The 94,427-nt window shown below is 39.5% G+C and carries 67 protein-coding genes and 1 pseudogene; 37 read left to right on the top strand and 31 right to left on the bottom strand.

Annotated elements, in window-relative coordinates; all coding sequences use genetic code 11:
* Positions 1-42: 42 nt before the first annotated feature.
* Positions 43-585: a GbsR/MarR family transcriptional regulator gene (locus H5203_RS10105; RefSeq protein ID WP_182819692.1), complete on the bottom strand. Its 543-nt coding sequence runs from the start codon at positions 583-585 to the stop codon at positions 43-45.
* Between the two features lie 544 nt (positions 586-1,129).
* On the opposite strand from H5203_RS10105, the gene adhP reads away from it, so the two are divergent.
* Positions 1,130-2,140 (top strand): alcohol dehydrogenase AdhP, encoded by a 1,011-nt coding sequence (gene adhP / locus H5203_RS10100; RefSeq protein ID WP_149980237.1) that lies wholly within the window; start codon positions 1,130-1,132, stop codon positions 2,138-2,140.
* Positions 2,141-2,187: 47 nt separating this feature from the next.
* Here the strand turns inward: adhP and H5203_RS10095 are convergent, their stop codons facing one another.
* Both H5203_RS10095 and H5203_RS10090 read right to left on the bottom strand, forming a co-directional pair.
* Entirely contained in the window at positions 2,188-4,599 is a 2,412-nt protein-coding gene (locus H5203_RS10095) for a TonB-dependent siderophore receptor (RefSeq protein WP_182819691.1), read from the bottom strand.
* A gap of 208 nt (positions 4,600-4,807) precedes the next feature.
* Positions 4,808-6,076, bottom strand: a complete 1,269-nt coding sequence (locus tag H5203_RS10090; protein ID WP_182819690.1) for an amidohydrolase family protein — start codon at positions 6,074-6,076, stop codon at positions 4,808-4,810.
* A gap of 146 nt (positions 6,077-6,222) precedes the next feature.
* Here H5203_RS10090 and H5203_RS10085 point away from each other — a divergent pair, with 146 nt between their 5' ends.
* The 3 genes from H5203_RS10085 to H5203_RS10075 all read left to right on the top strand — a co-directional run bounded on the left by H5203_RS10085 (position 6,223) and on the right by H5203_RS10075 (position 9,136).
* Positions 6,223-8,043, top strand: coding sequence for a DUF885 family protein (locus H5203_RS10085; protein ID WP_182819689.1), 1,821 nt, complete (start codon positions 6,223-6,225; stop codon positions 8,041-8,043).
* Between the two features lie 95 nt (positions 8,044-8,138).
* The gene (locus tag H5203_RS10080) at positions 8,139-8,636 is read left to right on the top strand and encodes a YcgN family cysteine cluster protein (protein WP_149980241.1); all 498 of its coding nucleotides are present in this window, start codon (positions 8,139-8,141) and stop codon (positions 8,634-8,636) included.
* A complete protein-coding gene (locus H5203_RS10075) occupies positions 8,636-9,136 on the top strand; it encodes an RNA methyltransferase (protein WP_182819688.1) in 501 nt (166 codons plus the stop codon). Before H5203_RS10080 ends, H5203_RS10075 begins: the two co-directional genes overlap by 1 nt.
* A 72-nt stretch (positions 9,137-9,208) precedes the next feature.
* Here H5203_RS10075 and H5203_RS10070 read toward each other — a convergent pair whose 3' ends face one another.
* Complete coding sequence (locus tag H5203_RS10070; protein WP_182819687.1) at positions 9,209-10,939, bottom strand: hypothetical protein; 1,731 nt, start codon at positions 10,937-10,939, stop codon at positions 9,209-9,211.
* 650 nt (positions 10,940-11,589) lie between these two features.
* Here H5203_RS10070 and H5203_RS10065 point away from each other — a divergent pair.
* From H5203_RS10065 to asd, 13 genes are all read left to right on the top strand, one after another.
* On the top strand, positions 11,590-12,861 hold the full coding sequence (locus tag H5203_RS10065; RefSeq protein WP_145235602.1) for a sugar MFS transporter: 1,272 nt from the start codon (positions 11,590-11,592) through the stop codon (positions 12,859-12,861).
* Between the two features lie 421 nt (positions 12,862-13,282).
* Entirely contained in the window at positions 13,283-15,172 is a 1,890-nt protein-coding gene (locus H5203_RS10060; RefSeq protein WP_182735191.1) for a methyl-accepting chemotaxis protein, read from the top strand.
* Between the two features lie 33 nt (positions 15,173-15,205).
* Positions 15,206-16,318: a diguanylate cyclase gene (locus tag H5203_RS10055; RefSeq protein ID WP_182819686.1), complete on the top strand. Its 1,113-nt coding sequence runs from the start codon at positions 15,206-15,208 to the stop codon at positions 16,316-16,318.
* The gene (locus H5203_RS10050) at positions 16,308-16,925 is read left to right on the top strand and encodes a DsbA family protein (protein WP_182819685.1); all 618 of its coding nucleotides are present in this window, start codon (positions 16,308-16,310) and stop codon (positions 16,923-16,925) included. Before H5203_RS10055 ends, H5203_RS10050 begins: the two co-directional genes overlap by 11 nt.
* Positions 16,926-17,140: 215 nt before the next feature.
* Positions 17,141-17,893: a DUF3450 domain-containing protein gene (locus H5203_RS10045; protein WP_024605229.1), complete on the top strand. Its 753-nt coding sequence runs from the start codon at positions 17,141-17,143 to the stop codon at positions 17,891-17,893.
* Between the two features lie 9 nt (positions 17,894-17,902).
* The gene (locus tag H5203_RS10040) at positions 17,903-19,270 is read left to right on the top strand and encodes a MotA/TolQ/ExbB proton channel family protein (RefSeq protein WP_182819684.1); all 1,368 of its coding nucleotides are present in this window, start codon (positions 17,903-17,905) and stop codon (positions 19,268-19,270) included.
* Positions 19,271-19,273: 3 nt separating this feature from the next.
* Positions 19,274-19,801, top strand: coding sequence for a MotA/TolQ/ExbB proton channel family protein (locus tag H5203_RS10035; RefSeq protein WP_145235579.1), 528 nt, complete (start codon positions 19,274-19,276; stop codon positions 19,799-19,801).
* 50 nt (positions 19,802-19,851) lie between these two features.
* On the top strand, positions 19,852-20,262 hold the full coding sequence (locus tag H5203_RS10030) for a biopolymer transporter ExbD (RefSeq protein ID WP_145235576.1): 411 nt from the start codon (positions 19,852-19,854) through the stop codon (positions 20,260-20,262).
* Between the two features lie 10 nt (positions 20,263-20,272).
* On the top strand, positions 20,273-20,878 hold the full coding sequence (locus H5203_RS10025; RefSeq protein ID WP_149980248.1) for an energy transducer TonB: 606 nt from the start codon (positions 20,273-20,275) through the stop codon (positions 20,876-20,878).
* 33 nt (positions 20,879-20,911) lie between these two features.
* On the top strand, positions 20,912-22,219 hold the full coding sequence (locus tag H5203_RS10020; protein WP_145235570.1) for a tetratricopeptide repeat protein: 1,308 nt from the start codon (positions 20,912-20,914) through the stop codon (positions 22,217-22,219).
* Between the two features lie 312 nt (positions 22,220-22,531).
* Positions 22,532-25,330 (top strand): hypothetical protein, encoded by a 2,799-nt coding sequence (locus tag H5203_RS10015; protein WP_182819683.1) that lies wholly within the window; start codon positions 22,532-22,534, stop codon positions 25,328-25,330.
* A 78-nt stretch (positions 25,331-25,408) separates the two neighbouring features.
* Entirely contained in the window at positions 25,409-28,042 is a 2,634-nt protein-coding gene (locus tag H5203_RS10010) for a TonB-dependent receptor domain-containing protein (protein ID WP_182819682.1), read from the top strand.
* A 233-nt stretch (positions 28,043-28,275) separates the two neighbouring features.
* Entirely contained in the window at positions 28,276-29,418 is a 1,143-nt protein-coding gene (gene asd / locus H5203_RS10005) for an aspartate-semialdehyde dehydrogenase (RefSeq protein WP_182819681.1), read from the top strand.
* Between the two features lie 115 nt (positions 29,419-29,533).
* Here asd and H5203_RS10000 read toward each other — a convergent pair whose 3' ends face one another.
* Positions 29,534-31,279 (bottom strand): PAS domain S-box protein, encoded by a 1,746-nt coding sequence (locus tag H5203_RS10000; protein ID WP_182731234.1) that lies wholly within the window; start codon positions 31,277-31,279, stop codon positions 29,534-29,536.
* 564 nt (positions 31,280-31,843) lie between these two features.
* On the opposite strand from H5203_RS10000, the gene H5203_RS09995 reads away from it, so the two are divergent.
* Entirely contained in the window at positions 31,844-33,802 is a 1,959-nt protein-coding gene (locus H5203_RS09995) for a methyl-accepting chemotaxis protein (RefSeq protein ID WP_145235555.1), read from the top strand.
* Between the two features lie 124 nt (positions 33,803-33,926).
* Here H5203_RS09995 and H5203_RS09990 read toward each other — a convergent pair whose 3' ends face one another.
* Together H5203_RS09990 and H5203_RS09985 are read right to left on the bottom strand one after the other, a co-directional pair.
* Entirely contained in the window at positions 33,927-36,191 is a 2,265-nt protein-coding gene (locus H5203_RS09990) for a GGDEF domain-containing phosphodiesterase (RefSeq protein WP_182757739.1), read from the bottom strand.
* 192 nt (positions 36,192-36,383) lie between these two features.
* Positions 36,384-37,190: an ion transporter gene (locus H5203_RS09985; RefSeq protein ID WP_182731243.1), complete on the bottom strand. Its 807-nt coding sequence runs from the start codon at positions 37,188-37,190 to the stop codon at positions 36,384-36,386.
* Positions 37,191-37,292: 102 nt separating this feature from the next.
* Between H5203_RS09985 and H5203_RS09980 the strand changes: the two genes are divergently transcribed.
* The 5 genes from H5203_RS09980 (at position 37,293) to H5203_RS09960 (ending at position 39,283) form a co-directional block, all read left to right on the top strand.
* A complete protein-coding gene (locus H5203_RS09980; protein ID WP_145239155.1) occupies positions 37,293-37,538 on the top strand; it encodes a hypothetical protein in 246 nt (81 codons plus the stop codon).
* The gene (locus H5203_RS09975; RefSeq protein ID WP_145239153.1) at positions 37,531-37,812 is read left to right on the top strand and encodes a hypothetical protein; all 282 of its coding nucleotides are present in this window, start codon (positions 37,531-37,533) and stop codon (positions 37,810-37,812) included. Before H5203_RS09980 ends, H5203_RS09975 begins: the two co-directional genes overlap by 8 nt.
* Positions 37,813-37,992: 180 nt before the next feature.
* Positions 37,993-38,187, top strand: coding sequence for a YwbE family protein (locus H5203_RS09970; protein ID WP_145239148.1), 195 nt, complete (start codon positions 37,993-37,995; stop codon positions 38,185-38,187).
* On the top strand, positions 38,184-38,702 hold the full coding sequence (locus H5203_RS09965; RefSeq protein WP_145239146.1) for a DUF4240 domain-containing protein: 519 nt from the start codon (positions 38,184-38,186) through the stop codon (positions 38,700-38,702). The genes H5203_RS09970 and H5203_RS09965 overlap by 4 nt, the downstream gene beginning before the upstream one ends.
* A 116-nt stretch (positions 38,703-38,818) precedes the next feature.
* Positions 38,819-39,283: a hypothetical protein gene (locus tag H5203_RS09960; protein WP_145239144.1), complete on the top strand. Its 465-nt coding sequence runs from the start codon at positions 38,819-38,821 to the stop codon at positions 39,281-39,283.
* A 22-nt stretch (positions 39,284-39,305) separates the two neighbouring features.
* Here the strand turns inward: H5203_RS09960 and H5203_RS09955 are convergent, their stop codons facing one another.
* The 3 genes from H5203_RS09955 to H5203_RS09945 all read right to left on the bottom strand — a co-directional run bounded on the left by H5203_RS09955 (position 39,306) and on the right by H5203_RS09945 (position 41,471).
* The gene (locus tag H5203_RS09955; RefSeq protein ID WP_145239141.1) at positions 39,306-40,568 is read right to left on the bottom strand and encodes a Y-family DNA polymerase; all 1,263 of its coding nucleotides are present in this window, start codon (positions 40,566-40,568) and stop codon (positions 39,306-39,308) included.
* Positions 40,556-40,969 carry a LexA family transcriptional regulator gene (locus H5203_RS09950; RefSeq protein WP_145239137.1) on the bottom strand — a complete coding sequence of 138 codons (414 nt, stop codon included), beginning with the start codon at positions 40,967-40,969 and terminating at the stop codon, positions 40,556-40,558. The genes H5203_RS09955 and H5203_RS09950 overlap by 13 nt, the downstream gene beginning before the upstream one ends.
* Positions 40,970-41,051: 82 nt before the next feature.
* Positions 41,052-41,471 (bottom strand): MarR family winged helix-turn-helix transcriptional regulator, encoded by a 420-nt coding sequence (locus H5203_RS09945; protein ID WP_145239134.1) that lies wholly within the window; start codon positions 41,469-41,471, stop codon positions 41,052-41,054.
* Between the two features lie 110 nt (positions 41,472-41,581).
* On the opposite strand from H5203_RS09945, the gene H5203_RS09940 reads away from it, so the two are divergent.
* Positions 41,582-42,334, top strand: a complete 753-nt coding sequence (locus tag H5203_RS09940) for a siderophore-interacting protein (protein ID WP_182759774.1) — start codon at positions 41,582-41,584, stop codon at positions 42,332-42,334.
* 240 nt (positions 42,335-42,574) lie between these two features.
* Here the strand turns inward: H5203_RS09940 and H5203_RS09935 are convergent, their stop codons facing one another.
* The 3 genes from H5203_RS09935 to H5203_RS09925 are packed head-to-tail and all read right to left on the bottom strand — an operon-like array spanning position 42,575 to position 46,478.
* On the bottom strand, positions 42,575-43,531 hold the full coding sequence (locus H5203_RS09935) for a sugar kinase (protein WP_182731228.1): 957 nt from the start codon (positions 43,529-43,531) through the stop codon (positions 42,575-42,577).
* The gene (locus H5203_RS09930) at positions 43,532-45,019 is read right to left on the bottom strand and encodes a UxaA family hydrolase (protein ID WP_145239125.1); all 1,488 of its coding nucleotides are present in this window, start codon (positions 45,017-45,019) and stop codon (positions 43,532-43,534) included. It abuts the gene before it with no gap.
* Between the two features lies 1 nt (position 45,020).
* Positions 45,021-46,478: a tagaturonate reductase gene (locus H5203_RS09925; RefSeq protein WP_145239122.1), complete on the bottom strand. Its 1,458-nt coding sequence runs from the start codon at positions 46,476-46,478 to the stop codon at positions 45,021-45,023.
* A gap of 185 nt (positions 46,479-46,663) precedes the next feature.
* Between H5203_RS09925 and H5203_RS09920 the strand changes: the two genes are divergently transcribed.
* The 6 genes from H5203_RS09920 to H5203_RS09895 all read left to right on the top strand — a co-directional run bounded on the left by H5203_RS09920 (position 46,664) and on the right by H5203_RS09895 (position 52,322).
* The gene (locus H5203_RS09920; protein ID WP_182819680.1) at positions 46,664-47,428 is read left to right on the top strand and encodes an SDR family oxidoreductase; all 765 of its coding nucleotides are present in this window, start codon (positions 46,664-46,666) and stop codon (positions 47,426-47,428) included.
* 23 nt (positions 47,429-47,451) lie between these two features.
* The gene (gene kduI, locus H5203_RS09915) at positions 47,452-48,294 is read left to right on the top strand and encodes a 5-dehydro-4-deoxy-D-glucuronate isomerase (protein WP_182731227.1); all 843 of its coding nucleotides are present in this window, start codon (positions 47,452-47,454) and stop codon (positions 48,292-48,294) included.
* A gap of 41 nt (positions 48,295-48,335) precedes the next feature.
* Positions 48,336-49,313 (top strand): TRAP transporter substrate-binding protein, encoded by a 978-nt coding sequence (locus H5203_RS09910; RefSeq protein WP_259401937.1) that lies wholly within the window; start codon positions 48,336-48,338, stop codon positions 49,311-49,313.
* Positions 49,314-49,322: 9 nt separating this feature from the next.
* A complete protein-coding gene (locus H5203_RS09905) occupies positions 49,323-49,811 on the top strand; it encodes a TRAP transporter small permease (protein ID WP_145239113.1) in 489 nt (162 codons plus the stop codon).
* The gene (locus H5203_RS09900) at positions 49,811-51,112 is read left to right on the top strand and encodes a TRAP transporter large permease (RefSeq protein WP_145239111.1); all 1,302 of its coding nucleotides are present in this window, start codon (positions 49,811-49,813) and stop codon (positions 51,110-51,112) included. The genes H5203_RS09905 and H5203_RS09900 overlap by 1 nt, the downstream gene beginning before the upstream one ends.
* A gap of 190 nt (positions 51,113-51,302) precedes the next feature.
* Positions 51,303-52,322 (top strand): LacI family DNA-binding transcriptional regulator, encoded by a 1,020-nt coding sequence (locus H5203_RS09895; protein WP_145239108.1) that lies wholly within the window; start codon positions 51,303-51,305, stop codon positions 52,320-52,322.
* 607 nt (positions 52,323-52,929) lie between these two features.
* On the opposite strand, the gene H5203_RS09890 is transcribed toward H5203_RS09895, so the two are convergent.
* Positions 52,930-59,100, bottom strand: a complete 6,171-nt coding sequence (locus H5203_RS09890) for a pectinesterase family protein (protein WP_182819679.1) — start codon at positions 59,098-59,100, stop codon at positions 52,930-52,932.
* Positions 59,101-59,178: 78 nt separating this feature from the next.
* On the bottom strand, positions 59,179-62,142 hold the full coding sequence (locus tag H5203_RS09885; RefSeq protein ID WP_182819678.1) for a TonB-dependent receptor: 2,964 nt from the start codon (positions 62,140-62,142) through the stop codon (positions 59,179-59,181).
* A gap of 190 nt (positions 62,143-62,332) precedes the next feature.
* On the opposite strand from H5203_RS09885, the gene H5203_RS09880 reads away from it, so the two are divergent.
* Positions 62,333-63,760, top strand: coding sequence for a polysaccharide lyase family 1 protein (locus tag H5203_RS09880; protein WP_149980271.1), 1,428 nt, complete (start codon positions 62,333-62,335; stop codon positions 63,758-63,760).
* Between the two features lie 69 nt (positions 63,761-63,829).
* Here H5203_RS09880 and H5203_RS09875 read toward each other — a convergent pair whose 3' ends face one another.
* From H5203_RS09875 to H5203_RS09830, 10 genes are all read right to left on the bottom strand, one after another.
* Positions 63,830-64,786 carry an alpha/beta hydrolase gene (locus tag H5203_RS09875; protein ID WP_182819677.1) on the bottom strand — a complete coding sequence of 319 codons (957 nt, stop codon included), beginning with the start codon at positions 64,784-64,786 and terminating at the stop codon, positions 63,830-63,832.
* A 6-nt stretch (positions 64,787-64,792) separates the two neighbouring features.
* Entirely contained in the window at positions 64,793-66,460 is a 1,668-nt protein-coding gene (locus H5203_RS09870) for a glycoside hydrolase 43 family protein (protein ID WP_182819676.1), read from the bottom strand.
* Positions 66,461-66,463: 3 nt separating this feature from the next.
* Positions 66,464-67,678, bottom strand: coding sequence for a glycoside hydrolase family 105 protein (locus H5203_RS09865; RefSeq protein WP_259401936.1), 1,215 nt, complete (start codon positions 67,676-67,678; stop codon positions 66,464-66,466).
* A 106-nt stretch (positions 67,679-67,784) separates the two neighbouring features.
* Complete coding sequence (locus H5203_RS09860) at positions 67,785-70,334, bottom strand: glycoside hydrolase family 88 protein (RefSeq protein ID WP_182819675.1); 2,550 nt, start codon at positions 70,332-70,334, stop codon at positions 67,785-67,787.
* Between the two features lie 49 nt (positions 70,335-70,383).
* A complete protein-coding gene (uxaC, locus tag H5203_RS09855; RefSeq protein WP_182819674.1) occupies positions 70,384-71,832 on the bottom strand; it encodes a glucuronate isomerase in 1,449 nt (482 codons plus the stop codon).
* Between the two features lie 91 nt (positions 71,833-71,923).
* A complete protein-coding gene (gene eda / locus H5203_RS09850; RefSeq protein WP_182819673.1) occupies positions 71,924-72,547 on the bottom strand; it encodes a bifunctional 4-hydroxy-2-oxoglutarate aldolase/2-dehydro-3-deoxy-phosphogluconate aldolase in 624 nt (207 codons plus the stop codon).
* Positions 72,548-72,569: 22 nt separating this feature from the next.
* Positions 72,570-74,039 (bottom strand): glycoside hydrolase family 28 protein, encoded by a 1,470-nt coding sequence (locus H5203_RS09845; protein ID WP_145239078.1) that lies wholly within the window; start codon positions 74,037-74,039, stop codon positions 72,570-72,572.
* 327 nt (positions 74,040-74,366) lie between these two features.
* Complete coding sequence (locus H5203_RS09840; RefSeq protein WP_182819672.1) at positions 74,367-76,184, bottom strand: rhamnogalacturonan acetylesterase; 1,818 nt, start codon at positions 76,182-76,184, stop codon at positions 74,367-74,369.
* Positions 76,185-76,409: 225 nt separating this feature from the next.
* Complete coding sequence (locus H5203_RS09835) at positions 76,410-79,433, bottom strand: TonB-dependent receptor (protein WP_145239072.1); 3,024 nt, start codon at positions 79,431-79,433, stop codon at positions 76,410-76,412.
* Positions 79,434-79,966: 533 nt separating this feature from the next.
* Positions 79,967-82,681 carry a TonB-dependent receptor gene (locus H5203_RS09830; protein WP_145239069.1) on the bottom strand — a complete coding sequence of 905 codons (2,715 nt, stop codon included), beginning with the start codon at positions 82,679-82,681 and terminating at the stop codon, positions 79,967-79,969.
* A 423-nt stretch (positions 82,682-83,104) separates the two neighbouring features.
* On the opposite strand from H5203_RS09830, the gene H5203_RS09825 reads away from it, so the two are divergent.
* From H5203_RS09825 to H5203_RS09815, 3 genes are all read left to right on the top strand, one after another.
* On the top strand, positions 83,105-83,863 hold the full coding sequence (locus H5203_RS09825) for a rhamnogalacturonan acetylesterase (RefSeq protein ID WP_182757802.1): 759 nt from the start codon (positions 83,105-83,107) through the stop codon (positions 83,861-83,863).
* A gap of 259 nt (positions 83,864-84,122) precedes the next feature.
* A complete protein-coding gene (locus H5203_RS09820) occupies positions 84,123-85,118 on the top strand; it encodes an LLM class flavin-dependent oxidoreductase (RefSeq protein ID WP_182819671.1) in 996 nt (331 codons plus the stop codon).
* A 239-nt stretch (positions 85,119-85,357) separates the two neighbouring features.
* Positions 85,358-86,338, top strand: coding sequence for a patatin family protein (locus H5203_RS09815; RefSeq protein WP_182819670.1), 981 nt, complete (start codon positions 85,358-85,360; stop codon positions 86,336-86,338).
* 83 nt (positions 86,339-86,421) lie between these two features.
* Here the strand turns inward: H5203_RS09815 and H5203_RS09810 are convergent, their stop codons facing one another.
* Together H5203_RS09810 and H5203_RS09805 are read right to left on the bottom strand one after the other, a co-directional pair.
* Positions 86,422-87,288, bottom strand: a complete 867-nt coding sequence (locus H5203_RS09810; RefSeq protein ID WP_182819669.1) for a DMT family transporter — start codon at positions 87,286-87,288, stop codon at positions 86,422-86,424.
* 50 nt (positions 87,289-87,338) lie between these two features.
* The gene (locus H5203_RS09805; RefSeq protein WP_259401935.1) at positions 87,339-87,986 is read right to left on the bottom strand and encodes an AraC family transcriptional regulator; all 648 of its coding nucleotides are present in this window, start codon (positions 87,984-87,986) and stop codon (positions 87,339-87,341) included.
* A gap of 296 nt (positions 87,987-88,282) precedes the next feature.
* On the opposite strand from H5203_RS09805, the gene H5203_RS09800 reads away from it, so the two are divergent.
* The 3 genes and pseudogenes from H5203_RS09800 (at position 88,283) to H5203_RS09790 (ending at position 92,066) form a co-directional block, all read left to right on the top strand.
* Positions 88,283-89,689, top strand: coding sequence for a sodium:alanine symporter family protein (locus tag H5203_RS09800; protein WP_149980287.1), 1,407 nt, complete (start codon positions 88,283-88,285; stop codon positions 89,687-89,689).
* Positions 89,690-89,762: 73 nt separating this feature from the next.
* A pseudogene (locus H5203_RS09795) lies at positions 89,763-89,882 on the top strand (patatin-like phospholipase family protein); the annotation flags it as partial.
* Between the two features lie 57 nt (positions 89,883-89,939).
* Entirely contained in the window at positions 89,940-92,066 is a 2,127-nt protein-coding gene (locus H5203_RS09790) for a recombinase family protein (protein WP_182819667.1), read from the top strand.
* Here H5203_RS09790 and H5203_RS09785 read toward each other — a convergent pair.
* The 4 genes from H5203_RS09785 to H5203_RS09770 all read right to left on the bottom strand — a co-directional run bounded on the left by H5203_RS09785 (position 92,052) and on the right by H5203_RS09770 (position 94,271).
* Positions 92,052-92,489, bottom strand: a complete 438-nt coding sequence (locus H5203_RS09785; protein WP_182819666.1) for a hypothetical protein — start codon at positions 92,487-92,489, stop codon at positions 92,052-92,054. The two genes, H5203_RS09790 and H5203_RS09785, sit on opposite strands and share 15 nt — an antisense overlap.
* On the bottom strand, positions 92,486-92,875 hold the full coding sequence (locus H5203_RS09780) for a hypothetical protein (protein WP_182819665.1): 390 nt from the start codon (positions 92,873-92,875) through the stop codon (positions 92,486-92,488). The genes H5203_RS09785 and H5203_RS09780 overlap by 4 nt, the downstream gene beginning before the upstream one ends.
* Before the next feature lie 76 nt (positions 92,876-92,951).
* The gene (locus H5203_RS09775) at positions 92,952-93,302 is read right to left on the bottom strand and encodes a hypothetical protein (protein WP_182819664.1); all 351 of its coding nucleotides are present in this window, start codon (positions 93,300-93,302) and stop codon (positions 92,952-92,954) included.
* Positions 93,303-93,314: 12 nt separating this feature from the next.
* Positions 93,315-94,271 (bottom strand): hypothetical protein, encoded by a 957-nt coding sequence (locus H5203_RS09770; protein ID WP_182819663.1) that lies wholly within the window; start codon positions 94,269-94,271, stop codon positions 93,315-93,317.
* Positions 94,272-94,427: the final 156 nt, after the last annotated feature.

Raw genomic sequence — 94,427 nt, 5'->3', positions numbered from 1 at the left:
CCATAAAGCTCGCTAACTTTACTCTCGTCCCTCGCTAACTCTTCATTTCTTCAATATCTTATCTTTAAAGTCGAGTACTTTACCAATACCTGAGCCTAGCTTCATTAAGCTTTGTAGCTGTTCAGGGCTTAAGCGCTGTAGTTCTGAAGACCACTTAGTGACGGTTTCGAGTAGATCATGAATTTCATGCATTTGTTGCTGGGCAAACTTTTCATCGTCGTTGGTTGCAGGCTCTAACAAATTATCTCTGAGTAAACTGAGAGTAGGGTCAATCTCACGCTTTTTACGTTCTTCGAATACGCGGTTTGCCATATCCCAAATAGTACCTGCAGGGGCGTAATATTCTTTTCTGTCACCTGGAATATGCTGCACTTTTATTAAACGCCAAGATTGCAGTTCTTTGATCCCCATGCTGACATTACCACGAGAAATGCTTAAGGCATCGGCGATTTCGTTCGCTGTCATTGGCTCTTTGGTGATGATCAATAATCCACACATTTGGCCAATGGTGCGATTAAAACCCCAACGACTACCCATTTCGCCACAGTGCATTACAAAGGCAAAGTTCTTATCTGATAATGTCATTGCTTCTCAAGTTTCAATAAATAATGAAATTAATGCTAGCACGCTGAATATGTTTAGCAAGATTTACTGCGCAATACGCTGAATTTTCCTTGGCTGAATCAAGCCTATGGGATTATGTGCTGGTACTAGGGCGTGTTGACCTTTGTGGATTAAAATTTGTTCACTCTAGGGGTGATTTAATGGCGGCGCGAGGTTTGTAACCTAGTGGGGCTAAGTAAAAATCGAGCAACAAAGAGTTAATCGCCCCTAGGAAGAACCCTAAGGGCAGCGCGTGTTTGGCATTGATGCTGCGTTATCGCCTATTTATGGGGAACAACCACACTACATAGGCTCTGCCTTGCCTAAATACCAAACACACTGCTGCAAAATTAATCACAAAAGGTCAACACGCCCAAATGTCGTTCAGAACAAGTTATATCACTAAAGTTTGATTTAGATTAATTTTTACTCATCTAGAGTCGCGTAAGGTGTACACTAAATTACGACAACTAATTTCTTAACAACAACTACTCAATAACAACTTCGCAACAACAAGGAACGAGCAATGAAAGCAGCCGTTAATAGTACTTACAAAGGCAAATTAGAAATTTCAGACTTACCCATTCCAACCGTTGGAGTCAATGATGTTTTAGTTAAAATAGCCGCATGTGGTGTGTGTCATACTGATTTACATGCCTGTCATGGTGATTGGCCAGTAAAGCCTAAAATGCCGTTAGTTCCAGGGCATGAAGGTGTTGGAGTGATCGAACAGCTGGGTAGCAATATTACTCATTTAGAAATTGGTGATCGTGTTGGCATTCCTTGGCTATACAGTGCATGTGGTCATTGTGAATTTTGTTTAGAAGGTAAAGAGACCTTATGTCTTTCACAGCATAATACGGGTTACTCAGTTGATGGTAGTTACGCAGAATATTGCTTAGCCGATGGGAACTATGTTGTAAAGATCCCTGAAGGCTTAGGTTTTTCAGAAGCTGCGCCATTATTTTGTGCCGGTGTTACAACCTATAAAGCGCTAAAAGTGTCAGGTGCTAAGCCAGGACAATGGGTCGCTATTGTTGGTGTAGGTGGGCTTGGGCATCTTGCGGTGCAATATGCAAAGGCAATGGGCTTTAATGTAATTGCAGTGGATACTGGTGTTGAAAAACTGGCTTTAGCAAAAGAGTTAGGTGCAGATATCACACTGGACTTTAAAGAATGTGTACCATCAGAAGCTATATTTGAACAGGTAGGGGGCGCACATGCTGTGGTATGTACCGCTGTATCCAAGCCGGGGTTTGAGCAAGCTTATAAGAGTGTTCGCCGTGGTGGAAAATGCGTGTTAGTTGGTCTGCCTCCAGAGGATATGCCGTTGCCTATTTTTGATACTGTACTCAATGGCGTTTCTGTTGTTGGCTCAATTGTTGGCACACGTAGAGATTTACAAGAATGTTTAGAGTTTGCTGCACAGGGCAAAGTTAAAGCAATTATTGAAGAAAAACGTCTTGAAGATATCAATGACATATTTGACGATATGCTCAAAGGTGAAATTAATGGCCGTATAGTAGTCACTATGTAAACGTAAAAAAGCGCACAAGCATTTTGTGCGCTTTTACAGCTTATAACTTAAAGCTTATAGCTCAAAGTTAGCTTCGCATTGCGTTCTTCGCCTGGCATACCACCTAAAAACATTGCTTTTGAGTAATAAACTTTATTAAACAAATTATTTAAATTTAGCTGTAAGCCCCATTTATCAGTGTTATAACTTAACGCAGCATCATAAATAGTATAGCTTGGTACATAACCATCAGGAATGCCGAATGATGACGAATTAGTACTGCGATCATCAACATACTTTACGCCCGCACTTAATTTTAGTGGCTGGGCTAGTTCAAACCACTGAGCACTGTATGTTAACCATGTGCTTGCTGTTACATAAGGCACACCTTTTTGACGCGCAGCAAATGTGCTCACATTAGGGTTTTTCTGTTCACGCGCATCTTGATAAACACCATTGATATTGACCTTCCATTGATCATTTAAATAGGCATTTAGATCAAGCTCGACACCACGGGTTTTTTCTTCACCATTAAAGTAATTTTTTGGGACCGATGGATCTGGCTTTGTATCATCATAGGCAGGGTTTGCATATTCTAAGTTAGTACGTGCAGTGTCAAATACCACGAATGAGGCGAGTACCTGATCATCAAAGGCTTTTACTCTTATACCTAAATCAGTACTAAGAGACTGTGCATCATCACGGTCAGCTTCATTGCCTGAAACAGAGCCTAAAACGCTATACGCAGTGCGACCCTTCGAATGGTTTATAAATATAGACAGGTCATCAGTCGGTTTGTATGTCGCGCCTAAATTATAGGTTAAACCATTATCCGAGGTACTTGCTTCTGGCGTCGCAGCAGCGGCACTGGCCCGGTAACGTGCATCAACACCTAAATGTTCATATTTTTGAGTAATTTCGTTGTATGCAACACCAATACGGGTTGTGAAGCTGTCATTGATATAAGCAACATGTTGCAGTCCTAAGCCCCATGCTTGCACTTTTTTACTATAGTTACTGGTTTTAAGCGGATCATAGTCGCTAAATTGCCCGTCTGACCAAACCGGTGTACGAATATCTAGAATATAGGGTAAAGAGCCTTGATAGGTTATATCGCCATTTTTATCTTTGAGAATATAGTCTTTATCCCAAATAGAATACTGCGTGAAGCGTATATCGCGGTCTTCATAATTAGCATTGACTAAAAATTCGTTTTCTATATCACCTAAACTAAAGTCATAGCGTAAATCTGCAAAGTATTGCCATGACTTTTCATCGGCCTCTACTTGGCGATATTCTTGACGGCGTGCAGCAAATGGATAAAGTACATCATCAACTACCAATGGCGCACGAGGATCAGCATTGATCACGCCATTTCTTTGCCAATAGACATAATTATAGGCGCCTGTTTGACGTGCAAAACTTGACTCATAATTACGGTATTGTAACTGTTGATTTAAAAATAAATTGTCAGTTATGTAGTAATTATGAGTGAGTTTAAAACGCAGTTCTTCACCTTTATTATCTTTTGCCATGGGTGAGATAATACCGCGATGACCAAATTTATACGGTGTTAAACCATCAGACGCTGCAAGTGAATTCGCTAATTGTTGGCGCTGTGCATCAGATAATTGCAGCCCAGCAGTGGTTGGATCATTGACTAAATCATCCGCAGTTACTTGGCCGGCGGTTTTGCCATTTACCGACTGCGCATTATAAATACGGATAGGGTGGCCAATTGAATCAACTGCAATGGCATCTTTAATATAAGCGGCTGAGATCATAATATTTTGGCGGTCATTGAACACATATTTTAATGCGCCGTAGATTTCATCGCGGTCATCTTTTAAATCACGGTAGCCATCACTGTGTGCTGTTTTTGCATTAACTCTGTATGCTAGATTTTCGGTAATTGCGTTGGTGCTATCAATTGATAATGAATAGGTATTCCATTGACCAATTTCCGCTTGTATGTTGTGCTGCTCTGTAAACTGTGGCTTTTTTTCAATCAAGTTAATAACACCACCTGCGCTGCCCATGCCATATAAACCAGTGGCGGGACCTTTTAATACTTCTACGGCCTCCACATTGGTTAGTGATCGAGTTGGATTGAATGTGTTTCCTAGGCCCGCACCGCCATACATACCATCATAAGTATAATTTGCACCAAGGCCACGGATCACTAAATTGTCGCCAATTCCGTAGTTATTACCTGCTTGGGTTACACCACTGATATTACGCGCTAAGTCTTGTAAGTTATCAACGCCTTGCGAGTTTATAAGTTCCTGATCGACGATAACGATAGGCGCAGGTGTTTCCATTAACGACATATCAGATTTTGTTGCTAAACCCGAGTTTAATACAACATGATTTTGTTTTTGATAAACTGTGATGTGCTCAAGATCGGATTGTTCGGCCGCAGTTGCATTATATGCTGTTAAACAGGCTAGGGTAATTAGAGAGAATTTATGCGTTGTCATAGTCATTACCATTAAAAAATTTTCGTAATGATAATGTGTGGCATTTGTATTTCAAGTTTTAATTACCTAAAAAAGGCAATTATTTAAACCTACCCCAAGCTGCTTACCTTTTGCTTTCAAAATATTAATATATTAACAACGTATTTAGTTAGCTGTTAGTTTAACCCTTGCTTAATGATGGAGTTAGCTTAACGCTAACTCCACACATTTATTTATAAGCAACACCTGCTTTCATCACAAATGCTACATTTTCTAGCAAGGTTATGTCTTGCAGTGGATTGCCTTTGACTGCGATGATATCTGCGGCAAAGCCCGTTTTGAGTTGCCCTAACTGAGTGTCAACTTTCAACAATTTAGCACTGTTGATTGTTGCAGCTTGTATTGTTTGCAGAGGGGTCATACCAAACTCAACCATTCGCGAGAATTGTTTTGCATTATCACCATGTGGGTAAATTGCGGCATCGGTACCAAATACCATGTTGACACCCGCTTTTACGGCACGGCTAAAGCTGTCGCGTTGCTTTTTAGATACTTGACGTTCTTTTGCTAAGTTTTCTTCTGCTACACCATTTTGCTCACCAAACGTGAGGGTATATTCAGTGTTATAAATATCCATTGAAAACCAAGTGCCGTGTTTTTTAGCCAGTTTAATTGCTTCATCGTCAACAAAACTGACATGTTCAACACTGTCTACACCGGCTTTAATGGCTGCGGTAATACCACTGGTACCATGTGCATGTGCAGCAACCGTTAAACCGCGCATATGTGCTTCATCAACAATGGCAGTCATTTCTTCTAATGAATACTGTTGAATACCAACTTTTGTGCCCTTGGAAAATACTCCGCCAGTGGCGCAAAACTTAATAACATTGGCACCGTACTTGATGTTTTCGCGTACTTTTGCACGAACAGCCCATGGGCCATCAGCCACACCTTCGGCAGTGTATTTCATTTCAGGAGGTAGACGGTTGTTGTCACAGTGACCACCCGTTACACCCAAAGAGGGACCAGCAGCCCAGATGCGTGGGCCAATAATATCGCCTGCATTAATGCCGTCACGTACTGCAATGACACTGTAACCTTCGGCGCCCACGTTACGTAAGGTTGTAAAACCCGCTTTTAAGGTTTTTTCTGCAAAATAGGCCGCTTTAATCGCTTTACGTGGCACTGACTGACCGATACGTTCACTACGAGGGACTGTTGGATCGCTGGTTAAGTGTACGTGCATATCCATCAGGCCAGGCAGAATGGTTAACTCGGGCAACTTAATATGGTCATCACCTTGTTGTAGGGTTGGCATGGTGCCACTACTGATTTTAGTAATAATACCGTCATCGATTTGAATAAGCGGCGCATTAATAAGCTTGCCATTATTTACGTCTAGCATTGCTTTAGCACTAACGTATGTTGTTGCTTGCGCGCTAAAAGCGCTGACACACAGTAAGCCCAAAGGGACAGAAAGTGATAATTTATTCATTTATTTTCTAATTTTTGATTATTTAATATAGCAATGTAGCAAGCAGTTTTTAGGCTGTAAACAAAACGCGATAAGTATCGTATTTTCTTTATTTAGCGATTTGAAAGCTGCATACTTGCGCTAACTACTTATACTCAGGGATCATTATGAAAAAATTTAAGTTAACCTTGCTTGTCGCTGGTGTACTCAGCGCTTTGTCTGCGTGTTCAAATACGGCTAATAATAATTTAAATAAGCCACAAGCAGCATTAACAAGTGAAACTGCCAGCGCAACAACACAACAATTAAATAGCTTGGTTGAGCAGTACTTTGTGGATTCGTTGCAATTTAGCCCTCTTGGCGCCACTTATATTGGTTATAATCAATACAATAACCAATTTACAGCACCGAGTACTGCGCAAAACCTAGCTCAGCAGCTTGCTTTTTATAAAGATTATCAGCAACGTTTAGCGGCGATTGACCAGCAGCAGTTAACCGGTCAAGCCTTGTTAAGTTATGAAATACTGGCACGGGATTTAGCATTAACAATCGAAGGTTTTCAATTCCCGAGTTACTTATTACCAATTAACCAAATGTCTGGCGCTCACAATACGTTTGCAGGCTTTGGATCGGCGCAAAGTGCGCAGCCATTTGCAAATTACCAAGATTATGAAAATTTCGTCGCGCGTGCTGAAGGTTTTGTAACTTGGTTAAGCAGTGTGCAAGATGCTATGCAGCAAGGGGTAAATGAAGGCATTGTTTTACCAAAGCCATTAGCTGAAAAGTTATTACCGCAATTTCAAGCTCATATAGTTACCAGTGCAGAACAATCTTTATTTTATAGTCCGATAAAGCAGCTTCCAGAGCAATTCACAGCAGCGCAAAAGCAACAACTCACTGACCAATATAGTGCACTTATTATGGATAAGTTGGTCCCAGCTTATACAAAAATGAGCGAGTTTTTAGCAACCACTTATATACCAAATAGCCGTGCAACAGTAGGTTATAGCGATTTACCAAATGGTAAAGCATGGTATGAATACCAAATAAAGAAAAACACCACCTTGAGTTTATCTGCAGATGAAATTCATGAAATTGGTTTAAAAGAAGTATCGCGTATCCTTAATGAAATGAAAAAAGTAAAGGAAACCGTTGGTTTTAAAGGCAGTTTAAGTGAGTTTTTTACTCATTTACGAGATTCTGATGAGTTTTATTTTGATACACCTGAGCAATTAATTGCGGCCTATGAAGCCGTAAAGTTAAAAATTGATGCGCGTGTACCTAAATTATTTAACATTGTCCCCAAAGCTGATTACGTTGTAAAAGCGGTTGAAGATTTTCGTGCTGAGTCTGCGGCAGGAGCATCTTATCAATCACCAGCACCGGATGGCTCTCGTCCGGGAATTTTTTATATTAATACCTTTAATTTAAAAGCGCAGCCTAAGTTTCTACTCGAAACATTGTCAATCCATGAAGCAGCCCCAGGACACCATTTTCAAATCGCCTTACAGCAAGAAGTTCAGTCATTACCTGAGTTTCGAAAATTTGGTGGTTACACAGTGTTCGCCGAAGGTTGGGCATTATATGCTGAAAGTCTAGGTAAAGAATTGGGTTTATTTACCGACCCATATATGTGGTATGGCCGTTTATCTGATGAGCAATTACGCGCTATGCGATTAGTGCTCGATACAGGTTTTCATGCTAAAGGCTGGACTCGTCAACAAGGTATTGATTACATGCTGGCTAATTCCTCAATGGCTTTAAGTGATGTAACCGCAGAAGTTGAGCGCTATATAGCTTGGCCAGGACAAGCATTGTCGTATAAATTAGGGCAATTTAAAATTCAAGAACTGCGAGATTATTGTAAACAAGCATTAGGTGATAAATTTGATATTAAAGAGTTTCATACGCAAATTTTAATTGATGGTGCTTTGCCGATGCCAATACTAGAAGCGAAAATTAAACGTTGGGTTGATACGCAGCGCTAACTTTTAAACTTGAAATAGCGCAAAGCTGAATGTAGCTTTGCGCGCGGTGCTCAATTAAGCTAAAATGCGCGCTATTAGGGGCACCGAGTTATACCATGTTTGAAAACCAATTTTGGCTTGAGAAATCACTTGAGCAAATGTCACAAAATGAGTGGGAAGCCATTTGCGATGGCTGTGGAAAATGCTGTTTAAATACCTTTATAGACAGCGAAGATGAAGATGAGTTTACCGCCACAGATCAACTTCGCGATGGTGAAGAACTCATTTTTACTAATATTGTTTGCCAATACTTAGATAATAATACGTGTGGTTGTAGTGAGTATGAAAATCGACAAACATTAGTCCCGTCATGTGTAAAATTAACTAAAGAAAACCTCGACAGCATTTTCTTCATGCCGCAAAGTTGTAGTTACCGCCGTTTACACGAAGGCCGTGGTTTAGCGTCTTGGCATCCACTAAATAACGGTGGCAGCAAAGAACTAATGCATACATTGGGTATTTCTGTAAAAGACAAAACAGTAAAAGATTGTGATGTAGCTCTAGATGACTTTGATCTGTATGAAGCTGATTGGCCAACGAGGGATTGCGATTAATGACTGCGAAGATTGGTTTGATCAATCCTAAAAGTCCCTCTAACGTTGGCGCAGTGTTAAGAGCTGCGGGTTGCTATGGGGCTGAACAAGTATTTTTTACTGGCACGCGTTATTTAAATGCTAAAAAGTTTCATACCGACACAAAAAATGTTGTTGAACGCATTCCACTGACTTGCGTTGAGGATTTAGCAACAGCAAAGCCCGCAGGTGCGACCGTGGTGGTGATTGAACTAATAGAAGGTGCAACTCCTTTGCCTGAGTTTGTTCATCCTGAAAACGCATTTTATATTTTTGGCCCTGAAGATGGCTCAATTAGCAAAGATGTACTGAACTGGTGCGATGAAGTGGTGTATATCCCAACAATTGGTTGTATGAATTTAGCAGCTACCTGTAATGTGGTTCTTTACGATCGACAAGCTAAACTCGGTGGAGTAGAAAGCTCTGATCAAACGATTATTCAAAGCCGCGACACCAATAATAAAATGATATGGCAGAAATAGTACAAACTGAATTGAACAATTGAAAAAAGGGGCAATTAATGCCCCTTTTTTCGTTTAATTCCAAAAAAGTTATTACTTTTTAGTAATTTTGATCTCTGAATTAATAACAATCCCTTCATCTTTTATATCTGTTGCAAAATACACAGACATTGTTTGATTTTTTAATTGTTCAAGTTCTTCCGGGATCACTTGCCCTGTCATTTTAAATACTTCGATGACAGGAGTCATTAATGAGCTGAGGTCAACTGCGGAAGTTAAAAATCCATTTTTTTCAAGCGCTTGTTCTGATAATGTATTTGCAATAGCTGCTGATTTTTCACCAGTGAATAAAACAATATGCTTTCCTTTTTTAGCTAACCTTATATCAAGGCCAGCAGGTAAAGGATAAGGAATTGCAGCATTGACACTAATTGCATCGCCGTTTTCTGGTATTTCAAGCTCCGCTAATGCGGGTAAAAATCCTTTAGCAGTAAAAAGTAAATTATCAGGATCTGTCGCAGAAAGTGTGATTAGCGCGTCTAAAGCTTTTAGTTGTGGCAGTTGATTTGCATCGGCTTCTAAAGCAAGATCTTGAATACTTACACTGACACCTTGAATACCATTAGCCATAGCGGTCATCATTGATAGTGCAGCTAAATTTGAGTCTTGAGTTTGTTGCTGTAAAGCAACAAGAGGTGCACACTCAAATTCAGCTTTTTTAAATGTACTTGAGAGTATATTTAAAAGCGGTGGAATTTTTGAAATATCCGCACCATAAGCAAAGCTTAGCATTTGCCCGTCAAGTTTAGTTGTATGCTCAGGAACAAAACCTCGCACAGATTTTAATGTTTTAATAATATCTGTAGCAGTGCTTTGGAAAATAGCATCAGCTTTAAAATGAGCATCAGAGTTTGTTACTTGTATGTACGTGCTACCGGTTACTGATGCAGGCCAATAACTAACAAGATTGGTAATGTCATTTTGGCACTGTGGTGTTCTAGCTACCTCTAAAGCATTTGGATCACCCAATTCTTTTAATAGTTCATCAAGCATTTCACCTAGGCGTGATGGTGTTCTAGCGGTAATAGCATTAGCAATCTCAACATGGTCTATATACGCAATAGAGTGGCCATCAAATGAATAATTAGTAATATAGTTTTCAAGTTTAGCGGTTTGCGTTAATGATTTTGTTGGTTTATCAATTGCTAAAGCAAGACGTAAATCTTTAATTGTATTAAGTTTTGTATCAAACGTGATGGTAGCCCAGTTATCTTTAACAGACACAATTAAGTTTAATGTAATGTCATTTTCAAGTACTAAAGGGTACGTGTTGTAGTCAACACCTTCGATGGTTTGTGTTGTGAAGTTAATTCCCGCTTTATCAGCTGAGCTATTAATTGTATTAAATAAAGCTGTTTCATCTTCAAGTTGATAGCGTAATACTGGCATTAGACCAATTGTATAGGCTAGAGCTTTATAATCATCGGCGAATCCCCAGGCTGCTTTTAGTGTTTCATAAGATGACAATGATGTTTGATATTGATCTAATAGAGACGCTAAAAACTGTGCATTGTTATCGTTACTTGCCGCTAAGTTTTCGATCAATGGCGTAAAATCGTCAGCACCTTTCATTTGATCTGGAATCAAATTGAAATATTTACTATAGGGAAATGGTTTTAGCTGACCATAAAATAAAGCAGTATCAGCAGGGACGTAATCAAGTTGAGCAAGTTCTAATGAGGCTGTTGAACTGTCAGTTTGTGTATAGATTATTGCACCCGCCGCTACAGCAACTGCGCAACCAGCAAGTAGTTTGGTGTTCATTTGGAAATTCCTTTTTTGTATCAGTACCAAGCGGTACGTTCTGTAGTATTTATGTTTTGTAAAACGATATCATAAAAGTGCGTAGTCTAGCGAGGAAAAGCACTATTAGTGTTGGTTGTAATGAGGGCACGGTATTATATAAAATTATTAATTTTTACTGCGATAAATCGGCAATAGTTGGTTAAGATGCAGATGCGCTAGCAATGGCAGCGAAATAGCAACACTTCGCATAAATATATGTTGGCATTTTGCCCTTGGTAATCATCTACAATAGCAAAGCCACTGTTAATCTCACCTAAATAGGCCATTGCATAGTTAAATATAAAATGTGTACAAGAGGCTAAGTAGCGAGTCTATTTATCAAAAAATCAAAAATGGCGCCATCGTCTTTATGGAAGTGCTAAAAGCCTCCTGATCTTGTTTGTCAACACAATTTAGGTGATAAAAATTTAAACTGGTTTTGATATGTCCTTGAAAAAAAATCACTGCTTTGGAAATTAGCCAGCATCTATGTCCATTTCTAGTTAATTAAATTCGTTAAATAGCGATACCATTGAATAAAAAGTATGGAACGGTCCAAATATTAGTTTGTGATCTTTTTATTGGAGTGTGTAGAATCAAACACAACTTGTTAATGGAGTGAAAATCACGTGAGTGAAATAAATACAAATAAAACGTTTGTCACTGAGCAGTCGCAGCAAAATAATAATTACCTGTTACCTTTGACTGCAATGACAACTCTATTTTTTTTATGGGGTTTTATCACAGTACTAAATGATGTACTGATCCCGCGTTTAAAAGGGGTGTTTGATCTTAGTTATACTGAAGCGATGTTAGTGCAGTTCTGCTTCTTTGGCGCTTACTTTATTGTTTCTTTACCTGCGGGAATATTGGTTAAGAAATTTGGTTATAAAAATGGTGTGCTTAGCGGTCTTATCGTGGCTTCTATCGGCTGTATGTTATTTTACCCTGCTGTAGTCGTACATGAGTATTGGCTATTTTTAACCGCATTATTTGTTCTAGCTGGTGGTATTACCGTATTGCAAGTATCAGCTAACCCTTACGTTGTGGCGCTTGGGCCTGAAAAAACAGCTTCGTCTCGGTTAAATTTAGCGCAAGCGCTTAATTCATTGGGAACTACTATTGGGCCCTATGTTGGTGGTATATTGTTCTTTGGTGCCGCAGGCACATTGACGGCATCTGCGGCGACTGCTGAATCGGTAAAAGTCCCTTATTTAATGCTTGCTGCAGCACTGCTTACTATTGCGGTCGTATTTGCATTTTTAAAACTGCCTGAAATCAAATCACATAAAGAAGAACTTGATTGCAAAGCAAAAGATCATTCTTTAACGCAAGCCCCGCATTTAGTTATGGGGGTGTTAGGTATCTTTTGTTATGTTGGTGGAGAAGTGGCAATAGGCAGCTTTTTAGTTAACTTTTTTGGTGAAGCTCACATTGCAGGACTTGAAGAGCATGCCGCCGCGTCATTAATTGCCTATTATTGGGGCGGGGCGATGGTAGGACGCTTTATTGGCTCTGCTGCATTACAAAAAATTGCACCATCAAAAGCAATTGCTTTTAATGCATTTGCGGTAATTGCGTTACTTCTAATTACAATCTTCACCGAAGGTGACGTTGCTTTGTATGCTGTACTGTCGATTGGTTTATTTAATTCAATTTTGTTTCCAACAATTTTCTCAGTCGCCATTCAAGGGCTAGGTTCATTAACTAGTAAAGGATCAGGTTGGCTTTGTTTAGCGATTGTTGGTGGTGCATTAATACCCTTAATTCAAGGTATTGTTGCTGATGCAATGAATATTCAAGTTAGTTTTATCATCCCAGCACTTTGCTATTGTTTTATCGCTTGGTACGGATTAAATGTTGTAAAACTTGCGAGCAAGTGGCAACAAAAAATAAACTAAGCTAATCGTAAACCTCTTCAGATAAATGCATTTGCAGCACTGTTAATGCATTTATCTACTTATTATTCTCAATTAATTAGCCGCACTCTAAAGTGAAAACTTCTCAGTTATGTTCATTACAAAATAACGACTTATATGCACTGAATACGTATTCAATCGCTATTGCTTATAATATTAATTGGAAGCTTCCAATTTTGAGTTTGTTATTTTTCTGTGTAATTACGAAATTGGCTAACTTTAACTGACAATGAATTACGTTATTAATTTGTTGTATTAATAAGTGCTACACTTAATTTTTTACCATGCTTTATTATTGTTTTTGACTGGGATATAGCAAGTTTTGCCGATAAGATAAGACAAATAGCGTTATTTTTGTTAAAAAGTAGTTAGCTAACAACGATAAAAGATAAATAGGTGTGTCATGCAAAGCTCGCTAAAATTTACCACCAAGGTAACTATCGCAGCATCTGTAGTATTAGTGTTGGTGCTGGGGTTATTTACCATCAATAACTTTATTTCAATGCGCTCACAAACGCAGCAGCAACTGTCTCTAATATTACAAGAAAGCTCTCAATCGGTTTCACAAAATATTGCTAACTGGCTCAATAATAAATTAGCTATTGTTCAGTCTGTTGCGAAAACGCATCAGCAAAATGACACTAAGGAATTAACTCTTAGTCAACTCAATAGCGCAGAAATGGCAGGTAAGTTTAAAAACACCTATATAGGCAAACCTGATGGTACTTTTGTACTCAATGATCAAACAGTTGTATTACCTGCTGATTATGATGCCACAATCCGTCCTTGGTATAAGCTGGTAGAAAATAAAACCACCACAGCGTTTACGACTCCTTATATCGACGTAACCACCAATGAGCTAACTATTTCAGCGGTTGCGCCCATTTTAAATAATGGCCGTTTTAGTGGTGTCGCAGGTGCCGATATTGATATGCAAACCATTACTCAAATAGTCAATGAAATTGATTTTTTAGGTTTTGGTTATGGTTTTCTATTAGACAGTGACGGTCGCATTCTGAGCCATCCAGATATCAAACTAAACGATCAGAGTATGGCGAAGCTGTTTGGTAAAAAGCTTGCTTTAAAAGCTGAATTTGTCGAGCAGGAAATTGCTGGTATTGATCATCTTGTATCATTTACACATATCAAAGGTATTGAAAATGTAGATTGGTATTTAGGTGTGGTGATCAACAAAGATATTGCTTATTCATCTGTTGCTTCATTTAGAAATATGGCTGCAATATATATGTGTTTGGGTGTTATCGCGACGATATTAATGATGCAATTTTCACTGCGTTATTTGATGCGGCCTATGCAGCGTTTAAACGATGCAATTAAAGATATTGCCCAAGGTGAGGGGGATTTAACTCGTCGTTTAGAGATTGAAAACGATGACGAATTTGGTGAACTTTCAGGTTACTTTAATGCCTTTATAGATAAAATTCATACCTCAATTGAGCAAGTAAAAACGACCACGGTTGAACTTGAACGTTCAGTGGAAAGCTTAGTTGAGCAAACAGAGTCGACGCTAACGATGTACAGTGACCAAACTAAACGCACAGACAGTGTTGCAACAGCGATTAATCAGCTGTCATCAAGTGCGATTGAAATATCAGGCAGTGCAAGCCATGCATCAACCCTTGCTACCGATGCGAATTCACAGTCAGTGCAAAGTCAAAGCACGTTAAATGATAATATCAATGCCATTGGTGTGTTATCGCAAAATATGGAACAAGCACAACAAATTATAAGTAGTGTTGCTGAACACTCTGCAAGTATTGGTCAAGTACTCGAAGTTATTAAAGGAGTCAGCGAGCAAACTAATCTACTTGCGCTTAATGCTGCAATTGAAGCCGCTCGTGCCGGTGAGGCTGGTCGTGGATTTGCAGTTGTTGCAGATGAGGTGCGCCAGTTAGCTCACCGTACTCAGCAATCAACTCAAGAAATAGAAAATACTGTTAGCCAATTACAGCAAGGCTCGGACACTGCTGTTTCAGTTATGAAGGCTAGTTTAGTTGAAAGCGAAAATACTGTAAAACAAGCGCAAGCAGCCGGTGAGCAAATGGCAGGAGTAACCAAAGCTATAAAAGCAATTGATGATGTAAATCATAGTGTTGCAAATGCAACCACTGAACAAAATCAGGTAATACAATCTTTAGATAATGATATTCATACAATTAGTGAGTTATCTCAACAAGGCCAGCTAAACTTAAATAACACCTTAGCTGAGTGTACTCGTTTAAAACTGCAATTTGATGAACTTGAAAAAATGGTGCTACGTTTTAAAGTCTAAATGCAATCAGCGATAACTAAAAAGATATAATAAATGACGCCTGAATCACCTGAAAGCCAACCTAGTTGGCTTAACTTAGTTAATATAGACAGTGTTTACAGCGCTGAAAAACAGCGTCGTGCGTTTACATTTTTTACTATGATATTCATTGCGGTTGTATTGATCACAACTTTAGTCACAGTTAACTACTCGGTTTATGCAAAACTTCTGACTATTATGTTAGTGCTATCCGACTTAACCTTTTTTATATGCGCAGTGTATTTTTTGCGTACTGGGCGTTTAACTGGGGTCGCAATACTCGTACTGAGTGTTATTTGTGTATTATGTTTAGCATTGGTGTACACCGGGGGCAAGGAAAATACAGCGCTTTATTGGCTGATGTTTTACCCAGTTGTCTCGTTTTCTACACTCGGCCTAAGAGTTGGATTTTTAGCCGTGTCATCGCTATTAGCACTTACCTGTTTGTTTCTTTATGGTCCTGACATAGGGCAAATGATGTATGGTAATGCTGAAAAAGTTCGTTTTACCGCCTCATTTATTTTGGTGTTTTTATTCGCTTTTATAGGCGAGTATTTCCGTAATAAAAGCCACTTAGAAATTGCACGCATTACTTTGTTACAAAAGCAAGACGCCTATACTGATCAGTTAACAGGCCTTGCCAATCGGCGCTTTATTAGCAGCCATTTTTTGCCGTTTGCAAAATTGAACTCTGAGCAGTATTTACCTTTTACAGTGTTGTTAATCGATCTGGATCTGTTTAAAAATATTAATGATAATTTTGGGCATGATTTTGGCGATCAAGCATTAATCGAATTTAGTAGGATGCTTGAAACACAGTTACGCTCATCAGATATTAAAGTTCGCTACGGTGGTGAAGAGTTTATGGTGATATTACCAAAAACAGTAATTACTGACGCCTATGCCGTAGCCGATAAATTTAGAGAATACGTAGCTGCACAAGTAATAGTGTTTAATGAGCATCAATCTACCTCTGTCACTTGTAGCATAGGGGCTGCACAAGTTGGTCATATCGAAACGTTTAACCAAACAGTTAAACTAGCTGATGAATACTTGTACCAAGCAAAACGCCTAGGGCGAAATAACGTTGTTTCCAGTGAACAGCAACAGGCCAATAATGAACAATAGTCAGCTTATATATGTGTACGACCCAATGTGCAGTTGGTGTTGGGGTTTTCAAAAGTGCTGGCAAAAAATCCAAGACGCCTTAGCGAATGAAGTTGATATTATTTATAAAGTAGGTGGCCTTGCTGCTGATTCCGATCAGCCAATGACAGTAAGTATGCAACAGTTTTTACAACAAACTTGGCAGCGTATTGGCCAGCAAACCGGTGCTAAATTTAACTTTGATTTTTGGCAAAACTGTCAACCACGCCGCAGCACTTATCCTGCGTGTCGGGCGGTTATTGCAGCACGTTATTTCAATAAAGAGCGGGTTATGCTTGGCGCTATCCAGCAGGGGTATTATTTATCGGCACAAAATCCTTCGGATCTTAATACACTCGTTAGCTGTGCACAGCAAATAGGTATTGCTGCTGATGAGTTTTTAGCTATATTGCAAAGTGAACAACTTGAACAGGCGTTTCAACAAGAGTTAGCGTATGTTCAGCAGTTACCCGTGCAGGGTTTTCCATCTTTAGTTCTTTGTCATAAACAGCAGTACTTTGCTATCGCCATAAACTATACCAACGCAAATGCTATGATCAGCACCATTCATTGCATACTTGCTGATTAATTTATTTAATCTCACTTCACTCATCATTCAAGCGTATACGCTTGTTAAATATTAAAAACTATTGCTTTATCTAAGGTAAAAAGCTGTATTTATGGCAGTTGTCATAAAAAGGACTTTTTAGCGCAACACCTCTGTCATTTTTCACCTATAGAATCTCGTTCATTGATATTAAGCAACTAGCAAATCCGCTAATTTAACGAGTAAAGGTGTATGCGATGAAAGGCGTTAAACCATTGATATTAGCTAGTATTGTAGCCATGAGTGCAACAGTGCAAGCAAGTGATTTAAATAAGGTTATCGATAAAAGCAGTGAAATTAACCAGTCAGCTGCGCAATCACAAACAAAAATAGACAAGATTGCAGACTCTATGCAGGGTCGTTTACAACAGTTTAAAACCCTTAATAAAGAAATTGATGGTTTGACAGTTTATAACGCACAACTAAGCAAACAGCTTAGTAACCAAGTGAGTGAAATGGAAGCCATTAACTTATCTATGGATCAAGTGTCTATTATTGAACGTCAAATTACTCCATTAATGCTACGCATGATCACAGGGCTTGAGCAATTTGTTGCTCTTGATGTGCCGTTTCTAACCGATGAACGTGAAAAGCGTTTAGCGTCATTAAAAGACATGATGAACCGTGCTGACATTAATTCAAGTGAAAAATTCCGCCGTGTTTTAGAAGCGTACCAAGTTGAAGTTGATTACGGCCGTACCATCGAAGCCTATACCGCGTTATTAGATGTTGATGGTCAAGAGCGTGAAGTCGATTTCTTACGCATTGGTCGTTTAGAACTTATTTACCTTACTCGCGATGGTAAAAAAGCAGGCTCATGGGATACAACAAGCAAACAGTTTGTTGCCCTGGATGACTCAACAATCAGCCAAATTAGTAAAGGTTTACGTATTGCACGTAAGCAACTTGCCCCAGATATGTTAACACTGCCAGTACACGCTGCGGATTAAGAGGTTAAAATGAAACTTTTTACAAAAATGACCAAAATTGCTTTATTTGGTGCCACCCTTGGTTTTGCGGGCAACAGCGTTGCTGCTGAAGCTATGGATTTAGACTCGTTATTAAAAACACTTGAGCAAGGTAAAACACAGCAATCAGCACAAAATAAACAACGCGAGCAAGAATTTGCTGCACGTCAAAATGAACAAGTGCAAATGCTTAAAAACACTCAAGCAAAACGTAATCAAATGCTGGTTGAGTCTGAGCGTCTTGAAACACAGTTCGAAGAAAATGAAGTAAAACTTGCGAACCTAACCGATACATTATCTAAGCGTATGGGTTCATTGAAAGAACTGTTTGGTGTGCTGCAACAAGTGGCTGGCGATTCAAGTAATAAATTTGCAACGTCAGTAGTGTCTGCACAGCTACCTGGTCGTGGTGCTTTTATGGATGAATTGGCTCAAAAAATGGGCTCGACTTCTAAACTTGCATCAATCGAAGACATTGAAAAAGTATGGTTTGAACTGCAACGCGAAATGACTGAGCAAGGTAAAGTGTCACGTTTTACAACAGATGTAATTGTAGAAGGCGGCAACAAAGCTAAACAAGAAGTTATGCGAGTGGGGGCTTTTAACTTAATTTCAGAAGGTAAGTACCTTGATTATAACACCAGCACTAATACGTTAAGCGAGCTTACCCGTCAGCCTGTTGGCCGTTACACCTCAACGGCGAATGATTTACAACAAGCTAAATCAGGCACTGTACAATTTGCGCTTGACCCAACTGGTGGCTCTATCCTTGGTTTATTGGTACAAGCACCTGATACTTCAGAGCAAGTACATCAAGGTGGTGCAGTAGGTTACGTTATTTTAGGCGTTGGCTTACTTGCTTTAATTATCGCTATTGAACGATTTGTTTCATTGATGCTAATGGGCAGCAAAATCCGTCGTCAACTTCAAGACTCAGTGCCACGTGATGACAATCCACTTGGTCGTGTAATGAAAGTCAAAGATCAATACCCTGATGTAGCATACGACACCTTAGAGCTTAAATTAAGTGAAGCGATTTTACGTGAAATGCCAAAAATCACCCGCAACTTAACGCTCATTAAGATTATCTCGGTCGTTGCTCCATTGTTAGGTCTTCTTGGTACGGTAACCGGTATGATCAATACCTTCCAAGCAATCACCTTGTTTGGTACAGGTGACCCTAAATTAATGGCTGGTGGTATTTCACAAGCGCTTGTTACTACGGTACTTGGCTTAGTTGTGGCAATCCCAACAGTATTTTTATACACCTTATTGAATACCCGCTCTAAGAACTTGCTGCTTATTTTGCAAGAACAAAGCGCAGGTATTATCGCTGAGCGTAGCGAAAAGGGAGCATAACCCATGGTGCTATTGATTGACTCAATCAATGCTATCCGTGATTTTCTCGACACTGGTGGCCAAGTTCTGTTGGTCATCGGAGTGTTAATCTTCGCGATGTGGTTATTGATACTCGAGCGATTTATTTATTTTTTTAATGGTTTTCGTAGTTACAAACATGCCATTAAAAGTAGTTGGACAGGGCGCGATGAGCGTAATAGCTGGAACGCTGAGCAAATCCGCCAAGCAACTATTTCACGCGCTGGGATGAAGTTAAACAACAACTTAGCGCTGATCAATGTGATGGTTGCCTTGTGTCCGCTGCTGGGGTTACTCGGTACGGTAACAGGTATGATAGAAGTGTTTGATGTGATGGCGATTACCGGAACGGGCAGTGCGCGTTCAATGGCATCAGGTGTATCGAAAGCGACTATCCCGACAATGGCAGGCATGGTTGGTGCGTTATCTGGTGTATTTGCTTCTACGTACTTACAACGCAAAGCAAAGCGCGAAGTAGCCCTACTTGAAGACAGCATGGTTTTAGACCATTAAACAACAATTTTTAGTATGTGGCGAAAGCCACATACAATCAGGAGAATAAAATGAGAGCCCCATTAGGAAGCCTTTTTCAAGAAGATGAAGCTGAAGAAATAAACATGACCCCGATGCTTGATGTTGTGTTCATCATGCTTATTTTCTTCATTGTAACCGCCTCTTTTGTTAAAGAGTCAGGTATCGATGTAAATCGCCCAGAAGCGGCAACAGCCGTTAAGAAAGAGCGTGCAAATATTCTAGTTGCGATTTCAGATCAAGGTGAAATTTGGATCAATAAACGTCAAATCGATGTGCGTGCTGTGCAAGCAAACATTGAGCGTTTAAAAGCAGAAAATCCACAAGGTAGTGTGGTTATTCAGGCTGACAAAAAAGCCACTACAGATACCCTTATTAAAGTGATGGATGCAGCACGCGCCGCAGGTGTATTTGATGTGTCTATCGCGGCACAAGAAGCCTAAGGAAGCCATAATGCGTTATTTAGTAGCATTATTAGTTGCCGGTGTTGTGACCTTTATGTTGTTTTTGGGCATGCAAGCGCTTATCACCGGTGGTGAAGGGGCGATGACTGAGCCTGCAAAAGGCAATGTACTTGATTTTGTAAGGCTTAAAAAAGAAGAAACGGTACAAAAGAAAGAACGTAAACCACAAAAGCCGCCAACGCCGAAAGAGCCTCCGCCGCCAATGGATTCACCGCAAATGCAAAATAGTGATCCAAATGCAGCAGCGTCTAACTTTGACTTTGGTGCCAGTGTTGATGCTGACGTGAGTCTTAGTGGCGGGTTAGCACTTGATTCAAGCGACGGTGAATATCTACCGATTGTAAAAGTGGCACCTGTTTACCCGCGTCGAGCATTGTCACGGGGCATTGAAGGCTATGTGATTGTTGAGTTTACAGTGACTAAGCAAGGTACTGTTCGTGATGCAAAGGTAGTAAAAGCTGAGCCTGAATCATTGTTTGATCAAGCAGCCATGGATGCCGCACTTAAATTTAAATACAAACCTCGCGTAGTAGACGGTGAAGCTGTTGAAGTTGCGGGTGTACAGAATAAAATTTCTTTCCAAATAAATGGTTAGCACTGAATAAATGGATAGAGAAACGAGGCGATTATGAAATTATTAAAAACAGCATTATTTTGCTCGTTAGCACTAAGTGCTAGTGTTGCTTTACCAAGCGTAGTAAGTTTGTTGCCAGGTGTTAATTTAGCAACGGCCTATGCAGAGGAAGTAAAAACAAAGCGCGTGCCGGCACTGCGTGAAAAAGTATATAGCCAATTGGCTCGTGCGCAAAAGTTAGCTGATGATGGTGATGCAAAAGCGGGCCTTGCTGCGCTTGATAATATTAATGAACGTTCATCCAGTATGAACTCGTATGAAAAAGCCATGATGTATAATTTTTATGGTTTTATTTATTACAACGAGAATGATTTACCGAAAGCGATCGCGTCGTTTGAAAAAGTCGTTGCTGAAGAAGAGATCCCTGAGTCTTTACGATTAAGTACCAGCTTTAGTTTAGCGCAGCTTGCAATGGCGAATAGCGATTACAACAAAGTGTTAGACTTTTTAGCGCAATGGGATGCAATCAACACTAAGCCTAAAACGGATGCTTACTATGTGCTTAAGTCGCAAGCTTACTATCAGCTAAAAGATTACCAAAATGGTATTGATAACATTAACTTGGCTATCGCGCAAAGTGATAGTGAAGGCAAACAGCCAAAAGAGAACTGGTTAGTGTTACTGCGTGCTATGTATTATTCACTTAATCAAACTGAGAATGTAGTTGCTGTACTTGAACGTATGGTCAAACTTTACAATAAGCCTGAGTATTGGGTTCAGCTCGGTGGTATGTATGGCGAAACAGGTAAAGAAAAACAGCAGTTAGCAATACTCGAAGCCGCTTACCAGCAAGGTTTTTTGACTTCTAAATCAGACTTGCGTCAACTAGCACAAGTTTATTTATACAATGGTTTAGCTTTTAAAGCTGCCGATGTGATGAGTAAAGCTGTTGCATCTGGTATTGCGGAAAAGTCAGCTAAAAATTACGCATTTATTGCAGAAGCCATGATACAAGCAAAAGAAGATGAAAAATCTGTTAGTTATTTTGCAAAAGCAGCTGATCTTTCAAGCCATGGAAAGTACGAGCAACGTTTAGCCGAAGTGTATGTGAATCTTGAAAAGTATGAAGATGCAGCTGATGCAGCGCGTAAAGCGCTTGATAAAGGTTCACTAGATTTTGAATCAAATGCTTATGTTGCTTTAGGTATGGCGCAATATAGTTTACAAAACTTTGACGCGTCTATTTTAGCATTCGAACAAGCCGAGAAGCATAAAAAATCGCAGCGATTAGCTGAACAATGGATTAAATACGTGAAACGTGAAAAATTGCATGCTGAAACATTACGCACTGCTTTGTTATAAGTAAATATGCGTTAAGAAACGCTATTTTAACTTCAACGATTTTATTAAAAAACTCGTTTTATAATCGCAACACCAAAACCGCCTCAGGGCGGTTTTTTTCGTTCTAAATATTCCTAACAAATTGTTATTTAAATAAATTAGATTGTCACTTTATGTTTATTAAAGTGTAACTGTATTGTCATACAGCTCCCGTAAGGTAGTGTTCGTTGAAAAACTCAAGTGACCTTAAAGCATGTCTTGCGTGCTTTAACGTGACTTGGGTTTTTACTTAATGCGCTAATAAAATAATTAAATATCTTAATGGAGTGAACAATGAAATTATCTGGTTTATTTAAGGTCAGCCTAGTGGCTACTGCAATTACACTCGCTGGCTGTGGCGGTGGTGATATTAATATTAATGTTAAAGAAAATGTAACATCACCAACACCTACTAATCCAACAACGCCACCAGTGAATACTGATCTTCCAGGTGAATATAGTCAAAGTCTTTCTACTGAAATTTCAGCTGCCTTAGGTCGTGAAGTAAAGGTTCAAGTGCTTTCAGGTGAAATTACTAAAGATACGACATTAACCACGGATGCTTTTTGGGCACTTGATGGTGCAGTGTTTGTTGGTAAAGATAAAGCAGATAGCGCAACGCTTACAATTGAACCTGGAGCCGTTATTTTTGGTAATAATGGTTCAGACTACTTAGTTGTAAGTCGTGATTCTAAAATTGAAGCGACAGGTACCAAAAATGATCCAATCATCTTCACATCAAAACAAGATGTAATTGGCGAAACTACAGCCGCTGGCCAATGGGGGGGAATGGTTTTACTTGGAAATGGTATATCTAATAAATGCCCAGCTGAAGGTGATTGTGCTCTACAAGTTGAAGGTGTTGAAGCGGGTGCGGTATTTGGTGGTACTGACAATACTGATAGCTCTGGTACATTAAAATATGTTGTTGTTAAAAATGCCGGTTACGAGCTCTCAACGGGTAATGAGCTAAATGGTATTACTTTTGGTGCCGTAGGTTCAGGTACTACCGTTGATTACTTACAAGTACATAATAACTCTGATGATGGTGTTGAGTTTTTCGGCGGTGCAGTTAACTTAAAACATGTTGTTTTGACGAGCATCGACGATGACAGTATCGATTGGGATAACGGTTTCCAAGGCAAGATGCAGTTTGTTTATGTTGAGCAAGATAAAAACTCAACGGATGCTAACCGCGGTATTGAAGCCGATAACGACGGAAAAACGCCTTCAAAAGATCCTAAATCATTACCTATCATTTCTAACTTAACCATTATTGGTAATAACTTTAAAGGTGAAGATGAAGCTGAAGGCATCTACTTACGTGAAGGTACCGGATTGCATTTGTATAATACTGTGATCACCGGTTCTGATGAAATGGGTGAATGTTTAGAAATAGAAGGGATCGCGGTAGATAAGGACGGTAATGCATTATTTTCAGACAGCGAAACTGTTAATAATGCGAATGATGGCACTATTTTAATGCAAAATACCTTCATGTCTTGTACTAATGGCGAAAACTTCAAAAATCCTAAGGGTGCAGATGGTTCTACGTTACTAGAACTTGAAACTTGGTTTACTAATCAAACAGGCAACGTTATTAACGACAAACCTATGCTTGGTGTTAATGGCCAACCAATAGCAGGTTCACCTTTATTAGGTGCCGGCCAAGATGTTGCTAATACTGTTGATGCATTCTTTGATACCGTTGATTTTATTGGTGCTTTGAATGATTCTGATGATTGGCGTCAAGGTTGGGCATTTGGTTATGGTGGTGGTGAAGTGACTGCACCTGCTGCAGTTGCAGGTTGTCCTGCAGGTACGACTTCGATTTCACCAGCGGATAACGTAACGACAACATGTGAAATATCAGGCCGTATAACTTCTGACTTAACATTAACAGCAGGTAACTTATACGCTGTAGATGGCGCCGTTTTTGTTGGTAACGATAATGCTGACTCTGCAACTCTAACTGTTGAGCCTGGCGTTACTGTTTATGGTCGTAACGGTAAAGATTATATTGTCATTAGCCGTGGCTCTAAAATTGACGCCAACGGTACTAAAGATAAGCCGATTTCGTTTACCTCAAGACAAGATGTTGCTGGTCAAGCAACAGCTGCAGGTCAATGGGGCGGTTTAGTTCTATTAGGTAATGCACCATCTAATAAATGTCCAGAAACAGGCGAGTGTGCGCTACAAGTTGAAGGTGTTGAAGCGGGTGCAGTTTTTGGTGGTACTGATACAGCTGATAACTCTGGTACATTACGATATGTTCGCGTTATGAACGGTGGTTATCAATTATCTATTGGTAACGAAATCAACGGCATTACGTTTGGTGCTGTGGGTTCTGGTACTACTGTTGAGTATTTACAAGTGCATCAAAATGCTGATGACGGTGTTGAGTTCTTTGGTGGTAATGTTCAGGCTAAATACCTTGTGCTAACTAGTATTCAAGATGACAGCATCGATTGGGATAATGGTTTCCAAGGTAAGCTTCAGCACATCCTTGTTAAGCAAGCTGCAGATAACTCAGATGCTAACCGTGGTATAGAAGCCGATAATGACGGTAAAACACCATCTAAAATGCCTAAATCAAACCCAATGATTGCTAACTTAACCATTATTGGAAATACCTTTAAAGGTGAAGATGATGGTGAAGGTATGTACTTCCGTGAAGGAACGGGTGCGCAAATCTATAACACGATAGTAACAGGGCCAGTAGGCATGGGTGAGTGTTTAGAGGTTGAAGGTATTCCAGTAGATGAAAATGGTGCACCAATATTTACTGAAAGTGAAACTGTTAATAATGCAAAAGATGGCACCTTAATGATTAAGTCATCAGTTATCGCATGTTCTGAGAACTTTAAAGACCCAAGCGGTGTTGATTTCAGTGTAGAAAACTGGTGGACAGCAACGCTAGGTAACTTAGTAGCATCAGGTCAAACTGACGTAGTAAATGGTATCTATACTATTGATACAACAATTCCTACGGATGTAAGTGCAGTAGATGACTTCTTCGATAAGACATCACATATTGGTGCTGTATCGAGTGATAATGACTGGACAGCTGGCTGGACAGTAGGTCTGGAATAACACAGTAAGAATGGGTGCTAGCGCTTTACTAGCACCTTTTTAAACACTTTCTGTAACTTATTTCAGATAGAGGTAGACATGAAACAGTTTTCTAAAAAGTTTTGCTTATCCACACTTTCAGCAGCAATTTTATGTAGTTTAACCGTTTCAGCAGATGCTGCTGAAGCACAAGACGATGCTGTACTTGAAGAAGTTGTGGTTAGCGCAAGTCGCTTAAAAGGCACTGCAACAGCTGTGCTTGAAGAGCGAAAACAACAAGCATTTGTTGCTGATATTATGGGGGCTGAGCAAATTTCCCGTAGTGGTGATAGTGATGCAGCATCTGCGTTACGCCGTGTAACGGGTTTAACCTTAGTCGATGGTAAATTTATTTATGTACGCGGTTTAGGTGAGCGCTATTCCAGTACTCAGCTAAATGGTGCTGCTGTACCTAGTCCTGATCCGACTCGCTCAGTGATCCCGCTTGATTTATTTCCATCAGGAATTATTGAAAGTTTGTCTGTGCAAAAGTCTTATTCTCCTTCTATGCCAGCCTCTTTTGGTGGTGGTAATGTGGATATACGCTTAAAAAGCATTCCAGACCAATTTGTTTTTGATGTATCAGGTCAGCTTGGTTATAACACCAATAACTTTGATGATGGCATTGAGTACAATAGCGGCTCGAACGACTGGTATGGTGTTGATGATGGCACCCGTGAAATACCAGATTCAATCATGGATATTTATAACTCTGGGCAATCATTAGATGATCTCACACCAGAGCAAAGTCGTGCTTTAGCACTTGATTTAAACCGTGATTATGACCCGCAAGCAACAAGTGTAAACCCCAATACTAAGTTTACAGCAACACTGGGTAATAGTTTTGAGTCAGGTGATTGGCGTTACGGCTTTTTATCAGCGGTTAGCTATGATAACAAATACTTTGTTGGCGAAGAATACCAAGGCGAAGACTTCCGTTTAGGTGAGAACAGTGCTGCTATGGTGCGTGGTTACGACCAAATCACTGCCACTGAGCATAATGTAAAAATGTCTGGAATGGTTAACTTTGGTATTGAGTACAATAAAGCGCATCGTATCGATTTTAGTACCCTTATTCTGCGTGACACCGAAGATAAAATTCGTGATCGCCTAGGTATTGATGAAAATAATAACCAGTCAGATAACAAGCGTATACGCTCATATGATGTAAGTTATGAAGAAAGAGAGTTAATAGTTAACCAAATCAAAGGTATGCATACATTCGATTTTCTTAACTATGCAGGTTTTGATTGGAAATACTCAAACGGCCGCTCAAACCGTTATGCACCAGGAAATATGCAGACGCGGTTCATTGTAAATGATGCAAACGAAGATGGTAATTATGATTTAGTTAATGAAATCGCATTAACCAATGCCACAACGGCTGCTCGTTATACATTCCAAGATCTTAATGATGAAGTAGAAAACTACGGGTTTAATTTTACTTTTCCAATCATGTTAGATGGTGTGGATATAGAATTAAAATCAGGTGCTGATTATGTCTCTAAAGAACGCTCGGCTTCCAACCGTCGTTTTGACATAAACACTCGCGCATTTAAAGACCTTGATTTAAATGGCAATGAGTTGAATACGATTCTTTCTGATGATGCAATAGCTAACGCAGAACTAAATCTACCCATACTTAATGATACAACGTTTGCAGGTGATGATTACCGTTCAGCACAGAAAACAGATGCTTATTACTTTGAAGCTGATTTTTTCTTCAATAATAAATGGCGTGTGACAGGTGGCTTACGTTGGGAAGATTTCAGGCAAGTGTCAGTGCCACTTGACCCGTTTACTGGTGGCTTAGATCCTTCAATCGATTATGATGATTTAGGTAACTTAGCGTTTCAAGAAGATGATATTTACGGTGCGCTTGCATTTACTTATATTCAAGACGATCAAACACAATGGCGTTTAAGCTACGGTGAAACGGTTGTACGTCCTGATTTACGTGAGATATCTGAATCTACTTACATTGATCCGTTAACTGAATATCCTGTTGGCGGTACGCCTGGATTACGTACAACTCAAATCAAAAATTACGATTTTCGTTGGGAAAACTACTTTGATACCGGTGAAAACTTCTCTGTTGGTCTGTTTTATAAAGACATGATCGATCCAATTGAGTCGGTGCAATCTCCCTCTCAAGATGGACCGCCACTTGTACGTATTGCCAATGCTGAAGATGGCTATGTTGCCGGAGTTGAGTTTGATTATCTTAAAGATTTCGCTTTCTTAGGTGGTTTTTGGCAAGATGTATTTATGAGTGGTAATGTTACACTCAGTGATTCTGAGATAAGCTTAGACCGCCAAGCGATAGTCGATCAAACTGGAGTATCAGCGGCAATTACTAATACGAAGCGGCGTTTAACCGGTCACTCTAAATATGTTGTAAATATGCAGCTTGGTTACGATGCGCCATCAGGTGAGCATGCTGCAACGTTGGTTTATAACGTATTTGGTGAACGTATTATTATTCCTGGTATTGAAGGACAAGATGATTGGATGGAGCAACCTTTTCATTCAGTTGACTTAAATTATACTTATTACCCTGATTTTAACTCAAGCATTAAGTTTAAAGTGTTGAACATTTTAGGCCAAGAGCAAAAAATTGAAGCAGATGGGGTATTAACCCGCTCGAAAGAAAAAGGGACTGAATTTTCTGTAGAGTACAAATATCAGTTCTAATTTAAAATAGCCTAGGAAGGCGAATATAAAAACTTACAATAATTGCCCTACCTTTTGTAGGGCTTTTTTGTGTCGTTAAGATCTTAATTTCAGAATTATAAAAAAGGTATATGAAATAATTTTAAGTTAGCTGTTATTGACTAGTTTTGCAGGGTATAGGGTGCTAGATTGTTCGTTCTAAAAATTAAATCTCACGCAATGAATTTTAATTTTTAACGTATTAGGTATTTCTTATGACTCAAATAGTGGAACAAACAATGAAAAAAGTAGGATTGGTCGGATGGCGGGGCATGGTTGGCTCAGTGTTATTAGAGCGTATGCAACAAGAAAATGATTTTGCTCATATCGATACTACTTTTTTTACTACCTCGCAAACCGGTCAGCTTGGCCCTGATTTAGCGGGTCCTGCAAAACCATTACTTAATGCAATGGATTTTGAATCGCTGGCAAAAATGGATATTATTATCACCTGTCAAGGTGGTGACTACACTAAAGCTGTGTATCCACAATTACGTGAAGCAGGCTGGGACGGCTATTGGATTGATGCGGCATCAGCACTGCGTATGAGCGATGACAGTATTATTGTACTTGATCCGGTCAATAAAGATGTGATTGAACAAGGTCTTGAGCAAGGCGTAAAAACCTATGTGGGTGGTAACTGCACAGTGTCACTCATGTTATTAGCATTGGGTGGTTTATTTGAGCAAGACTTGATTGAGTGGGTAAGCCCAATGACTTATCAAGCTGCATCGGGTGCCGGTGCTCGCAATATGAAAGAGCTCATTGCGCAAATGGGCTCTATTCATGCAAGTGTGGCTGACAAGCTAGCTGATCCACAAGCCGCTATTTTAGAAATTGATAAACTAGTCACACAGCAAATAGCCTCAAGCGATTTACCGCAAGAGCAATTTGGTGTGCCGTTAGCAGGCAGTCTTATCCCATGGATTGATGTGCCAATGCCATCGGGTCAATCTAAAGAAGAATGGAAAGCGCAAGTTGAAGCGAACAAAATTTTAGGTTCATCTAAACAGCCTGTGCCTATTGACGGTTTATGTGTGCGCATTGGTGCAATGCGCTGTCATAGCCAAGCTATGACCATTAAACTACGTGAAGATATTAGCGTCGAGAAAATAGAACAGATTTTAGCCTCACACAATGAGTGGGTTAAAGTTATCCCTAATGAGCGTGATATCACTGCTACGGATTTAACCCCAGTTAAAGTAACTGGTACATTAAGTATTCCTGTAGGGCGTATTCGTAAGTTAGCAATGGGACCTAAATATATTAGTGCTTTTACTGTTGGCGATCAGTTATTATGGGGTGCTGCAGAGCCACTGCGTCGTATGCTACGCATTATTGTTGATAATAAACATTAGTTTATTAGCTGCCATTTATTACAGTTAATATGGAGGGCTGGCAATGTGCCAGCCCTTTTACTTTTAAACACACTTAGTTGCGCGTGAATAGCCAGCAAATATAGTACGATGTTAATTAACGATTAATGCGTTCAAGTGAGTCTGCTAATTGGTCAATTCGGGTCCGTGTTGCATCTACTAAATCACTGATCTGATCAGCTGATCCTGACGAACGACTTGCCAGCTCTCTAACTTCTGATGCGACTACGGCAAAACCTCGGCCAGCATCACCAGCACGAGCAGCTTCAATAGCGGCATTCAAAGCTAGTAGGTTAGTTTGTCCTGCAATACCAGAAATACTGCCAACAATGTCACCGATTTGATTACCCACTTTTAAGAGTTCTTGCATTGCCTGATGTGTTTCTTTTAGTGCAATTTGACGATCAGTAATATCTACACCAAACACTACGTAACGTGTTACTTGATCAGAAAAATCCTTCAATTCACAAACCTGTGCATCGAACGAACGTTGAACTTGTTGTTTATCTGTAAATTCAACGACCAAACTTAGTTGCTCGTCTTGATTGATAGTTGTGCTCTGCTGCTTTTGAAGTTGTTGCCATATGGTATTCGCTGCTACTTTTGCTGCCTCGTTACTGCCCACTTTTTCAAGGAACAGTTTATTCATATTCACGAGCTCACCTGTAGGCTGAAATTCAACAACCATTAACGACCCATTAATGAGGGCTAATCGATCAAGAGAGTCTTTGGCTGATTGTTTAGTTACAGTAATGTCAGCTTGCACAGAGACATAACGATGTACTTTTCCTTGTTCGTTAAATACAGGATTAATTGACATAGCAATCCAATATGGTTTGCCTTGTTTATTATAATTTAATATCTCTTCATAAAAGGGCTGCTTTTGGCTAAGCTTATTGCGAATATTTGCAATGGTTTGGGGATCGGTGTCATTGCCCTGCAAGAATTTACCAGGTATTTTCCCTTTCACTTCATCGAGTTGGTAACCTGTCATTGTTTGAAAACCATTATTTACATAAAGAATTTCACCTTGTTCATTGGTGATAACAACGGCGTTACTGGTCTCATTAGCCACTAGCGATAACATTTCAACTTCTTCGCGTTTCGATACTTCATCGGTGACATCTTTTACAAACGCAGTATATAAAATCTCATCGCCGACAACGACTTTAGCTAAAGTAATTAAGCCCCAGCGAATAGTCTTTTCGCGAGTATGAATTGGTAATTCTATTGGCTTACCAATTAGCCGATTAACCCCGGTATCACGGTTACGATTGACGTAACTATCGTGTTTGCTGCGGTGCTCTGGTGCTACCAACATTTTAATATTTTGACCGATCATTTCCTCACGGCTATAGCCCCATATTTTCTCAGCCGCGGGATTAGCAAAAATGATCAAGTTTTGACTGTCGATAGTTATTACACCATCGTGAGCTTGCTCTAGAACTTGTTCAGTCATTGAGCGCTCATCACGCTCTTTACTGCAATCGCGGGCAAACGCTGTGTAGTAAAGCTTTTTGCCCATTTTTACTTGAGATAAAGTTATATTGATCCAGGTTGTTGAACCATCTTTACGCTCTATTTGCAGTTCAACGGCAGAGCCAACAATCCGATCTTCGTTAGTTGCACGGTGGCGATTTACATAACTATCATGGTTTTTTTGATGAACTTTTGGTACTAGCATACGAACATTTTTACCAAGTACTTCTTCAGCTTTATATCCCCAGAGTGTCTCGGCAGCATGGTTGATGTATACAACGTCATTATTATCATTAATGGTTATAACTGCGATTACAGTTTGGTCCATTGAACGTTTAGACAAATCATTATTTTTGAAAAACATGAAAAACCTTTTCATTTTAGTGTATTAACACACCAGTTTGCAGATGCTATTAGGCGTATTCAGGCTGTTTATTAGCAGTGTGTATTCGCTTTCTAAGAGCGATGAAATATTAGATAAGAGAAAGAGAAGTTAAGTAGCAGGGTTAGCCATATAACGAGCTTAATTCATTTGAAAATAAAATTAGTTATAAAATACATTACTCAGATAGTAGATACATCCTAAACAAGCTTTACAAACATTAGTCTGAGTTATTTAGCGTAACTCCTACCCGTCGAACGTTCTGAATGAACTATTGGATCAGTCGCAGCTATAATTATTTTCAGCAATAGGGTGACATCAAGAGGACAAGAGGATGAAATTCTAAACACTCATTGAATTATAGACCCTTGATTGATATATAGCTAACTTTCTCGAAAACGCAGTAATTAAACTCGTCATTAGCATTGTTTTTATTGTTGTCTTTACCTCGCTTTAGTTTTGTTACGGTTTAATTAGCTTGATAGTTTCTTGCTTAATACTCAACAGCTTACTATATTTATGAGAGTATTTATTTGGCCTTCTGTTATGAATATATCAAAAAAGTTAAAACTATCTTTTGCCTCAGCTATCGCCTTACCTCTTTTTATTATTGCGGCGCTAGTGATCACGCAGACAAGAGACCAAGCGCTTGATAACTTTGCGCAAATGAGCGAAAGAGAAGCACGGCAAATAGATAATGGTATTGCTATGTTTTTTTCTGAAATAGAAAAAAATGTTGATTATCTAGCTTCACATCAAATGGTCTTAGCTGCTAAACAAGATGTCAAAGCTCATGTTGACACAAATAATCCAGTGATGCTGAAACATCTCCAAGGCAGCAGTGTTGAGCGTGCCGCATTTCAACAGTTTGATCACTTCGGCCAAACTCACCCTGGGCTTGCTTATATTTATATGGGTAATGAACAAGGTGGTTATATTCAGTGGCCAGCGGGAGAAGTTAATGCTAATTATGACCCACGATCTCGACCTTGGTATTTAACAGGTAAATCTGCAAGTGGTAAAACGGTTCGCACTAGTGCTTATTATTGGGCAGCTGACGATATGGTTATTGTCTCTACCGTAAAAGCAATAAAAGATAATGGACAAATTATCGGTGTACAGGGAATGGATGTTTCTTTGCAAGGACTGACAGAAATTATTGCTAATATTAAGCTGGGTGAAACCGGTTACTTAATGTTGATTGAAGATACGGGAAATGTACTTGTTGATGTTAAAAATGAAAACTTTCGTTTTAAACGTCTGGCAGATATTGCGGATGGTAAATACAAACAGTTAGCTGCAAATACACAAGGTCAGTTTGAAATTGTCATCAATAACAAAGATTTTATTGCCAATATATATACTTCAGCTAAGTTGGGCTGGAAATTTATTGGTTTAGTTGAAAAGTCAGAGGTGATGAGCGCTGCAAACACCATGACATTGACAATTATAATTATTAGTACGGTGCTAATTATTGTATTCATTTTAATCGCAAGTTACATTTCAAAAGTAATTTCTTCGCCTATAGTTGAAGTCAGTGATGGTCTGACTGAAATTGCACAAGGTGGTGGTGATCTAACTCGACGACTCACAATTAAGACAAAAGATGAAACGGCTAAGCTGGCCAATAGTTTTAACCTATTCTTAAACTTGATTGCTGATTTAGTAAGACAGATCAACGAATGTGCACTAAATGTGAGCGGTACGTCAGAGCAAACGTCTACACAAGCATCGCAATTAACTTGTTCTACCTCACAACAACAGCAAGCACTGGAAATGGCGGCAACCGCAATTAATCAAATGGCTGCGACAGCCAACGAAGTAGCTTCAAGTTGTGCTAATGCGGCAGATCTGGCTATGCAAACGCAACAGGCATCAGAGATAGGTCAAACAGTGATCACAGAGACCGTTCAAAGCGTGGTTGTTTTGAGCGAAGTTATAAGTAAAGCAACGGATGATATATCGCAACTTGACACTGAAAGTGAAAATATCATGTCGATTTTAGGCGTTATAAGAGGTATTGCTGAGCAAACTAATTTGCTTGCTTTAAATGCTGCAATAGAAGCTGCTCGAGCGGGTGATCATGGTCGTGGTTTTGCTGTCGTTGCAGATGAAGTGCGTGCACTGTCGCAACGTACGTCTGAATCCACAGAAGAGATTGCTACGCAATTAGATAAACTACGTAGCATGTCTGGTCAAGTCACTACTGAAATGAAACGCAGTTTAGACAGCACTAATAAAACGGTTGAACTATCCCATGCTGCACAGCAACAATTTACGGAAATAACAGCGTCTATTGTTAATATTAGTGACTTAAATACGCAGATAGCAACCGCTGCAGAAGAGCAGCAGCATGTCGCTGAAGATATAAATCGCAATGTTATAGAAATTAAAAATGCGGCTGATGATGTTAGCGATATTGCCGCTAATACCAGTAATAATGGAGATAAATTAAAAGCCTTATCGCACGTTCTTACTGATTTAGTTGGTAAATTTAAAGTGTAATAATAACAGCGTCTAAAATAAGAATAATCAACATATAGCCATTCTTTGACAATTGAACTCATTATTTTGCAATGCTAATGAGTGTTGTCTGCTTTATAATAGTGATTTTATTCTATGTGCTGCATTAATTTTCTGGTATTTTTTTGGGGTTGAAATTCAAACCTTGTTGTTTTATGTGCTCGTTATAGTGGGAGGCAGATAATGGTTTTGAGAAATAAAAGCCTTGAAATTCTTTACACCCCATATTTGCCATAATTTCGACTTGTTGTTGTGTTTCAACTCCCTCAGATACGCATTTTATTCCAAGTTCATCACACATGACGTGAATTGCTTTTACTAAGCTCTTCTGCCTTGTTGAGCTTGTAACTTGGCTTATTAGCGAGCGATCAAGTTTTAGCTTATTTATAGGATATTCGGCTAAGCGCGCAATATTTGAATAGCCTACGCCAAAGTCATCTACGGAAATTGTGAATCCCCATGATTGTAGGTTTTGCATCAACGCCAATGAATATTCTTGGTTCGCTTCTAATGATGTTTCGGTCAGTTCTAATTCAATTTGACTTGGTTTGACATTAAAGTCCGCTAAGTATTTTACTAATTTTGACATGAAATCGCTTTGGCCAAAATCAAGCAATGATATATTTATTGCAACAGGCACTAGTGGGATTTCATCTTTGCTCCAAGTTGCAATTTGAGCACATACCTTTTGAATTATTAAATCTGTTAGCCGACTGATCATACGGTATTCCTCTGCGATCGGAATAAACACCGCGGGTGATACAACACCAAGAGTTTGACTGTTCCAGCGTGCCAATGCTTCAAGTCCAATGCACTTGCCGTCATGTGTTACTTTAGGTTGATAGTGTAACTCTAACTCGCCGTTATGAAGTGCTTCGTCCAATAACATTGATATTTCGTGTTTTTCTAAAAATTCTTGTGAGCGTTTTTCATCATAACCATTAATAGGGCGATGATTATCAGCAAGTTTTAATGCCTCAATTGCATTGTTTAATACATTAGCACTGCTTTTTCCTTGTCTTGGAAAGTTGGAAAAACCAAATAAAAATGACTGTTGGTATTTTTCGCCCCGGATTATATAAGGTTCATCAACCACATGTTTAATCTCGTTTAAGAGCTTATGTTCTATTTCGTTAGTAGTGCTTGTAGTTATTATAAATGCTAATTTATTATTACCTACATGAGCGCACAGAACGAGGGCTTCATTAGAGTCTTTTAAGCGCTTATAAGCAGATACTAAGTGTGCTTTTGCATCTGCTTTACTGTATTTGAGATTTAAATATTCATTATTCGCACTCTGGGTGACCACAATATAGAAATCGCCTTGGTACTTTGCTACAAATCTTTCACACTGAAGCTCAAACCATTCTCTATTGGGGAGGTGTGTTTGACCATCGCTGTAACGTAAACGTTTGTTTTCTTGCTCCATTGCTAATAAGTTTTGTTTTATTTGATGTTGTTCAGTGCAGTCATCAAAGCGCAGCACACAGTAATTAGAGTTAGTAACTTGCTGGCAATGTACAGTTTTATAGGTATTTTTATATTTAAATACTTGGTCCTTATGTTGGTTAGCTACAATTACTAGATTAGGTAATAATTTATCGAGTTTAACGGTGCTGTTTTTAACTGTTGCTTTGAAACCAAATAACGTTTTCGCTTGGCTGTTAAAATCTATAACGGTGTTATCACTATCGATAATTATTTTTGCAATACTTGATTCAGTAAAAAACGTTCTATAAAGCTCTTTTTTTGCTGCTAGATGACTATTTGATTCTGCCATGGTTTGATTTAAGCGTTTTGCAGCAACAATGGTTCGCGCAACTGCGAGCGGAATACAGATATTAAAGAATAAAAATAATAGCCCTGATATATACCAGTCTGAATTTGGTAGTTGTGTATTTATAGAAGTCAGAGATGAAATATCAACGTTGTTTATTATAAAGTAAAAAGGCACGATATTTAAAATTGCATAACCTAGCGCGGTCCTCACACCTAACAGCATCAATGCAATAATAGGGCATGCATACATATACATAGAGCCTACCTTTGCAAGGTTGATGTCTGTTAAAAATACATTCATTGAGATTGTTGCGGCAACAATACTTAATAGCAGGGCATGTGCACATAAAGTAAAGTATTTACGGCTAGCAATTAGTAAGGTGGCCATTGTCACAGAAAAGCTTGCAGCAAGCACAATAATATATATTAAGTTGAACTCAATTGCGGCGTTTAAAGTATGGCAAAATACTGAGAAACATAAAATTACACCAGCGGTTAAAATAATGCGTAGTGCACTGATACGCCAGTTAGGTACTAGAACGTTTGAATTAACGTGATCTGATAGTAAAAAGTAGCGACTTAAGTAATGCATTATAGTTGGTGTAGATTTATCATTTTTTTATTAGACCATTGATAAATAGCTAAAAGCAATAATTTATTAGTTTTTAAATCCTTTACTAAGAATAAATGCTTGGTTTAGGGGGGAAGGAAACTACAGAGCAGCTTAATTATAATGGCGTTAGCACCTAAGCCTTTATATCCTTAGGTGCTAGTTTATCAATACTTAGCTTTTGGGTTTTAATAGTGTTTTTAGTTCTGCTATTTGCGCTTTTAACTCATTTATTTGCCCTTGGGTTGCGGGCAATGAATCTACATCGGCTTGCTCTTCGCGGGCATTGCGATGCTCCTCTGACATAACTTCTAAAATAGCGCCTACCATCATGTTTAAAAATACGAAAGCGGTTAAGAATATAAAGGTAAGGTAGTAAATCCAACTTAGCTTATAGACAGCCATGGTTTCGTACATGACGTCGGTCCAATCTTCAAAGGTTGCTATTCTGAACAGAGTTAACATTGAAATTGATACGTCTCCCCATAGGACTGGGTTTATATCAGAAAATAACATGCTACCAGTTGCGGCATAAATATAGAAAATAACAAACATTAATAGTGCAATGTAGCCCATTTGCGGTATGGCTTTTAATAATGAATTAACCAACAAACGCAGTTCTGGCACCATAGAGACTAAACGTAGTACACGGAATATTCGTAATAAACGGGCTATAAAAATGGTCGAACCTGCAGCTGGGTATAAACTGCCAATGACGATTATAAAGTCAAAAATATTCCAGCCTTTGCTAAAAAAGGCTTTTAAGCCTTTACTTGCAACATAGCGGATAATTAGTTCTATTAAGAAAAACACCGTGATGCCAACGTCCATCCAATGTAAAGCAAATTCAACAGTGGGGTGTAACGAATAAGTGTGTGCACCAACAGTGAGCGCTGATACGACAATAACGGCGATAACAAATGATTGAAATAGTTTACTTTTATCGATACGCTGGAACAGCTCTTGTAACTGCGACAACATCATAATTAGCCCTTAACGGTTATAGATATAAAACGTTTGCAATATACAGCAAAATCGTCACGGATGAATTACTTTTCCAGTTTAAAATGTAAGGAATTTTTAATGCTTTTCAATAGGCTAAAATGGGTTGTAAGTGCCTTCGCGGTTCTGTTTTTAACCGCTTGTAGTACTGATGCCCGCTATCACGAAGTTCAAGCTGCTCGCTTAGGCGAATGTAGTCATATGGCAGATAAAGAATACCATCAATGTATAAAGCGCCAAGAAGACGGTTACAAAGAATTTAAACAGCAGCAAGATATAGTCCCAGAGAACGACTTAAGCCAAGAGCACACCACTAAAAATGACTAAAACGCAAAAGCAGCTCGATAAATTATTGCGCGCTACTTTAACTGGCGCATGCGAGCAGATCAAAGATCATCTAACAGACTTTAGTTGGTTAACTCATCATATAGATTTAAAAAAACCAGCTACATCACTTAAAGTCAGATGTTATTTTATTGATGCGCTTGCACTTGAGCAGGCAAAACAAAAGCAACAGCTAGCGTTAGTCGAAAGTATTATAGTAACAGAGCTGGCTGTTATTAACTTAACCCCTCAAGAGGTTCTGTTTTTAGCTGATTAAATTTAAGGAAAATCGATGTGTCTAATGTAATCAATAATCAAAATCCAGACTGATTGTTTATTGCACAAGCAAAGCTCAGGTTAACTATCAGAGCGTGAAAACACAACGATTACGGTGCTTTAGTTTGGTATCAAGATGACATACAGCTATAATCCAACAAAATAGTAAAAGAGATCCATTATGGCAGTTCCTACTCGTTCACAAATCACCCCTGGCACCGAAGTTAATATCGTTTTAAAACAAGATCAGCGTAGCGGCACATTAACGCAAGGTGTTGTTGAGCGCCTTTTGACTAAATCACCCAATCATCCGCATGGTATTAAAGTGCGCTTAGAGGATGGTCAAGTAGGGCGAGTGAAAGAGATTTTGTCATGAGTGCACTTACTTTAAGCGAATTCTGGCAATTAGTTACCGTTGCAGATAGAACCGCAGAGCCAGAATCAGTCAGTGAACGTTTAAAAGGTTTACTTACAGATTTAAGCGATGCACAGCTCATTGAATTTGATAAGCAATTTAGCATTTGTATGCGCCAAAGTTATACTTGGGAGCTATTCGGTGCTGCGTTTGTAATGGCCGGTTGCAATGATGAATACGGTTTCTCAGAATTTCGTTGTTGGTTAATTTCTCGTGGTGAAGCAGCTTTTAATGCTGCGCTTGAAAATGCTGATTCTTTGGCTGATTGCACACCTGTTTATCATTTAAACGAGCAGCCTTATCCTTACTTAGATGAGTATGACTTGATCGCTGGTTTATTATATGAACAGCGTAATGAAGACGAATTACCCTTTGCTCCTTCAGGCCTTGATCAACCCAAAGGTAAGCGCTTTAAAGATAAGCCTAAATTTTTAAAGTTGGCATATCCGCAACTATTTGCTAAATATTGGCAGTAACATAATATTAAAAACCAACCATGATTCAGTATACTGGCTGGTTTTTATTTTAATCACCGTAGCTATGCTATGCTATGCTATGCTGAGTATATAAATCAATAAATGTCAGGTATTTAATGCGCTATCGTAAAGTATTACTGTGTTTAGTGTCGGTTTGTTTAACTACAGTTGTCAGTGCTAAAACTGAGCTGCCAAGTAATAAAAGTCAGTTTATTAATTTATTCAATACTAAGGTTGGTAGTTATCAATTGGTATCAGGTGAGGCTAAAATGTGTGCTGGTGGACAGTTAGCATGGCTTGATGCAAATGAGCCTGATCTTGGCTTTAAGCTCGGTGATGAAATTATTTTTAATAACTTACACCATGGCACACAAACGAATAAAGTCGCTAACTTTTGTTTGGTCACTACTAAGTATAAATACACCACGCAAAGCATTACCATGTCACTACGCCATACTCGCTGTGAAAACGAGACAGATAATTTAGACACGAGCCAAACGCTGCGTTTTATTTCGCCTACAACGCTTGCGTACAGTGTAGAGAGCAGTAATGTTCGTTGTCAGTTTGAACTACAACTTTAAATTTAACGATAATGTGAGTTTTTTATAAATCACAACTTATTTTCGGTAAATGCTGCCAACGCGTTGTGTACTGAGGCGATAAAAATGCACGCTTCATATGCCATGCTTGGCTTTGTTGCTGACTTGCCAGAGTTAGCGTGTCGTAGCCGTATCGCTTATTAATTGAATCTAAACACTCCATTAGTTTTATGTTGTCTTGGCTAGGAGCAAATAGGTCGGGTTGTTGAAACTGTTGTGAACTAAGCTCGAGTGCACCCACACCACATTTATAAAAACGGACGTTGTGTTGATATAGCTGCGTAAATATTTCGCTAATTGCTTTAGCAAATACACGGCTATCTGCGCTAGATACGGGTAACTCATACACTAATGATTTTTTATAGTAATGTGACTCATGGGGCGAGCTTGCCACAAATAGTAACAGGCGTTTAGTTAAGGAGCGTTGCTGACGTAGTTTGCGAGCGACAATAATACTGTGATTGATCAACGCTGTTTTTAATGCAACCGGATCAGTTAAACGTTCACCAAAACTACGGGTCGAAAAAATTTCACGCTTATCTTGGCGTACATCATCCCAATTTAAACACACAATGCCATTTAGCTCATTAACTGTACGCTCAAGCACTACGCTAAATAAACGTTTCATACGTTTTGGTGTTTGTTTGGCTAAATCAAGCGCGCTGTTAATGTTAAGTAGTTTGAGTTTTTTAGCTAAACGTTTGCCAACGCCCCATACATCAGCTACATCCATCGCGGCTAAAATATGTTGTCGTGCTTGTTCGCTATCAATCACTGCAATCCCATTAAAACCGTTGAGCTTTTTAGCAGCATGATTAGCTGCTTTAGCAAGGGTTGGTGTAGGGCCAAAGCCAACTCCAACAGGGAGTTTTGTTTCGCGCCAAACTGTGCGACGAATTAACTGGCCATACTGATGCCAGTCATTAATGAGTGGGGTAAAGCCGTTAAACTGCAAAAATGCTTCATCAATCGAATATACATGTTGGGTGTCGCAAAAACGGCTGATCACATTCATCATTTTATCGCTTAGATCCGCGTACAACTCATAATTAGATGAGCGAATAACCACCTTATGTTTGGCCAGTAAATGTTTAACTTTAAAGTAGGGCTGAAACTTAGGGATATTTAAGCGCCGCGCGATAGGACATATCGCACAAATGCAGCCATCGTTATTGGTTAATACTACAACAGGTTTTGAGCGGATCGCTGGATCAAATACTTTTTCAGCGCTGGCGTAAAACGCCACTGCATCCACTAAGCAATACATTGGCGCAGCTCAGCACTAGAGCGATGTAATCGAATCGAACGAGTAACCACACCTTCTAATTGAAATTCATCACTATCAGTCAGTTGCACTGGGGGATATAAGTCCGATGCAGAGAGTAGCCGTGCATTAGTTTTATCTAATAATTTACAAACAAATAAACCATTTAAGTTAGCTACAATGACATCACCATTTTTAGCTTCTTCGGCGCGATCAACCAATAATAAATCGCCGTCAAAAATACCGACCTCTTGCATTGAGCAGCCGGATGCCACACCAATAAACGTCGCATCGGGGTGTTTGATCAATAGCTGATCCAGTGATAAACCAAGTTCTTTATACTGAGCGGCAGGTGATTCAAACCCGCATACGCCCGCTTCGATATAAATAGGAATAACAAACATAAATAATTAACCAAACACATATGCTGTATAAGTGTACAGTATATGTGTTTTAGTTAACTTATGCCAAGTAATGAAGTTGCGATCACTGCATATTTTTAATCATTTTTTGAGCAGTATCTAAAAAGTCATTGATTTGTTGAGAGTTTAAGTTTTTGCACATTTGCTCATTAACATGCTGTTCGGCGTTTAATAGTTTGTCATAAAGAGCATGACCTTCAGAGGTAAACGATAAGATAAAGCAACGCTTATCGTGCTCACTGGCATCTTTGTCAATCAGCTTTAATGTAATTAGTTCTTTAACTAAGCGTGCAATTTGCGCTTTATCGCGCTGGGTTTGATTCACAATATCGTTAGCAGTGCAGTGAGTTGTCGCTGCAATAATATGTAGGCAACGCACATGCATTGCGTTTAACCCAAGCTCACCTGCATTAATAGCTTCTCGTATGGTAACGCGATAATTTTGCATTAAAGCAAATAATGTATTGGCCAATGAAGAGTTCATAATAAATCCATAATGGTTGACAAAGTCAATTAAATTGCTATAGTTGATTTTATCAACCAATGGGGCGTTGTGCAATTAAACACGTAAATAAACCTTCTGAGGAGATCAAAATGAGTAGAAAAGTACGTCGTGCAACCGTAATAAGCACAACAGCGATAGCCCCGCATTTAAAGCGTCTGGTTGTTGGCTCAGATGAGTTTCATGATTTTCCTGCGGATCAACAAGGTGCGTACGTAAAAGTACTATTACCACATGCTGGACAAGATGAGGTTGAAATTGACCTCAAAGCAGCTGAACCTGCACCTAAGCGCTCATATACAATCAGAGCTATAGATACTATTAACCATACAATTACGCTTGATTTTGTCGTCAATCAGCATCGTGGTATCGCAACTGATTGGGCTAAACAAGCAAAGCCTGGTGATAAACTCGCAATTGCAGGCCCTGGCCCTAAAAAGCTTGATGATTTTAGTCAGTCGCAGTATTTGATGATTGCTGATTTAACCTCAGTTAATGCTATTAACGGGTATTTACAGCAACTACCTGCAACAGCTGATGTTGATGTGATCATTCATGTTGCTGACGCGCAGGATGTTATCGAGCTCGATACAATCAAAGCACACAGCAAACACACTATAAATTGGTTAATTACAATGCAGCCGCAAATAGATGTGGTTGATCAGGCTTCAGTGCTATTGAATCAATATACGCAAAAACCATTGATTTTCATGGCGCTAGAAGCTGCTATTGTGCGCACCATTAAAGATTTAGCGATTGATAAATATGCAATACCGCGTGAGAAGATTGTCTGCTCAGCGTATTGGAAGCAAGGTGTTGATGCAGATGGCAAGCTAACGGTTTAATCACATTATTAGCAGCAAGTAAGGGAATTAGAGTGCATACCCATGAGAGGAAGTTTACTTAAACAAAATAAGCGTCTCACAGCACTTACTTTAGAATAAGTAAACTTAGGTATGCACTCAGGTTCGGTGTCGAGACGTTAAAGAGTCTTAACTAATCGATTTAAGTATTTAACCATTCTAGCGGGCTAAATAAAGCGCTCACTGTATTAGTAGTTTTTGATGTAGAGCAAGAAAAAATAGCTAAGCCTTTATTGTGTGTTTGATTGTCGCAATGTCTATCTCGACAATTGCTCCACGCTTTTGGATCACTTGGGCGGCCAGTAAATTACCCGCTTGTGCACATTGTTTTATAGGTTGCTCTGTTAACCACTGGGCTAAAAAGCCTGCGTTAAATGAGTCACCTGCGGCGGTAGTGTCGATCACTTTTTCTACAGCGACAGTATTAAACAGCTCGACTGAAATTGAATTATCAAGGTGTTTTTTACTGTATTGGCAGCCATCTGCGCCGAGTTTTACAACGACCTCGTGAGCGCCTTGTTGGTGCAAACGCTCGGTACATTGCGCAACATTACTATCTCCCCATAATTGTGCTTCATCGTCAAAGGTCACTAATGCTAAATCGGCTAGTGCGTATGCTTTATTATTGGCAAGGTGGCAGTGCATTTTGCTTGACCATAATGCAGGGCGATAGTTGCTATCATAAATAATTTTTATCCCTTGCTGTTTTAGTAACGCTAAATGGCTGAGTAAAGTATGGCAATCTTGCTCTGCTAAAATTGCTAGCGAGATCCCCGATAAATAAATAGCATCAACTTCGGCAAGGCTGGTTAGTACTTTTTTAAAATCAGTATGTTGCAATAAATATTTAGCGGCTGAGTCGCTACGCCAATACTGAAAAGTACGCTCCCCTGACACATCGTTTTGAATCATATACAAACCCGGTTGTTTGTTATGACTGAGCAGCACATTGTCAGTATTAATATGGTGAGCTTGCCATTTTTCAATTAGTGCACGACTTAGTGGATCAGTGCCCATGGCACTGACGTAATTGACGTTTACTTCATTGCCTGCGAGTTTTTTTAAGTAAATGGCGGTATTCATGCTGTCGCCGCCATAATTTTGTTGCATAGCAGTAAATGGTTGGCCGCTAAGCTCAACCATACATTCGCCAATAATTGCGATGGACTTAGGTGTCATTTATAACGTCACTCCTTTTTTCCAAATAGCGACTTCACGAATGTCGTTTATTTCATTGCAAGTTGGTTGGCCGTTTACGATGTTGACTAGCAGTTCAACAAACTCCCCGTGGACTTGCTCCATTGAGACATCGTTAATTAAAACGCCAGCGTCAAAATCTATCCAGCGTTTTTTCTTATTGGCAAGTTCTGAATTAGTAGCAATTTTTAACGTTGGCACAAATCCACCATAAGGCGTACCGCGGCCAGTGGTAAATAACACCATATGACAACCTGCAGCACCAAGTGCGCTGGTGGCAATAGGGTCGTTACCTGGTGCATCTAATAGATTTAATCCAGGTATTTGCAGGCGTTCACCATAGTGTAAAACCGCTTGTACTTTACTGGTGCCGGCTTTTTGCGTACACCCTAATGATTTATCTTCTAAGGTAGTGATCCCGCCTTTTTTATTACCTGGCGACGGATTTTCATAAATAGGTTGATTATGAGCTTTGTAATAACCTTTAAAGTTATTAACCATGTTAACGAGCTTGTTAAAGGTTTCCTCGTCTTTACAGCGCGACATTAATAAAGTTTCAGCGCCAAACATTTCAGGTACTTCGGTTAATACCGTTGTGCCACCTTGAGCAATTAAATAATCTGAAAAATAACCCAGCATCGGATTCGCCGTGATACCAGACAAACCATCGCTGCCACCACATTCAAGGCCAAACTTTACTTCAGATAAAGTACCCGGTTGACGTTTATCTTGTTTTACTTGGGCATAAATTTGTTCAAGTAGCGCAACGCCTTCTTCAATTTCGTCATCCGCTTGTTGGGTGATCAAAAACTTAATTCGGCCTTCATCGTAATCCCCTAAGCCATCACGAAATGCCGGTAATTGATTATTTTCACAGCCTAAGCCAACGACTAAAGCGCCACCAGCATTTGGATGCAGTGCCATGTTTTGTAGCAGTATCCGTGTTGTGTCTAAATCATCGCCCAGCTGAGAGCAGCCAAACTGGTGAGGAAACGCATAAATGCCATCAATTTCTAATTGTGGATGACGCAGTTTAAACTCTTTGATCATTTGGTTGATCATGCCATTAACACAGCCTACCGTAGGGATCAGCCAGATTTCATTACGAATGCCAATTTCACCGTTTTGTCTACGATAAATATTTACTTCAGGCGAAGGGGTCGCTTCACTTTGCTCAATAAACTCAGGAATATACTGATAATCCAGTTCATCATTGAGGGTGGTTTTAACGCAATGGGTATGCACCCAACCGCCTTTTTGAATATTCTCTAGGGCAAAGCCAATGGGGGCACCGTATTTAATAACATTCTCTTGTTTATTAATATCACGCAGCGCCACTTTATGGCCTTTATCAATGTTCTCATTGACTAAGATCTCTTCGCCATCAACGGGCAATATTTCACCAGCGGTGATATTACGCATTGCAATGGCAACATCATCAGTTGGGTGTAGTTTAATTAATGGTTTCATATTATTGGCCTAACTGGTTAGTAAGCGTAGTAGCTACACCTTCAGTGAGCATATTACGTAGGTGAGCTGTAACGGTGGCAGTTAATTCAGGAAGTTCATTTAAATCACTTTCCCAATGCCATTGTGCCCCTAGTACTTGTTCAACAAGCGTGTTTAAGGATAGGGTGTTGTTATCAAAGTCATGCCACAGGGTATTAAATAGTTCTAGCCATTGTGGTGCATCGCTCAATTCAATTTGCTGCTCATTACGTAGGCCTTTATACATCAAAATTTGCCCTGCAATAGCCAATGCCATCATATTCGGTACGGCGTTATTTGTTTTCACATAGGTGTGCAACTGCGGCAAAATACGGGTCTTAAATTTAGTCATACTGTTGAGTGAAATAGCCAGTAATAAATGGCAAATATACGGATTTCTAAAGCGGTTCAGTACATCATTGGCAAAGCGCTTTAATTCATCTTCAGGTAAATCAAGAGTGGGAATAATTTCAGCAAAGATTAATTGTGTTAGGTATTTTTCAAACAAAGGATCGGCCAGCGCATCGCCCACAGAATCAATGTTCGCCATGTAAGCTAGTGGCACTAAAGCCGTATGAGCACCATTTAAAATACCGACTTTTTGTTGTTTGTAAGGTGAAATATCATCAACAATTTTTATATTTAGATCACTGTCTTGCAAGCATAATAATTCAGCTAGATGCTGCGGTCCTTGAATAACAAACAAGTGAAAGTACTCAGCGGTCACCATAAAGTTATCTAAATAACCTAACGATTCTTGTAGTTGTTGATGCTCATCACGGGGGAAGCCAGTGACAATACGGTCAACTAAGCTTGAGCAAAAGTGGTTAGCTTCATTCAACCAGCTTGAAAACGCCTCAGGTAGTTGCCAAAGTTGGCAGTATTGAAACACGATTTCTTTGAGTTTCTCGCCGTTGTAGTCAATTAACTCACAAGGGATGATCACCATGCCGCTGTCAGCTGAGCCGTTAAAGTGATTAAAGCGATGGAACAACCACTGCGTTAATTTAGCTGGGAATGCTTTAGCGGGAGCGTCATCGAGTTTATCAGTATCAATATATTCAATACCAGCTTCAGTGGTATTTGAAAAAATAATTTTCAGATCCGGATTCTCAGCTAATGCCATATAACGCGGAAAATCCTTATAGACAGGAATTTCTTCATTAATTGAACTAATAATACGGTGATCGGCGACGGTTTCACCTTGCTCGTTTAAGCCACGAATAATAGTGGTATACAAACCATCTTGAACATTAAGTAAAGGAATTGCGTCATAATCAATAGGGCGGATCACCGCAACGCCGGCGTTTAGATCACTTGTTTCATTGAGTTTATCAATTTGCCAATCGATAAATGCACGCAAGAAATTCCCCTCACCGTATTGCATTATTTTTGTTGGGTATTTGTTTTTATTAAAGTTTTTTCTATTCAGTGCTTGCATAATATGAACCTATAAACGTTATATGGGCTGATTGATATTTACATCTTAGCTATATTTGCCACCGGTGGCAAATAATATTTGACAAATTGCCACCGGTAGCGAAGAATGGGTATTAACAAGTTTAGTCAATTCAATTTACATTGAATTAGTAATTACGTAATAAACACTTTATACAGGAATTTAAAATGACAGCCACTTTGTTTGATCTAACTTCAAAAACGGCACTCGTCACCGGTGCAAGCCGCGGACTGGGTCAACAAATTGCACTGGGTTTAGCAGATGCTGGCGCCAAGGTTATTTGCAGTAGTAGTAAAGAGCACGGCTGCCAAGCAACGTGTCAGATGATCAAAGAGCGCGGTGGTGAGGCGTATGATTATGCAGCTGATTTGAGTAATACGGATTCAGTGAATGCCTTAGCAGCTACAGCCTTAGCTAATCATGGCGGTATTGATATTTTGGTGAATGTTGGCGGCACAATATTTCGCAGCCCTGCGGTGGATTACCCGTATGAGCAATGGCAGAACGTGATGAAAGTAAACCTTGATGCCAGTTTTTTATTGGCCCAAGCGGTTGCGCCAAACATGATCAAACAAGGGTTTGGCAAAATAATTAATATTGCCTCAATGCTGTCATACAGTGGCGGTATGACAGTCCCAGCATATACCGCGAGCAAACATGCGGTAGCGGGTCTTACTAAAGCGCTGGCAAACGAATGGGCGCAACACAATATTCAGGTTAATGCTATTGCGCCAGGTTATTTTAGAACCGATAACACCCAAGCATTACAAGATGATGCCGCTCGTAATAGTGAAATTGAAAAGCGTATCCCTGCGGGGCGTTGGGGTGAAGCAGAAGACTTAATTGGTTCAGCCATATTTTTATCATCAACAGCCAGTGACTATGTCAATGGCCATATTCTCGCGGTTGATGGTGGCTGGTTAGCACGATAATTTTTAATTTTAGGTAGCATGTTATGAGCACACAAATAGAGTCACGTTATGCCGTTGGTCCAAATGAAGTTAAAGGCTATGACACCCAACAGTTAAGAGATGAGTTTTTGGTCGACAAACTCATGCAAGAGAACACCATTTATTGGTTATACACCCACTACGAGCGTTTTATGGTGGGCAGTGCGGTGCCAACCAGCGCACCGCTTAGGTTAGAAACGGTAGACAACTTAAAAGCAGCAAACTTTTTAACAGGTAGAGAGCTTGGTGTGATCAATGTTGGCGGCAGCGGCACGGTGACTGCTGATGGAGAAGATTTTCAGCTTGGCTATAAAGATGCCTTGTATTTAGGTAAAGATACCAATGAGGTGCTGTTTAGTAGTCATGACAGTGGCAATCCTGCAAAATTTTATCTTAATTCTGCACCAGCTCACCACAAATATCCAAATAAGTTAGTGACGCGTAATGATGCTAATGTATTGCATTTAGGTGCGCTTGAAACCTCCAATGAGCGCAATATTAATCAGATGCTGATCAATACCGTAGTACAAACATGCCAACTACAAATGGGGCTAACGGAATTAAAACCAGGCAGCGTCTGGAATACCATGCCAGCTCATCAGCATGATCGTCGCAACGAAGTGTATTTTTATTTTGAAGTGCCAGAGCAGCAAGCGGTGTGTCACTTTATGGGCGAGCCGACTGAAACACGCCATATTTGGGTACATAACGAGCAAGCAGTGGTATCGCCACCGTGGTCAATTCACTCCGGTGCTGGCACACAAAACTATAGCTTTATCTGGGGTATGGCAGGTGAAAACCTTGACTACGACGATATGGATAAATATCAACCGAGCGAGCTGAGATAATCAGCTCATTAATGATCATATAGCGATAAGAAGAAATAATAATGAATAGAAATCTTCTCATAAAGATAATGCTGGTTTTTTCGTTATTTTTGCTTAGTAGCTGTAGCGATGATAAAAAAACGCTGCGACTGACCATGGCGCATACACTCGATACTCGCCATGTGGTGCATCAAGCAATGGAATATATGGCTGAACGTTTGGCATTTTATTCAAATGGCACAATGGAAATTGTTATCTATCCAGGTGGTCAGTTGGGGTCTGAACGTGAACTCATTGAGTTGTTACAAATTGGAAGTTTATCAATCACTAAAGTATCGGCAAGCCCGCTGGAAGGCTTTGTACCTGAGATGAAAGTGTTTGGCATTCCGTATTTGTTTCGCGATAGTGAACATTTTTGGCGTGTACTTAAAAGTGACTTAGGCACCGATCTACTTAATAAAGTGAGCACTGCAAGGCTTAAAGGTTTGGGCTATTACGATGCAGGCAGCCGCAGCTTTTACACCACCAATGGCGCGATTAATACCCCAGATGATTTAATAGGTAAAAAAATTCGCGTGTTAAATAGCCCTACAGCAGTAGCAACAGTGCAGGCTTTAGGCGGCGCTGCAGCACCGATTGCATGGGGCGAATTATATGCCGCACTGCAACAAGGTGTAGTTGATGGCGCAGAGAACAATCCGCCAAGCTATTACTTATCTCGTCATTACGAAATCGCTAAATATTATTCGCTGGACGAACATACCTTTGTTCCAGATGTAATTTTAGCAAGCTTAGAAGTTTGGAACTCACTTAACAACGAACAACAACAGTGGTTAACCCAAGCGATGGCCGACTCTGTTGAGTACCAACGTTCATTGTGGCAAAACGCATCTGATGAGGCGCTTAAAGCAGTTATCGCAGAAGGCGTACAAGTGACCTACCCTGACAAACAAGCGTTTCAAGATAAAGTGGCTGATTTTCATGCTTCGTTCGCTGATACAGCGGTTGCAGCTCACATTAAAAAAATAAAAAGCATGTAGGAGCAAACAATGCGACAACTCAACACACACTTAAATCGCATCATAGAGCGATTACTGATTTTGGCCATGATAGCAATTGTAACCGTTGTTTGTTGGCAAGTATTTTCACGATTTATTTTACGTGCACCGAGCTCATACACCGAAGAGTTAGCGCGTTTTATCCTGATTTGGATTGGTGTCTTGGGCGCTTCGTATGCGTATCGTACTAAAGCACATTTAGGACTTGATCTGTTTTATCAAAAAATGATCCCGTCACTTAGGTATAAGTGTTCATTTGTAATCGAAATCTGCGTGCTGATCACAGCATTAAGTATTTTAGTGTATGGCGGCAGCCAATTGATGATGCTGAGCTTTGAATTAAAGCAAACGTCAGCGGCGCTTGAGATCAACATGGGTTATGTGTATATCGTTTTACCGCTGAGCGGGGTGTTGATTGTGATTAATTGCATTGAAAACCTGATCAATTATGCACAGCAAAAATTCACGGAGGAAGCGTAATGGACTTAACAGCAATTGTTTTAATCGTTTGTTTTTTTGTATTGTTATTTATTAATGTACCTATTTCTTTGTGTATTGCGCTATCAACATTAGCAGCGCTATTAATGCACATTGATTTTACGCCTGCCACCACGACCATAGCCCAACAAATGGCCGGTGGCATTGATAGTTTCGCATTATTGGCAATCCCATTTTTTATCTTGTCTGGATTGATAATGGGTCAAGGCGGCATTGCTAAACGGCTGATTGAATGTGCTATGGCGATGATAGGCTTTTTACCCGGCGGCCTGGCACTCGTAAATGTAATGTCGTGCATGTTATTTGGTGCAATATCAGGCTCTGCCGTTGCAGCCACATCGGCGATTGGTAGTTTTATGGTGCCAGAAATGAAAAAACATGGTTACAGTGCCAGTTTTGCTGCGGCGGTTACCGCAAGTGCAGCCACTACGGGCATGTTAATACCACCGAGTAATATTTTAATTATCTATGCCATCGCCAGTGGTGGGGTGTCGATTGCGGCATTATTTATTGCCGGCTACTTACCGGGTATTTTAGTAGGGCTGGCATTGATGATTGTTTGCGCTATTTACTCGATTAAAAACAACTACCCAGTAACAGCAAGACTGCCATTTAACATTGTGATGAAAAAAATACTCGCAGCTTTGCCAAGCTTGTTGCTTATTTTTATTGTTATTGGCGGCATTATTGGCGGTGTATTTACCGCAACTGAAGCCGGCGCTATTGCCGTTATTTATGCTTTAATACTGTCGGTATTTATCTACAAAGAAATCAATATAGCTGAAATGCCTGCTATATTACTAAAAGCTTGTGAAACAACGGCTATTGTAATGCTGATCATTGCCGCGTCTTCGGGCATGTCGTGGTTATTGTCATACACACATATTCCACAGCTGGTCAGTGAGTTCTTTTTAACACTCAGTGATAATCCGATTTTAATCTTGTTGTTAATCAATCTGATTTTAATTTTGGTTGGCGCGTTTATTGATATGACGCCTGCGGTATTGATTTTTACACCGATCTTTTTACCGGTAGCTGAGCAATTTGGTATGTCGCCGATTCAATTTGGGATTATGATTGTATTAAACTTATCAATTGGCTTGGTGTCTCCGCCAGTTGGGAGTGTGCTGTTTGTCAGTTGTGCGGTGGCGAAAACATCGTTACATAAAATAATTAAGCCAATGATGCCGCTGTATGCTGTGATGTTTCTGGTATTGATGTTGGTTACATATGTACCGGCGATCAGTGAAACGTTACCGCGTTTATTTGGTTTAATCGAGTAACTAACCTGAACTTGGGATAATTTATTTGCCAGCGTTTAGGGCAACTTAATCAAACAAATCTGTGATGGAGCTCAACAGCTCCATTTTTCTTTTAAATCAAAGTAGTCAATGTATAACAAGAGCTGACTAACTACTTCTATGGATCTACGGTTAGTGTTAAACTTTGCAATCATCCTAAATAGGAACTTTTATGTCAGTAACGATTAATGATGTAGCTAAGCTGTGTGGTGTTTCAAAGCGCACAGTTTCACGTGTGATCAACCGCTCTCCCGCTGTGGGTGAAGCGACGCGAGAGCGAGTGCTTAAAATTATCAGCGAAGTTGGTTTTTCTCCTGACAAACAAGCACGGGGGCTGGCATCAAGTCGTTCTTACTTATTAGGTTTAATTTATGATAACCCCGATGCATTGTATATTGATCAGGTGCAACGAGGTGCATTAAGCGTCTGCTCTGAACTTGGCTATGAATTGGTTGTTCATCCTAGTTACTCTAAAAGTGCTGAATTTATCGACGATTGCCTGTCATTTATCTCTCGCTCTAAGCTTGATGGCGTGATTATTTTACCGCCAGTATCTGAAAACAAAGAGTTGGCTGCAGCAATTCGTGAAGCAGGTTGTCCTTATGTGCGCTTAGCATCGGTAGATTTAGATGATGCTGATAATATTGTGGTCTCAGACGAACGCGCAGCAATGAAAGAAATGGCCAGCTACTTGGTTGAACTTGGTCATAAAGACATTGGTTTTATTTCTGGACCGCAAGTTTATCGTTCTTCAATCGAACGCTTAGCTGGATTTTTAGCTGAACTGCAACAATGTAATGTGCAACTGCCAGGAAATCGTATTATTGAAGGCAAAAATAGTTACGAAAGTGGTATTGAGTGCGCTATGACATTGTTAAGCACTGAACCAAGACCAACGGCCATTGTTGCTAACAACGACGAAATGGCGGCTGGGGTATTACGGGTTGCCAGTAATTTAAATATCAAAGTACCAGAACAGCTATCAGTAGCAGGTTTTGATGATAATATTTTGGCTTCACGGATCATTCCATCGCTAACGACTATTCGAAGACCGGTACAAAATATGGCATGTTTAGCGGTGCAAAAACTCATTAATAAAAGCCAATCGACACAAAGTGAAAAAATTAAATTAGATGACGTAGTCACTCCTTATTTAGTGAAGCGTGAATCTACTAACAGATGCGCTAAATAGTACCGATTACCCCCCCCCATAATAACCTTTTTGTTACAGACATATAAAGCGCCTAACTGACAGTAGGGCGCTTACTTCTATCCGTAATCCAATATACTTTTTTGATTTAATTCATAAGCTAATTAAATTTGAGGAGCACCTTTGATAAAATAGCATCAAATATCGGTGTTAAACCAAACGGCCGATATGCTGCCTAAAGGATAAAATTCATAGCGCTCGTTTTTAATATCTGGAAGATTTTGAGCGCTGCAAGTTCCTCCAAGTTTGATACTAATCGTATTAAGTTACTGACCATTTATAGCGACAGATAAATACAGTGATAACAAGGCAGGAATTTTGATAGGGTGTTCTCGGCAATTACTCCTGCATTGCTCCACCTCCTGCATCCATACTTGAAAAATTACTAACTCAATTTAAAACGTTTACTTTATGCCCTCGCTCTTTACCCGCAGCGCCTATTAATCTCTTTGTGAATTATTCACTTAAAGATTTTATTGCACAAAGAGAAAGGAATGATATAGATAAAAAAAATACCCTTGCTGTGCGGGCAAGGGTATTGGTAACTATCAAATTGTGTGAAAGCAGCGCTTGGCTGCTCTCATTACAACTATTGGATGGTTATTTCATCCAATGTGATAGTTGCTTCACTTTCCGTTCTGAGAGTGATGAATGAGGTTGCTGTGGCTACCAACCCATCGACGGTGTACGTTTGACCAGGGACGAGCTCTTCAAGTTTTACTGAATAAAACTTTGAAGAGCCGCCATGGATCGAATTAGCGCTACCTGAGGTATTGTTATCTACATATATTTGGAAGCTTTTTGCGGTGTTACCTGCTACAGCCGCGACTTTAAAGCTCACTTGATAGTTGTTACTTAAATCAAGTAGACCCGTTGTGCTTGCATCCGCTGAGGTGGTATTCACCGCAGGGGTGGTATTGGCAATGCTAATACGTGCACCTGTCATGGTTAGTTGCCCAGCGGATACATCGATTGTGCCAGTGACACGATGAAACAGCGGGGTCCCCGTACCCGCTAAACCTGATAGGTCGCGGTAGCTATTACTAAAAAATTCGTCAGCATTTGCTGCGGCAAAATTTTCAGTAAATGGTAAACCAAGCGGCTGTTGCACAGGTGGCTCACTTGGCGCTGCAATGTCTGGGATGTCTAAATCGCTTTGATCTATTTTACCAATACCGGCATGGGCAATAACATGCGCTTTAACGTCCATTACTGGAGTTAACTTATACTCGTAAGGTGCTTGGTATGAGCTGGTGGGTGTCATACCTGTAGCAGTAACCTCTGCTGCCACATCGCCGTCAGCCACATCACCCCAAGTAACGCCTTCACCTAGGTAGTTACCAGAGGTATTCCAATAACCAATTACTTTTGAGTAAAAAGAGACCACAGGATTTTTAGTATGCTCAAAGTAGTTATTCTCAATATGTAGCTCTGCGCCCATTCGTGAGTTAATCGCGCTAGAGGTGATATTGTTATAATAGTTGTTGAATATATGGCCTAGACCAAATCTAAACAACGGAACACGCGATATGATGTTTTCAAAGCGGTTATGGTGAAAGGTAATATGACGATTCTTATTGCTGCTCGAGTCATCATCACTGTGACCATGGAGTGACGTTTTCCAGCTATCGTGAATATAGTTATATGAAATGGTAATGTTTTCAGCACCCGATTTAGAATCGATTAAACCATCATAATAATCTTGATCAACATTTAACGATGAATAGAGTTCGTTATGATCAATCCAGATATTCGCGGTAGGTTTATTTTCATCACCTTCAATCGAAATACCATCTTTACCGCCGGTAAGTACTTCATGGATTTTTAAGTTTTGGATAATGATGTTATTAGCACGACGAATAGCAATGCCGATACCACTTAGCTCACCACGATCTGCCACACCAATGATTGAGATATTATCCATATCTTTAATTTCGATAGAAGAATTATCGCCGCCACTGTTTGCATCAGTAATGACACCGTCGACATAAATAGTCACTGGAACACCTGATGATTTTGCTTGTGCTAAAGCCGATTTAAGCGCTGTGCCATTATCAACGGTCACGACTGTTCCACCTTCGCCACCGGTTAGGTTAAAATTATAACCAGCAAAACCCAGACTATTATTCACCGGTGTAATTGCAATTGGCTCATCTGGCAAGATTGGGATTGCTAGTGGTTCAGGTGTCCAACCTTGGCCATCATTAAAGCTTGCAAAAATAGCATTACGCTCAAGTAAGTTAACCACGTCGCTGTCTTGCATAATGTAACCGCCAACACGGGCACTTAAATCAAGGGCATTACCTGCTAAATCCATGCTGCCATACTCGCGCCAGCCACTGGTAGCCGTTGCAATTTCTGGATTTGGTGCAGGTTGACTGTTAACACCTTGCACAGCCCAACCTGAGGTTGCAATGTGGGTATCAAACTTATTATTGATAAGCGTTATGTTATCGAAATATGTGTCACTGCCACCACTGCGTGCAATATAGGTTGAATTATCTAATACATCATTGCCAATTGGTCCTGGGCCATGAGTAAAACTACTGTTTAAAAAGATAAAGCCAGGATCTGTTTGCACAGGTACGCGTGCTTGTAATACATAGCCTCCAGAGGTGTCTTTCGTTGGGTCATTGTCTTTAGAGTCACCAATGGTGCGAATTTCACTGCTTTCAAATAATGCGGTAACTGGGTAGCCCCAAATAAAGTCAACATTACCAGCAACTAAGCTGTTGTAGAACCAGCTATAACCTTTCAGTAATAGGGTATCTTGTTCGCTAATAAAGCTGGCATTATTAGCCACTAAACGACCATTACTATTAAAGTAAATTGTTTCAGCTTGGTTTGAATCAACCTTGTTACGCAAATGCGTGTTTTTCAATGTTAGGTTGTTGATCACTAACATATCCGCACCTTCAACTAAGAATACACCACGACCGCCACCCGGTGTGCCAGAACCTACAGGCGCACTGCCACCTGAGCCACCATTGAGTGTTTCGAAGTTTTCGTACTGGATAATAGTATTGTCTTGGCTTTGCCCTTGTATAGTTACGTTATTTTTATTACGTAAGAATAGCAGTTCATTATATACGCCATCTTTGACTGAAATGGTGGTTTGCTCATCTTTAGCAAGATTTGCCATTGCAAAGTTAAGTGCACCTTGCACGGTTCTAAAGTCAGCTACACCGTCATCATCAACCAATAGTTGATTGCTTGCCGGCGTTGTCACTTTAGTGGTGAACGTCCATTGGCTATTATCACCGAGGCCAATAAAATCAGTACCGTTGAGTTGTGCGCCTAATACCACATCATCACCAATGACAACACGATAAGTATGGCCATATTCAAGCACATTATTATGCGGTTTAATGGTTAAGGTATTGCCTTCAATTGTGAGCGGGTAGTAGTACACAGAGCGGACTTTATCCTGGCCGGTGTAGCCTATCACATCGACATTTTTACCCACTTTGAGGGTATCAACTAGGGTGTTGTCGTTTTGCTTATAAATACGAACTTCACCTAAACTACCAAAGGTAGGGGCGTTATCAAAAGTAAGCGATAATTGGGTATCAACAAATTGGTTATCGCTAGCAATCGCTGGCATTACTTTAGCTGTTAAATCACCATAGTCAGCAGTTGGCATAACAAAGCCTTCTGCAACAGAGACTTTAATAGTCCGGGTAATACTTGGGTCTGAATCCGATACAAATGTGATCGTTGCATCGCCTGCAGCAATCGGTGTAAGGGTGATCGTATTTGCATCGATTGTAACGCTCACCACTGCTTCATTGCTTGAAGTGACCGTGTAGGTGTCGGCTGTGATACCGTCGTTTTTAATCGCTGTAACGTTGATCAACAATGGATCCATACTGGTACTTGTGTCCCAATTAGGCTCTTTGTAATCAAGGGTTAACTGAATTGGCTTGATGCTAGGGTCGCCCACTTTTACATCATCAATTTCAAACGAACGATTATTCGTAAACACACCAATTAAGCCACGCGCTGTATAGCTGGTATCAGTCGCAGAGCCCATTTTCTCACCATCTAAGTATACGGTAAGTTGATCATCAATCATCTCAAATCGAGTGGTGTACCAAACGCCGTCTTCTGTAGCGCCTTTTTCACCGAGTAAGATTGGTGATTTTGTTTGCACTGGACGCGCAATCGACCCTTCGCTACTAACGGCAACTTCCACTTGCGTACTGCTTGATGAGTTTTGCACATTTAAGCCACCGGCGTACCAATTACCGGCATTTAAATAGCGTGCCATCAAAAAGATCTGCTTATTGGCCGTGGTAGAGTTCTGACGTGGGCGAATTTTCGCTTCAACAAAGTAGTTACCTGTCGAAGGCACGTTTGCCATAGCTTCTTCAGTGGCTAAAATTAGCTCGCCCCCAGCTCCGCCTGCGGTGTATCGCATCATGTTATTACCCATGATATCAAGTACATCAAACTCACCCATTGGGGCTTCAGTGTTATCTGGCTTGGCTAAAATTTGCCAATTATTTAAATCACCATTGGCAAAATCATCACAAAAATACAGTTCAGGTGCATCCGTGCAGCTAAATACAGATGGATCTTTAACATACTCAACTCTGAGGTTATTGATAACCACAGTGCCGCCTGTTTCGGTACGTAACTGTAAAAATGAGTTTTTAGTCGCAAGCTTTCCGGGTACTGTTAAAGTTTGACCAGCAGTAAGCGAGTTGATCAATTCATTATAAAAACGTGAGTCATTACCATGGATTGATTTAGAACTGCTTGATGAGTTGTTATCCACATAAATTTGGAATTTATTATCACCTTCAGGGTCACTTATACTGACAATATCCATCACCACTTGATAAGGACGAGACAAATCCAGCGCTCCACTGGTGGTGGTATCCGTTGCTGCTGTTTCAATACCTGGGGTGGTGTTACCTAATGTGAAACGACCTCCATTGAGTTCTAATCCAGTATCAATCACAGTGACTGAGCCGCCTGTTTTGCTAAACATGGGGATTTCATCGCCGTTTGCATCAATAATTTTTTGATGATCAACAGAGAAAATATCCGCAGTAAGTGCGGTAAAGTCAGTGGTAATTGGTAATTCTACTGTTGGGATCTCACCTTGAACAGGTGGTTCAACAGGTGGCTCAACTGGCGGTTCAACATCTGGCACATCTGTAGCAACTGTTTCAATGGTTAAGTTATCAATGACAATCATTGCCGCTGAATCAGTGCGTATTTGGAAATATGAATTTTTAATCTCAGGATTTAAAATACCACGGGCATCGATATTAGTTAGATCTGGGCCGGTATTTACATCTTCACCTGGAATGTAAGTATAAGAGAACTTTTTACCTGCAGGGGTGTTGGTTTCGTTTATATCTTTACCATAAAACTTTGAAGCACCACCATGCACTGAATTACTTTGACTGGCAGTATTATTATCAACATACAGCGATAATCCACCGGCACTATTATGAGAAATAACATCAAAGCTAATGGTAAACCCTTCGCTTAAATTATAAATCCCCACACCTGAGCTATCAGTCGCTGTTGATTCTTTGCCGGGCAGAGTATTACCGATGGTAATACGGTCGCCTTCAAGAATTAGTTGGCCTGCTACATCGTCAATTTTTGCACTACCGCCACTTTTAAAATATAACGGGCCGCTGCCTTGCTCATCCGATAAGCTTTTATAGCTCGATGAGAAAAATGTTTCAGTGTCAGTATCAAACTCTTCAATTAAGGCTAAACCAGCTTGCTGTGCTAAATCATTGAGTTTAACTAACTCTTCTTGAGCTTGTTGTTCGGAGAACACTAAAATATTGTTTTTAGCATCATCATTACTATCACAAGTAAGCACCAGTGTTGCCAGTGCGCTTGCATCGCTGGTGGCACAAACACTATAGGTATTATTAACCGTATTATGGGAACGAGAGATTATATACTCAGTGGTAGCAGACTCGCCCTCAACTGAGGTCAGTGCAAGTACACGGTTACCGAATAAAAACGAATAATTGCCTGTTACTGTTTCGCTACCATCCACTACTTGGCTGAATGTGCCACTAAGGTTTGCTTCATCAACGGGTGTTAATATCAACTGTGCAATACTTGCCTCACTGCCTTGTACTAATGGGTTATACAATGTTCCGCTAAAATCGGCAGTATTAAATGCTAAAGGTTGGGTGCTGTTGTATTGCTTAAAAATAAAATCAACAAAGTGCACAATCGCTTGATCAGCTGGAATTAAGGTATTATTAGCTGAGCCTGCATCAGCGAGCCACGCATTAACGTTTGCCTCAAACTCATCGCTACTAAAATAGTCCGTAATCGTTTGTCCTTCGGCTAAAGTCATAACGGCTGCTTGTGCTGCTTGCTCGCTGATGGTGATGCCATTGCTAGGATCACCATCAACATCTAGTGACTGTAATAAACGCAAACTATTAATAACAGCAGGATGAAACACGGTATCTGTCGAAAATAAAGCAAGTGGAGTTAATACATTGGCGGCAGAGACCGTAGGGAAGGTAAGTGCACCAATTGAGAAATCGATAGCTTCACCTCTAAAGTAATCGAATTGTCCATTTGCGTTTGTTACACCATTGCTTATTGATGGGCTGTTGTAGGTTAAACCAGCAACAGGGCTGTCAACAAATACCCCTTGCACTGGTGGTAACGGGGCTTCTTTGACATTGATAGAACTATCTTCACCGCAGCCTGCTAAGATCGCGGTGATCAGCAAACACGATGGTATTTTTATTGTATTATTCATGCATCCCTCCAAGGATGAAAGCGCGTCATTAACGCGTTAATTGTGTGTGAAATTAACGTTTTTCATTATTAGTAGCTGTTAATAAAATTTATAATTCATACCTAACTGGAACGTACGACCATAATCTTCACGTTGATAGAGGATTTCACCACCGGATAAATCATTACCTTTGAAATAACGTAAATCTGCTTCATCGGTTAAGTTAATCGCGTCAAAATACACGCTGAGGCTTTTCGTAAAATCATATTTCACTTTCATATCAAAGGTTAAGATATCGTCTTGGTATATATCAGCCCATGACTTACAGGTATGTGGGTCTGATACAGAAGCTGATACGGGACAAGAGCCAACCTCTTCAAGGATATCTGAGCGGTAATTACTAATTAGGCGTAACGAGAAAGTCTCATCTTCCCAACCAACAGCAATGTTACCGGTGATATCTGCTTGGCCTGGTAGCTGCATTTTGTCTTGACGAATAGTGGCGTCGAGTTCGGCTTCACTTTTTACAAAGGTCATATTACTTTGCCAAAATAAGCCATTTTCGAAGAACTGATTGTAACTAAGCTCAATCCCGTAGACTGTGGCTTTATCACCATTGAGGGTGATATCAACCTGATTTAGAGCAAGATCTTGAGGAATTGCAAAATCAGATACTTGGTTTACAGGTAAAGTAAGCGGGAGCTCATCTATGCTCATTTGAATACCAGTGACATCGACGATGAAGTTATCAATATTTTTGTAAAATACTGCAGCTTCCATAAATAACTCTTTTGATGGATACCAGCCAAACGAAGCATCAAAGTTATCCGAAGTCATTGCCACCAAATTTGGGTTACCTACTTGTAACGCATTGTCAGGCCCTAAAATATAGCCTTGCAAATCAATTGCGCTTTGTCCATCTGGTGAGTTGTAGCATTCATTAGTCGTTGGATCACATAAACTAATATCACTATCAAAACGCGCATAACCACGCGCTTGCTTAAACGAAGGGCGGGTATAACTAGTCCAAAGTGATGTACGAACCAACATTTCAGGATTTGGTTCGTAGCGTATATGCATACTTGGGAAAAATTCACTGTAGGTAATGGATGCCTCAGGTAAAGGTACCGAAATATCTAAGGTGTGATCACCGCCAAAATTCCAATCATCATTTGATAATGACATATAACCGGTTGATGAAAATTCGGTATGTGCATAGCGTACACCGGTAATAACACTGACCTGCTCTGATAGCTGCAGCTCAGTCATAATATAAGCTGCGTAGGTATCTTCGTATAAGGTATAGTCTTCTTTGGTGCTGTCAATTGACACTTCGCCACCGGTGGCACTGTCGCGCGTAATTTTAGTTGAGTCAACTATGTACTCAAGGTCTTCGTTGCTAACAAAAGGATAGGTAAATAAGCCACCCTCAGGAACCGCAAAGTTATAATCAGTAACATTTGAGTTGGCGACTGTAATGCAGGTTTCATCCGTTCCACAATCGAGAGGGTTTATTGCATAGCTCCAGCGATCTTTATCACGAAAGTGTTCGCGTTCGTTATAAGTGCCACCAATTTTAATGAAATTCAGGTACTCAAAATCAAAGTCTTTTTGTAAGTTTAACTTGATACTCGTGACTTCGTCTGTTCGGACACTGTCTTCCATAAATAAGTTGTCGTATTCCATATTTGATAAATCGCTGATATCACCATCGGCTTCACCGGCAAAAACATCATTATCCGGATCTAACGCAAAACCACCTAAGGCAGCTGCTTCTTCAGGAGTAAGCACTTTCGCAACAATATTATTTTTACTACCTTGACCGTAGACAATATTTTCGCGCTCACGAAATTGCACGCGGCGATCACCCACAGATTTATCATCTGTTTTAGAATACGCGTATTCATAATCTACACGTAAAGTATCGGTAATATAGTTTTCACCACCGATGCTGTAATTGGTTGTAGTCGTTTCACCTTCTTGAATGAAAAATTGGTTGTAAATATCGATATCAGACAGTGCAAACTCTTTTGTATCAGCATTTACATAGATAATCTCATCGGCTTGGTCGCCATTATAAAAGTTATAAAACTCTCTTTGTGCAACGTCATTATCGGTGTAATTTGAGTAGTTACCACGAATGTAATAAAAACTGTCTGCGGTTGGCTTAAACTCAACATTAAGTGTTGCAGTGGTACGTTCTCTGTCGGCTATTTCACGGCGATTTTCAAGTTGCGCGGGGATCAAAATTTCTGGGGCGACACTGAGTTCTTCTTCGCTTAGACCAATTCCCCCTTGTAAAAAGTTTAATTCGCGGGTGCTATGATGGCGTACTTCATCTACTTGGGTTTTTCTATCTTCATAGGATAGAGCAAAGCCAACCCCTATTTTTTCGTCTAAGAATAGCTGTGTGCCATCAAGGCTAAACTTCGGCGAGTGTTCTTCTCTGATTTCACTGTATGAATCTTGCAGCTTCATTTTTAGGGTGTTTTTACCACGGTCATATGCTGAGATAGCTTTGACGTTTACTGCGCCACCTATCGAATTTAGATTCATATCAGGGGTAAGGGTTTTAAATACTTCAATGGCTCCTAATGAATCACTAGTGATACCATCAAGGCCAATTTTACGTTCATCACCCGCACCAGATAGTTCTGCACCATTCATGCTCACCGATACGAATTTAGGACCTAACCCCCGTACTGCAATGTATTTTCCTTCACCTTCACTGCGCTCTAAAGTGACACCAGGAATACGGCGTAATGACTCTGCGACATTTTGATCAACAAAGTTTCCCATGTCATCCGTGGCAATCACTGAGCTAAACGCTTTAGCATCGCGCTCCATGGCACGTGCTTTTAAATCTGCTTGATAAACGCCTGTTACAGCAATGATTTCAATATCATCTTCAGCTTCTACGGTTTTTTTAGCTGCTGTTTTCTCGGCGCTTGTTGTTGGTTTGTCATTCTCTACCTTTGGCTGTGCAGGATCAGTTGTTTGCGCATAAAGTGGCATAGCTACCATTAATGCTGCTGCGATCGTGCTTAATCTCATGCTCTTCATTTTTATTCCTTTTTCAGGCTTATAATTGTGTGTGCAAGATATGCGATTCCCGTTGATTCAAATCCCAACTTGCCACCGGTGGCAAAATGGAATAACATGAAGTTAACACTGTATTAATGAAACTGTCAATTTACATATTGACAATTTTTTATTTTAACCAGCATTAAAAACGAAATAGCCAAGGAACATTATGCAAGTTCTGAAGAATAATAATTTAAACTATCTCAATATCGTAATACTAAGCATCATTACTGTGTTGACGGTTTTTGTTTCGACTAATTTATACGCTGCACAAGTCAATACAACATTGGCTTTTCCAACGGCAAAAGGATTTGGTAAATACGCAACAGGGGGAGTTAATGGCACGCTTTATAGAGTGACTACATTGGAAGATAATTTAGATAAGCCGCAACCAGGCAGCCTTCGCTATGCAATTGTGCAAAAACATCCTCGCACTGTCGTATTTGCGGTATCAGGTGTGATCAAATTGGCAGGGGAACTTAAAATCTCACATGGTAATATCACCATCGCGGGGCAAAGTTCGCCAGGTGGGATTGCCATTGTTGGTGCTCCTGTGACGGTCTCATCCGCAGATAATGTGATTATCCGCTATATGCGCTTTCGCTTAGGTACATTTGGCTATGCTGATGATTCATTAACGGTGCGTAACAGTGAGAATGTCATTATTGATCATTGTTCATTGAGTTGGTCAGTGGATGAAACTGCGAGTTTCTATAATAACCGTAACTTTACATTACAAAATTCCATTATTTCACATAGTTTAAGCCATTCAATTCACCCTAAAGGCGATCATGGCTATGGTGGCATTTGGGGCGGGGCAAATGCGAGCTTTATTAATAATATAATTGCCAATCATGCCAGTAGAACGCCTAGGCTCAATGGTCATAGACTTAAATCACCGTATGCACAAGATGAAGAGTTTGTTGAGCTTATCAATAATATTATTTTTAACTGGGGACATAATAATGTTTATGGATCAGAAAATGGTCGTTTTAACTTGATCAACAATTATTATAAACCAGGTAAAGCAAGTAAGATCATGCAGTTTGCTGATATTTGGTATTCCCCAGAGATCAAAGAAAATCAGGCATATATTATGGGAAATGTACTTGAGAATAACCCACAACTGACTGAGCATAATTATTTAGGTGTAAATTATCGCAAAGCAGTCAAAGCAAAACGCACTATCAGTGATGAAAATAGCCAGTGGTTAAGTGATAAACCAATCATTACATCACCCATGCAAACAACCATGGTTTATGTTAGTGCAAAGCAAGCATTTAGTGATGCCATTAAAGGGCAACATATAGGAGCAAGTCGTAATGCACATGGCTATTTCCATGACAGTATTGATACGCTTGTTTATCAACAGCTCGCTGATAGTGTCGCGATAAAGAAAAATGGTTTGATTGATCATGAGTTTGAGCTAATTGGTAATTGGGATGCATATAAACAGGAATTTACAGGGGTTCCTGCAATCGTTGATGCTAATGAAGATGGTGTTGCGGATGATTGGTTCAAACAGCATCAGCTGCAATTAAAAAATGCAACTACAGCGCAGGTTTTGCAGCAGTACTTAAATTCGCTTAGCGACTAACAAAGAAAGCCTTGATGACTTAAAATAACCATTAACTCATCAAGGCTTTAATTTTAACAACAATAATGATCAACGAGTTTTAGCAAATTGTGCTGTTAAAAAGTCATCAATAACACTGGTCGTAGGCGTTAACCACGGCTGGAATAACCAAAATGAATGCGGCGCATCATCAAACTGGTAAACTTCACTGGGTATATGCAACTGTTGCAACTTTTGTATTGCGCTGTCTCTACCTGCACGAAAGCGTGGCACTGAGCTATTAATGAAAAGTGTTGCAGGCGCGTTTTTATCAATATAGAAAATAGGCGATGCGTCGTGCCAACGCTGTGGGATAGTTTCATACCTACCCCCAAACCACTTGCTGGCTGAAGTGACGGATTTGGCTGAGTTGTTTTCAAAAGGTAGTGCTTCTGGAGACGTGAAATCACTTAAGCCATCTATATTGATCAGCGCTTGGACATTAAATCGCTTCGAGTTAGTGTCGCTGCTATCAACAATTCCGCCGCTGTAGGCTAATAGCGCGGCTAATTGGCCACCTGCAGAGCCGCCCGATAAAGCAATCTTAGTGCTGTCTATATTATACTGAGCAGCATTATTATTGAGCCAATGAAACGCACTAACTAAATCCTCAACTGCTGCAGGATAAGGCGCTTCGTCGCTGAGGCGGTAACTGGGTGTTGTAACAACATAACCACGTTCTACCAGCGCAATTGCAAGTGCTGTCATTAATGCGGGGGTACCTGATTGCCAGCCACCACCGTGGATCAACATAATCAAAGGCGCCGTTTGTGTTTGCTGTGTTTGCTGATAAATATCTAAAGTCTGTGCACTGGTTTTAGTTTGTTTGTAAACCAGTGCTTTATGAGCGATTACAGAGTCAGGAAGTGTCGTTGCGGGCACCTGCATGTGTGGATAGTGTTTGATTAGTTTTTTATAAGTATTTTCAACGGTGTAATCAGCTGCTATGCATGGCTGAACACAGAGCAATAATACGGCAAAAAAGTTCAACGTTTGATGTTTTAGCATATTCATTTAATCCAAAGTGTCGTAACGGGCATAGTCAAAATCGGCATAGTTGCTAGCACCAGGAGTTTGCGACAGGCTAAATAAGCCTAACTTAGCACCTACCCAGCGGCCTTTTTTAGCTTGGAAGTGTTCACCAATAATTTTAAACTCAGCGCTCGCAGCGGTTCTATAACTAAAAATGGCTGTGGCGCCTGGTTGTAGAACGACTTTTAGTTCAAGATAGGGTTGTGTCAGTGGTTGTTGCTCTACGATACTTTCTGTACAGCCTTTTCTCGCATTAAAACAGTGCACATAGACTAGCTGTTGTTCGCCAGTAGAAGATGTTTTGATACCCATCCATGCATAGTCTTCACCAAATAGAATAACTCCTGAGGAACTAGCAAAGGTTGTTTCGTTGACCTGCAATGTGGTTGTAAAAGCAAACTGTTCTGCAGGGATCTTTTGCAGTAACAAAGAAGGCGTTGACCATAAATTAGTGTTGTTCTGGGTTGTAAATGGCTGCGAGTATAAGCGTAAAAAGCCGGGGCTGTCTGTCAATGAATACCAGCTGTTACTTGGATTTGCATTCCATTGCCATAATAAACTTAGCTTAGCGCTGTTGAATTCATCATTGTTCACTATGCTGGTGGGTTGTGGGCTAATTTTGCTTCGAGGCTTGGTGTGCTGTAAAACCGGCTGCCCAGTTCCATTAGCATTTTTATCTATACCAATGATTGGCCAATCATTGTCCCAGTGCATAGGTTGTAAATGGGTGATACGGCCATACGCTTGTTTGCTTTGAAAGTGAATAAACCAGTCTTCATTAAATTGGGTGTGAACCCACGCACCTTGATGAGGACCGTTGATCACTGAATTACCTTGTGCCATAACAACCTTGGCTTCGTAGGGACCGGTAATTTCTTTTGCTCTAAATACCGATTGCCAACCTAAATCTACCCCACCAGCAGGCGCAAAAATATAGTAGAAGCCGTTACGTTTATAAAATTTAGGACCTTCAATGGTGCGATATCCAGGGTGATTTTTACCATCGACAATATGTGTAAATTTATCACTTACCCAACTTGCGTCATCTTTCATTTCACGCAGCGTCAGTACATTATTAAAGCCAGCACGACTTTTTGCCCATGCATGTATTAAGTAGGTTTTACCATTGTCATCCCATAATGGTGCAGGGTCGATCAATCCTTTACCCGCTAAAATAAGCTGTGGGGTTGACCAAGCTCCAGCAGGATCATCTGTTGTAGTTACATAAATACCAAAATCAGGATCAGGATAAAAAATCCAAAATTTATTATCATGAAAACGGATTGTTGGCGCCCATACGCCGTTGCCATGTTGTACTTTTGCAAAGTGGGCTTGTGGCAGCTGTATTGGCAGTGCATAATTAATTAACTGCCAGTTGACTAAATCGGTAGAGTGTAAAATAGGCAAGCTAGGTGCAGAGTTGAAGCTAGATGCTGTCATGTAATAATCACCATTAACGGCAACTACATCCGGGTCGGAATAATCGGCATGCAGGATTGGGTTTTTATATTCGCCATTACCTAGATCTGCTTGCCACGGACTTTGAGAGTGTGTTGGCGATAGTAATTGCGACTCTTTTGCATAACACGGGTTGCTACTTAAGCAGACAACCAACAGCGCTAAAAAGAAATTGTATTTGTTGTTTAGCATCGGTTATTTCTCCACTTCTAAACTGGCAAGAATAAAAGGCCCAACTGCTTTAGGATCATTCGCACGTACATTTTCACTGATGTAATAAGCAAAGCTGCCATCTCTATATGGTTTTCCGCCAAGCCCAGCCACTTCACATACTTGTTGTATTGATAAGGTGTTATCTGCCTCACGTTTAATAAAGTTGCTAACTACAGCATTAAAGGTGGTTTTTGCAATTGCTTGGTAGCTATCAGGCAAGTAACCTTGATTAGCACCTCTTGCAATTGCATAGCTGAGCATCGCGCTGCCAGAGGATTCTAAATAATTACCGCGTAATTCACCTTTATCTGTAACTTGATACCATACAGCGGAGTCAGAACGCAGCTTTAACATGTTATCTATCAATGTTTTAAAGCGCTGCGTCAGCCAGATTCTTTTTGGATAATCCTTCGGTAGTTGATCTAATACATCAACCATTGCCATGGCGTACCAACCGATAGAGCGCGACCAATGATTAGGTGATTGTCCGGTTTTTTTATCTGCCCATCGCTGTTGTTTAGATTCATCCCAGCCATGCACAGGTAGCGCGGTGTCACCGCGATAAGTATGTTGTTCAATCAATTCAAACTGTTTTATAACATCATCATACTGATCTACTGTTCCAAAGCGGCGGATATATTCGGCATAAAAGGGCGCTGCCATATATAAACCATCAAGCCACATTTGCGAGGTATAGCGTTTTTTATGCCAAAAGCCACCATCAATTGTGCGAGGTTGTAATTTGAACTGTGCATATAAAGTATCGAGGGCAAGACGATATTTACGATCTTTTGTTTCATCAAACATAAAAAACAGTAACTTGCCGGCATTGAGCATGTCGAGATTATATTTGCTCATTACGTAGGTTTTAATACTGCCATCTTCCATTACTAACGCGTCTACATATTCTTTAATGTAATTGAAATAGCGTTGTTCTGGTTGATGCTGATAGAGCTTGGCAAATGACAGTAACACTAAGCCATGGGTGTAATCCCAGCGCGGTTCAGTGCGCCAATCAATGGTGTAGGCCTGTGGATTACGGATCATCTCAGAGTTAGCCATTTGCACGGCATAGCTCAGTGAGTTGTTATTATTTTGCGCAGACACATTCATTATTGAGCAGAATAAGCAGCAGAGAAAAAATGAAAAAATATTTTTATTTACGCTGTTTTTATTGATTTTGATTATACGCATCATAAATCCTTATGAGCTTAGTGTGCTGATGTTGTTGAAGGGAAGTGAGTTTTGGCCGGTAAGCAAAATGCGATGGACTTTGCTTTCCGGCTGAATAATCTATGGCTGTTTAGTTGTTACCAGCTAGAAGCTTTGCTACTTCAAGGCTTGCTAGAATGAAGGGACCATTTCCTTTAGGATCATTTTTGCTGACCGGCTCGCTCATATAATAGTGATAACTACCATCACGACCAAAGCCAAGGCCTGCAACATAGCATTGGTTTGTCATACTTACCGTGCCATCGCTATGTACTAATGTAAATTGGTTAAGTAAACCTTGATACGCTGCAAGGGCAGTGTCTTGATAATCAGCATCGATATAGCCATTATTAAGTGCTTTGGCATAAAAGTAAGCAAACATGGCTGTTGCAGTTGATTCTTGGTAGTTACCTAAAGCCGTTGGTTTGTCTAAAACTTGCCACCATGTGCCGGTATCAGTATCTTGAACTTTGGCAATATCCGTGGCCAACTCTTTTACCATGGCGAGTAAGGTATCGCGTTGCTCTGTGTTTTTTGCTGGGATGTAATCGAGTACATCAACCACTGCCATAGCGAGCCACCCCATACCACGGCCCCAAAATTCTGCAGAAACACCCGTTTGTTTATTTGCCCATGCTTGCTGTTTAGATTCATCCCAACCGTGATAGTACAACCCTGTTTTTGGATCGCGTAGTGCTTCACGAGTGAGCTTAAATTCGTTTACAACCTCGGCGAAGGTTTCTTGTTGCTGATGGCCCGTTTCAAATAAGCTACCGTACTGGGCTAAAAACGGCATACCCATATAAACGCCATCTAGCCACACTTGATGTTGATATTTGTTTTTGTGCCAAAATGCGCCTTGTGATGTACGTGGCTGTAACTGTAATTGTGCACGTAAAGCTTTTGCGGCAGATAAATATTGTTGCTGCTGGGTATCTTGGTATAGCTGGATAAGATTACGCCCAGGCGGAATGTTATCAATGTTAAAATTGCTTTGTTTATAGGCGGTGATTTTGCCTTGTTGATCAATAAAGCTACCAGTAACTTGGGCAATCACATTCTTATAAGTTTGCTCATCAGTTGCCATCCCTAATTGGTAGTAAGCATATGGCTGTAAGCCGATAATGTCGTATTCAAACTTTGGGCTGCGCTTACGGTTCACATCCCAGCCATTGGCATGATAGCCTAGTGCTTTTCTTTTCAGCTCTGAATCGGCAAGGGCGCGGGCCCATTCAAGGGCTATTTTATCATTAAGCGGTTGCGTCGTTTTTTTTGCTGTAACTGTGGTATGCAAAGTAATGCGTGGTTTAATTGTCAATCTTTCAGCTTGTTGATCAAGGTACTCAATAAAGCTTTCTTTATCGTTGATACCACTTTCAGGTTGCCAAACAGAGGCAAAATAGTAATCAGCATGCAGTGTATTTTGCCCTTTAGGTTTAAGCACTGCAAGGTAGTTATTTTTGTCTTGGCGTACATCAATAACATCACCTTTTTTAAAAAATACCGCCATACCTAAAGCTGATTTATCTAAACTCTGATTGCCCCAACTGGCAATATAGCTATAGCCATAATTACTCATTGCATCCAGATCACCTTGAATAAACTCAGTATCTGGGTGTTTGACCACACCGGCCACTAAATTAGGCAAATCTTTATCAGTGTTCAGTTCTACATGTGCCAAACGTGAGCCGCCGTGCATACTAATATTGGCTATTAAATCTTGCTGTTGATAGCTATTTTGCCAGCCTTGATACTCAATTTGTATACTGGCGCGTAAATAGCCATTTTCAATAATCCGTGCTGTACGTTTGCTAACATCAGATACATGTTCCAGCTCATCATTACTACCCATCAAACCAAATCCGCCAGCACCTAAAGACTTACCCACTTTAAGGATATCCATGCCCCAGTCTTGTTTGTCATGATACGAAGAATAACCATCAAGGCCGACAGTATGTAGCACAGGTTGTGTTGTTAATTTGCCGAAAATATCAAAACCATTACGCCAATCTAGATAAAAACGGTAACCGACTTTATCCGACTCAATACCTGGGCCTTCATAACGGATCCAATTTGAATGATCGGTGTAATAATCTGGTGGTGTTAACTCATCAACATTTTTAAATTCACCGCCTACATACTCTTTTTTACCTGTGCCAACTTGGTGTTTTGGCGGACGAGAATGGGGCTGCCATTGACCACCTTGTTTATGGGCAAGATCAGCTTGAACACGTTTTGTTTGTGCTGTGATTGATGGGCTACTTTGCTGTGTAATGGTGACTTCAATCGGTTTATCATTTAAATCGACAATAAAATACACACCATCAAGTTCACCGTCTGAATCAATATCTACTGCTTGGCTTGGTAATACTTGCTGCGCTGTTTTTACAGTTAAAGCAGCAGTTTGGCTAAGACCTAAATCGTAATAGCTAAGATAGATAGGCTCGTCAGGGCGTTTAAACGAAGATGGATTAACAATGTCCACTTTAGCAACTAATGCGCTTCCAAGGGAGTTAGTTTCGCTCGCTTGCAGTGGTGTTTTAAGATCTGCATGTTCTTGGCATGCAATCAATAATAGGCTAGAGCTTAGAGCTGTTCCCATCAAAATGCGCTTTGATAACAGTGATGTTTTTAAAGTCATTGTGTGTCCTCAATGGTTGAGCCACTTAAATTAAGTGGCTCTATTATCGTTATTTATCGAGATTGTATGCTTTTTTCACTAGCCCATAGGTTAGTTGATAAGCCAGAGTCTGGGCAGTACTTTCGCTAATTTGATGATTTGCTACAAGCTCTGCTAAATAGCGACAATCAACGCGGCGTGCAACATCATGACGAGCTGGAATTGATAAAAATGCGCGGGTGTCATCATTAAAGCCAACCGTGTTATAAAAACCAGCTGTTTCAGTTGTTTGCTGTCTAAAACGAAGCATACCGGCGGGGCTGTCATGGAACCACCAAGCAGGACCTAACTTGAGGCTAGGGTAGTGACCCGCTAGTGGCGCAAGTTCTCGACTATAGGTCGTTTCATCTAATGTGAATAGGATGATTTTAAGATCCGGGTGATTTCCGTATTTACTCAATAGTGGTTTGAGTGCATTAACGTATTCAGTTTGGCTTGGAATATCACAGCCTTTATCACGGCCAAATTGATCAAATACCGCTTGGTTATGATTACGATGCGCGCCAGGGTGAATTTGCATCACTAAACCATCTTTAATGCTCATACCGGCAAGCTCAGTGAGCATTTGGCCACGGAATAATTCTTGCTCTTGCTCTGTTGAATGGCCTGTTCGACATTTTTCAAATAATGCTTCACATTCTGCGGTAGGTAAGTCAGCAGTTAATGCAGTAGGGTGGCCATGATCGGTTGCTGTTGCACGTCCTTCAATACGAAAGTAATCACGACGTATTTGAATTGCCGCTAAATAACCTTGCCAAGTCGTTGTATCTTGGTCGGTTATCTCACCAAGTTTAATTACGTTGTCGATAAAATCTTCACGGCTAGCATCAACCACATCATCAGGTCTAAAGGTGGTGATCACACGTTTTGCTATTGCAGAGCCTGCAATTGCGCGGTGGTGCGGGAGCTGATCAAGTGCACCTTCTGTTGTGGCAATTAGTTCAATATTAAAGCGGTCCATCAGTGCATGAGGCTTGAACTCGGGTGTTGCTAACGCAGCTGTAATTTTTTGATAATAGTGCTGACCATTTTCAGAGCAAAGTTTTTCTGTAAAACCAAACACATCACTAAATACCGCATCTAACCAATAGCCACTTGGCGTTCCGGCATACAGGTGATAGTTATCAGCAAAGATTTGCCATACTTTTTCAGGATCAGCTGCTTTTGAACGAGCCATATCGCCTTGCAGCCCATGCTCAGGTACTCCTAAATCAGTCATTGGGATCCCTTGACTATAGAGCATTCTAAATACGTAGTGATCGGGTTTTATAAATAGCTCAGTAGCATTGCCAAAGTTTTCATTTTCATTAAACCAACGAGGATCAGTGTGACCGTGCGGACTAATAATCGGTAAGTCTTTAATTGATTCATATAACTTTCTAGCGATAGCAACGACGCTAGGATCGCTTGAAAATAAACGATCTGGGTGCAATTCTAAAGGTTCGATATTGCTCGGCATTGAAGATTCCTTAACTGTTCTGCTTGCTTGTTGCCACCGGTGGCATGCAAAGATAAATTACACTGACAACGTATGGCAGTCAATATGTTAATTAGTTGTTGTTTAGTACCTGAAGGCAGGCTTGCGTGATTTTTTCATAGTCTTTACTTTGTACCCATTGTGATTGTGCAATCCAAGTACCCCCCACAGCCATCACATTATTAAGTGCTAAATAGTCTTTAAAGTTTTGTTCATTAATGCCACCTGTTGGGCAAAAGCGAATATCAGCAAATACGCTGCTGACTGCTTTTAAAAACTGCTCGCCACCACACAAAGAGGCAGGAAATAATTTTTGCTCAGTAAAGCCATATTCTTTAGCAAGTAAAATATCGGCGGTGTTTGAAACACCCGGCACAACGGGCACAGAAGATTGACTAAGGGCATCTAATAATCGTGGTGATACCGCAGGAGTAACAATAAAATCACTGCCGACGGCAAGACTTTTTGCAAGTAATGCTTGATCGGTAATCGTGCCGGCACCAACGCATAAATCGGGCAACGCTTTTTTAATCGCGATTAATGCGTCAAGGGAAGCTGGCGTGCGCAGCACAACTTCAACTAAATGAATGCCAGCCTTGTACATGGCAGTGGCAATAGCCACACCTTCTTCACTACTGTTTGCTTGGATGATAGGCAATATAGGTTGGTTGCCTAATAATGTTGAAAACACGGTCATACAATTTTCCTATTAATACTTATTATTTTTGTAATTGAGCCATAGTTAACGGCTGTTTGTTTAAAGTGACATTGGTTAAGCTCATGTTATTCACATTAGCAACAATAGAATCATCACCCACTTGGTCAAAATGACAGTCGATAAAATGGATATCGTTCATTGGTGCGCGTGCAAAGCCATTGAGGTAAAAAGCCTTACTCAACACATTTTTACAATGTAGGTTTTCAATTTGAATATCACGAACTGTTGGGTCGAACTGTCCCGCATCGCCTTCTTCATAAAAAAAGTTGATCACAACAGCATTTTTAACCGTGCCAACTTCGATGTTACGTATGCGAATATGCTCGATCAAACCGCCACGTACTGAGTTAGTTTTGATACGAATAGCGCGCTCTAGGTGGGGGCTGTCCATGGTGCAGTTTTGCACAAAGACATTATTTACACCGCCAGATATCTCACTGCCGATCACAACACCACCATGGCCTTCTTTCATATGGCAGTTTTCAATAACAATGTTTTGCGATGCTACCCCAACACGGCGACCATCAGCATTTCGGCCCGATTTGATCGCGATACAATCATCACCGGTATCAAAGACACAGTTTTTAATGTGCACGTGGTCGCAACTTTCTGGATCACAGCCGTCTGAATTAGGACCATGGCTTGAAAAATTCACGTTATCAACCGTAACACTTTGGCATAAAACCGGGTTCACTAACCAAAAAGGTGAGTTTTTAATTGTTACGCCTTCGATTAAAATATTTTTACATTTATACGGTTGAATAAAAGGAGGGCGTAAATAGGCACCAGTACTGTATATACGTTGGCTGACAGGCACACCGGCTTCGGCATCAACCATCAACTGATCACGTGCTTCACGCTGGTGCAATACTTTACCTTGGCTATCTTTAATTAAATCCCAATGGCCTTCCTTGTGTGGTCCCTTCCAAGGCCACCAGGTTTGGTTATCGCCATTTCCTTGCAGTGTTCCTTTACCTGTGATGGCAATGTTTTCTTGTTCATAAGCATAAATCAGTGGTGAGTAGCCCATCATTTCTAAGCCTTCCCAGCGAGTAAATACCTCTGGTAAGTAATGATTAGGATCAGTGCTGAAACTTAATATTGCCTTATCAGCCAAGTGTAAATTTACGTTAGAAAGTAAATGAATGGCACCGGTCAAGTAGGTGCCATTTGGAATGTAGACCTGACCACCTCCTTGTGCGTGGCAGGCTTCAATGGCGTTTTTAATGGCCAGTGTGCAATCATGTTGGCCATTTTCTTTTGCACCAAAGTCTTTAATATTAAATTGCTTAGCAGGGAAGGTTGGGACGACAATCTTAGCTTTTATATGTTCAGCCATTTGCCAATCATCTGCGCTAATTGGTGCGTCAAAAACATTGAGCAAAGGGGCTGACTTACAGCCAACTAAGGTTGCAGTTACCAAAGTGCTAGAAGCTAATGCTTTAAGAAAATAGCGTCGTTGATTATTCATTTTTGTATCCTGCTGCTGTAATTGGAATTATTATAATAGGTTAACATTAGCAGTTATTGCCACCGGTGGCAATGGTGTTTTATTATGAACTTTAAAATAGTGTTAAGTTTATTATTTTATAAAAATTTACTTAGCAGAACATAGCAAAACGCGGTGTTACTTTGTGCAGGAAAAAATAAATGACGCTTGTGAAAAGCAAGTAAGCGAATTAAATAAGAGGGTATAGGGTTGATTACTGCAAGCTCATTAACCTCATCGTGAAGTTAATGAGCTTATTATTGAATTAATTTCTATAAAATGCCGTCATAGTGGTCAGTTTTTATTAACTTAATCACCAGAAAGTCCGGATACTTTCACATCGTATACTGCTAGGTATTTACCTGTTGTATCTGCACCAGCCGCATTGTATGGGTAAATCCGTATATACAGTTTGTTTTCAGCAAGTATTTGTATAGTGACATTATATTCAGTGAGTAACATGGTGTCTTTTGAGAACATAATAGGATCCTCATTTAATGATACAGGGTTACTAAAGTCGCTATTAAATGAGTATTGTATATCTGCTTGTACCGTAGAACCCCCGCTGGTAGTCATCCATGCCGAAATAGTATCGATAGAAAATGTTTGGGTCGCGGCAGTTAGTGAAAACTCTAGATATTTACCAGCATTTTTAGAGACTAAATCAGGACCATAAACCCTAAATCTTGCAACTCCTGTGTCTTGTTCGTTAACAGCAAATGTTTTAACTGAGCCTGTATCTAAATTCACAACACTTGCGTCTTGTGCTGTAATTGGACCATCCGTTATTGCTGCTAATGCCCCTCCTTCAGTAAACCAACGGCTATAAGTGGGGAGACCATTACCAACATCAACACCGTTACCTGAAACATTTACCGTGCCTAAATCAATACCACCAGCAAAAAAACTAATACTATCATTGAAAGATTTTTCAGAGTAAGGAGTGAACTGAACATACATTTTTTCAGTGAATGCACCATTTTCATAAGGAACGGTTAATATTGTTGTCCAGTTAGTTGAATCGGGAGCATCACTTAATAAAAATCCATCAGGTGCGGTTGCCACTAAATTACCCGTGTTAGGGCTTAAATCAAATGCTGATAACGTTAAAGTTTTCACATTAGCGACGCCAATATAACGATCGTTCCATTGCAGTGTTTCAGGACTAGAAATAAAAGAAGTCGCTTCAATAATATAATCAGCTAAGACCTCTTGCTGTTGCAAACTTTTCATGGCTTCTTTTGCTATTAAAGTCGCGAAAAGTACTTGAGGGTGAGTGCTGTCTGCTGAAATGTAGAGTGATTCAGTCGCAGCTTGCTCACCGTACTTTTCAACAATTTCCTTTGTTTGCCCGGTTAAATCAACCATAGGAACGTCTAATAATACCGCGACTTCCTTCATCGCCGCAGGGTAGTTACCGCGTGCAAAAAGCTCTCCAGTGTTAACCGTTTCAAGATTATGTAGTCCTGAGTTTCTGATACTTTCGCCGCTAAAATATTTACGCACAATAGGGCTCATTAAAATGGGCACTGCGCCTAAGTCACGTGCTTCTTTTATATATTTTTTCAGGAATTGATAATAAGAGTGTTCGGTATCAAGGCAATCCTCACCATTGCTACTGCCATTACTACAGTATGCATAAGTGCCAAACTCTTCATAAGCATCCCCTAATTTTTGATCATTATGACCAAATTGAATAATTAGGTAATCACCCGTTTTTATTGTTTCTTTAACTAAGTTCCAAAGACCATCTTCGTAATAAAAACTACGAGAACTTCTGCCACCACGGGCCCAATTTCTAACGGTTGCTTTGTCACTCACGAACATAGGAACCTGTTCACCCCAGCCGGCTTGCGGTTTACGCGATTGGTCGTACTCAGTCATAGTCGAGTCACCAATCATATGAATGGTGATATCAGCAATAGGATCAACTGGATCCTCGGGGTCAACAGGCGGCTCAGGTTCAACAGGTGGCTCAGGATCCACAGGGTCAGTAACCACAGGGTCAGTAACTACAGGGTCAGTAACTATTGGATCTACAATAGTGGAGTCATCTGATGAACCTCCGCATGCACTTAAATAGAAGCATACTAAAAGTATGGATAATTGTTTGAGAAAAATTTTCATGTTTCTAATACCTTATTATTATCAGCGCACTGTTAACTCAAATGGCTATCAAGCATATTTAGTGAGCAATATTTTCAGTTTCTTGTTCTTATCTTTCTGAGTAGGGGCAAACTGAAAGTTTTGTTAAAATCAAACCTATCAGCCTCAACTGAAAACCATCGATGATACAGGGGAGACAATTAGAGAAGGCACAACCTCGTTAAATGAGGTTGTGCTTTTATAAAGTTAGAATGTACCTCTTAAACCCACTAAGAACTGGCGACCTGATGACAGGTTTTCGTAAGGGCGTGGCGTGTAAATATCATTCCACATATCTTGTTTTTCATCTGTTAAATTAACGGCTTCAAATGAAACACTCATTTTATCTGTTAACTTGTAGCGGGCAGAGAAATTAAGCTTCGCCTTTGCATCATAACCACGCACAAAGGTTGATTCATCTTTATATTCGTCTAAATATTGTTTGTTATAGCCACTTCGGTAGTTATAAGAAAAACGAGCCGACCAATCGTCTACTTGATAGTACAAGGTGATGTTGTATGTATTCTTTGATGTTTCTTCTTCTACTAAGTTAAGTTGCGTGCCATAAAATGGGTCTTCTATATCACGTGTATAATCAATATAGGTGTAGTTAGTTTGTAAACCTAAGGCATTAAATGGTTCAGGCAAGAAGGTAAAAGGCTGTTGATAAATAAATTCTGCGCCCCACATGCCTTCAGCATCGGTATTGACAAGTTGCGATACTTGCCAAGTCACAGTGCTAGGATCTGTGTCGCCAAGGTCGATACCAAGTCTATCAAGATCGGCTTGTGATAAAACTTGCTCAGAACTTGCTTTTGTTAAACCCGAAATATTTTTATAAAACAGTGATGTTGCAAGCAGCGATTCTTCAGCAAAGTACCACTCTAAACCAACATCATATTGTTTTGCTTTATAAGGCTTGAGTGACGGGCCTGCACCCATCTTAATTGTCGCTGACGGATCATCAATACTCGGCGTATTAATACTGATTGAAGAACGCAAATCAGATAGTTTTGGGCGAGTAATTGCGTGTGAATAACTAAAGCGACCGACTAAGTCCTCAGTGATATCGTAAGCAAGGTTTAATGATGGCAGCCATTCATCTCCTTCACTCACAGACTCACGCCAACCATAACCTGCAGCATAGTTTGCACCGTCGCCACGTCCCGCAGTGAAACCATCTTTGTAAATATGATCTAAATTTACGATACGACTGGTGTTTTTGTTATCAACATAACGCACACCAACATTACCACGTAGCTCTTTATCAAATATGTAGTTTCTGAAATCTAACTGGACAAATGCTGTAGCAACTTCTTCTTTAATATAATAAGTGCGTCTAAAATCTTCTTTGGCTTGAAAAAAGTTTGCCCCAGCAAAGGCGTTGTACATGGCATTATAATCAGGTGCTAACCAAGTACTACTGTTAAGCGTTGATGAACCAGGAATTGAAGCGTTGTTACCAAAACTTACACCTTGTTTATCTAAAGTGGTATTGAACAAGCTGCCATCAATTTGGGCTGCATCTAGCGATATAACACGCTCTTCTGCTATTGCGCCTGATGTTTTGTTTGTTTCTTTATTGATGTCTTTCCAGTTATTTAAATTATAGTGTTGTTCTGTTTCAAAACTACGCTGACCCACACCAAACTTAACCGTATATTCATCGTTAATCTCGTATGTAAAATCAACTCTAATAGTTTTGTTTTCACTTTCAATTGTTTGCGAGCGATTACGTACTAAACCAGCGGTGTAATTACTTGGATCTGTCATCACCGACGCTATTTCATCTTTACTATAATTCCCGCCAGATGGCTGACCTGCGGCAAATGCAAATGATGGCATATTAGTGTTTAACTCACCGCTACCAATCGCTTGTCCGCCCGGGTTATTAATTAATGATAATGGGTCTATATTACTATCAAAACTATAGGCCACGGTAGATTGATTACTATCTAGGGCAAAGGTGGTCATATTCGGAATGTCTAAATCTGATTTACCCTGGCCTATTAGGAAGTTCATTTTAAAACGATCGTTAATAAACCAATTTCCAGTAAAGCTAACTTGATCAAAAGTTGATTCAGATGAATCCCGTCGTGTCTCTGAGCGAATAATGGAATTTGAATACGCACCTGCGACTATGGTGTTGTTGGCATCGACATAAATGTTTTCAGGGACGATATCTTTTTGATCTCGTAATAATACTTCGTAGTGATATTCTTCAGAATCATTATCCAAGCTTGCATGCAGCACATCTAAGTTGAATGAAAGGTCATCGGTAGGCGCATACTGAAAAGCAATTGTTGCACCAAGACGTTTTTGCTGTTTTGAATACAATGAATAGCGAGGAATTCGCGGTAAATATAGCCCATCTAAATTTTCATTGGTGTAATTCCCGTTTGGCATCAGTAATGTTTTAGGTGCTACGGTAAGATAATTTGAGCCACCTTGACCAACAGGTAAACCATCTTCGACAAAGCTTGGATTGTTTACAGTCCAACGTCCAGTTGAAGAGCCTTCACTTTGTACTGTGCCATCTGAGTATGCAATAGAGGCAAGTACACCAAACTTATTATCCCAGTTATTACTGAGCATAAAAGAAGCACGAGGCGATACATCCTCATCAACATCACTATAACGAGCATTGACATTGTAAGCGCCTTTAAAGCCATCATATTGAAATGGACGCGCCGTTTGTAAGTTTACATTCCCTGATATGCCACCGTCTTCAAGTTCAGCAGAAACGGTTTTATTAATATCTATTTGGGTAAACAGTTCAGATGCGAATACGTTAAAATCAAAAGCACGAGAGGTATTAGAACCACCAGCCGCATCAGTAGCAGCACCAGCAGATGCCGACTCCATGCCATTAATTGTGGTTTTAACGTAACGAGAACCTAGACCACGAATGGTAATTTGACGACCTTCACCCGCATCCTCTTCAATAGAGATACCAGGTACACGCGAAAGTGAGTCAGCAACATTTAAGTCAGGAAATTTACCAATATCTTCAGCAATGATAGTCTCACGTGTACCAACGGCTTCACGCTTAGACATTAAAGCGGCATTGATACTACCGCGAAAACCTTTTACTTCGATCACTTCAAGTTGATCATCAGCAACAGCTTCATCTTGAGGGGCTGCATATGCTAAGCCACTGGTCAATGCGCCACTGAGTATTAAATTGGTCATTAACTTACTAAGTTTAAAATTGTGTGTGCTGGTTGTCATAGTGGTTCCACGTTCTACTTATTGTTATTAAGTTAACATGACTTAAAAGAGAGTGTTTGTCATGTCCTTGTTCTGATTCTTATTGCACCTAACCTCATAATCCATAATGGGAAAAACAACGAGAAAGCAAGTAGCAAAGTGTTTTATGAAATGGCTTGCTACCGGTGGCACAAAATGAAAAATATAGCGTTATTGATGCGAAGTCAAATGAAAAACATAACATTATTCATCATTAATTTACATTTAGAACAGCGTACGAATACCATTCAAGTGCAACATTATCTATAAGTACTATGATTTAACTGATTATTTGCCACCGGTGGCATTGCATTTTAATTATAAATAATGGATGCGCTACTTTAGTCGTATAAAAACAATATAAGAATATTTTTGTTAGTATGTGAGTAATTTTTGATTATCAATTAACAAAGGCAATTAACATTGAGTTGTTGGTATTGTGCGTAAAAAAACAGCTTAATTAAAATGTTAATTAAGCTGTTTACCTTAGGGGAGTTTAAAATTTAAATACTGTTTTACAAGTTGTAGCGTATTCCTAAAAAGAACTGTCGGCCGGTATGATTATATTCACGTGGTAAATCTAAACTGCCATCACCTGTTGTATATAGGCGTTCATACTCGTCGGTAAGGTTAATAGCTTCAAATGTTACAGTGACATTTTCATTAATATTATAAAAAGCAGATAGGTCAAAATGTGTTGGACCAGATGTCGCTTCTTCGGCATTACCATTGTTACCCGTGTAATCTGTGATGTAATTGTCGCGTTTATTTACTGAGGCACGAGCGCCATAGTTTTCTTCTTCATAATACAGGGTAAAGTTATAAGAATTTTTAGAAAGGCCGGTAATTTCACCTGCAGAGACATACGTATAGTTAGACACTAACCCCATATTTTTTAACAACCCAGGTAGGAATGAAAAAGGTTGCTGATAAATAAGTTCAAGCCCTTTGATCACAGTACCTTGTCCATTTACAGGGACGAAATGTGTGTAAGGGGTAGTTCTAGGATCGAGCGCACTTGATGGATCATATTGCGGATCATTATCAATAAAGGGTAAATAAGCAGGATCGACGAGTTTTTCTTCACTATCACTTTTTATAAAAGAGCCAATATCTTTGTAAAACGCTGTTGCTGCTAATAGCGACTCTTCTGCAAAGTACCATTCAACACCAACGTCTGTATTGGTAGAGGTGAAAGGGTCTAAGAATGGGTTACCCGCACTAACAGTGCCGTTTAAATAAGAAAACGATGGATTACCAGGATTGAGTGAACTCAAACTCGGGCGGGTCATGGTTTTAGATAAACCCAGCCTTACAATCACATCATCGGTTGCATCAAGGGCTAAATTTAGCACCGGTAAAACATTGTCATAGCTATTGTCGATTGATACCGCATCAGTTTGAATAAAACCTGTTGATGTGGTTTCAGTTTTTACATAGCGAACACCTGCATTGGTGCGTAGTAGCATATCGGAAATTTCATATTCAAAATTAGTTTCCACATAGGCAGCCATTGTTTCTTCTTCAACTTTCCAGCTTTGTGCACTGCGTGGCACCCACTCTTTAACTAAAAGCTGTGAATTTATTGCATCAAAATCAGCCACTATAAAGGGTGATAACGTGCCGTCATAACCGGTGCCAAAATCATCGTAGGGCATTAACTGAGAAAATCCAGCTGCAGAATCTTGATCAGGAAAACCGTTTATTTGTGATTCATCGTAACTAACCGTTCTGTCGTTATAGGCTATACCGCCTTTGATATTCATCATATCCATCTCGTATGATAAATCAATTTTAGCGGTGTCATTTTCGCGCAGTACATCTGTTGCACGTAAGCGCCCATCGGCTAAATCAAAAGAGTTGGCATCTAGAGTATCGTAATCGTAATTCATCACAGCGGTATTATTGCTGGTGCCAAAATCCATCGATACTCTATGAGGTGCGTTATTAGTCATGTTATAACGATACTGCTCAGAGCGAGCATCCGATTCAGCAGTGCCCACCATAGCGTCTAATCGAAGGTAATCAGATAAATGATATTTAGCTGAGAATACGTATTGTTGAAATTTTGTTTTTGAAATCTGCTGACGGCTTTCTACTCGAGATTTAACCCCGTTAAATGTCGCTGCTTGGATCTGTTTTCCATTTTCAGCCACGGTAATCGATTCAGGGGTAATTTCGCTGAATGTGTTTCTAAACATCTCGAAAAAGTTGTACATAGTACGATCATTATCGAGGGTTGAATGTAATGTATCTAGCGTAAGGACCAGATCATCGTTAGGAGCATATTGTAATGAACCGGTAAAGCCTAAACGGTCTTGTTCATTACCAAAAAAATCAGGGCGAGGCAGACGTGGCGTATATAAGCAGTTCACAGCATCGACTGTTTGACCTTCGAACTCACACTCCCCAGTATTGGGTGTGCCAATAACTTCTGTACTAGAGGTGTCAGCATAAATACCGCCACCATCGAGTACGGGGGTGGTCCAGCGCACAGTCCCAAAGCCTTCTTGGCGCACGGTGCGTTCAGATTTTGCGACAGAGAATAAAGCCCCGATTGTATCATCAGCAAATGTGTTGCTGATCATAAATACCATCCGTGGGTCGACTTCTTCAGTGAGGTCGTTATAACCGGCTTGCGCAGACGCAGCAACATGAAAGCCTGTTGTGTCAAAAGGACGTGCAGAATACATATCAACAGTACCCGCTATACCTCCTTCTTCAGTTGCAGCTGTGGGCGTTTTTTGGATATCAACACGATTAAATAGTTCGGATGCAAATATATTAAAATCAAATGCACGGCCACCATTTACGCCGCCACCAGAGTCAGTGCCATCGGTACTTGCAGGTACTTCCATACCGTTTAAAGTAGTACGTGTAAATGCAGGACCTAAACCACGTAAGGTAATTTGCCTACCTTCACCACCTTCACGGGAAATTGCCACACCAGGAATACGTTGTAATGATTCGGCGATATTCAGATCAGGAAATTTACCAATATCTTCAGCAGCGATAGATTCTGTGGTATTTACTTCAAAACGTTTAGTTGCTAACGATTTATTTAATGATGATCTAAATCCTGTTACTTGAATTAACTCTATGTCATTTTGGGCTTTAGTTTCTGTTTGTGGTTGTTCATCGGCTGCGATTGCATACGATGTTGTGCCCAGTAATAAGGCACTAACAATGCAGTTAAGTGGCTTGAGAACGAACTTATTTGCAGTCTTCATTGTGTGTTCCTTTTTTATGCTGTTGATTTGAGTTTTTATTTTTATTACTTTATTTAGCCAGTAAAATATAAGTCTATGATTTAAGTTCATAAAAATATAATTTGAAACGGTAGCAATATCAGGGAAATATATTTGCTACCGGTGGCACCCAAGTCAAGCTATATCTAAAAAAGCATATTGTCAAACCTAAGAAATTACATTTTTTATGTTTTATTTACATTTATTTGGCAGTAAATGCACATTAAGTCTTGGTTTAATTTTATTCAGCACCATGATTTAACTTGTTATTTGCCACCGGTGGCAGTTGGTGGTATGTTTATAACGACAACCACAATTAAGTAAAATTATTTTTTCACTCAATTACAAAAGATAATTTTATAAAGAGCTAAACTGATTTTTTAAAAACAATAAAGAGCGAGTAGAATGGGAAAATTAATAGCAGCAATATTTATCATGGTGAGTTTTTCAAGTATGTCAGCAACTACTAAAGTTCAGCTTTTTATGGCAGGGGATTCAACCATGTCAATTAAAGAAGTGAAGGATTACCCTGAAACAGGTTGGGGAATGCCCTTTAGTATCTTTTTTAATGACAGCATCGACGTTAAAAATCGTGCTAAAAATGGTCGTAGTACACGTACCTTTATCAGTGAAGGCTTGTGGGCGGGCATTATAAATGAACTTAATAAAGATGATTTTGTGATCATTCAATTTGGTCATAACGATCAGTCAAAACAGAAAGTAGACCGCTACACTACACCAGAGCAATATAAGCAAAACCTAGTTAATTTTATTGCTGAAGTAAGAGCAAAGCAGGCACAGCCATTACTGATGACCCCGGTAACGCGTCGTTATTTTGATGAAAAAGGTCAGATCAAGGACACCCATCCTATTTACGCTGATATAGTAAGAGATGTAGCTAAACAGACAGGGGTCGATTTTATTGACATGGAACGAGTGACCCAACAGTATTTCCAAAAGCTTGGTGGGATCAACTCACGCTTACGTTTTATGCATATAGCACCTAACTTACATCCAAATTACCCTATGGGCGTAGAAGACAATACCCATTTCAATGAACTTGGTGCTCGAGAAGTTGCTCAATTAGTATTAACTGAAATGAAAAAAATAAATCACCCACTCGTTAAACAATTACGCATACCTGATCCAAAACATTTAAAATAAAAGTAATTATCTATAAATGTTTCGGTTAAGCATGATGTAGCTAATAACGTATGTAGTTTATTTAGTGTAGTGTTATTGCATTGGATGGATGTAAATACATTCAATGCAATAACTTTTGTGCACTTAGCTTAATCGACTGGATTAATTGATTAGCTAAAATTAATGATTGAATTACCCCCCCAACAGACCCATTAATGTAATGATGGTTAAATTATTTTGATTATCTTTATCACTTAATTAAAGGCAATGAGGAGTACGCATGTCTGGGTTATCTGCAATACCGTTTTCTTTACTTGAGCTTAGCCCAATGAAAGAAGGTGCCACCGTCTCAAGTACTCTTGCAAATAGTGTCGCTTATGCACAAAAAGCTGATGAACTCGGTTTTAACCGATTTTGGATGGCTGAACATCATAATATGCCGGGAATTGTCTGCGCGGCAACCTCTGTATTAATTGGCCACATAGCAGGGCAAACTAAAACTATACGAGTGGGTGCTGGTGGCGTTATGTTACCAAATCACCCGCCACTGATTGTTGCAGAGCAATACGGCACGTTAGAGAGTTTATACCCAGGGCGTATTGATTTAGGTTTAGGTCGCGCACCAGGTAGCGATCATATAACCAGCCGTGCTCTGCGCCGGGATGAACGACGCGCTGAAAACTTTGCCGATGAAGTTACTGAACTGCAAACTTTATTAGGCCCTTACGATGGTAGTCACCCTGTTCGCGCTATTCCTGGCGAGAATACCAATGTACCTATTTGGTTACTTGGTTCCAGTTTATATAGTGCGCAACTAGCTGCTAAAAAAGGCCTCCCTTATGTGTTTGCTGGCCACTTTGCACCGCGTTTTGTTTATGATGCAATCGCTTTATACCGCCGTGAATTTCAACCTTCTGATGTGTTAGACAAACCGTATGTAATGCTTGGCTTACCGATTGTTGCAGCAGATAGCGATGAACATGCACAGTTTTTAGCAACCACGTCAAAACAGCGTATCTTAGCACTGTTACGTGGTGATCCTTTATGGCTAAAAGCTCCCGTTAAAAGCATGGCTGGATTATGGAATGAGCAAGAGCAGGCTCAAGTTGAAAACTTTTTAGGATTATCTGTGGTAGGGAGTCCTGTGACCATTGCTCATAAGCTAAATATGATAGTCAAAGAGCTTGGTGTCGATGAGTTCATTTTTACCAATGATCTTTACCAAAGTAGCGACCGTCATCACGCGTTGGAGATTTTACGGTCAATAAAAGCATAACCTCTGAAAATTAAGCTAAGGTACACTTAACTCCCGTTACAATACAGAAACTAGCTAATACACAAAGTTTACTAGTTTCTGAACTCTACTTAAAAGTGCAAAACACAGCACTAATCTTATTTAAGCTTGCGTTCTGTTTTTATAATCAATTCGATTTATATAATCAATTTTAACGTTTGATTTAAACACATTAAAATGAAGGTATAAACCAGTAAATTAATTACAAAGGAAGGCATATTTTGAAACCTCAAGACCCCAAAATCACAAATACTTTCGATAAAACAGCATTGATCGCGGAAGGTGGTGGGCAACGAGGGATCTTCACCGCAGGTGTACTCGATGCATGGCTTGAACATGAATATGACCCATTCGATTTATTTATTGGTACTTCAGCAGGTTCACAAAACCTTACTAGCTATTTAGCTCGCCAAAAAGGGTATGCCAAACGCTTAATAAGAGGGCTTTCGCGTCACAAACGATTTTTTCAATTAGGCCGTGGTTTAGTTGGTAAACATATAGTCGACTTAGACTGGTACTTTGATAAAACTACCGAAGTTAACAGAGCACTTGATTTTAAAACTGCAAAAGCAAGCTTGGGTGAACGACAGTTACTTATTACCGCCACTAATGCCCGTGATCGAAAACCTTATTTTTTATCACCAACCGGTGAAGGCCAGCAATGGCGAGATCTATTGAAAGCGTCAAGTGCACTGCCATTTTTATATAAACAAGGTGTAAAACTCACGCCATGGTTAAATGCATTAGCTGCTAATGAAATAGATAAAACCGACGTACACGCTGAGTCAGACTTTTACCTAGATGGTGGCCTTGCTGCGCCACTACCAGTGCGCGAAGCCTACAATCGTGGTGCACGTAAAATTGTGGTGATCCGCACAGTTGATCAAGACTTTCAAGCGCAATCGGCATGGGTGAACAAGTTAAAAGCGTTTGTTTGTGCATCAGGATATTGCCCAAAAACCTTAGATTACTTATTACAACACGAACAAGCGTATGAGGATGAGTTAGCATTTATTGCCAATCCTCCGAAAGATGTAGAAATAATACAAATTTTTGCAAACCAAAAGCTTTCGAGCAAATTACTTGGTAGTTCAACCAGTGATCTACGTCATGATTATAAATTAGGTTTATTGGCAGGTAATAACTATTTTACTGAGCAATACCCAGCAAACAATACCCACCCTGTTGCTGTGGCTAACTAATTGGTGTTGATGAATTTATTCCGATCAGTTGTATGTGAGTTGGATAAGTATCCGGTGTTGTTAGTTTGTAATTAATAAGCGAGTCATAAATGGCTCGCATTAACGCTCCGAGGCCTGCATTTATAATTACTGATCGCTGCGCCAATTAAAACAAATGCCAATGCAATTAAAATTGCCCATGAAAAATGTATTTGTTGAGCCATAACCAGTAACACGGTAGAAAGTAACGGTGTTAAAAAACTCAAAGAGGCAAGTAACGTTTTATTACCTCTTTTTAAAGCGATGTCCCATAAGTAAAATGCGCCACCGACAGGTCCTAACCCTAACAAAAAAATACCTACAGTCTGCGTTAATGAAAAACGCGTGACTGTTTGTTCAAAATATATATGTGCCAATAAGGCCAAAATAGCTACATAAAGAGAAAGCCAACCAATATCATCAACGTGATTATCAAAGCGAGTCATGAACAATGAATAACTCGACCATAATAGCGCACAACTCGCAGCAAATAGGTAGCCTAAAAAGTACTGGCTATTGATAGTAAAACCACTGCCATCACTAATTAAAAACACGATCCCTATAAAACTAACCAGCCCGCCTATAATCGCATTTATTTTGTTTTCAGACCGTGCGACAAAAACACCCAATAACAATGGCCATAAATATACAATCAGGCTAACTTCAATCAATGGTGCATATTTAAGTGCCATAAAATAACAAAAATGAAAACCAAATAAGCCAACTATACCAATAATTGTTTGCGCCTTACCAAGTGTCGGCAGAGCTAACAAAGGCTGCTTGGTAACAAGCCGTTTAATAAACAGCAATAAGAACGACACAAAGAAGCACATAAATAGTAATTGAAAAGCCGGTAATGCTTTAGTTAAATTACCCAACAGTGCTAATGCACCCCATAAAAAAATAGCTAATACGCCGAAAATTGTAGACATAGCAAACATTTAATTAAAAATTAATTGATAAAGGTAGTTTATCAATTTTACTATCTAACACTGTGCTTAAAAGGCGATATTGTTGACGTTAAAGCTGCTTTTTTAAGTCTCGTGGGGGATTGTTTGAAGTAGCAAGTGAAGGCGCGACTAAAAGCTGATGGGTCGTTATAACCAACCTGTTCACCAATGACTGCTATAGGTAAATCAGAGTAACAAAGTAAGGAACGCGCATGTTCCATTCTTAATTGCGTGTGATGTTTAACCGGGCTGGTGTGCATACATTGCTTAAAAACCGCTTTGAATTGAGTAACACTTAAATATGCAACCGCTGCCATATCATTCAATGTATAGTCTATCGATAAATCTTTTTTTATTAATAACAAAACGTTATTTATCCGCGGATCAATAGTCGCATTGGTAGTTTGTTGCCTGAGTAACACCAAAAATAAATTAAAACATAACGCTGCTTCATCTATGTTAGTTACACCTTGCAACTGCTTTTGGGTAAAACTTAGATAGCTCATTAATTTATCGTCAATACTGAAACAGGGGGCATTCATCGTCGTTAAGTTATTTGGGAGCTCTAATAAATCGGCCACTATAAAACGTGCATTTTCATCTGATTTAAACGCATGTAGAGTATTTTTAGGGATCACAACACATTGACCAACACCAACAGGCGCCGCGAAATTATTCATTTCAAGTTCTATATAGCCACAAAGTGGTAAAACAAGTTGGTGATAGTGGTGCTGGTGGCTGTGGATTTTTCGTGTGTAGTATCGAATCGATAAGCTATTCATCTATTAAATTTAATAATTGCTACTGACAAACAATCATGAAGGGAGTTGTAGGGTGTTGTAAATAACTTTTTGTTATTTTAATACACTCAATACTTGCTAATTTATAACAGCACGATAAAGTATTGCTAACTAAATATTCTTAAATTCAGCATATGTATTCTACTTCGTGTTGAAAAATAATAACAAGGGCAAACATGTTTGATTTAATCGTAGGCAGTATAAATAACCTGCTTTGGGGTGAAGGACAAATACTGATCTACATTTTACTGTTTACAGGTATTTGGTTTTCAGTACGCTTAAAACTGATTCAAATTTTTAAATTTAAACACATGTTCAGCCTTCTCAAAGGCAGTAGCAAATGCAATAAAAACGACATTAGTTCGTTTCAAGCACTGTGCACCGGATTAAGTGCGCGGGTTGGAACTGGTAATTTAGCAGGTGTTGCTGTTGCGATATCATTAGGAGGCAGTGGCGCCATATTTTGGATGTGGGTGATTGCCATACTGGGCATGGCGACTGGTTTTGCAGAAAGCGTACTTGGCCAAGTGTATAAAGTACGCGATAGCCAAGGCGAATTTAGAGGTGGCCCCGCTTATTATATTCAACAAGGAATAGGCAGCCGTAGTCTCGCTATCGCGTTTGCGTTGTGTTTGTTCTTAGGTTATGGCTTTACTTTTAGCGCGATGCAAACCAACACCATTACTGATGCGCTTAATTTCGCTTTTGAAATTCCAACCTTATATTCAGGCATAGTCATAACTCTGCTTGCAGGCTCTATTATACTCGGTGGCTTTAAAGCTATTGCCCGCTTTGCTGAGCGAGTAGTGCCGGTGATGGGCATTGTATTTGTACTGGCAGCTGTGATTATTACCTTGATTAACTTCACCCAAGTACCTGCTATGTTGAAGGATATATTCTTATCTGCTTTTGGGCTGCAAGAAGCCGGTGCAGGCGCAATGGGCGCGGCAATCAAAAACGGTATTCAACGTGGCTTGTATTCAAACGAGGCTGGCGCAGGCAGTGTACCGCATGCATCAGCAAGTGCGTCACCCATTCCAAATCACCCAGTAACGCAAGGGTATATTCAAATGCTTGGGGTGTTTTTTGATACTATAGTATTGTGTAGTTGTACCGCTGTGATTATCTTATTGGCTGATATTGATATCAGTGGTGAGATGGCAGGCATTCGCTTAACACAAGCGGCAATGACCGCACATTTAGCACAAGGGGGCGTGTACTTTGTAGCAGCAGCCATTACTTTATTTGCCTTTACCTCGGTAGTGGCTAATTACGCTTACGCCGAAAGTAACCTACATTTATTTAAGCTCGATAATAAAGTAGGGCGCGGCATTTACACATTTTTATATCTATCAATGATGATGTGGGGGGCGTCTGCCACATTAAAAGAAGTATGGGATTTAGCCGATATTGCTCTTGGCTTGATGACAGTTGTCAATGTAATTGCCATAATACTGCTCACCCCGACTATTTTAAATGTCACAGACGATTATAATAGGCAACGAGCTGAAGGTATTGAGCCTGAATTTAATGCAAAAAATGTGCTCATTCAAGGTAAAACCGAGCAGGGTATTTGGCACTAAACATGACTATTGTCGCGAGGTTTTTTGCATAAGTATTCACCTTACTGGTTGTTGAAAATGATTAAGTATTTTTATGATTGATATATATGCAGGTAAAACTGCGGCAAAAATAATTACAGAACAAGGTTTTAAACCCGACCTTTTTAATGCCTTTTTAGGTGCATCCGGTGGCCCTAAATGGTTCGTTCTCTTTTGCCATACACCGAAATAGTCTATACTTCACCAAAAGTCAGGTAAGTAGAGAGCCACAATGAAGAAAATGGAAGAGTTTTCGAAAACTAAACCACCTGTTGTTAGTTATATAAGATGGTCAACGGGTGGTCAAAAGTTAGGTGATAGTGAAAAGCGTCAGTTAGAAAAATCGAGAGAATGGCTGAAAAAAAACGGCTATGAAATTGACGAAGAAATTGTACTTGAAGATAGTGGTCTTTCAGGTTTCCACGAAGAAAACTTTGGTGAAAATTCAGCCTTAACCAAGTTCATAGCGAAGGTAAAAGCAGGGGTATTTCCAAGGGGTACAAAGTTAATCATTGAAGACTTTTCACGCTTCAGTAGGGCAGAAGTAATGATAGCCCAAGCTAAGTTTATTGAGCTATTAGAAATAGGCATAAATATAGTTATCGTTAAAGACGAAAGAGAGTATTCAAAAGATAACTATAAGACGATGGACATTATATATTCATTGTTAAAAATGGAAGCCGCTCACGATGAGTCAAAAAGGAAAAGTGAATATCTTCACAGCGTGTGGAAAAGCAAGGTAAATCAAGTAAAAGAAACAGCCGAACAAGACAAAGAAAAATACCCTGTTTATATTACAAGTAATTGCCCCGACTGGTTAATAAAAGTTAAGTTAGATAAATACGATAAACAAAAATATTATGAAGTGATCGAAGAAAGAAAAAAGATTATTGAATATATATTTTATCTTGCTGATAAAGGTGGTGATGACGGGCTTGGTTTAGGCTCTACCACTATTGTTAGACAACTCAATAAAGAAGGAATACAACCATTCAAAGGTGAAAAACAAAATATTGCTGGTAATGGTACATTTACCGATAGTTATATATTGAGATTGTTAAATGATAAACGTGTCATAGGTTATTACCAACCACACAATAACCCTATAAATAAAAAAACAGGTAAGCGTCAACATATACCTTATGGCGACCCTATACCTAACTACTTCCCTCCTATCATAAGTGAAGAAATATTCAATCGCGTTCAACAAAAGAAAGAACAAAGAAAAGTTTATCAGTCAGGAAAGGTAAGCCAGAAGTTTACTAACCTGTTTACAAAAATAGTGAAGTGTTCTTATTGTGGCGCACCAATGACACTATTTAGAAAACGTGGTTCTAAGGCTGAAAATTTTATTTGTTATTATTTACAGTGTAGTGAAGGAACAAAGTTACAAAATAAAGAACACTGTGGTAATAAGTCAGTGAGGTATCACGATACTTTTGAAAAAACTATTATGACGATATTAAAAGAAATCAATATCGCTTCATTATTCAAAAGTAAGGATGACAAATACACACAGCAAGAATTAAGTCTAAGAAACAGGTCTTATGACATATCAGTTGAAATTGAAGAAAAAATTAAACTACTTAAAAATATTACTAAATTATTAGTTCAAGATCCTGATGATGACTATATCAAGCAAGAAAGAAATGAAATGCTTGAAGAGAAGCGACAGCTTGAATTAAAAGTCGAAGACATTAATCAACAACTGGTATCATTACGTAATAGTCATAGTTATGATAACTTTAAAGATAACTTAGATTTTGTGTTGAAGACGGTCAATCCTAATGATGAAGTTGAGACATATAATAAACGCAGAGCTATCAACACATATTTAATGGACGTTATACAATATATAGCGGTTGACGGTGTTAATAAACAATCATGGATTGTATTTGATCTTGGTTTTGTTAAAGACGAATTATCAAAAGCTTTTCAACGAGGGCAAGATTATTTAGCTAACGCAACACGAGACGAAAACGGACAAATAATAGATCACACTCATATTCCTGATGATGATGAGTTAAGGGCGTTTGGTACTAATGCGATTAGTCCACATATCAAAGTAAAACACAATCGTTATAAGGTTACTGAGCCTGATAGTCATGATAAGATTATATTGCGTGAAGCATTCGACATAGCACCACCTGAATTAATCCGTATTAATAAAAAAGTTGATAAAGCCGTTAATAGAACGTGGAAACACTTACGTAGAAAACATTATCGTGTATTAGATATGAAAGCCTATGAAGAGCTACAAGAGAGCTTAATTAACTTTGACGCTTTATCAACAATGGTTGATGATGAAGAGGTTGAAAGAATGATTAGAGAAGAGAATGAGCGATTAAATAAGTCCTAAGTCAGTTAAATCTTGATACAGTCTTTTCAAAAACATCATGTGAGCTTTACCGTTTTCAAGGTGTTTACGACAAGTAGATATTGTGTCTTGTAAGTCAACTAATTTAATAGCTTGTTTCACTTTATATGACACTAAACTATACAAGGTATTAAAGCGATTATAGTGATTATGTCGCTTTAACTTGTTATCAATAGCATCGAGTAGACAGCTTTTAAGATAATCAAATAACTTGTTATAGCTTTCTTTAATAGCACGTTTATCGACATATACAACGTCTACTTCACCTGAAAGAAACTTCATTTTCTGTGTAGATATGTATTTTGTGCCTTGCGTCTTATCACAGCCTTTAAGAAAGTTGATATAACTTTCCTTACTTTCCAATTCTAATAGTTTGTAATATTCATCGACTATATGACTACTCATGACAATTCCTTCACCAAATGATACTTTTTAACTTGCGCTAAATAGTACTGAGCCAGCTTTTTGTTAACTTTATTGTCAGTGTTTAACGCTTTCAATAACTCTTCTAATAATGCTTTACGTTGATTATAATGACCTTTCATTGTTTTGTTTTTATATAAGCAAGTCATAGCGTAATCACCATTACCTGTTATCAGTGATAATTCACCTTTAACTCTTCTAATACAGTAATCATTAATGTAGTTATAAATGAAACGTTTGCTTTTACGGGAAGAAAGATCGTCAAGATTATGATTAAACACTAACTTATTTGTTAATGTCAGTATGATAAAAAACTCATTTAACTCGCAAAATTCAATCAATAGTTGTGGTATGTCTAACTCTTCCAATGTTGTTTTCTCCCTTATATATAGTAGGTGATAACACATTTTTTATTTTTTTAAAGCATACCAACAAAATTATTTGCTATTGTTTTTCGTACCATTCAATAAACTCATCTGTGAGCTTAACGATTAAGCTATCATCATTACTAATTTTCAAACTTGAAAACAAAGGTATTAAATCTTTTCGTTGTTTGATATAAAAATTTGTCAAAAATAAGCCATATTCATAAATTTCAAAAACCGCTTGATCGTCCAACAAGTCCTTTTTTGATAAAATTAATAATTCTTCTGTATCAATTTCAATAAAACTTTTATTAGTAATAGCTATATCAATTCTATGAAAAATCATATCAGTTAATTTAGGTATATCTCTACCTTCAGTATTTTCGATAAAATTTTTTAATACTTTATTTTTTGTTCTTCTATTTTTCATTTTTTTCTCCTATTAATTGTTAAATACTTCTTCAAAAAAATCACTATCAGTTAAATCATCACCTAACTCAATTCCATCAGGTATATCAAAGTCAAGACTATCGTTTTCAATTGTTTCACTATTCTTGAATGTTAACCACGCAGAGTTTTTTATATCTCCGCTTATTTCATAGTCTTTAATTAATTCGAGTTTTTGTAAATGCGAAAGGGCATCGACAATCTTTTTCTTTGTATAGCTGTTAGTTTGTTCTCTTACGTTTATCAATGACTTAATTCTCTTAAAGCTAAATGGTTTTTTCAAATCATGAGAAAGTAAAAAACAGTAAAGACACATTGCTGTTTCATTTTTTATTTTGAAAAACTTATCAAAATTAATAAACGTTTTGTCTTGATAAACATTATTGTTTTTACTAATGAATTTTTGTTCGGCAATTGAAAACAAATTGTCATTCTCAATAAAGTTATTTTTAGCAAGTATCATTTTTATTGATTTAGAAAACTCAATTATAAAATTATTATTGTTGTCAAACTTGCCGCCTGTTATTAATGATTTTATTGTAGGGTTTTCATCGCCTATATCGTAGAATACGATTTTAAGATCCATAATTCTCATAAATGATTTATATAATGAAGCTTTGTTATTCTTATTTAAGCATTGAAATTCAAACCAGCTTAATATATCTCTTTTGCTAATCTTCATACTACATTTACTTAAATCTTCCATTTCATATAGCTTTTTTATAATTAGCGCAAAGAAAGGAAAATCAGTTCTATAATTCATTTCATAGCCAAGAAGCATATAAGGTATGTTTTTATACGTTTTTATCTTAGCTTTTACATAGTCTTCATTCTCAACAAGACCTTCGGGTTTATTATTAGTGATTAGGCGTTGCTTGACGTTTTTACCGATAGGAAAAAAAACCACACCATTTATAAATAGATTAAAAATAGGTACTGTACTTCTAAGCATTGTTCACCCCTTCATATTTAATTGTCATATTATTCATTTTAATACTCCTTTTATATCGTTATATAATTTATTTATATAATGTCAATAGTTAGGTCGAAACATTTTATAAAATATGTTTTATTTTTATCTAATTTTAGGGAACATAATTTACAATAT

Origin of the sequence: Pseudoalteromonas sp. SG41-1 (genome assembly GCF_014164575.1) — a bacterium.
Classification (GTDB): domain Bacteria; phylum Pseudomonadota; class Gammaproteobacteria; order Enterobacterales; family Alteromonadaceae; genus Pseudoalteromonas; species Pseudoalteromonas rhizosphaerae.
The sequence above is the reverse complement of the archived record's forward strand: the minus strand, read 5'-3'. Positions and strand labels throughout refer to the sequence as shown.

Excerpts from the sequence above, each read along its gene's own strand:
- H5203_RS09920 (WP_182819680.1), top strand. The coding sequence starts at position 46,664 with ATGACAGCCACTTTGTTTGATCTAACTTCAAAAACGGCACTCGTCACC.
- kduI (WP_182731227.1), top strand. The coding sequence starts at position 47,452 with ATGAGCACACAAATAGAGTCACGTTATGCCGTTGGTCCAAATGAAGTT.
- H5203_RS10070 (WP_182819687.1), bottom strand. The coding sequence starts at position 10,939 with ATGAACACCAAACTACTTGCTGGTTGCGCAGTTGCTGTAGCGGCGGGT.
- H5203_RS09825 (WP_182757802.1), top strand. The coding sequence starts at position 83,105 with ATGGGAAAATTAATAGCAGCAATATTTATCATGGTGAGTTTTTCAAGT.
- H5203_RS10030 (WP_145235576.1), top strand. The coding sequence starts at position 19,852 with ATGAGAGCCCCATTAGGAAGCCTTTTTCAAGAAGATGAAGCTGAAGAA.
- H5203_RS09930 (WP_145239125.1), bottom strand. The coding sequence starts at position 45,019 with ATGAAACCATTAATTAAACTACACCCAACTGATGATGTTGCCATTGCA.
- H5203_RS10085 (WP_182819689.1), top strand. The coding sequence starts at position 6,223 with ATGAAAAAATTTAAGTTAACCTTGCTTGTCGCTGGTGTACTCAGCGCT.
- H5203_RS10045 (WP_024605229.1), top strand. The coding sequence starts at position 17,141 with ATGAAAGGCGTTAAACCATTGATATTAGCTAGTATTGTAGCCATGAGT.
- H5203_RS09790 (WP_182819667.1), top strand. The coding sequence starts at position 89,940 with ATGAAGAAAATGGAAGAGTTTTCGAAAACTAAACCACCTGTTGTTAGT.
- H5203_RS09995 (WP_145235555.1), top strand. The coding sequence starts at position 31,844 with ATGAATATATCAAAAAAGTTAAAACTATCTTTTGCCTCAGCTATCGCC.
- H5203_RS09845 (WP_145239078.1), bottom strand. The coding sequence starts at position 74,039 with ATGAATAATCAACGACGCTATTTTCTTAAAGCATTAGCTTCTAGCACT.
- uxaC (WP_182819674.1), bottom strand. The coding sequence starts at position 71,832 with ATGCCGAGCAATATCGAACCTTTAGAATTGCACCCAGATCGTTTATTT.
- H5203_RS09910 (WP_259401937.1), top strand. The coding sequence starts at position 48,336 with ATGAATAGAAATCTTCTCATAAAGATAATGCTGGTTTTTTCGTTATTT.
- H5203_RS10035 (WP_145235579.1), top strand. The coding sequence starts at position 19,274 with ATGGTGCTATTGATTGACTCAATCAATGCTATCCGTGATTTTCTCGAC.
- H5203_RS10025 (WP_149980248.1), top strand. The coding sequence starts at position 20,273 with ATGCGTTATTTAGTAGCATTATTAGTTGCCGGTGTTGTGACCTTTATG.
- H5203_RS10015 (WP_182819683.1), top strand. The coding sequence starts at position 22,532 with ATGAAATTATCTGGTTTATTTAAGGTCAGCCTAGTGGCTACTGCAATT.
- adhP (WP_149980237.1), top strand. The coding sequence starts at position 1,130 with ATGAAAGCAGCCGTTAATAGTACTTACAAAGGCAAATTAGAAATTTCA.
- H5203_RS10010 (WP_182819682.1), top strand. The coding sequence starts at position 25,409 with ATGAAACAGTTTTCTAAAAAGTTTTGCTTATCCACACTTTCAGCAGCA.
- H5203_RS10080 (WP_149980241.1), top strand. The coding sequence starts at position 8,139 with ATGTTTGAAAACCAATTTTGGCTTGAGAAATCACTTGAGCAAATGTCA.
- H5203_RS09870 (WP_182819676.1), bottom strand. The coding sequence starts at position 66,460 with ATGCTAAACAACAAATACAATTTCTTTTTAGCGCTGTTGGTTGTCTGC.
- H5203_RS09990 (WP_182757739.1), bottom strand. The coding sequence starts at position 36,191 with ATGCATTACTTAAGTCGCTACTTTTTACTATCAGATCACGTTAATTCA.
- H5203_RS09880 (WP_149980271.1), top strand. The coding sequence starts at position 62,333 with ATGCAAGTTCTGAAGAATAATAATTTAAACTATCTCAATATCGTAATA.
- H5203_RS09975 (WP_145239153.1), top strand. The coding sequence starts at position 37,531 with ATGACTAAAACGCAAAAGCAGCTCGATAAATTATTGCGCGCTACTTTA.
- H5203_RS10040 (WP_182819684.1), top strand. The coding sequence starts at position 17,903 with ATGAAACTTTTTACAAAAATGACCAAAATTGCTTTATTTGGTGCCACC.
- H5203_RS09890 (WP_182819679.1), bottom strand. The coding sequence starts at position 59,100 with ATGAATAATACAATAAAAATACCATCGTGTTTGCTGATCACCGCGATC.
- H5203_RS09860 (WP_182819675.1), bottom strand. The coding sequence starts at position 70,334 with ATGACTTTAAAAACATCACTGTTATCAAAGCGCATTTTGATGGGAACA.
- H5203_RS10105 (WP_182819692.1), bottom strand. The coding sequence starts at position 585 with ATGACATTATCAGATAAGAACTTTGCCTTTGTAATGCACTGTGGCGAA.
- H5203_RS09925 (WP_145239122.1), bottom strand. The coding sequence starts at position 46,478 with ATGCAAGCACTGAATAGAAAAAACTTTAATAAAAACAAATACCCAACA.
- asd (WP_182819681.1), top strand. The coding sequence starts at position 28,276 with ATGACTCAAATAGTGGAACAAACAATGAAAAAAGTAGGATTGGTCGGA.
- H5203_RS09970 (WP_145239148.1), top strand. The coding sequence starts at position 37,993 with ATGGCAGTTCCTACTCGTTCACAAATCACCCCTGGCACCGAAGTTAAT.
- H5203_RS10055 (WP_182819686.1), top strand. The coding sequence starts at position 15,206 with ATGACGCCTGAATCACCTGAAAGCCAACCTAGTTGGCTTAACTTAGTT.
- H5203_RS09900 (WP_145239111.1), top strand. The coding sequence starts at position 49,811 with ATGGACTTAACAGCAATTGTTTTAATCGTTTGTTTTTTTGTATTGTTA.
- H5203_RS10090 (WP_182819690.1), bottom strand. The coding sequence starts at position 6,076 with ATGAATAAATTATCACTTTCTGTCCCTTTGGGCTTACTGTGTGTCAGC.
- H5203_RS09980 (WP_145239155.1), top strand. The coding sequence starts at position 37,293 with ATGCTTTTCAATAGGCTAAAATGGGTTGTAAGTGCCTTCGCGGTTCTG.
- H5203_RS09875 (WP_182819677.1), bottom strand. The coding sequence starts at position 64,786 with ATGCTAAAACATCAAACGTTGAACTTTTTTGCCGTATTATTGCTCTGT.
- H5203_RS09905 (WP_145239113.1), top strand. The coding sequence starts at position 49,323 with ATGCGACAACTCAACACACACTTAAATCGCATCATAGAGCGATTACTG.
- H5203_RS09945 (WP_145239134.1), bottom strand. The coding sequence starts at position 41,471 with ATGAACTCTTCATTGGCCAATACATTATTTGCTTTAATGCAAAATTAT.
- H5203_RS10095 (WP_182819691.1), bottom strand. The coding sequence starts at position 4,599 with ATGACAACGCATAAATTCTCTCTAATTACCCTAGCCTGTTTAACAGCA.
- H5203_RS09785 (WP_182819666.1), bottom strand. The coding sequence starts at position 92,489 with ATGAGTAGTCATATAGTCGATGAATATTACAAACTATTAGAATTGGAA.
- H5203_RS09950 (WP_145239137.1), bottom strand. The coding sequence starts at position 40,969 with ATGTTTGTTATTCCTATTTATATCGAAGCGGGCGTATGCGGGTTTGAA.
- H5203_RS09800 (WP_149980287.1), top strand. The coding sequence starts at position 88,283 with ATGTTTGATTTAATCGTAGGCAGTATAAATAACCTGCTTTGGGGTGAA.
- H5203_RS09820 (WP_182819671.1), top strand. The coding sequence starts at position 84,123 with ATGTCTGGGTTATCTGCAATACCGTTTTCTTTACTTGAGCTTAGCCCA.
- H5203_RS10000 (WP_182731234.1), bottom strand. The coding sequence starts at position 31,279 with ATGTTTTTCAAAAATAATGATTTGTCTAAACGTTCAATGGACCAAACT.
- H5203_RS09985 (WP_182731243.1), bottom strand. The coding sequence starts at position 37,190 with ATGTTGTCGCAGTTACAAGAGCTGTTCCAGCGTATCGATAAAAGTAAA.
- eda (WP_182819673.1), bottom strand. The coding sequence starts at position 72,547 with ATGACCGTGTTTTCAACATTATTAGGCAACCAACCTATATTGCCTATC.
- H5203_RS09960 (WP_145239144.1), top strand. The coding sequence starts at position 38,819 with ATGCGCTATCGTAAAGTATTACTGTGTTTAGTGTCGGTTTGTTTAACT.
- H5203_RS10075 (WP_182819688.1), top strand. The coding sequence starts at position 8,636 with ATGACTGCGAAGATTGGTTTGATCAATCCTAAAAGTCCCTCTAACGTT.
- H5203_RS10020 (WP_145235570.1), top strand. The coding sequence starts at position 20,912 with ATGAAATTATTAAAAACAGCATTATTTTGCTCGTTAGCACTAAGTGCT.
- H5203_RS09955 (WP_145239141.1), bottom strand. The coding sequence starts at position 40,568 with ATGTATTGCTTAGTGGATGCAGTGGCGTTTTACGCCAGCGCTGAAAAA.
- H5203_RS10050 (WP_182819685.1), top strand. The coding sequence starts at position 16,308 with ATGAACAATAGTCAGCTTATATATGTGTACGACCCAATGTGCAGTTGG.
- H5203_RS10060 (WP_182735191.1), top strand. The coding sequence starts at position 13,283 with ATGCAAAGCTCGCTAAAATTTACCACCAAGGTAACTATCGCAGCATCT.
- H5203_RS09775 (WP_182819664.1), bottom strand. The coding sequence starts at position 93,302 with ATGAAAAATAGAAGAACAAAAAATAAAGTATTAAAAAATTTTATCGAA.
- H5203_RS09770 (WP_182819663.1), bottom strand. The coding sequence starts at position 94,271 with ATGCTTAGAAGTACAGTACCTATTTTTAATCTATTTATAAATGGTGTG.
- H5203_RS09805 (WP_259401935.1), bottom strand. The coding sequence starts at position 87,986 with ATGAATAATTTCGCGGCGCCTGTTGGTGTTGGTCAATGTGTTGTGATC.
- H5203_RS09835 (WP_145239072.1), bottom strand. The coding sequence starts at position 79,433 with ATGACAACCAGCACACACAATTTTAAACTTAGTAAGTTAATGACCAAT.
- H5203_RS09965 (WP_145239146.1), top strand. The coding sequence starts at position 38,184 with ATGAGTGCACTTACTTTAAGCGAATTCTGGCAATTAGTTACCGTTGCA.
- H5203_RS09885 (WP_182819678.1), bottom strand. The coding sequence starts at position 62,142 with ATGAAGAGCATGAGATTAAGCACGATCGCAGCAGCATTAATGGTAGCT.
- H5203_RS09940 (WP_182759774.1), top strand. The coding sequence starts at position 41,582 with ATGAGTAGAAAAGTACGTCGTGCAACCGTAATAAGCACAACAGCGATA.
- H5203_RS09935 (WP_182731228.1), bottom strand. The coding sequence starts at position 43,531 with ATGACACCTAAGTCCATCGCAATTATTGGCGAATGTATGGTTGAGCTT.
- H5203_RS09810 (WP_182819669.1), bottom strand. The coding sequence starts at position 87,288 with ATGTCTACAATTTTCGGCGTATTAGCTATTTTTTTATGGGGTGCATTA.
- H5203_RS09895 (WP_145239108.1), top strand. The coding sequence starts at position 51,303 with ATGTCAGTAACGATTAATGATGTAGCTAAGCTGTGTGGTGTTTCAAAG.
- H5203_RS09840 (WP_182819672.1), bottom strand. The coding sequence starts at position 76,184 with ATGAAAATTTTTCTCAAACAATTATCCATACTTTTAGTATGCTTCTAT.
- H5203_RS09830 (WP_145239069.1), bottom strand. The coding sequence starts at position 82,681 with ATGAAGACTGCAAATAAGTTCGTTCTCAAGCCACTTAACTGCATTGTT.
- H5203_RS09865 (WP_259401936.1), bottom strand. The coding sequence starts at position 67,678 with ATGATGCGTATAATCAAAATCAATAAAAACAGCGTAAATAAAAATATT.